The organism is Streptomyces indicus, assembly GCF_900100315.1.
Lineage (GTDB): Bacteria > Actinomycetota > Actinomycetes > Streptomycetales > Streptomycetaceae > Streptomyces > Streptomyces indicus.
The window spans coordinates 400910-515317 of the sequence record NZ_FNFF01000004.1; the positions used below are offsets into that span (position 1 = coordinate 400910).

The 114408-nt window shown below is 71.4% G+C and carries 101 protein-coding genes, 1 tRNA gene and 1 pseudogene (2 of these 103 only partly in view); 55 read left to right on the forward strand and 48 right to left on the reverse strand.

What is annotated here, in order from left to right:
* A protein-coding gene (gene dnaE, locus BLT97_RS13815; protein WP_218137300.1) for a DNA polymerase III subunit alpha crosses the window boundary here: on the forward strand, positions 1-2506 show its 3' portion. It extends 1040 nt beyond the left edge of the window; the window shows 2506 of its 3546 coding nt (coding positions 1041-3546); the start codon falls outside the window, past its left edge; the stop codon is at positions 2504-2506.
* A 143-nt stretch (positions 2507-2649) separates the two neighbouring features.
* Here dnaE and BLT97_RS37850 read toward each other — a convergent pair whose 3' ends face one another.
* The gene (locus tag BLT97_RS37850; protein WP_176953756.1) at positions 2650-2823 is read right to left on the reverse strand and encodes a hypothetical protein; all 174 of its coding nucleotides are present in this window, start codon (positions 2821-2823) and stop codon (positions 2650-2652) included.
* A 343-nt stretch (positions 2824-3166) separates the two neighbouring features.
* Between BLT97_RS37850 and BLT97_RS13820 the strand changes: the two genes are divergently transcribed.
* From BLT97_RS13820 to BLT97_RS13835, 4 genes are all read left to right on the forward strand, one after another.
* On the forward strand, positions 3167-4378 hold the full coding sequence (locus BLT97_RS13820) for an NYN domain-containing protein (protein WP_093610002.1): 1212 nt from the start codon (positions 3167-3169) through the stop codon (positions 4376-4378).
* 625 nt (positions 4379-5003) lie between these two features.
* Positions 5004-5984, forward strand: a complete 981-nt coding sequence (locus tag BLT97_RS13825; protein ID WP_093609681.1) for an ABC transporter ATP-binding protein — start codon at positions 5004-5006, stop codon at positions 5982-5984.
* Complete coding sequence (locus BLT97_RS13830) at positions 5981-6802, forward strand: ABC transporter permease (protein ID WP_093609683.1); 822 nt, start codon at positions 5981-5983, stop codon at positions 6800-6802. The genes BLT97_RS13825 and BLT97_RS13830 overlap by 4 nt, the downstream gene beginning before the upstream one ends.
* Positions 6803-6882: 80 nt before the next feature.
* A complete protein-coding gene (locus BLT97_RS13835) occupies positions 6883-7656 on the forward strand; it encodes a DUF2567 domain-containing protein (RefSeq protein ID WP_245769311.1) in 774 nt (257 codons plus the stop codon).
* A gap of 9 nt (positions 7657-7665) precedes the next feature.
* Here the strand turns inward: BLT97_RS13835 and BLT97_RS39165 are convergent, their stop codons facing one another.
* The 5 genes from BLT97_RS39165 to BLT97_RS13855 form a co-directional block, all read right to left on the reverse strand.
* The gene (locus tag BLT97_RS39165) at positions 7666-7740 is read right to left on the reverse strand and encodes a hypothetical protein (protein WP_465270599.1); all 75 of its coding nucleotides are present in this window, start codon (positions 7738-7740) and stop codon (positions 7666-7668) included.
* A gap of 115 nt (positions 7741-7855) precedes the next feature.
* Entirely contained in the window at positions 7856-8356 is a 501-nt protein-coding gene (gene ybaK, locus BLT97_RS13840; protein WP_093609685.1) for a Cys-tRNA(Pro) deacylase, read from the reverse strand.
* A 16-nt stretch (positions 8357-8372) separates the two neighbouring features.
* Positions 8373-9122 (reverse strand): LON peptidase substrate-binding domain-containing protein, encoded by a 750-nt coding sequence (locus BLT97_RS13845; RefSeq protein WP_093609687.1) that lies wholly within the window; start codon positions 9120-9122, stop codon positions 8373-8375.
* 262 nt (positions 9123-9384) lie between these two features.
* Positions 9385-10386 carry a hypothetical protein gene (locus tag BLT97_RS13850; protein ID WP_093609689.1) on the reverse strand — a complete coding sequence of 334 codons (1002 nt, stop codon included), beginning with the start codon at positions 10384-10386 and terminating at the stop codon, positions 9385-9387.
* Between the two features lie 98 nt (positions 10387-10484).
* Positions 10485-12032, reverse strand: a complete 1548-nt coding sequence (locus tag BLT97_RS13855) for an oxidoreductase (protein WP_093610004.1) — start codon at positions 12030-12032, stop codon at positions 10485-10487.
* 373 nt (positions 12033-12405) lie between these two features.
* On the opposite strand from BLT97_RS13855, the gene BLT97_RS13860 reads away from it, so the two are divergent.
* From BLT97_RS13860 to BLT97_RS13925, 15 genes are all read left to right on the forward strand, one after another.
* Positions 12406-12750, forward strand: coding sequence for a YrdB family protein (locus BLT97_RS13860; protein WP_245769312.1), 345 nt, complete (start codon positions 12406-12408; stop codon positions 12748-12750).
* Positions 12751-12873: 123 nt separating this feature from the next.
* Complete coding sequence (gene hisD, locus BLT97_RS13865) at positions 12874-14196, forward strand: histidinol dehydrogenase (RefSeq protein WP_093609691.1); 1323 nt, start codon at positions 12874-12876, stop codon at positions 14194-14196.
* On the forward strand, positions 14193-15305 hold the full coding sequence (locus tag BLT97_RS13870; protein WP_093609693.1) for a histidinol-phosphate transaminase: 1113 nt from the start codon (positions 14193-14195) through the stop codon (positions 15303-15305). Before hisD ends, BLT97_RS13870 begins: the two co-directional genes overlap by 4 nt.
* Positions 15302-15895 (forward strand): imidazoleglycerol-phosphate dehydratase HisB, encoded by a 594-nt coding sequence (gene hisB, locus BLT97_RS13875; protein ID WP_093609695.1) that lies wholly within the window; start codon positions 15302-15304, stop codon positions 15893-15895. The genes BLT97_RS13870 and hisB overlap by 4 nt, the downstream gene beginning before the upstream one ends.
* Complete coding sequence (locus BLT97_RS37855) at positions 15892-16059, forward strand: hypothetical protein (protein ID WP_176953757.1); 168 nt, start codon at positions 15892-15894, stop codon at positions 16057-16059. The genes hisB and BLT97_RS37855 overlap by 4 nt, the downstream gene beginning before the upstream one ends.
* A complete protein-coding gene (hisH, locus tag BLT97_RS13880; RefSeq protein WP_093609697.1) occupies positions 16056-16697 on the forward strand; it encodes an imidazole glycerol phosphate synthase subunit HisH in 642 nt (213 codons plus the stop codon). The genes BLT97_RS37855 and hisH overlap by 4 nt, the downstream gene beginning before the upstream one ends.
* Entirely contained in the window at positions 16697-17425 is a 729-nt protein-coding gene (priA, locus tag BLT97_RS13885) for a bifunctional 1-(5-phosphoribosyl)-5-((5-phosphoribosylamino)methylideneamino)imidazole-4-carboxamide isomerase/phosphoribosylanthranilate isomerase PriA (protein WP_093609699.1), read from the forward strand. Before hisH ends, priA begins: the two co-directional genes overlap by 1 nt.
* Positions 17422-17826 carry a RidA family protein gene (locus BLT97_RS13890; RefSeq protein WP_093609701.1) on the forward strand — a complete coding sequence of 135 codons (405 nt, stop codon included), beginning with the start codon at positions 17422-17424 and terminating at the stop codon, positions 17824-17826. The genes priA and BLT97_RS13890 overlap by 4 nt, the downstream gene beginning before the upstream one ends.
* On the forward strand, positions 17823-18578 hold the full coding sequence (gene hisF / locus BLT97_RS13895) for an imidazole glycerol phosphate synthase subunit HisF (RefSeq protein ID WP_093609703.1): 756 nt from the start codon (positions 17823-17825) through the stop codon (positions 18576-18578). Before BLT97_RS13890 ends, hisF begins: the two co-directional genes overlap by 4 nt.
* 155 nt (positions 18579-18733) lie before the next feature.
* Entirely contained in the window at positions 18734-19324 is a 591-nt protein-coding gene (locus BLT97_RS13900; protein WP_093609705.1) for an ArsR/SmtB family transcription factor, read from the forward strand.
* Complete coding sequence (locus BLT97_RS13905; RefSeq protein ID WP_245769313.1) at positions 19321-20682, forward strand: MFS transporter; 1362 nt, start codon at positions 19321-19323, stop codon at positions 20680-20682. Before BLT97_RS13900 ends, BLT97_RS13905 begins: the two co-directional genes overlap by 4 nt.
* A 289-nt stretch (positions 20683-20971) precedes the next feature.
* Entirely contained in the window at positions 20972-21916 is a 945-nt protein-coding gene (gene bdeA / locus BLT97_RS13910; protein WP_483883498.1) for an alpha/beta hydrolase family protein, read from the forward strand.
* Positions 21917-21972: 56 nt separating this feature from the next.
* Complete coding sequence (locus BLT97_RS13915) at positions 21973-24336, forward strand: LuxR family transcriptional regulator (protein ID WP_176953758.1); 2364 nt, start codon at positions 21973-21975, stop codon at positions 24334-24336.
* Between the two features lie 208 nt (positions 24337-24544).
* The gene (locus tag BLT97_RS13920) at positions 24545-25117 is read left to right on the forward strand and encodes an RNA polymerase sigma factor (protein ID WP_093609707.1); all 573 of its coding nucleotides are present in this window, start codon (positions 24545-24547) and stop codon (positions 25115-25117) included.
* Positions 25114-25374, forward strand: a complete 261-nt coding sequence (locus tag BLT97_RS13925) for a hypothetical protein (RefSeq protein ID WP_093609709.1) — start codon at positions 25114-25116, stop codon at positions 25372-25374. The genes BLT97_RS13920 and BLT97_RS13925 overlap by 4 nt, the downstream gene beginning before the upstream one ends.
* Before the next feature lie 54 nt (positions 25375-25428).
* Here BLT97_RS13925 and BLT97_RS13930 read toward each other — a convergent pair whose 3' ends face one another.
* Positions 25429-26064, reverse strand: a complete 636-nt coding sequence (locus tag BLT97_RS13930; protein WP_093609711.1) for a TIGR03085 family metal-binding protein — start codon at positions 26062-26064, stop codon at positions 25429-25431.
* Between the two features lie 116 nt (positions 26065-26180).
* On the opposite strand from BLT97_RS13930, the gene hisI reads away from it, so the two are divergent.
* From hisI to lgt, 11 genes are all read left to right on the forward strand, one after another.
* A complete protein-coding gene (gene hisI / locus BLT97_RS13935) occupies positions 26181-26549 on the forward strand; it encodes a phosphoribosyl-AMP cyclohydrolase (RefSeq protein ID WP_093609713.1) in 369 nt (122 codons plus the stop codon).
* Positions 26550-26583: 34 nt separating this feature from the next.
* Positions 26584-28095, forward strand: a complete 1512-nt coding sequence (locus BLT97_RS13940) for an anthranilate synthase component I (RefSeq protein ID WP_093609715.1) — start codon at positions 26584-26586, stop codon at positions 28093-28095.
* 7 nt (positions 28096-28102) lie between these two features.
* The gene (locus BLT97_RS13945; protein ID WP_093609717.1) at positions 28103-28741 is read left to right on the forward strand and encodes a TIGR02234 family membrane protein; all 639 of its coding nucleotides are present in this window, start codon (positions 28103-28105) and stop codon (positions 28739-28741) included.
* Positions 28742-28924: 183 nt separating this feature from the next.
* On the forward strand, positions 28925-29143 hold the full coding sequence (locus BLT97_RS13950) for an HGxxPAAW family protein (RefSeq protein WP_093609719.1): 219 nt from the start codon (positions 28925-28927) through the stop codon (positions 29141-29143).
* Positions 29144-29309: 166 nt separating this feature from the next.
* The gene (locus BLT97_RS38990; protein ID WP_342742731.1) at positions 29310-29969 is read left to right on the forward strand and encodes a DUF2752 domain-containing protein; all 660 of its coding nucleotides are present in this window, start codon (positions 29310-29312) and stop codon (positions 29967-29969) included.
* A gap of 191 nt (positions 29970-30160) precedes the next feature.
* On the forward strand, positions 30161-30970 hold the full coding sequence (gene trpC, locus BLT97_RS13960; protein ID WP_093609721.1) for an indole-3-glycerol phosphate synthase TrpC: 810 nt from the start codon (positions 30161-30163) through the stop codon (positions 30968-30970).
* A 9-nt stretch (positions 30971-30979) separates the two neighbouring features.
* Positions 30980-31135 carry a tryptophan biosynthesis modulator TrpM gene (gene trpM / locus BLT97_RS39100; RefSeq protein ID WP_425442705.1) on the forward strand — a complete coding sequence of 52 codons (156 nt, stop codon included), beginning with the start codon at positions 30980-30982 and terminating at the stop codon, positions 31133-31135.
* Positions 31136-31257: 122 nt separating this feature from the next.
* Entirely contained in the window at positions 31258-32517 is a 1260-nt protein-coding gene (trpB, locus tag BLT97_RS13965) for a tryptophan synthase subunit beta (RefSeq protein WP_093609723.1), read from the forward strand.
* Positions 32514-33332 (forward strand): tryptophan synthase subunit alpha, encoded by an 819-nt coding sequence (gene trpA / locus BLT97_RS13970; protein WP_093609725.1) that lies wholly within the window; start codon positions 32514-32516, stop codon positions 33330-33332. Before trpB ends, trpA begins: the two co-directional genes overlap by 4 nt.
* 79 nt (positions 33333-33411) lie before the next feature.
* Positions 33412-34188, forward strand: coding sequence for a DsbA family protein (locus BLT97_RS13975; protein ID WP_093609727.1), 777 nt, complete (start codon positions 33412-33414; stop codon positions 34186-34188).
* A gap of 157 nt (positions 34189-34345) precedes the next feature.
* The gene (gene lgt, locus BLT97_RS13980) at positions 34346-35338 is read left to right on the forward strand and encodes a prolipoprotein diacylglyceryl transferase (RefSeq protein WP_093609729.1); all 993 of its coding nucleotides are present in this window, start codon (positions 34346-34348) and stop codon (positions 35336-35338) included.
* Positions 35339-35469: 131 nt separating this feature from the next.
* Here the strand turns inward: lgt and BLT97_RS13985 are convergent, their stop codons facing one another.
* From BLT97_RS13985 to BLT97_RS14020, 8 genes and pseudogenes are all read right to left on the reverse strand, one after another.
* A complete protein-coding gene (locus tag BLT97_RS13985) occupies positions 35470-36003 on the reverse strand; it encodes a GNAT family N-acetyltransferase (RefSeq protein WP_093609731.1) in 534 nt (177 codons plus the stop codon).
* Between the two features lie 40 nt (positions 36004-36043).
* Positions 36044-36892, reverse strand: a complete 849-nt coding sequence (locus tag BLT97_RS13990; RefSeq protein ID WP_093609733.1) for an HpcH/HpaI aldolase/citrate lyase family protein — start codon at positions 36890-36892, stop codon at positions 36044-36046.
* On the reverse strand, positions 36889-38130 hold the full coding sequence (locus BLT97_RS13995) for a CaiB/BaiF CoA transferase family protein (RefSeq protein WP_093609735.1): 1242 nt from the start codon (positions 38128-38130) through the stop codon (positions 36889-36891). Before BLT97_RS13995 ends, BLT97_RS13990 begins: the two co-directional genes overlap by 4 nt.
* An 85-nt stretch (positions 38131-38215) precedes the next feature.
* Positions 38216-39118 (reverse strand): ribokinase, encoded by a 903-nt coding sequence (rbsK, locus tag BLT97_RS14000; RefSeq protein WP_093609737.1) that lies wholly within the window; start codon positions 39116-39118, stop codon positions 38216-38218.
* Positions 39115-40443, reverse strand: coding sequence for an ADP-ribosylglycohydrolase family protein (locus BLT97_RS14005; protein ID WP_093609739.1), 1329 nt, complete (start codon positions 40441-40443; stop codon positions 39115-39117). Before BLT97_RS14005 ends, rbsK begins: the two co-directional genes overlap by 4 nt.
* Positions 40443-41627: an ADP-ribosylglycohydrolase family protein gene (locus tag BLT97_RS14010; protein WP_093609741.1), complete on the reverse strand. Its 1185-nt coding sequence runs from the start codon at positions 41625-41627 to the stop codon at positions 40443-40445. The genes BLT97_RS14005 and BLT97_RS14010 overlap by 1 nt, the downstream gene beginning before the upstream one ends.
* A 28-nt stretch (positions 41628-41655) precedes the next feature.
* The gene (locus BLT97_RS14015) at positions 41656-42783 is read right to left on the reverse strand and encodes an ADP-ribosylglycohydrolase family protein (RefSeq protein WP_093609743.1); all 1128 of its coding nucleotides are present in this window, start codon (positions 42781-42783) and stop codon (positions 41656-41658) included.
* Positions 42783-43802: pseudogene (locus BLT97_RS14020) on the reverse strand (ADP-ribosylglycohydrolase family protein); the annotation flags it as partial. The pseudogene BLT97_RS14020 and the gene BLT97_RS14015, both read right to left, overlap by 1 nt.
* A 235-nt stretch (positions 43803-44037) precedes the next feature.
* Here BLT97_RS14020 and BLT97_RS14025 point away from each other — a divergent pair.
* From BLT97_RS14025 to BLT97_RS14035, 3 genes are all read left to right on the forward strand, one after another.
* Positions 44038-44769 (forward strand): VIT1/CCC1 transporter family protein, encoded by a 732-nt coding sequence (locus BLT97_RS14025; RefSeq protein ID WP_093609747.1) that lies wholly within the window; start codon positions 44038-44040, stop codon positions 44767-44769.
* A 444-nt stretch (positions 44770-45213) separates the two neighbouring features.
* Positions 45214-49737 (forward strand): glutamate synthase large subunit, encoded by a 4524-nt coding sequence (gene gltB, locus BLT97_RS14030; RefSeq protein WP_093610016.1) that lies wholly within the window; start codon positions 45214-45216, stop codon positions 49735-49737.
* Positions 49730-51190: a glutamate synthase subunit beta gene (locus BLT97_RS14035; RefSeq protein ID WP_093609749.1), complete on the forward strand. Its 1461-nt coding sequence runs from the start codon at positions 49730-49732 to the stop codon at positions 51188-51190. Before gltB ends, BLT97_RS14035 begins: the two co-directional genes overlap by 8 nt.
* Positions 51191-52062: 872 nt before the next feature.
* Here BLT97_RS14035 and BLT97_RS14040 read toward each other — a convergent pair.
* From BLT97_RS14040 to BLT97_RS14060, 5 genes are all read right to left on the reverse strand, one after another.
* Positions 52063-56847: a putative T7SS-secreted protein gene (locus BLT97_RS14040; RefSeq protein ID WP_093609751.1), complete on the reverse strand. Its 4785-nt coding sequence runs from the start codon at positions 56845-56847 to the stop codon at positions 52063-52065.
* Positions 56847-57488, reverse strand: coding sequence for a hypothetical protein (locus BLT97_RS14045; protein ID WP_093609753.1), 642 nt, complete (start codon positions 57486-57488; stop codon positions 56847-56849). The genes BLT97_RS14040 and BLT97_RS14045 overlap by 1 nt, the downstream gene beginning before the upstream one ends.
* On the reverse strand, positions 57485-58177 hold the full coding sequence (locus BLT97_RS38470; RefSeq protein WP_245769314.1) for a hypothetical protein: 693 nt from the start codon (positions 58175-58177) through the stop codon (positions 57485-57487). The genes BLT97_RS14045 and BLT97_RS38470 overlap by 4 nt, the downstream gene beginning before the upstream one ends.
* A gap of 142 nt (positions 58178-58319) precedes the next feature.
* Positions 58320-59366, reverse strand: coding sequence for a vWA domain-containing protein (locus BLT97_RS14055; protein ID WP_093609755.1), 1047 nt, complete (start codon positions 59364-59366; stop codon positions 58320-58322).
* 152 nt (positions 59367-59518) lie between these two features.
* The gene (locus BLT97_RS14060; protein WP_093609757.1) at positions 59519-60019 is read right to left on the reverse strand and encodes a lamin tail domain-containing protein; all 501 of its coding nucleotides are present in this window, start codon (positions 60017-60019) and stop codon (positions 59519-59521) included.
* Between the two features lie 303 nt (positions 60020-60322).
* Between BLT97_RS14060 and BLT97_RS14065 the strand changes: the two genes are divergently transcribed.
* The 3 genes from BLT97_RS14065 to BLT97_RS14075 are packed head-to-tail and all read left to right on the forward strand — an operon-like array spanning position 60323 to position 63467.
* On the forward strand, positions 60323-61627 hold the full coding sequence (locus BLT97_RS14065) for a sugar ABC transporter substrate-binding protein (RefSeq protein ID WP_093609759.1): 1305 nt from the start codon (positions 60323-60325) through the stop codon (positions 61625-61627).
* 32 nt (positions 61628-61659) lie between these two features.
* Positions 61660-62637, forward strand: coding sequence for a carbohydrate ABC transporter permease (locus tag BLT97_RS14070; RefSeq protein ID WP_093609761.1), 978 nt, complete (start codon positions 61660-61662; stop codon positions 62635-62637).
* A complete protein-coding gene (locus tag BLT97_RS14075; protein WP_093609763.1) occupies positions 62634-63467 on the forward strand; it encodes a carbohydrate ABC transporter permease in 834 nt (277 codons plus the stop codon). Before BLT97_RS14070 ends, BLT97_RS14075 begins: the two co-directional genes overlap by 4 nt.
* 133 nt (positions 63468-63600) lie before the next feature.
* Here BLT97_RS14075 and BLT97_RS14080 read toward each other — a convergent pair whose 3' ends face one another.
* Together BLT97_RS14080 and BLT97_RS14085 are read right to left on the reverse strand one after the other, a co-directional pair.
* Complete coding sequence (locus tag BLT97_RS14080; RefSeq protein WP_093609765.1) at positions 63601-64494, reverse strand: chitosanase; 894 nt, start codon at positions 64492-64494, stop codon at positions 63601-63603.
* A 67-nt stretch (positions 64495-64561) separates the two neighbouring features.
* A complete protein-coding gene (locus BLT97_RS14085; RefSeq protein ID WP_093609767.1) occupies positions 64562-65287 on the reverse strand; it encodes a glucose 1-dehydrogenase in 726 nt (241 codons plus the stop codon).
* Positions 65288-65450: 163 nt separating this feature from the next.
* Here BLT97_RS14085 and qcrB point away from each other — a divergent pair, with 163 nt between their 5' ends.
* Positions 65451-67106 (forward strand): cytochrome bc1 complex cytochrome b subunit, encoded by a 1656-nt coding sequence (gene qcrB, locus BLT97_RS14090; protein ID WP_093609769.1) that lies wholly within the window; start codon positions 65451-65453, stop codon positions 67104-67106.
* Positions 67107-67194: 88 nt separating this feature from the next.
* Here qcrB and proP read toward each other — a convergent pair whose 3' ends face one another.
* The 4 genes from proP to BLT97_RS14110 all read right to left on the reverse strand — a co-directional run bounded on the left by proP (position 67195) and on the right by BLT97_RS14110 (position 71891).
* A complete protein-coding gene (gene proP / locus BLT97_RS14095; protein ID WP_093609771.1) occupies positions 67195-68694 on the reverse strand; it encodes a glycine betaine/L-proline transporter ProP in 1500 nt (499 codons plus the stop codon).
* A 107-nt stretch (positions 68695-68801) separates the two neighbouring features.
* The gene (locus BLT97_RS14100) at positions 68802-69653 is read right to left on the reverse strand and encodes a uracil-DNA glycosylase (protein WP_093609773.1); all 852 of its coding nucleotides are present in this window, start codon (positions 69651-69653) and stop codon (positions 68802-68804) included.
* Between the two features lie 79 nt (positions 69654-69732).
* Positions 69733-70734: an acyl-CoA dehydrogenase family protein gene (locus BLT97_RS14105; protein WP_093609775.1), complete on the reverse strand. Its 1002-nt coding sequence runs from the start codon at positions 70732-70734 to the stop codon at positions 69733-69735.
* Positions 70731-71891 carry an acyl-CoA dehydrogenase family protein gene (locus BLT97_RS14110; RefSeq protein ID WP_093609777.1) on the reverse strand — a complete coding sequence of 387 codons (1161 nt, stop codon included), beginning with the start codon at positions 71889-71891 and terminating at the stop codon, positions 70731-70733. Before BLT97_RS14110 ends, BLT97_RS14105 begins: the two co-directional genes overlap by 4 nt.
* A gap of 75 nt (positions 71892-71966) precedes the next feature.
* On the opposite strand from BLT97_RS14110, the gene BLT97_RS14115 reads away from it, so the two are divergent.
* The 3 genes from BLT97_RS14115 to BLT97_RS14125 are packed head-to-tail and all read left to right on the forward strand — an operon-like array spanning position 71967 to position 74599.
* Positions 71967-72773, forward strand: a complete 807-nt coding sequence (locus BLT97_RS14115) for an SDR family oxidoreductase (RefSeq protein WP_093609779.1) — start codon at positions 71967-71969, stop codon at positions 72771-72773.
* Between the two features lie 54 nt (positions 72774-72827).
* On the forward strand, positions 72828-73415 hold the full coding sequence (locus BLT97_RS14120) for a TetR/AcrR family transcriptional regulator (RefSeq protein WP_093610018.1): 588 nt from the start codon (positions 72828-72830) through the stop codon (positions 73413-73415).
* A 26-nt stretch (positions 73416-73441) separates the two neighbouring features.
* Entirely contained in the window at positions 73442-74599 is a 1158-nt protein-coding gene (locus BLT97_RS14125) for an acetyl-CoA C-acetyltransferase (RefSeq protein ID WP_093609781.1), read from the forward strand.
* A gap of 53 nt (positions 74600-74652) precedes the next feature.
* Here the strand turns inward: BLT97_RS14125 and BLT97_RS14130 are convergent, their stop codons facing one another.
* A complete protein-coding gene (locus BLT97_RS14130) occupies positions 74653-75153 on the reverse strand; it encodes an HIT family protein (RefSeq protein ID WP_093609783.1) in 501 nt (166 codons plus the stop codon).
* Between the two features lie 143 nt (positions 75154-75296).
* Here BLT97_RS14130 and BLT97_RS14135 point away from each other — a divergent pair, with 143 nt between their 5' ends.
* The gene (locus BLT97_RS14135) at positions 75297-76730 is read left to right on the forward strand and encodes an MFS transporter (protein WP_245769315.1); all 1434 of its coding nucleotides are present in this window, start codon (positions 75297-75299) and stop codon (positions 76728-76730) included.
* Here BLT97_RS14135 and BLT97_RS14140 read toward each other — a convergent pair.
* Genes BLT97_RS14140 through BLT97_RS14160 form a run of 5 tightly spaced genes read right to left on the reverse strand, consistent with a single transcriptional unit; the run spans position 76708 to position 81087 of the window.
* Positions 76708-77592 carry a tyrosine-protein phosphatase gene (locus BLT97_RS14140; RefSeq protein ID WP_093609787.1) on the reverse strand — a complete coding sequence of 295 codons (885 nt, stop codon included), beginning with the start codon at positions 77590-77592 and terminating at the stop codon, positions 76708-76710. The genes BLT97_RS14135 and BLT97_RS14140 overlap by 23 nt on opposite strands.
* Before the next feature lie 27 nt (positions 77593-77619).
* Positions 77620-78735, reverse strand: a complete 1116-nt coding sequence (locus BLT97_RS14145) for an NAD(P)H-dependent flavin oxidoreductase (protein WP_093609789.1) — start codon at positions 78733-78735, stop codon at positions 77620-77622.
* Positions 78735-79478 (reverse strand): CoA-transferase subunit beta, encoded by a 744-nt coding sequence (locus BLT97_RS14150; protein ID WP_093609791.1) that lies wholly within the window; start codon positions 79476-79478, stop codon positions 78735-78737. The genes BLT97_RS14145 and BLT97_RS14150 overlap by 1 nt, the downstream gene beginning before the upstream one ends.
* Positions 79475-80323, reverse strand: coding sequence for a CoA transferase subunit A (locus BLT97_RS14155; protein ID WP_093609793.1), 849 nt, complete (start codon positions 80321-80323; stop codon positions 79475-79477). The genes BLT97_RS14150 and BLT97_RS14155 overlap by 4 nt, the downstream gene beginning before the upstream one ends.
* Positions 80324-80325: 2 nt before the next feature.
* Positions 80326-81087 carry an enoyl-CoA hydratase family protein gene (locus tag BLT97_RS14160; protein WP_093609795.1) on the reverse strand — a complete coding sequence of 254 codons (762 nt, stop codon included), beginning with the start codon at positions 81085-81087 and terminating at the stop codon, positions 80326-80328.
* 56 nt (positions 81088-81143) lie between these two features.
* On the opposite strand from BLT97_RS14160, the gene BLT97_RS14165 reads away from it, so the two are divergent.
* Together BLT97_RS14165 and BLT97_RS14170 are read left to right on the forward strand one after the other, a co-directional pair.
* Entirely contained in the window at positions 81144-81908 is a 765-nt protein-coding gene (locus BLT97_RS14165; protein ID WP_093609797.1) for an SDR family oxidoreductase, read from the forward strand.
* 1 nt (position 81909) lies between these two features.
* On the forward strand, positions 81910-82839 hold the full coding sequence (locus BLT97_RS14170) for an SDR family oxidoreductase (protein WP_093609799.1): 930 nt from the start codon (positions 81910-81912) through the stop codon (positions 82837-82839).
* 39 nt (positions 82840-82878) lie between these two features.
* Here BLT97_RS14170 and BLT97_RS14175 read toward each other — a convergent pair whose 3' ends face one another.
* The 3 genes from BLT97_RS14175 to BLT97_RS14185 all read right to left on the reverse strand — a co-directional run bounded on the left by BLT97_RS14175 (position 82879) and on the right by BLT97_RS14185 (position 85601).
* Positions 82879-83214, reverse strand: coding sequence for a YnfA family protein (locus BLT97_RS14175; RefSeq protein ID WP_093609801.1), 336 nt, complete (start codon positions 83212-83214; stop codon positions 82879-82881).
* A gap of 84 nt (positions 83215-83298) precedes the next feature.
* The gene (locus BLT97_RS14180) at positions 83299-84960 is read right to left on the reverse strand and encodes an ankyrin repeat domain-containing protein (RefSeq protein ID WP_093609803.1); all 1662 of its coding nucleotides are present in this window, start codon (positions 84958-84960) and stop codon (positions 83299-83301) included.
* A gap of 104 nt (positions 84961-85064) precedes the next feature.
* Positions 85065-85601 carry a MarR family winged helix-turn-helix transcriptional regulator gene (locus tag BLT97_RS14185; protein ID WP_093609805.1) on the reverse strand — a complete coding sequence of 179 codons (537 nt, stop codon included), beginning with the start codon at positions 85599-85601 and terminating at the stop codon, positions 85065-85067.
* A gap of 115 nt (positions 85602-85716) precedes the next feature.
* On the opposite strand from BLT97_RS14185, the gene BLT97_RS14190 reads away from it, so the two are divergent.
* Positions 85717-87162: an MFS transporter gene (locus tag BLT97_RS14190; protein WP_093609807.1), complete on the forward strand. Its 1446-nt coding sequence runs from the start codon at positions 85717-85719 to the stop codon at positions 87160-87162.
* Between the two features lie 97 nt (positions 87163-87259).
* Here BLT97_RS14190 and BLT97_RS14195 read toward each other — a convergent pair whose 3' ends face one another.
* Complete coding sequence (locus BLT97_RS14195; RefSeq protein ID WP_093609809.1) at positions 87260-88147, reverse strand: hypothetical protein; 888 nt, start codon at positions 88145-88147, stop codon at positions 87260-87262.
* 421 nt (positions 88148-88568) lie between these two features.
* Between BLT97_RS14195 and BLT97_RS14200 the strand changes: the two genes are divergently transcribed.
* Positions 88569-89228 (forward strand): response regulator, encoded by a 660-nt coding sequence (locus tag BLT97_RS14200; protein WP_093609811.1) that lies wholly within the window; start codon positions 88569-88571, stop codon positions 89226-89228.
* Entirely contained in the window at positions 89225-90382 is a 1158-nt protein-coding gene (locus tag BLT97_RS14205; protein ID WP_342742733.1) for a sensor histidine kinase, read from the forward strand. The genes BLT97_RS14200 and BLT97_RS14205 overlap by 4 nt, the downstream gene beginning before the upstream one ends.
* 29 nt (positions 90383-90411) lie before the next feature.
* Here BLT97_RS14205 and BLT97_RS14210 read toward each other — a convergent pair whose 3' ends face one another.
* Positions 90412-92202, reverse strand: a complete 1791-nt coding sequence (locus BLT97_RS14210; protein ID WP_093609815.1) for a glycoside hydrolase family 35 protein — start codon at positions 92200-92202, stop codon at positions 90412-90414.
* Positions 92203-92343: 141 nt separating this feature from the next.
* On the opposite strand from BLT97_RS14210, the gene BLT97_RS14215 reads away from it, so the two are divergent.
* A complete protein-coding gene (locus BLT97_RS14215) occupies positions 92344-93258 on the forward strand; it encodes a helix-turn-helix domain-containing protein (RefSeq protein WP_093609817.1) in 915 nt (304 codons plus the stop codon).
* Between the two features lie 170 nt (positions 93259-93428).
* Here the strand turns inward: BLT97_RS14215 and BLT97_RS14220 are convergent, their stop codons facing one another.
* Entirely contained in the window at positions 93429-93776 is a 348-nt protein-coding gene (locus BLT97_RS14220) for a chorismate mutase (RefSeq protein ID WP_093609819.1), read from the reverse strand.
* A gap of 208 nt (positions 93777-93984) precedes the next feature.
* Here BLT97_RS14220 and pepN point away from each other — a divergent pair, with 208 nt between their 5' ends.
* The 3 genes from pepN to BLT97_RS14235 all read left to right on the forward strand — a co-directional run bounded on the left by pepN (position 93985) and on the right by BLT97_RS14235 (position 99568).
* Positions 93985-96480 (forward strand): aminopeptidase N, encoded by a 2496-nt coding sequence (pepN, locus tag BLT97_RS14225; protein WP_093609821.1) that lies wholly within the window; start codon positions 93985-93987, stop codon positions 96478-96480.
* Between the two features lie 281 nt (positions 96481-96761).
* Positions 96762-98162: a pyridoxal phosphate-dependent decarboxylase family protein gene (locus tag BLT97_RS14230; RefSeq protein ID WP_093609823.1), complete on the forward strand. Its 1401-nt coding sequence runs from the start codon at positions 96762-96764 to the stop codon at positions 98160-98162.
* The gene (locus BLT97_RS14235; protein ID WP_093609825.1) at positions 98159-99568 is read left to right on the forward strand and encodes a lysine N(6)-hydroxylase/L-ornithine N(5)-oxygenase family protein; all 1410 of its coding nucleotides are present in this window, start codon (positions 98159-98161) and stop codon (positions 99566-99568) included. Before BLT97_RS14230 ends, BLT97_RS14235 begins: the two co-directional genes overlap by 4 nt.
* A gap of 101 nt (positions 99569-99669) precedes the next feature.
* On the opposite strand, the gene BLT97_RS14240 is transcribed toward BLT97_RS14235, so the two are convergent.
* Entirely contained in the window at positions 99670-101484 is a 1815-nt protein-coding gene (locus BLT97_RS14240; protein ID WP_093609827.1) for a bifunctional metallophosphatase/5'-nucleotidase, read from the reverse strand.
* A gap of 167 nt (positions 101485-101651) precedes the next feature.
* Between BLT97_RS14240 and BLT97_RS14245 the strand changes: the two genes are divergently transcribed.
* The 3 genes from BLT97_RS14245 to pyk all read left to right on the forward strand — a co-directional run bounded on the left by BLT97_RS14245 (position 101652) and on the right by pyk (position 104702).
* A complete protein-coding gene (locus BLT97_RS14245; protein WP_093609829.1) occupies positions 101652-102416 on the forward strand; it encodes an SIMPL domain-containing protein in 765 nt (254 codons plus the stop codon).
* A 107-nt stretch (positions 102417-102523) separates the two neighbouring features.
* A complete protein-coding gene (locus BLT97_RS14250; RefSeq protein ID WP_093609831.1) occupies positions 102524-103096 on the forward strand; it encodes a cupin domain-containing protein in 573 nt (190 codons plus the stop codon).
* 169 nt (positions 103097-103265) lie between these two features.
* A complete protein-coding gene (pyk, locus tag BLT97_RS14255) occupies positions 103266-104702 on the forward strand; it encodes a pyruvate kinase (protein WP_093609833.1) in 1437 nt (478 codons plus the stop codon).
* A gap of 86 nt (positions 104703-104788) precedes the next feature.
* On the opposite strand, the gene BLT97_RS14260 is transcribed toward pyk, so the two are convergent.
* Positions 104789-104862, reverse strand: a tRNA-Leu gene (locus tag BLT97_RS14260).
* A 102-nt stretch (positions 104863-104964) separates the two neighbouring features.
* On the opposite strand from BLT97_RS14260, the gene BLT97_RS14265 reads away from it, so the two are divergent.
* Complete coding sequence (locus tag BLT97_RS14265; protein WP_093609835.1) at positions 104965-105621, forward strand: ANTAR domain-containing response regulator; 657 nt, start codon at positions 104965-104967, stop codon at positions 105619-105621.
* A gap of 78 nt (positions 105622-105699) precedes the next feature.
* On the opposite strand, the gene BLT97_RS14270 is transcribed toward BLT97_RS14265, so the two are convergent.
* From BLT97_RS14270 to BLT97_RS14305, 8 genes are all read right to left on the reverse strand, one after another.
* Positions 105700-106416: an ABC transporter ATP-binding protein gene (locus tag BLT97_RS14270; RefSeq protein WP_093609837.1), complete on the reverse strand. Its 717-nt coding sequence runs from the start codon at positions 106414-106416 to the stop codon at positions 105700-105702.
* Positions 106413-107288 carry an ABC transporter ATP-binding protein gene (locus BLT97_RS14275; protein WP_093609839.1) on the reverse strand — a complete coding sequence of 292 codons (876 nt, stop codon included), beginning with the start codon at positions 107286-107288 and terminating at the stop codon, positions 106413-106415. Before BLT97_RS14275 ends, BLT97_RS14270 begins: the two co-directional genes overlap by 4 nt.
* Positions 107285-109075 (reverse strand): branched-chain amino acid ABC transporter permease, encoded by a 1791-nt coding sequence (locus BLT97_RS14280; protein WP_093609841.1) that lies wholly within the window; start codon positions 109073-109075, stop codon positions 107285-107287. Before BLT97_RS14280 ends, BLT97_RS14275 begins: the two co-directional genes overlap by 4 nt.
* Positions 109076-109080: 5 nt before the next feature.
* A complete protein-coding gene (locus BLT97_RS14285) occupies positions 109081-110010 on the reverse strand; it encodes a branched-chain amino acid ABC transporter permease (RefSeq protein WP_093609843.1) in 930 nt (309 codons plus the stop codon).
* A gap of 106 nt (positions 110011-110116) precedes the next feature.
* Entirely contained in the window at positions 110117-111325 is a 1209-nt protein-coding gene (locus BLT97_RS14290) for a branched-chain amino acid ABC transporter substrate-binding protein (protein WP_093610020.1), read from the reverse strand.
* Positions 111326-111747: 422 nt separating this feature from the next.
* Positions 111748-112248: a hypothetical protein gene (locus BLT97_RS14295; RefSeq protein ID WP_093609845.1), complete on the reverse strand. Its 501-nt coding sequence runs from the start codon at positions 112246-112248 to the stop codon at positions 111748-111750.
* Between the two features lie 141 nt (positions 112249-112389).
* Positions 112390-112872: a hotdog fold thioesterase gene (locus BLT97_RS14300; RefSeq protein ID WP_093609847.1), complete on the reverse strand. Its 483-nt coding sequence runs from the start codon at positions 112870-112872 to the stop codon at positions 112390-112392.
* A gap of 136 nt (positions 112873-113008) precedes the next feature.
* Positions 113009-114408 carry the 3' portion of an FdhF/YdeP family oxidoreductase gene (locus BLT97_RS14305; RefSeq protein WP_093609849.1) on the reverse strand. The gene runs 880 nt beyond the window's last position, so 1400 of the gene's 2280 nt are visible here — the last part of the coding sequence; the start codon falls outside the window, past its right edge; the stop codon is at positions 113009-113011.

The following is a 114408-nucleotide window of genomic DNA, read 5'->3' on the forward strand; positions in this document are numbered from 1 at the left end:
CGTCATCATCCAGATGGGGTTCCCGGGCTACTTCCTCGTCGTCGCCGACTTCATCATGTGGGCCAAGAACAACGGCATCGCGGTCGGCCCCGGCCGAGGCTCCGCGGCCGGCTCGATCGTGGCGTACGCGATGGGCATCACCGACCTCGACCCGATCGAGCACGGCCTGATCTTCGAGCGCTTCCTCAACCCCGAGCGCGTCTCCATGCCCGATGTCGACATCGACTTCGACGAGCGTCGGCGCGTCGAGGTGATCAGGTATGTGACCGAGAAGTACGGCGCCGACAAGGTCGCCATGATCGGCACGTACGGAAAGATCAAGGCGAAGAACGCCATCAAGGACTCCGCCCGCGTCCTCGGCTACCCGTACGCGATGGGCGACCGGCTCACCAAGGCCATGCCCGCCGACGTCCTCGGCAAGGGCATCGACCTCGACGGCATCACGAACCCGCAGCACCCGCGCTACAGCGAGGCCGGCGAGATCCGTGCGATGTACGAGAACGAGCCGGATGTGAAGAAGGTCATCGACACCGCCAAGGGTGTCGAGGGCCTGGTCCGGCAGATGGGTGTGCACGCGGCCGGCGTGATCATGTCCAGCGAGCCGATCGTGGACCACGCCCCGATCTGGGTGCGGCACACCGACGGCGTCACCATCACGCAGTGGGACTACCCGCAGTGCGAGTCGCTCGGCCTGCTCAAGATGGACTTCCTGGGCCTGCGCAACCTCACCATCATGGACGACGCCCAGAAGATGGTGAAGGCCAACAAGGGCATCGACCTGGAGCTCCTCGACGTCCCGCTCGACGACCCCAAGACGTATGAACTGCTGTGCCGCGGCGACACGTTGGGCGTCTTCCAGTTCGACGGCGGCCCGATGCGTTCGCTGCTCCGCCAGATGCAGCCCGACAACTTCGAGGACATCTCCGCCGTCTCGGCCCTGTACCGGCCGGGCCCGATGGGCATGAACTCGCACATCAACTACGCGGAGCGCAAGAACGGCCGCCAGGAGATCACGCCGATCCACCCGGAGCTCGAGGAGCCCCTGAAGGAGACGCTGGGCCTGACCTACGGCCTCATCGTGTACCAGGAGCAGGTGCAGAAGGCCGCGCAGATCGTCGCCGGCTACTCGCTCGGCGAGGCCGACATCCTGCGCCGCGTGATGGGCAAGAAGAAGCCGGAGGAGCTGGAGAAGAACTTCACCATCTTCCAGGCGGGCGCCAAGAAGAACGGCTATTCCGACGAGGCGATCCAGGCCCTGTGGGACGTCCTGGTGCCGTTCGCCGGCTATGCGTTCAACAAGGCGCACTCCTCCGCGTACGGTCTCGTCACGTACTGGACCGCTTATCTCAAGGCGAATTACCCGGCCGAATACATGGCGGCGCTGCTCACCTCGGTGAAGGACGACAAGGACAAGTCCGCGGTCTATCTGAACGAATGCCGCCGCATGGGCATCAAGGTGCTGCCGCCGAATGTCAACGAATCGGAGCAGAACTTCGCGGCCCAGGGCGACGACGTCATTCTGTTCGGTCTCTCCGCGGTGCGTAACGTCGGTACGAACGTCGTCGAGTCGATCATCCGCAGCCGCAAGGCGAAGGGGAAGTACTCCTCCTTCCCCGACTATCTCGACAAGGTCGAGGCCGTCGCCTGCAACAAGCGCACCACGGAATCCCTGATCAAGGCCGGCGCCTTCGACACGATGGGGCACACCCGCAAGGGCCTCACCGCGCAGTACGAGCCGATGATCGACAACGTCGTGCAGGTCAAGCGCAAGGAGGCCGAGGGGCAGTTCGACCTCTTCGGAGGCATGGGCGACGAGGGCGCATCGGACGAGCCCGGCTTCGGGCTCGACGTCGAGTTCTCCACCGACGAGTGGGAGAAGACCTATCTCCTCGCGCAGGAGCGCGAGATGCTCGGTCTGTACGTCTCCGACCACCCGCTCTTCGGACTGGAGCACGTGCTCCAGGACAAGGCGGACGCGGGCATCGGCCAGCTCACCGGCGGCGACTTCTCCGACGGCGCGGTCGTCACCATCGGCGGCATCATCTCGGGCCTCCAGCGCAAGATGACCAAGCAGGGCAACGCGTGGGCGATCGCCACCGTGGAGGACCTCGCGGGCTCCATCGAGTGCATGTTCTTCCCGGCCACCTACCAGCTGGTCTCGACCCAACTCGTCGAGGACGCCGTGGTGTTCGTGAAGGGCCGCCTCGACAAGCGCGAGGACGTGCCGCGCCTGGTCGCGATGGAGATGCAGGTGCCCGACCTGTCCAACGCGGGCACCAACGCGCCCGTGATCATCACCATCCCGACGGTCAAGGTCACCCCGCCGATGGTCAGCCGGCTCGGCGAGATCCTCAGCCACCACAAGGGCAACTCCGAGGTGCGCATCAAGCTCCAGGGCGCCCGCAAGACCACCGTCCTGCGGCTCGACCGGCACCGGGTGCAGCCGGACCCGGCGCTCTTCGGTGACTTGAAGGTGCTGCTCGGACCGTCCTGCCTGGCCGGCTGACGGCTTCGGAGCGAGGGCGGCCGCGGGGGACTGCCAGTTGCGGCGGGCCAACGGCCTTGCCGTACAGATGAGTTGACAACGCCAAGGGGCGCGCCCGGAAGGACGCGCCCCTTGGGTGTGCCTGGACCGGACCTGGCCGGTGCTCAGTTGTGGCCGAACTTCTTCTGCCGCTTACCACCACCGCTTGCGAACTGCGCGGGGCTGGGGGCCTGCTCGGCTGCGGACTCGACCTGCTCGGCGCCGCGCTGAGACTGCTCCTGCTGCGCTCCTCGCTGCTGCTGGCCGCGCTGCTGCTGACGGTTCTTGTTCTTGGCCATGGTGATCTGCCTCCTGAGGGGGATCTAGGGGCCAGGGCCGCGACCAGATTCACATATGCCGACATGCCGCGCATTTCGAAGAATTACCGTGCGTGATAAGGGCTGTCGGGGCGTGTTCTTCCGGGGCCTTCGAGAGTGGTCTTCCGCGGCCTTCGAGAGTGATGGTCCGTTGATGTGCGGGTACGGGGCACGCAAGTTCCCGATGCGCCACGCCGAAGATCGAGTTCCGGCCGTTAACCTCCGCGCCTTCGGGCAGACTCGAAGACAACCCCGTTGCAAACCCGCCCCGCATTCCCGCCCTCCGCGGGAGCGCCTCGGGCCTCTTGGGAAGAGGGTGGAACGCGTGGACCGCTGCGTCGTCCTGGTGGACGCCGGCTACTTGCTCGGCGCCGCCGCGAGCCTGCTCGCCGGTGAACCCTCCCGGTCGCGGATCACCGTCGACCACGCCGCCCTCATCCAGGCCCTGCGAGAACGTGCGGAGGCGGAGACCCAGCAGCCGCTCCTGCGCATCTACTGGTTCGACGGCGCCCCCGACCGCGTACCGCAGCCCGAGCACCGCAGGCTGCGCGTGATGTCCCGCGTCACCGTCCGGCTCGGCGCCCTGACCCGCAGCGACGGGCGCTGGGCGCAGAAGGGCGTGGACGCGGCCATGCACGCCGAGCTGACCGAGCTCGCGCGCAACCGGGCCTGCTCGGACATCGTGCTCGTGACCGGCGACGGGGACCTGCTGCCCGGTCTCATGTCCGCCAAGGAGCACGGGGTCGCCGTCCACCTCTGGGCCGTGCAGGCCGCCGACGGCGACTACAACCAGTCCGAGGACCTGGTGGCCGAGGCCGACGAGCGCCGGGTGCTCGACCGCGCCTGGATCACCCAGGCCGTACGGGCCAGGGAGCTCGCGGGGATCTGCGCGCCGCAGCCCGCGCCCCGGCCGGAGATCGCCGCGATCCTCTCGGCGCCGCTGCCGGACTCGGCGCTCGCCGAGCACGCCACCGAGGCCCCGTCCCGCAACGGTGCCGCCGCCTCCGCCGAGCACGCCTCCGCGGAGCGGCACACCTCGGCCAAGGGCGTGCCCACGCCGAAGGACCTCGCGGCGCTGCGCGGCCCCGGCACGCAGCCGGCCCAGCACCCCTCGAACGCGACGCTGCGGTGGTCCTCCGACAAGGGCTGGATCGACCGTCCCGGCACCCCGCAGGAGCCCGCGGAGGTGGCCTCGCTGCCGACCCTCGCGCAGCTGACCACGGCCGAGCAGCGGTGGGCGGACCGCGAGGAGGACATCACGACCGTGGGCGGCGACCCGTTCGAGGTCGGGCAGGTCTTCGCGCGGCGGTGGCTGGCGCGGCTGCCGGACCCGGCCGGACGCCAGAAGCTGTCCGTCCTGTACCCGCGCATTCCGCACCGGATCGACGGGGAGCTGCTGCGCTACGCGGCCAGGTTCGGGCTGCTCGCCCACAAGGACGACCAGATCGACGAGCACGACCGGTACGCGATCCGGGCGGGCTTCTGGCGGGAGATCGACGTACGGACGGGGGCGGGGGAGCCGGTGTCCGCGGAGTGAGCCTCCGCGGAGTGAGCCTCCGCGGGGTGGGCCTCGGGGGAGTGGCCCCCGGGGGAGTGGGTCTGGGTGCGTGAGTCTCGGGGAGTGGGCCTGGGCGGGTGAGTCTCAGGGAGCCGGGCCTGGGCGCGGGAGCCTCGGGAACCCGATCTCCGTGAGCGGGCCTCATTCCCGGAGCGCCCCCGGCTCGCCGCGCCTCACGCCGACCCGCGCTTCATGGATCCTCGCCTCACGCCGAGCCTCGGCACATCTCGACCCGCGCTTCACCGAGCCGCGCCTCACGGGGCCGTTGCCTCACGCCGACCCGCTTCACCGGACCGCCCCTCACGCCGAGTCGTCCTTTACGGACCTGCGTCTCACGCCGGCGCGCGCCTCACCGACCCGCGCCTCATCTCGATCCGCGGCCCACCGACACCCGCCTCACGCCGACGCGCGCCTCACGCCGACCCGCGCCACACCCACCCGCACTTCGCCGACCGACGTCACACTCACCCCCGCCTCACCCCGCCCCGCAAGGACGAGATCGGCCGAAAGGTGGCCCGGGGGCAAAGGGTGCGGGTCGGGTCCCGTAGGCTGCTTCGTCGTGAGTGCGCGCCCCCGACCCGACACGGCAGACGGCAAGGATGCCGTGTGCGTGGTGCGGGATCTGGTCAAGACGTATCCCGCTACCCGCGGGCGGCGCGGTGTGCCCGCGACGCCCGAGGTCAGGGCCACGGACGGGATCTCCCTAGAGGTCCGGCGCGGTGAGATCTTCGGGCTGCTCGGCCCCAACGGAGCCGGCAAGTCCACCCTCGTACGGCAGCTGACGGGCCTGATGCGGCCCGACTCCGGCAGCGTCGAGATCCTCGGCCACGACATCGTGCGCCACCCCGAGCGGGCCGCGCGGATCCTCGCGTACCTCGGCCAGGAGTCCACCGCGCTCGACGAGCTGACGGTCGCGCTCGCCGCCGAGACCACGGCGCGGCTGCGCGGGCTCTCCCTGAAGGACGCCCGCGCCGAGCGGGACGCCGTGATCGACGAACTGGGCCTCGGGGCCCTCGCCTCGCGGCCGCTCAAGAAGCTCTCGGGCGGCCAGCGGCGGCTCGCCTGCTTCGCCACCGCGCTGGTCGGCGAGCGCTCGCTGCTCGTCCTCGACGAGCCCACCACCGGGATGGACCCCGTCGCCCGCCGCGCCGTCTGGGCCGCCGTGGACCGGCGCCGCGCCGAGCGGGGCACCACGGTGCTGCTCGTGACCCACAACGTGATCGAGGCCGAGACGGTCCTCGACCGGGTGGCCGTGCTGGAAGAAGGCCGCGTCATCGCCTGCGACACCCCCGGCGGGCTCAAGAGCGCCGTCGCGGGCGAGGTGCGCCTGGAACTCGTATGGCGGGAGAAGGCGCCGCTCGACGTGCCCGAGGTGTCCGCGCTGCGCGGATCCGCGCAGGAGACCGGGCGGCGCTGGACGCTGCGGCTCGGACCCGAGGAGGCGCGGGCCGCCGTGGCCGCCGTCACCGGGGGCGAGGCGTTCGCGGCACTGGACGACTTCACGCTGGCCACGCCGAGCCTCGAGGACGTCTACCTCGCACTCGGCGGCCGGACCGACGGAGCAAAGGGGCTGGTGAAGGCGTGAGCGTGGTGCCTGTCGAGGCGGTCGCCGGGACGAGGGCCGCCGAGGCCGCACCGGGCACGGCAGAGGCCGAGCTGGCCCCCCGTGCGCGGCTGCTGCCCTCGCTGGCCGCGGTCTACCGCGCGCAGCTCTCGCGGGCGCGGGTGGCCCGTATCCCGCTGCTGTTCGTGGCGACCTTCCAGTCCGTCGGGATCATGATCCTGATGCGCGGGGTGGTCGACGGCGGGGCCGAGGCGCGGGCCGTGGTCGCCGGCTCCTCCGTCCTGGTCGTCGCGTTCGTCGCGCTCAACCTGCTCGCGCAGTACTTCGGGCAGCTGCGGGCCAGCGGCGGGCTCGACCACTACGCCACACTGCCCGTGCCGCCCTCGGCCGTGGTGCTCGGGGCGGCGGCCGCGTACGCCTCCTTCACCGCGCCCGGCACGATCGTCACCGCCGTGGTCGGCAGCGTGCTCTTCGGCCTTCCGCTCACGCACCTGTGGGTGCTCATCGCAGTCATCCCGCTCGCGGGCGCCGCGCTCGCCGGACTCGGTGCCGCGCTCGGCCTGCTCGCGCCCCGGCCCGAACTGGCCACGCTGCTCGGCCAGTTGGGCATGTCCGCGGCGCTGCTGCTCGGTGTGCTGCCCGCGGACGGCATGCCCGCGCTGCTCCAGTACGCCCGCGACCTGCTGCCCTCCACGTACGGCGTGGAGGCCTTCGCCCGCACCTTCGAGCCCGGCCCCGACTGGGGCGCCGTCGCACTCGACCTGGGCGTCTGCGCCGCCGTCGGTGTGGTCTCGCTGGCCGCCGCGACCTGGGCGTACCGCAGGGCCGCGGTCCGCTGACCTCCCCGCAAGGGCCCGCCCCGACCCCCGATCGGCGGCCCACTCCTGGGCGGATCGGTGAGGCCTGGCACGATGGCAGGGTGACCGCACCGCTGACACCGCCGCAGAAGCCGCACCCGAACCAGCCGAGCGACCCCTGGCAGGCCCCGCCGCGGGTCCCCGCCGAGTCGTACGCGGCGGGCGGTCCCGGGATGGCGACGGAGCTGCGGGACGCGGCCCTGATCGTGGTGGGGTTCGCGGTGGCCGGTGTGGTGCTCGGGGTCCTGTGGGCCTGGCTCGCGCCGCATGTGCCGCTCGTCTCGGACGGCAAGGCCGTCTTCCTCGGGGACACCGAGGGGGAGCAGGCGATCGGTGCGGACGGAACGTTCATCCTGCTCGCGCTGGCCTGCGGCGCCGTGACCGGGGCCCTGGTCTTCCTGCTGAGGCGGCACGGCGGCATCCCGCTGGTGGTCGCGGTGGGTGTCGGCGGGCTGCTGGCCTCGGTGGTCGCCTGGCGGCTCGGTCTGGTCTTCGGGCCGGGCGACGACGTCGTGGCGCGCGCCAAGGAGGCCGGCGAGGGGGTCGCGTTCGACGCGCCCCTGGAGCTGAACGCCAAGGGGGCGCTGCTCGCCTGGCCGATCGCCGCGCTCGCGGTGCACCTGGCGCTCACGGCGCTGTTCGGGCCGCGCGACCCGGAGCCGCCGCTGCCCGGCGGCTGGGACGCCCCGCACCCGACGGACGGGTACGGGACGCCGCACGATCCCGGACAGGCGCCGTACCACCCCGACCCGGCTTCGCACGGCCCCGGCCAGGCGCCGTACAGCCCGGGCAAGTCGCCGCACGCTCCGGGCCAGCCGCCGCACGGCGCCGGCTGACCGGCCTGCCTAGGCGGGGCGCCTCCCGTGGTTCGCCTTGCCCTTCTTGATCCGCCACTTCCGCTTGCGCGTCTTCTTCGACATGTCCTCGGTACTTAACCGAGAACGGCCGGTACGCCTAGGGGGCTTGCACGCCCCGGCCCCACCCGAGGCGGACGTTCGAGGCTCAGCCCCGGCCGACCAGTGCGAGGTTCGAGGCTCAGCCCCGGCCGACCGGTGCGAGCACCGCGTCCGTGAGCTTCGCCAGGTCCGCCGGTGCCAGCTCGACCTCCAGGCCGCGGCGGCCCGCCGAGATGCAGATGGTGTCGTGCGCCGAGGCCGATTCGTCCAGGACCGTACGCAGCTTCTTGCGCTGGCCGAGCGGGGAGATCCCGCCGCGTACGTACCCCGTGGTGCGCTCGGCGGCGGCCGGGTCGGCCATCGCCGCGCGCTTGCCGCCCACCGCGGAGGCGAGGGCCTTGAGGTCGAGGGTGCCGGCGACGGGGACCACGGCCACGGTCAGCTCGCCGTCCACATCGGCGACGAGGGTCTTGAACACCCGCTCCGGCGAGACGCCCATGGCCTGCGCCGCCTCCTCGCCGTAGGACGGGTGCGAGGGGTCGTGCTCGTAGCTGTGCACCGTGAACGGGACGCCCGCCGCCGTCAGCGCCACCGTCGCCGGAGTGCCCCCGGCCTGCTGCTTCTTCGACTTCTTCGCCACTGCGTTGCTCCGCGCGTCAGTTGAGGCTGGTCGGTGCCCGGGTCAGCTCGACCGCGGGCAGCGAGGGCAGGTTACGGAGCAGGGCCGTCTCGGAGCGAAGGAGTTTCAGCTCCTCATGCAGCCGGCTCGCCGTGTCCGCCGCCTCCAGGAGACGCTGCTTCGCCGGGACGTCGAGCACCGCGGCGGCCGCCACCAGGTACGACACCACCGAAGGGTCGTCCGGCAGTTCGGCGCCGGTGGCGAGGCTGCGCTCGCGGGCCCCGGCAAGGCGCTTCTGGTACGCGCGGAACGCCCGCAGCACGCCCTCGGCGAGCGCGCCCGCCTCCTCGCCCTGCTCCTCGGGCAGCTCTTCGAGTTCCGCCGTCAGATACGCGCCGCTCGCGTCCACCGACAGCAGCCGCACCCGGGTGGTGCCCGTGGCCAGCACCTCGAAGCTGCCGTCGGCGCGCTCGCGCACCGTGGCCGCGTCGGCGATGCAGCCCACCGCGTGGAAGGCCTTCAGGGGGTCCTCGCCGAAGCCGGCGGCCGGGCCCTTCTCGACGGTGGCCGTCTGGTCCGGCAGTCCGGGCGCCGCCGGGGCCACCTCGTGTCCGTCGCGGATCGCCACGACCGCGAAGCGGCGCGCCTCCTCGGCCTCCTCGGGCGCGGCCTTGACCAGATCGCGCATCATGGCCCGATAGCGCGCCTCGAAGACGTTCAGGGGCAGCACGAGACCCGGGAACAGCACGGTGTTCAGCGGGAAGAGCGGAAGCCGGACGGTGGTCACGGCTCTTTACCTTAGGGCCTGTCTTCAGTCTCCCGTCTGTCGGGCGACGCCTGGCACGCACGCTCGCTGCGTTGTCGTCGGTCGCCGACTCCCCCAAGCTCTCGGCTTCGCTCGAGCAGGGGGGACCCCCATCGCGTCGACTCCCTCCTCCGCCTTGCGATCGCACGCTCCCCCAAGCTCTCGACTGCGCTCGAGCAGGGGGGACCCCCATGACGCCGCCCGACCGCCCCTTCGGGCGACGACGGGAGACTGAGGACAGGCCCTAGTGGCCGCCCGGAGTGCGCCGTGCCCGCAGTGGTGTGGCCGAGGCGACCTCCAGGCGGACGCCGTCGCGCAGCTCCAGGAACTGGCCGAGCGGGTCGTCCGAGATCCGGTCCCAGGGGAACGAGGTCGCCTGCGCTCCGATCAGACGCAGCTGCTCCAGGGCGTCCTGCCAGCGTTCGAGGCGGATCAGGACGTACGTGAGGACGTTGCGGACCTCCGCCGGATACGGGTCGCCCGCCTCGTACGCGGCCGAGAGCACGATCGCGCGGTCGGCGGCGGCGTCCAGACGTGCGCGCGGCACGCTGGAGCCGGGACCGGTCAGATACGCGAGGGCGGCGCGGGCCGGCAGGGCGTGGATCAGCGAACCGGGCAGGGCGTCCTCGGCGGCCCGCTCCGCGAAGTCGAAGCACTCGCGGTGCGAGCCGTACCAGGCGGCCGAGAGGTACTGGACCGCGGAGGTGTGGCAGCCGTAGTGGTGCGAGGCACGGCTCGTGGCCTCCTGCCACAGCGCGTCGAAGACGCCGCGCGAGGCATGGGTCCCGCGGGCGTGGTCGAGCGCGAGGCGCCAGGGGACCGGGTCGCGCGGGTGGCCCGCGGCGGAGGCGGCGCCGATCAACGGCGCGGCGTCGCGCAGCAGTTCCGCGTACGCGGGGGACTCCCAGGCGCGGGCCAGGGCCAGCTCGGCCTTCACGAGCAGGGCGTCCGGGTCCTGCGGACGGTCGGCGAGCCAGCGCTCGAACCAGTCGGGCCTGCTCCGGGCGAAGGCGGCGAGCCGCCGGGAGTACAGGTCGCGGCTCTCCCACGCGGCCTCTTCGCGGGTGGCCGCGAGCAGCTGTGCCGCGGACTCGTAGTCGTCCCGGCCGGCCGCGACGAGGGCGGGGGCCAGCCGGTCGTCGGGTGCGTCGAGCAGCATCTCGTCGTCGGCCGGGAGGCCGAGGGCGAGATGCCGGGTGTGCTTGAGCATCCGGGCGGTGCCGATGAGAGCGCGTAGCAGTGCCATGGTGCGGGGGAAGACCGGTGAGCTGGGCGGATGGTTGCCGCCCGGTCGGTAACGGTTCGGGTGCGCGGTGCCGCGGGGTGCGGCGGACCGCGGGGCCGTCAGCCGCGACGCAGCAGCCGCGAGGCCCCCGCCGCCACCGTCGTCGCCAGGACCCAGCCGAGCAGCACGAGGGACGCGGCCAGCCACTGCCACAGGCCCGAGACCCGCCAGTAGCCGTCCTGGCCGAGGTTGATCACCGGCAGGATCAGGTCGAGGGCGTAGAGGACCGAGTTGTACGCGGGGCCCTCGCCCGCCTTCATCGCCGCCGGGTCGTAGTACGAGAAGGCATAGCCGCCCAGCGCCCACAGGACCGCCATCCACAGCGCCGCACGGCCGGGCTTGTAGCCGTACGCGACCGTCCAGTCCTGTGCGTAGCCCCAGAGCTTGGCCGCGACCGGCAGGGTCTGGCGGCGGCGCCGCTGCTTGGCGAGGAGTACCGCGCGGGCCTCGGAGTCCTCGCCGGTGTCGCGGAGCACGGCGGCGAGGCGTTCGTACGGCTCCGGGTTGTACTCGGGCGTGGCCGCCTCCACCCACGCGAGGCGCGCGGGCAGCGCGAACTTGTCGACGGGGATCAGGTTCTCGTACGCGAAGCCGTTCATTTCCAGGTGCCCGGGGCCCGGCCAGCTCACCGCCCGGTCGCGCAGGCTGGTCACCTTCGCACCGGAGAGCACCACCTTGCCGCCCTCGGGCCGCTCGCCGAGGAAGCGCAGCTCGGCGGTCTGCACCCGGCGCAGCGACAGCTGGTGGTCCTCGCCCATGATGAGACGGGCCCGGTCGAAGTCGATGGCGTCGGTGAAGCGGCCGTCGTCGAGCCGGATGCCGCCGCGGCACTCGAAGCGCTGGATCCGCATCCCGCGCGCCGGGGTGGCGCCCGCCGTGAACACGGGGTCGGTGACGGCGGCCGGGGTCAGGTAGAGGGCGCGCTCGACGGTGAGCTGCGGGGCGTTGAGCGCGTACTTGCCCGCCTCGTTGAGCAGTCGGCTGCCGCGCAGGCTCAGGGAGACGCCGATCTTGGCGCCGCGCATCCGGAACTCCCCGTAGGACTCCATCAGTTCGGCCTGGAGGTCCTGGCCGACCGAGAGCCCGTCCGCGTTGACCGAGCGGTCGCGCCGGTCGCTGTGCACCACGGCCTGGCTGAGCAGCAGGTCGGTGCCGATCTGCGCGTCCGAGAGCCGGATGCCGCGGTGCACGTGGCAGCGCGGCAGATGCAGGTCGCCCTCGGTGTGCAGCCGGGCGGCCTCCAGGCGCGGTATCGAGCAGTTGGACAGGCGCAGGGTGGTGAAGCGGCTCTCGGGGAGCGAGATCTCCTTCTCGAAGCGGCAGTCCTTGAACTCCACGTACGGGGTGACGGTGCCGCCCGCGACGTCGAGGTAGTCCGTGATGAGGACGCCGGTGAGCTTGACGGAGGAGACCCTGCCGTCGCGTGCGGGCGGGCCCGCGAGCATCAGCATGCACACCACGCGGGCGCGCACGCTGCGGTCCTCGCCCCAGTGGTGCACGCCGTGCGGGTCGTCCACCGCGGGGTTGCCGGTCGACAGGTCGTAGCGCGAACCGTTCTGGAACGCCTGCCACATCCCGACCTCGGCGGGCGTCAGGTCGTCCGGCATCTCCACCGTCACCTCGGTACGTCCTCCCCGTGCCCGGGCCGGCCCCGCTCGGGCCGGCCGCGCCCGTACTCCTGCTGCTCGCACACGTGTGTCATGCGTACGGGTGTGATGCCCGGACGGTGACCGGCTGAACGCTAGTGGTGCGCGGGATTCTCGCGTTTCCGTGGGGATCGGTATCGGCCAAGGTGCGCGTGTGCGATTCTGCGGCGCACGAGGTCACGACCCTGGGGAGGGACGCATGGCGGGCGGGGACATGACGGGCGGGCGGGACATGGCGGGTGGGGGCATGGCGGGTGAGGGCCTGAGGGGCGAGGGCATGACGGGCGGGGCAGCGCAGGGATGGCCGGCCGGCGTCGAAGGACGGCCGTGGGTGATGGCCAATGAGCTGCTGGCGTTCGTGATCGAGCTCGCCGCCGTCGGGGCGCTGGCGTGGTGGGGGTTCGCGACCGGCGAGGGCCTCGCGCTCAGCGTGCTCCTGGGGCTCGGGACACCCGCGGCCGCGGTCACGCTGTGGGGACTGTACGCCGCGCCGAAGGCGAAGCGGCGGCCCGGGCTGCCCGGCGTACTCGCGGTGAAGGCGCTGGTCCTCGGCGGGGGAGCGGCGGCCCTGTACGGGCTCGGGCACCCGGTCGCGGCCCTGATCGCGGCGGCCGTGGTCGTGGCGAACACCGCGGTGGCCGAGACGACCCGCAGAGCCCCGGCCCGCACCGGCACCTGACGCGGGCAGGGCGCCCCCGGACCGGACCCGGCCGGCGCCCTCCCGTACCGGCCACCGGTGCACGCGTATCAGCCCGTGGATACGCGCGACGGCCGTCCGCGGCCGTCTGAGAGAATTGGCCACGTGATCTCTCGAATCGACCTGCGCGGCAGCGCCCTCCCCGAGGGCGCCGACCTGCGCGACCTGCTGCCCCGTGCCGACTTCGACGTCGCGGCCGCCCTGGACAAGGTGCGTCCGATCTGCGAGGACGTGCATCATCGCGGGGACGCGGCGCTGGTCGAGTACGCGGAGAAGTTCGACGGCGTGCAGCTGACGAGCGTACGGGTGCCGGCCGAGGCCCTGCAGAAGGCGCTCGCCGCGCTCGATCCGCAGGTCAGGGCCGCGCTCGAGGAGTCGATCAAGCGCGCCCGCACGGTGCACCGCGAGCAGCGCCGGTCCACGCACACCACACAGGTGGTGCCCGGCGGCAGCGTGACCGAGAAGTGGGTTCCGGTCGAGCGCGTCGGTCTGTACGCACCGGGCGGCCGCTCGGTGTACCCGTCGTCCGTGATCATGAACGTCGTCCCGGCCCAGGAGGCCGGAGTCGAGTCCATCGCGCTCGCCTCGCCCGCGCAGGCCGAGTTCGACGGCCTGCCGCACCCGACGATCCTGGCGGCCTGCGCGCTGCTCGGCGTCGACGAGGTGTACGCGGCCGGCGGCGCCACCGCCGTGGCGATGTTCGCGTACGGCACCGAGTCCTGCCCGCCCGCGAACATGGTGACCGGCCCGGGCAACATCTGGGTCGCGGCCGCCAAGCGCTACTTCACCGGCAAGATCGGCATCGACGCGGAGGCCGGCCCGACGGAGATCGCCGTCCTCGCCGACGACACCGCCGACCCGGTGCACGTGGCCTCCGACCTGATCAGCCAGGCCGAGCACGACCCGCTGGCCGCGGCCGTCCTCGTCACGGACAGCGAGGCGCTCGCCGACGCGGTGGAGCGCGAGCTGGAGCCGCAGGTCGCCGCGAGCAAGCACATCGAGGACCGGATCGTGCCCGCCCTCAAGGGCGAGCAGTCCGCGATCGTCCTCGTGGACACCCTGGAGGACGGCCTCAAGGTCGTCGATGCGTACGGGGCCGAGCACCTGGAGATCCAGACCGCGGACGCCGTCGCCGTGGCGGACCGCGTCAAGAACGCCGGCGCGATCTTCGTCGGCCCCTGGGCCCCGGTCTCGCTCGGCGACTACGCGGCCGGATCGAACCACGTCCTGCCCACCGGCGGCTGCGCCTGCCACTCCTCGGGCCTGAGCGTGCAGTCCTTCCTGCGCGGCATCCACATCGTGGACTACACGCAGGACGCCCTCGCCGACGTCGCCCACCACGTGGTGACGCTGGCGGAGGCGGAGGATCTGCCGGCGCACGGTGCCGCCATCAAGGCACGGTTCGGGTGGAAGGTTCCCAGCAAGTGACCGGTATCGACGACCTCCCCATCCGCGAGGAGCTGAAGGGCAAGTCCCCTTACGGCGCGCCCCAGTTGGACGTCCCCGTCCGCCTGAACACCAACGAGAACCCGTACCCGCTGCCCGAGCCCCTCGTGCAGCGCATCGCCGAACGCGTCACCGAGGCGGCCCGGAACCTCAACCGCTACCCGGACCGCGACGCCGTGGAGCTCCGCACCGAGCTCGCCCGCTATCTGACGCGGACGGCCGGGCACGAGGTCCGGGTCGAGAACGTGTGGGCGGCCAACGGGTCCAACGAGGTCATCCAGCAGCTGCTCCAGACCTTCGGCGGCCCCGGCCGCACGGCCATCGGCTTCGAGCCCTCGTACTCGATGCACGGGCTCATCTCGCGCGGTACGGGCACCGGTTGGATCTCCGGGCCGCGCAACGACGACTTCACCATCGACGTCGAGGCGGCGACGAAGGCGATCGCGGAGCACGCGCCGGACGTCACCTTCATCACTTCGCCCAACAACCCGACGGGCACGGCCGTCGAGGCCGAGACGGTGCTCGCGCTGTACGAGGCCGCGCAGGCCGCCAAGCCTTCCCTCGTGGTGGTCGACGAGGCGTACATCGAGTTCAGCCACGGCGCCTCGCTGCTGCCGCTCATCGAGGGCCGGCCGAACCTCGTTGTCTCGCGCACCATGTCCAAGGCCTTCGGCGCGGCCGGTCTGCGCCTCGGCTATCTCGCCGCGCACCCCGCCGTGGTGGACGCGGTGCAGCTGGTCCGGCTTCCGTACCACCTGTCGGCCATCACGCAGGCCACCGCGCTCGCGGCCCTGGAGCACACCGACACCCTGCTCGCGTACGTGGAGCAGCTGAAGCAGGAGCGCGACCGGCTCGTCGACGGGCTGCGCGCGCTCGGCTACGACGTCACGCCGTCCGACGCCAACTTCGTTCAGTTCGGACGGTTCGAAGATGCCCACGCCGTCTGGCAGCAGATCCTCGACCGGGGCGTCCTGGTCCGGGACAACGGCGTACCGGGCTGGCTGCGGGTGACCGCGGGCACGCCCGAGGAGAACGACGCGTTCCTCGACGCGGTAAAGGACCTCAAGAAGGAGCAGGAGCACAGCGCATGAGCCGCATCGGACGCGTGGAGCGGACCACCAAGGAGACCGCGGTCGTCGTCGAGATCGACCTCGACGGCAGCGGAAAGGTCGATGTGTCGACCGGGGTCGGCTTCTACGACCACATGCTCGACCAGCTCGGCCGGCACGGCCTGTTCGACCTCACGGTGAAGACCGAGGGCGACCTCCACATCGACTCGCACCACACCATCGAGGACACCGCGCTCGCCCTCGGCGCCGCCTTCAAGCAGGCGCTCGGCGACAAGGTCGGCATCTACCGCTTCGGCAACTGCACCGTCCCCCTTGACGAGTCGCTGGCCCAGGTGACCGTGGACCTGTCGGGCCGCCCGTACCTCGTGCACACCGAGCCCGAGAACATGGCGCCGATGATCGGCTCGTACGACACGACGATGACCCGGCACATCCTGGAGTCCTTCGTCGCGCAGGCCCAGATCGCGCTGCACGTGCACGTCCCGTACGGGCGCAACGCGCACCACATCGTCGAGTGCCAGTTCAAGGCGCTGGCCCGCGCGCTGCGTTACGCCTCCGAGCGCGACCCGCGCGCGGCCGGCATCCTCCCGTCGACCAAGGGCGCACTGTGACCGGCCTCTCCACCATCCTGATCTTCGTCGGCCTGTTCCTCGCCGGCGGTGCCTATTCCTTCAGCAAGCAGCAGATGCCCAAGGGCGTCATCGTGCTGCTCGCCATCGCCTCCGCGATGTGCCTGGTCGCGGGAGTCCTGCGGATTCAGGGGATCTGGGAATGACAGCAACCAAGAAGGTCGTGGTCTTCGACTACGGCTTCGGCAACGTCCGGTCCGCCGAGCGCGCCCTCGCCCGCGTGGGTGCCGACGTCGAGATCACCCGCGACTTCGACAAGGCGATGAACGCCGACGGGCTCCTCGTCCCCGGCGTCGGCGCCTTCGAGGCCTGCATGAACGGGCTCAAGCAGGCCCGCGGCGACTGGATCGTGGGCCGCCGCCTGTCCGGCGGCCGCCCGGTGATGGGCATCTGCGTCGGCATGCAGATCCTCTTCGCGCGCGGCATCGAGCACGGCGTGGAGACCGAGGGCCTCGACGAGTGGCCCGGCACGGTCGGCCCGTTGCAGGCCGACATCGTTCCGCACATGGGCTGGAACACGGTGGAGGCCCCGGCCGGTTCCCAGCTGTTCTCGGGCCTGGACGCGGACGCCCGCTACTACTTCGTGCACTCGTACGCGGTCCACGACTGGACCCTCGAGTCGAACAACCCCACGATCACCGCCCCGCTCGTCACCTGGTCCACGCACGGCAAGCCCTTCGTGGCCGCCGTGGAGAACGGTGCGTTGTGGGCCACCCAGTTCCACCCCGAGAAGTCCGGCGACGCCGGTGCGCAGCTCCTGACCAACTGGATCGGAACCCTGTAATGGCTTCGAAGCTCGAACTCCTCCCCGCCGTCGACGTTCGCGACGGCCAGGCCGTCCGTCTCGTCCACGGCGAGTCCGGTACGGAGACCTCGTACGGCTCCCCGCTCGAAGCCGCCCTCGCGTGGCAGAACGCGGGCGCCGAGTGGCTGCATCTGGTGGACCTGGACGCCGCGTTCGGCACCGGCGACAACCGCGCCCTGATCGCCGAGGTCACCGGCGCGATGGACATCAAGGTCGAGCTCTCCGGCGGCATCCGCGACGACGCCTCCCTGGAGGCCGCGCTCGCCACCGGCTGCACCCGCGTCAACCTGGGCACGGCCGCCCTGGAGACCCCCGAGTGGGTGGCCAAGGTCATCGCCTCGCACGGAGACAAGATCGCGGTCGGCCTCGACGTGCGCGGCACGACGCTGCGCGGCCGCGGCTGGACCCGCGACGGCGGCGACCTGTACGAGACCCTGGAGCGCCTCAACTCCGAGGGCTGCGCCCGCTATGTCGTCACCGACATCGCGAAGGACGGCACGCTCCAGGGCCCGAACCTGGAGCTCCTGAAGAACGTCTGCGCGGCCACGGACCGCCCGGTCGTCGCCTCGGGCGGTGTCTCGTCGCTGGACGACCTGCGCGCGATCGCCTCCCTCGTCCCGCTCGGCGTCGAGGGCTCGATCGTCGGAAAGGCGCTCTACGCCAAGCAGTTCACGCTGGAAGAGGCCCTGGAGGCTGTGTCCGTATGACATCCGACGGTGTGCGGCGCGTGCAGTCCGGGTCCCCCTGGGAGGAGACCTTCGGGTTCGCGCGCGCCGTGGCCGCGGGCGACCGCGTGGTGGTCGGCGGCACGACCTCGTTCCGCGGCGATGTCCTGCACGGCGAGGGCGACCCGTACGAGCAGGCCCGGGTCGCCATCGCCAACGCACTCGAAGCGCTCGGCGAGTTCGGCCTGGACGCCTCGCACGTCATCCGCACCCGCATGCTCCTGATCCACGCACGCGACGCCGAGGACGTGGGCCGCGCCCACAAGGAGTTCTTCGACTCCGTACGCCCCGCCACGACGCTCGCCGTCGTCGCCGGGTTCGTCGACCCGCGCATCCTGGTCGAAATCGAGCTGGAAGCCTTCCGAGGAGAAACAAGCGCATGACTCTCGCCGTCCGTGTGATCCCCTGCCTGGACGTCGACAACGGCCGGGTCGTCAAGGGAGTCAACTTCCAGAACCTGCGCGACGCGGGCGACCCCGTCGAGATGGCCAAGGTGTACGACGCCGAAGGCGCCGACGAGCTGACCTTCCTCGACATCACCGCCTCGTCCGGCAACCGCGAGACCACGTACGACGTCGTCCGCCGCACCGCCGAGCAGGTCTTCATCCCGCTCACGGTGGGCGGCGGCGTGCGCACGGCCGAGGACGTGGACAAGCTCCTGCGCGCGGGCGCGGACAAGGTGGGCGTGAACACGGCCGCTATCGCGCGCCCCGACCTGATCCGCGAGATCGCCGAGCGCTTCGGCCGCCAGGTGCTCGTGCTCTCGGTCGACGCCCGCCGCACGGAGTCGGGCTCCTTCGAGGTCACGACCCACGGCGGACGCAAGTCGGCCGGCATCGACGCGGTCGAATGGGCCCACCGGGCCGCCGAGTTGGGCGCGGGCGAGATCCTGCTCAACTCGATGGACGCGGACGGCACCAAGGACGGCTACGACATCGAGATGATCGAGGCCGTACGCAAGCACGTCACCGTCCCCGTGATCGCCTCGGGCGGCGCGGGCAGGCTGGAACACTTCGCCCCGGCGGTGGCGGCGGGCGCCGACGCCGTACTCGCCGCGTCCGTCTTCCACTTCGGCGATCTGCGGATCGGCGATGTGAAGGGGGCGCTGCGGGGGGCTGGGCATCCGGTGCGCTGAGCACGGGGGTGCGCTGAGCGCCTACGCCGCCTTGGGCACGCCCGCGGTCGGTTCGCCGCCCGCGCGGCCCGACGAGACCCCACGGGGAAGAGTGCGCAGGATCAGTTGCGCAATTTTCGTTGCGCAACTTTTCTTTCGTACCTACGCTCGGTGTCATGACGGAGACCAGGCGCATCACCGACGTCGCCACGCTCAAGGCGATGGGGCACCCGCTGCGGGTGCGGCTCTACGGGGACCTGTACATGCGCGGCACGGCCACCGCCTCCCAGTTGGCCGAGGGGCTGGACGACGGTACGGCGGTCAGTCTCGTCAGCTATCACCTGCGCAAGCTGGCCGAGCACGGGCTGATCGAGGAGGCGCCGCGCGAGGACGGGGGAGACGGGCGCGAGCGCTGGTGGCGGCCCGCGCAGGAGTCGCTGCGCATCGACAGCGCCGACTTCCGTGACAGTCCGGAGGGTGCGGCCGCCCACACCGCGTTGGCGCGCGTGATCTACGAGCAGCGGCGCGAGCACTATCTGCGCTTCCTGGAGCAGCGCTCGGGCTGGAGCGAGGAGTGGCAGGACGCCTCCGACGCCTCGGACTTCCTTGTCCGGGCCACGGCCGCCGAGTTGAAGGAGCTCACGGCCGAACTGCACGCGGTCGTCAAGCGCTACCAGGACAAGGGCCGGGCGGCCGAAGCGGCCGGCGACGGCGAGGGGCGCGAGACGGCCGCGATCCACCTCTACGGCTTCCCCTTCCGCCCGTGAGCGCCATACCCGCGGGTGCCGAGCGCCCCGCCCACCGCGACCCCAACGTCCTGCGCTGGCTCGGGGCCTACGGGTCCTCGATGATCGGCGACTCCGTCTACTTCATCGCCCTCTCCTGGGCCGCCGCCCGCTCCGGCAGCGCGGCCCAGGCCGGGCTCGTCATGGCGGTCAGCGCCGTCCCCCGCGCCCTCCTGATGCTGTACGGAGGCGTGATCGCCGACCGGCTCGGGCCGCGGCGTGTGGTGATCGGCTCGGACGCCGTGCGCTTCGCGGTGATCCTCGTCGCGGCTGGGCTCCTGGTCGCCGTGCAGCCCGGTATCTGGTTCCTGGCGCTGATCGCGCTGGTCTTCGGCGCGGTGGACGCGGTGTTCATGCCCGCGGTGGGTGCGCTGCCCCCGCGGATCACCGGACCCTCCCAACTCGCCCGCGTCCAGGGCCTGCGGGGCCTGGCCGGCCGGATCGCGCTCGTGACGGGCGGGCCGCTCGGCGGGTTCGCGGTGGCGCTCGGCGGGTCGGCGGCCGCGTTCGCCGTGGCGGCCGGGCTGTTCGGCGTATCGCTGGTGCTGCTTCTGGCCGTACGCGTAAGGAAGTTGACCTCGCGGGACGAGACCGGCACCGAAGGGGCGGCGCCTGAGAAGGGCCAGCTGCGGGCCGGGCTGCGGTACATCCGCCGGCACCGCGTGCTGCTGCCGCTGATCGTCGCGATGGGTGTCACGGAGCTCGGGTTCTCCGGGCCCGCCAACATCGGCATCGTGCTGCTCGCGGACGAGCGGGGGTGGGGTGCGTCGGGCATGGGCCTGGCCATCTCGGCGTTCGGTGTCGGCGCGGGCGCCGCCTCGCTGCTGCTCGCCGTGCGCGGCAGGCTGCCGCGGGCCGGGCTGCTGCGCTCGGTGTGCGAGGTCTTCGGCGCCGTGGCGCTCGCCGCGATCGCCTTCGCGCCCTCGCCTGCGGTCGGCGCGGTCGCCTGCCTCTTCGTCGGACTGCTCGGCGGTATGGGCGGCGCGCTCAGCGGCGCCCTGCTGCAGACCCAGTCCGATCCCGCGTACATCGGGCGGGTGACCTCGGTGTACATGCTGATCGCCGTGGGCCTCGCGCCCCTGTGCTACCCGGTGGTCGGGGCCGCGATCGGAGTCTGGGGCACCCGCCCCGTGTTCGTGGCCTGCGCCTCCCTGATCCTGGTCGGCTCGGCGACCGGCCTGGCGTCGAAGCCGCTGAGGAAGGCGGAACTGCCGGGCGGGCAGGGGGCGTTCGTGGAGAGCGCCTCGCGCACCACTGCGGCTGCGGCGAACTCCTCGGGCGGCGTGCCGGCCGTGGCCAACCCGGGCGTGGCCGCGCCCTCGACGAGCGAGGGGTGCTGAGCCTGTGGACCGTGCAGGCCGTTGCGTGCAGGGCCGCCCGGTCACCCCGTAGACCCGAGCGTTCCCTCCGCGTATCGCGGCCTGATGGCACGTCATACAGCGGCGTACAAACAGGAGTTGAGCGAACGGCACTGGTGATTTCGCCGATGCACGCATTCCGGTTCCCTCGCGACAGTGGCGGCTGTCACTGACCCAGGTGGCGTCGTACGGAGCCGGCACGGCCCGCGGACAGGGCCGGTGAGCCGTCGGTTTCGTGCGGCGCGGCCTTCCACGAGAGGAACCCCCCGTCGTGCAGCAGTTCACCGACGAGAGCCGCACCACGCCCCTCGCCTCTGCCCCCGTTCCCGCGCAGCGCAGCCGCCGTTCCCGCGGCCTGCGCGCCGCCCTCGCCGGGTTCCTGGCCGTCGGCGCCCTGATGACCTCGCAGACCGTCACCGCCCACGGCGCCGACAACCCGTACGAGCGCGGGCCGGCCCCCACCCAGTCCAGCATCGAGGCCTCCCGCGGTCCCTACGCCGTCTCCCAGACCTCCGTGTCCTCCCTCAGCGCCTCCGGCTTCGGCGGCGGCACCATCTACTACCCGACCACCACGAGCGACGGCACGTTCGGCGCGGTGGTCATATCGCCCGGCTTCACCGCGTACGAGTCCTCCATCGCCTGGCTCGGACCCCGCCTCGCCTCCCAGGGCTTCGTGGTGTTCACCATCGACACCCTCACCACCCTCGACCAGCCCGACAGCCGCGGCCGCCAACTCCTCGCCGCACTCGACCACTTGACCCAGCGCAGCACCGTGCGCAGCCGTGTGGACGCGAGCCGGCTCGGGGTCATGGGCCACTCGATGGGCGGCGGCGGCACGCTTGAAGCCGCCAAGAGCAGGCCCTCGCTCCAGGCCGCGATCCCCCTGACCGGCTGGAACACCGACAAGACCTGGCCCGAGATCCAGACGCCCACGCTCGTGATCGGCGCCGACGGGGACACCATCGCTCCGGTGTCCTCGCACTCCGAGCCCTTCTATCAGAGCCTGCCGTCCTCGCTGGACAAGGCCTACCTGGAACTCAACGGCGCGAGCCACTTCACGCCCAACACCTCGAACACCACCATCGCGAAGTACAGCATTTCCTGGCTGAAGCGCTTCATCGACAACGACACCCGCTACGAGCAGTTCCTCTGCCCGCTGCCGCGCCCGAGCCTGACGATCGAGGAGTACCGGGGCAACTGCCCGCACTCGGGCTGACCCGCTCCTGGACGGCGGGGTTCCGCAGGGGGTTACGCGGCAGTAGCGTGAGGCGCGTGACCCCTGCGGACCGGTGGGAACCCGTATCCCCGCTGTACGGCAGAGGCCGCGAACTGGCCCGGTGCGCACGCGAGTTGGAGCGCCTCCGGGTCGGTCGCGGCCGGTCGCTCGTGCTCACGTCGGACCCCGGACTCGGGCGCACGGCGCTGCTGCGGCACCTCGCCGCCACCTTCCGCGGCGGGACGGCCCGCCTCGCCCCGGCCGTCCCGCCCCACGGCCCCCGCGACGAACTCCTCGGCCTCCTCTACGGCGGTACGGCGGCCGAGCCGCTGCGCACCGCCCTGCTCCGTGCCGCCCGCGAACAGCCCCTCCTGGTCTGCGTGGACGACCTGCACCTGTGGCCCGCGGACCCGCGCCGCGCCCTGTGCGGCCTGGCGCGCTCGCTCACCGCCGCACCGGCACCGCTCGCCCTGTTCCTGTCCGTGGCCGCCCACCGCGCCGCCGCCGTCCCGGACGAACTGCCCGTGCTGCGGCTGGACCCGCTGGACGACGCGGCAGCCCACGCGTACCTGACCCGCCTCACCGCAGGGCGGCGCCTCCCCTCCGCGACGAGCGCCCGACTCGTCCACGAAGCGGCCGGAAGCCCGCTGGTTCTCCAGGAGTTGGTGGAGGGGCTCCGGGGCCGTGACGGCGAAGACGGTGCTGACCGTGAGGGCGATGGCGGCTCCCCGGATACGGGTGATACGGGGGATGCGACTGACGCGGTTGACGTGGCTGACATAGGGCGAGCCGGCTCCCCACCCGCCACCCGCCCCGCTCGCGCCCTGCGCCTCGTCGTCGCCGCCGAGCGGGCGCGGCTCGCGGGCCGGCCCGAGCAGGCGGCCCGGCTGCTCGGCCCCGTACGGCGGCTGTCGCTGCCCGACGAAGTGACCGGGCAGGCCCAACTCGTCCACGGGCTCCTGGAGTCGGGCGAGGGCCCGGTGGCCGACGCCCGCGCTTCGCTGCTGCTCGCCGCCCGGCTGCTCACCCCGCACGACCCCCGGCAGGCCCTGCGCGCCCGGCTCGCCGCCGCCGAGGCCTCCTGGGCGATGGGGGATGCGGCCGCGTACCGCGAGGCACTCGTCCCGCTGGCCGGACCCACGGGCGTACCGGGGGGCGAGGGTGCGTTCGCCACGCAGCTGCGGACGTATCTGCGCGGTATGGACGCCGTGTTGAGCGGCGACCCGCACGCCTTCGCCGCGGGACGCGGCACCCTGCGCAGCGTCGTCGAAGCCGCCGAGAGCGCGGACGCGGCGGAGGCCGCGACGGACGAGGCCGAGCTCCTCGTGTGCGCAGGCGCCGCCGCGCTCGTCGTCGGCGACCTCACCGCGGCCTGCCGGCTCGGCAGCCGGGCCCTCGCCGTGGCCCGGGCGCGCGGCCGCTTCACCGTGGTGCCGAAGGCCCTGGAGCAGCTCGCGTACGGGGAGTTGCGGGCCGGCCGGCACGCGCGGGCCCGCGCACACGCCGAGGAGGGCGTGCGCGCCTCCCGCCGCACAGGCCGCCGCAACGACCTCGCCCACCACCACGCGATCCTCGCCCTTGTCGCCTCGCTCGACCAGGACGCCCGTACGGTCGCGCAGTACGCCGCGGCCGCCGAGGAGACCGCCGTGCGCCACGGGCTCCTCCAGGCCGAGACCCTCGCGCAGTGGGCGCGGGCCCGCGCCGACCTGGCCCGCGGCCGCCCGCAGGAGGCGGCGGCCCGGCTGCATCCGCTGCTCGCGCAGGGCCGCGCCCGGGGGCACTTCGCGGTACGGATGCTCGCCGTGCCCTGCTTCGTCGAGGCGTCCGTGCTCGCCGGGCGGTCCGACGAAGCCCGGGCCGCGGTGGGGGAGTTCGCGCTGTGGGCGGGGTTCGGGCACGACCCGCAGGCCCCGGCCCAGCTGCTGCGCTGCCGTGCCCTGCTGGCCGCCGACGAGGATCCGGACCGTGCGGCCGCCCTCTACCCCGAGGCCCTGGCCCGGCACGATGCGGCGGACGGCGACTTCGAGCGCGCCCGCACCGCCCTCCTGTACGGCAAGTGGCTGCGCCGGGCCCGTAAACCCGCCAAGGCGCGCGACGCCCTGCGGGACGCGCTGATCGCCTTCGAACGGTGCGGCGCCGGTGCCTGGGCCGCCCAGGCGGCGGCCGAGCTCCGGGCCACCGGCGAGGCCGCCGCGCCCCAACTCCCGGACACCTTGGACGGGTTGACCCCGCAGCAGGTGCGGATCGCCCGCCTGGTGGCCGAGGGCGCCACGAACCGCGAGGTGGCCCGCCACCTGTCCGTCAGCCCGCGCACCGTCGACCACCACCTGCGCAACGTCTTCGCCGCGCTGGGGGTCCGCTCCCGCGTGGAGCTGGCACGTGCGGTGACGCGGGCGGACGGGGCGCGGACGGACGCCTAGCAGAGGCCGCCGTGCGCCCGCAGCCGAAGAATCCTCGCCCGGACGCGAATCCTTTCCGCGCCCGCCCGTCTCTCATCCACGAACCGGCCGTACGGGCCGGACGGAACCAGGAGGAGACGTACAGGATGGTCACTGGCCTCATCGTGATCGGCGCCCTGCTCGTGGGCGCGTGCAGTCTGCATCTCATGCGGCGTTACAGGAGCCGGAGTTGAACCGACGCTTCACCTGGCCGGACGAGCGGCTGATCAAGGCCGCCCAGGACGGCGACCACAGCTCGCTGACCACCGTCGTCATGGAATCGCAGCCGCACGTACGGAAGTTCGCCCGCTCCCTGTGCGCCTCGCCGCAGGACGCGGAGGACGCCGCGCAGGAGGCGCTGATCATCCTCTACCGGAAGATCGGCACGCTGCGGGCCACGGGGGCGCTCGCCTCGTGGATGTTCCGGATCGTGCGCAACGAGTGCCTTCGGCAGCTGCGGACGCTCACGGCGCCCGGCGGTACGGCACCCGAACAGGTCGAGCAGGTCGAGCAGGTCGAGTCGTCCGCGGAGCACGCCGTGCTGCACCGCCTGGAAGCCGAGCGGATCGCGGCCGCGGTGCGCGCGCTGCCCCGCGACCAGCGGCAGGTCCTGATCATGCGGGACATCCAGGGCCTGCCGGGCCGGACCGTGGCCGCGGCGCTCGGCCTGAGCACGGCGGCCATGAAGTCCCGGCTGCACCGCGCCCGCGCGGCCCTCAGGGACGCATTGGACGCCACGGAGAGAGGAGAGGTACAGCCATGAGCACCCCACAGCCCCGTGACTACGCGAGCAGCTCCGTCCCGCGCCACCTCGCACGCGGAGCCGTCGGCTTCGGGCTGATCGCCGGCGCGCTCGCCCTGGTGCCCTTCGCCGGACCCCTCGCCCTGCTCGGGGCCCTGCCCGCGCTGATCGCCTTCCGCGGCTGCCCCACCTGCTGGGCGGTCGGCCTCGTGCAGACCGTCTCGCGGGGAAGGCTGCGGCGGCAGTGCACGGACGGGGTCTGCACCCTCACCCGGTGACGGCCGGGGCCCTCACCCGGTGACCCGTGGAGCCCGCCGGGGGCGGCGGGCGGCTCAGAGGCCGAGCTGCTTGGCCCCCTGGAGCCGCTCGATCGCTTCCTTGTCGCCCTCCACCTCGACCTTCGCCGCCTCCTGGCGCCCGAAGACGTACATCGTCAGCTCACCCGGCTCACCGGTCACCGTCACGACCGGGGTGCCGCGGTGGGCGACGACCGTCTGGCCGTCGGGGCGGCGCAGGACCATGCCGACGGGGGCCTTGCGGCCGAGCAGGCGGGCCGACTTCTCCAGGCGGGACCACAGCGCGTTCGAGAACACCGCGTCCAGGGTGCGCGGCGACCAGTCCTCCTGGGCGCGGCGCACGTCCTCGGCGTGCACGTAGAACTCCACCGCGTTCGCCGCCTCGTCCACCTGCTTGAGGGAGTACGGCGAGAAACGCGGCGGACCCGTACGGATGAGCTGGATCAGCTCCTCGTACGGCTTCTCCGTGTACTCCGCCATCACCTTCTCCAGGCGGCTCTCCAGCGCCTTGATCAGGATGCCGCCCGCGGCGTCCGCGCGGCGCTCGCGCACCACGACGTGCGCGGCGAGATCCCGCGTCTTCCAGCCCTCGCACAGAGTGGGCGCCTCGGGGCCCGCGGCCTCCAACAGATCGGCGAGGAGCAGCCGTTCACGCTTGGCATGGGTCGACATGGTGGCCAGCGTACGTCCGCCCAGGCCCGACGGCCATGGGACGCCCGCTCCGTGCGGCCCGTCCGGGTCCCGGACAGCGGCCCGGAAGCCGGCCCGGATCACGCACAATGGGCCCCATGACCAGCACCCCCCGGCCCAGCGACCTCGACCCGGAGATCGCCGCGCGGCTCAAGCGCAGCCCCGACGGACTCGTCCCGGCGATCGCCCAGCAGTACGACACCGGCGAGGTGCTCATGCTGGGCTGGATGGACGACGAGGCGCTGCACCGCACGCTCACCACCGGACGCTGCACGTACTGGTCGCGCAGCCGCCAGGAGTACTGGGTCAAGGGCGACACCTCGGGTCACTTCCAGTACGTGAAGTCGGTCGCCCTCGACTGCGACGCCGATACCGTCCTCGTCAAGGTCGACCAGGTCGGCGCCGCCTGCCACACCGGCGCCCGCACCTGCTTCGACGCCGACGTGCTCCCGCTCACCCAGCCCTGATCCGCGTACGTACAACTGGTTAAGGTCACCGCCCATGGACCTCGAGACGTTCCGCAAGCTCGCCACCGACCGCCGGGTGATCCCGGTCAGCCGCCGCCTCCTCGCGGACGGCGACACCCCGGTCGGGCTCTACCGCAAGCTCGCGGCGGAACGCCCCGGCACCTTCCTGCTCGAGTCCGCCGAGAACGGCCGCTCCTGGTCGCGGTACTCGTTCGTGGGCGTGCGCAGCGCCGCCACGCTCACCGAGCGCGAAGGCCGGGCGCACTGGCTGGGCACCCCGCCCGTCGGCGTGCCGGTCGACGGCGACCCCCTGGAGGCCCTGCGCGCCACCGTCGAGGCCCTGCACACCCCGAACGACGTGGCCGGGGCGGAGGGGCTGCCGCACCTGTCGGGCGGCATGGTCGGCTACCTCGGCTACGACATCGTGCGCCGCCTGGAGAAGATCGGCCCCGGTGAGCGGGACGACCTGAAGCTGCCCGAGCTGACGATGATGCTCGCCAGCGACCTGGCGGTCCTCGACCACTGGGACGGCAGTGTCGTCCTGATCGCCAACGCCATCAACCACAACGACCTCGACACGGGCGTGGACGAGTCCTACGCGGACGCCGTGGCCCGCCTCGACGCGATGGAGGCCGACCTCTCGCGGCCGCTCGCCCAGCCGCCCGCGGTGCTGCCGCCCTCCGAACTCCCGGAGTTCTCCGCGCCGTTGTGGGGCGGCGAGCAGTACCAGGACGCCGTCGAGGACATCAAGGAGCGCATCCGCGCGGGCGAGGCCTTCCAGGTCGTGCCCTCGCAGCGCTTCGAAACCGCCTGCACGGCAAGCGCGTTGGACGTCTACCGGGTGCTGCGGGCCACCAACCCGTCCCCGTACATGTACCTCTTCCGGTTCGAGGACTTCGACATCGTGGGCTCGTCCCCCGAGGCCCTGGTCAAGGTCGAGGACGGCCGCGCGATGGTGCACCCCATCGCCGGTACGCGGCCGCGCGGCGCCACCCCGCAGGAGGACCAGGCGCTCGCCGACGAGCTGCTCGCCGACGCCAAGGAGCGCGCCGAGCACCTCATGCTGGTCGACCTCGGGCGCAACGACCTGGGACGCGTCTGCGCCCCCGGCTCCGTCGAGGTCGTCGACTTCATGTCCATCGAGCGCTACTCGCACGTGATGCACATCGTCTCCACCGTCACCGGCCGGGTCGCCGAGGGCCGCAGCGCCTTCGACGTGCTCACCGCCTGCTTCCCCGCCGGCACCCTCTCGGGCGCCCCCAAGCCGCGCGCGATGCAGATCATCGACGAGCTGGAGCCCTCCCGCCGGGGTCTGTACGGCGGCTGTGTCGGATATCTCGACTTCGCCGGCGACTCCGACACCGCCATCGCCATCCGTACGGCCCTCATCCGCGACGGCGTCGCCTACGTGCAGGCCGGGGCCGGTGTCGTCGCCGACTCGGACCCCGTCGCCGAGGACACGGAGTGCCGCAACAAGGCCGCCGCGGTGCTGCGCGCGGTGCACACCGCCAACCGCCTGAACCGCACGGCGGCCGGTGAGGGATAGTGGAGGGGTGACTGCCGTACCCAAGGCCCGCACCTCCCCGGACTCCGACGCGGCCAAGACCTCCTCACCGGGCGGCCGCCGCAGCCTGGCCGCCGCCCTGCTGCTCGGCGCGCTCGGCGCGACCGTCGCGCTGCTCGCGTCCCGTCAGCCCTGGGCCGAGGGCGAGGCGCAGACCGTCGGCGGCGCGCTGCACCAGAGCGCCACCGGCAGCGACGTGACCGGGGTGCCGGCGGCCCTCGCCATAGTGGGCCTGGCCGCACTCGTCGCCGTCTTCGCCGTACGCCGCTCCGGCCGCGTCCTCGTCTCGCTCCTGCTCGCCCTGAGCGGCGCGGGCATCGTGGCGGCCGGCCTGCTCGGCGCCTCGGACACCGCGGCACTCGACGAGAAGGCCGCCACCGTGACCGGCGACGCCACCGCGCAGATCTCCGCCGTCTCGCACAGCGTCTGGCCGTACGTGGCCTGCGCGGGCGGCGCGTTGCTCCTGGTCGCCGGCCTGCTCGCGCTGCGCTTCGGCTCCCGCTGGCCCGCGATGGGCGGCCGCTACGAGCGCGGCTCCGGCCCCCGTACCCGCAAGCAGAAGGTCGACCCCGACCGCCCCGAGGACCTGTGGAAGGCCCTCGACCGCGGCGAGGACCCGACCGGCTGAGGGCGAGGACCCGACCGGCGGAACCGGCGGCGACGCACCGCACCACACCAACCGCGGGCCCGCGCGCAGTTCCCGCCCCGCCATGCGCGACAATGGGCGCAAGCTTTCGGAGAACCCGCGGACCCTCACCCCCGAGCTCGTCGAGCAGGGGGCACCCCAGGGGCAAGTAACAAGGAGAACGTCATGGCCCATGACCACGGACACACCCCGGCTGCCTGGGCCGGCTCGATCATCGCGTTCATCGGCTTCTGCGTCGCCGGTGCCTTCATGGTGATGGACAACCCGATCGGCTTCTGGGCCGGTGCGATCGTCATCGCCGCGGGCGGTGTCATCGGTGGTGTCATGCGCGCGGCCGGCATGGGCCAGAAGCCCAAGCGCCAGATCCTCGTGAACGAGAGCTGAGCCGGCCTCTTTCCCCTGCACGGTGGGGCGTGACCCGGTCGCCGGGTCACGCCCCATCTGCATGCCGTGGCGCAGTACGGCACCTGGCTCCCCTGCATGCGGCCGCGCCGTGCGCACCCGGCCCGCACACCGGGCGCCGCCGCACGCGCCGGGGCAGAATGCGGGAGTGACCGCAGAACGCACCGCGCAGCCGCAGGGCCCGCCCCCGCCCGGCCCGCCGCACGCGCCCCCGCCCGGCCTGCCGCACGCGCAGCCGCCCGGCCCGCCGCACGCGCAGCCCTCCGGCCCGCGGCAGTCCTTTGGACCGCAGCAGCTGACCGGGGAGCCGCAGCAGCTGACCGGGGAGCCGCAGCAGCCGTCAGGGGACCCGCAGCAGCCGTCAGGGGACCCGCAGCAGTGGAGCCCGCAGCCCGCGGCGCCCCGCACCGCCGCGCGGGGACGCCGACTGCTCGGCCCGGTGGCCGCACTCGCCGCCACCGCCGCGGCCGTCGCGTACGTCGGCTCGGTCGACCCCAACGAGCCAGGCCACTACCCGGCCTGCCCGCTGCTGCGCACCACCGGCCTGTTCTGCCCCGGCTGCGGCGGCCTGCGCTGCGTCCACGCCCTCGTGCACGGCGATCTGCCCGCCGCCCTGGGCGCCAACGCGATGGCGGTCGTGGGCTTCGTGATCGCCGCGTTCGTCTGGATCCTGTGGCTGCGGCGCGCGTGGCGCGGCGGGCCCACCGGGTTCACGGTCCGCTCGTCGTACGCGTGGGCCTTCGGCGGACTGCTCGCCGTCTTCACTGTCGTACGGAATCTGCCGTTCGGGGATTTCCTGCACCCGTGACCGGCGGGGTCCGGGCGCCGCCGCGTGCCAGGTATGTCCAGGAAGTGGGACCGGCGTCAACCGGATGCGGGCCCTTCGCCCTCCTGCGGATACCATCGCAGTGGCCCTCGGTACTCCGTCCGGACCGAGAGGGCGCCGACACCGACCGACGCCCGTTGCCATGACCGCCGCTACGGAAGGGGACCACTCGCGTGAGTGTGCTCGACGAGATCATCGAAGGCGTCCGCGAGGACCTCGCCGAACGGCAGGCGCGCGTCAGCCTCGAGGAGCTCAAGGAGCGTGCGGCGAAGGCCCCCCAGGCCAAGGACGGGGTCGCGGCCCTGCGCGGCGACAGCGTCAAGGTGATCTGCGAGGTCAAGCGCTCCAGCCCGTCGAAGGGCGCGCTCGCCGCGATCGCCGACCCGGCCGGGCTCGCCGCCGACTACGAGGCGGGCGGCGCCGCCGTCATCTCCGTGCTCACCGAGGAGCGCCGCTTCGGCGGCTCGCTCGCGGACCTGGAGGCCGTGCGCGCCAAGGTGGACATCCCGGTCCTGCGCAAGGACTTCATCGTCACCTCGTACCAGCTCTGGGAGGCCCGTGCCTACGGTGCCGACCTGGTGCTCCTGATCGTCGCGGCCCTCGACCAGGAGGCCCTGGTCTCCCTGATCGAGCGCGCCGAGTCCATCGGTCTGACGCCGCTGGTCGAGGTGCACGACGAGGACGAGGTCGAGCGTGCGGTGGAGGCCGGCGCGAAGATCATCGGCGTCAATGCGCGCGACCTCAAGACCCTCAAGGTCGACCGCGGCACCTTCTCGCGGGTCGCCCCCGAGATCCCCGACCACATCGTCAAGATCGCCGAGTCCGGCGTCCGCGGTCCGCACGACCTGATCGCGTACGCCAACGACGGCGCCGACGCCGTGCTCGTCGGCGAGTCCCTGGTCACCGGCAAGGACCCGCGGTCCGCCGTCGTGGACCTGGTCGCCGCCGGCGCCCACCCCGCCCTGCGCCACGGACGGGGCTGACAGCTCACCATGCCCATCGCCCGCCGCCTCGCACCCGGTTGCCGCCCTCGCGGCTGCCGGGCGCCCGCGCGGCGTGTGCACGGGCGCCGGGTGCGCTACGTGATCGGGGACGAGCCCGGTCAGATCAACGGGATGCGATGGCCCGGGCGGACCGTCCGCCCGTAAGCCGTCGGCTGCCACCCCTTCGTGCGGTGGGCGGCTCCGTCGGGCGATCCCGTCATACCCTGACCCTCGCAAACCCGACATCCGGGGCAGCTGCGCCTGTCCCGACGTAGGAGCATCTCGTCATGCCCAGCGACAACAACGCGTTCTTCGTACCCGAACCCCAGGGTCAAGTGCCCACCCCCGAGGGCTACTTCGGTAAGTTCGGCGGCAAGTTCATCCCCGAGGCGCTGGTCGCCGCCGTGGACGAAGTGGCCGTCGAGTTCGAAAAGGCCAAGCAGGACCCCGAGTTCGCCCGCGAGCTCAGCGAACTCCTGGTCAACTACACCGGCCGTCCCAGCGCCCTGACCGAGGTGCCGCGCTTCGCGCAGCACGCGGGCGGCGGCCGTGTCTTCCTCAAGCGCGAGGACCTCAACCACACCGGCTCGCACAAGATCAACAACGTGCTCGGCCAGGCGCTGCTCACCAAGCGCATGGGCAAGCCGAAGGTGATCGCCGAGACCGGCGCCGGCCAGCACGGCGTCGCCACCGCCACCGCCTGCGCGCTCTTCGGCCTCGAATGCACCATCTACATGGGCGAGATCGACACGCAGCGCCAGGCGCTCAACGTCGCGCGCATGCGGATGCTCGGCGCCGAGGTCATCGCCGTGAAGTCCGGCTCGCGGACCCTGAAGGACGCGGTGAACGAGGCCTTCCGCGCCTGGGTCGCCAACGTCGAGGACACCCACTACCTCTTCGGTACGGCCGCGGGCCCGCACCCCTTCCCGGCCATGGTGCGCGACTTCCAGCGCATCATCGGCGTCGAGGCCCGCCGCCAGATCCAGGAGCGCGCGGGCCGGCTGCCGGACGCGGCCGTCGCCTGCGTCGGCGGCGGCTCCAACGCCATCGGTCTCTTCCACGCCTTCCTCGACGACACCGACGTACGGCTCATCGGCGCGGAGGCCGGCGGCCACGGTGTCGAGAGCGGCGAGCACGCGGCCACCCTCACGGCCGGCGACCCCGGCATCCTGCACGGTTCGCGTTCGTACGTGATCCAGGACGAGGAGGGCCAGATCATCGAGCCCTACTCGATCTCGGCCGGGCTCGACTACCCGGGCATCGGCGCGGAGCACGCGTATCTGAAGGACAGCGGGCGCGCCGAGTACCTCCCGGTCACCGACGACGAGGCGATGCAGGCCCTGCGGCTGCTCTCGCAGACCGAGGGCATCATCCCGGCCATCGAGAGCGCCCACGCCCTCGCGGCCGCCCTGCGGATCGGCCGGGACCTCGGTGAGGACGGCCTGATGGTCGTCAACCTCTCCGGACGCGGCGACAAGGACATGGACACGGCGGCCCGGTACTTCGGGTACTACGACGCTTCTGAGAACGCGGGGGAGTCCAAGTGAGCGGGAACATCGAGCTGTTGAACACCGCCCTCGCCGGGACGAAGGCCGAGGGCCGGGCAGCGCTGATCGCCTACCTGCCCGCCGGCTTCCCCTCCGTCGACGGCGGCATCGACGCCGTCAAGGCCGCCTTCGAGGGCGGCGCGGACATCGTCGAGGTAGGACTGCCCTACAGCGACCCGGTGCTCGACGGACCGGTCATCCAGACCGCCGACGACATCGCGCTGAAGAACGGCCTCAAGATCGCCGACGTGATGCGCACGGTCCGCGAGGCGCACGAGGCCACCGGCAAGCCCGTCCTCGTCATGACGTATTGGAACCCGATCGACCGCTACGGCGTCGAGCGCTTCACCGCCGAGCTCGCCGAGGCGGGCGGCGCGGGCTGCATCCTGCCCGACCTGCCGGTCCAGGAGTCCGCGCTGTGGCGCGAGCACGCCGCCAAGCACGACCTCGCCACCGTCTTCGTGGTCGCGCCCAGCAGCAAGGACGCGCGTCTGAAGGAGATCACCGCGGCGGGCTCCGGCTTCGTCTACGCGGCCTCCCTGATGGGCGTCACCGGCACGCGCGAGTCCGTGGGCGAGGCGGCCGAGGACCTGGTGCAGCGCACCAAGGCCACCACCGACCTGCCCGTCTGCGTGGGTCTCGGCGTCTCGAACCGCGAACAGGCCGCGGAAGTCGCCCAGTTCGCGGACGGGGTGATCGTCGGCTCGGCGTTCGTCAAGGCGATGCTTGACGCCCCGGACGAGGCGGCGGGCGTGGCGGCCGTCCGCCGGCTCGCGGGTGAGCTGGCGGAAGGTGTCCGCGCGAAGCGGAGCTGATCGCGTACGCCGCTCATCCATACGGGTGGACATGGGACCGGGGAGGCACGCTCGTGCCTCCCCGGTTCGTTTGCGGATTGTGAGCGAGAAGAACCGTGAGGGAAAGCGTGCCGCCCGCGACCGGCTGGCACAGGAGCGGGAACAGCAGAAGGCCCGTGACAAGCGTCGTCGTGCCCTGATCGTGGTCAGTGCCGTGGTAGGTGTGCTCGGTCTGGCCGCCATCGCCGGAGTGATCGCGGCCAATGCGGGCGGGGACAAGAAGGACACCTCGGGCCCGGTGGTCCCGCCCGCAGGGGCGAGCGGCGAGGACAAGCTGGTGATCCCGGTCGGCAAGGACAGCGCCAAGTCCACGCTCACCGTCTGGGAGGACTTCCGCTGCCCGGCCTGCGCCTCCTTCGAGGCCCAGTACAGCCCGACGATCAACGAGCTCGCCGAGAAGGGGCAGCTCAAGGTCGAGTACCGGCTGGCGACGATCATCGACGGCAACATGGGCGGGACCGGGTCGGTGAACGCGGGGAATGCCGCGGCCTGCGCCCAGGACGCCGGGAAGTTCACGGCGTACCACGACGTCCTCTACAAGAACCAGCCGGAGGAGACGGACGACGCCTTCGGCAAGGACAGCCGGCTGCTCGAGCTCGCGAAGGAGGTCGAGGGCCTCGACAGTGCGGACTTCAAGAAGTGCGTCGAGGACGGCACGCACGCGAGCTGGGTGAACAAGTCGAACGACGCTTTCCGCGCCGGCAAGTTCACGGGCACGCCGACCGTGCTGCTCGACGGCAAGAACATCTTCGCGGACCAGAAGAACCCGCTGACGCCCGAGCAGCTGAAGAAGCAGGTGGAGGAGGCGGCCGAGTAGCCGCCGCGGCGACCCTGCGAAGGCCCCGTCCGGTCCCGGGCGGGGCCTTTCCGTCCGTACGCGTCTTCACAGGGACGGGGCGGCGGGCTTGTTATCAGGCCGTTAGGCCAGCCGGAGTGCCGCGTACCGGACCCGGCAAGGTAGCGTCGACCCCGCCATGGAAATCCTTGCATCGATCCCCAGCCCGTCGAAGGGTGAAATCGACCTCTTCGGCCTTCCTCTGCGCGGCTACGCCTTCGCCATCATCATCGGTGTCTTCGTCGCCGTATGGATCGGCGGCAAGCGCTGGGTCGCCCGCGGCGGCAAGCCCGGCACGGTGGCCGACATCGCCGTGTGGGCCGTGCCCTTCGGCCTCATCGGCGGCCGCCTCTACCACGTGATCACCGACAACGACCTCTACTTCGGTGAGGGTCGCAACTGGGTGGACGCGTTCAAGATCTGGGAAGGCGGCCTCGGTATCTGGGGCGCCATCGCCCTCGGCGGACTCGGCGCCTGGATCGGCTGCCGCCGCCGCGGCATCCCGCTGCCCGCCTGGGCCGACGCGGTCGCGCCGGGCATCGCCCTCGCGCAGGCCATCGGCCGCTGGGGCAACTGGTTCAACCAGGAGCTGTACGGACGCGCCACCGACCTGCCGTGGGCCCTCGAGATCACGCGCTCCGACGGCGGCCGCGTGCCGGGCACGTACCACCCGACCTTCCTCTACGAGTCGCTGTGGTGCATCGGTGTCGCCCTGCTCGTCATCTGGGCCGACCGGCGCTTCAAGCTCGGGCACGGGCGGGCGTTCGCGCTGTACGTGGCCGGGTACTGCGTGGGCCGCGGCTGGATCGAGTACATGCGCGTGGACGACGTCCAGCTGAACGATGTGCTCGGGCTGCGGTTCAACGTGTGGACGTCGATCGTGATGTTCGTGCTGGCCGTGGCGTACATCGTGGTGTCGGCTCGGGTGCGGCCGGGGCGTGAGGAAGTGGTGGAGCCGGAGCGGGGTGGGTCCGGCTCCGACGGCTCGTCGGACTCGTCCGACTCGGAGGGTGACAAGGTCACGTTGTCCAAGGGCGCTTCGGGGTCCGAGGACGAGGGCTCTTCGGATGCCGATGCCGATGCCGACGCGGACGCCGACGTCAAGGATGAGGCGGGGTCGGCCAAGGGCTGAGCCGGTTGGGTTGTGCTGAGGCCGTCGGACCTGTGCGGGTCCGGCGGTCTTTGCTTTCCCCCACCCCGCCCCTCCCCGAAACCGAGGGCTCCGCCCCCGGACCCCCGCATCCGAACTTCGTTCGGATCGCCTCAAGCGCCGGCGGGGCTGAGATGTTCATCCGGGCTGAGATGCTCACCCCGGCTGAGATGCTCATTCGGGCTGAGAGCCGCCACCACCTCGCCCTCCTCCACCGTCCCCGTCGGCCTGAAGCCCAGGGACTCGTACAGGGCGGCCGCCGCGGTGTTCGCCGGGGCGTAGGACAGGCGCGTGGTGAAGTGGCCGGGCTGGGCGGCCAGCCAGGGGAGGAGGGTGCGCATCGTGGTGCGGGCCAGGCCCTTGCCCTGTTCCGAGGCGTCGATGAGCAGGCCCCCGATCCAGTGCGAGCCGTCCTGGTCGCGGGCCCACATGACGTGGCCCACCACGGTGTCGTCCGCGTGGACCGCCAAGGAGGTCCAGGTGTCCTCGAGGAGGGAGAGCAGGAGGTAGCGGGCCGCGAGGGCCGGGGCGAAGGCGCGCTGGGAGACGTGCGGGGCCATGTCGGCGACGGACCGCCAGGTGTCCGCGGTCACCTCGTGCAGGGTGACGCGGCGGCCCGTGGCGTCCCGGAGGTTCTCGGAGATCATCGCCGCAGCGTAGGCATCCGGGGAGCGGTGGGGAAGCGAATTACGTGGGTGTGCGGCGGGACAATGCCAGGGTGCGTTCTGCTGCGGATACCACTGCCGCGTCCACGAAGCGGCCGTCCGGCAGGGCCAGGGCGCCGGTGTCCGTGGGGGCCGCCGCGATGATTTCCCGGGCCGCGGTGACTTCCGCCGGGGTCGGCAGGTACGCCGCCTCGATCACCGGGAGCTGGCGCGGGTGGATGGCCGCGCGGCCCAGGAAGCCGAGTGAGCGGCCGTGGGCGCAGGAGGCCGCGAGGGCGTCCAGGTCGTGGATGTCCGGGTGGACGGACTGGGGCGGCGCGGGGAGGCGGGCGGCGCGGGCCGCGCAGACGATCCGGCTGCGGGACCAGTCCAGGGCCGAGTCCAGCGTGACGCCGAGATCGGCGCGCAGGTCCGCCTCGCCCAGCGAGATGCCCCGCAGGCAGGCGTGCGCGGTCGCGATGGCGTACGCCTGCTCGACGCCCGCCGCCGATTCCAGGAGCGCGAACAACGGGGGAGCGTCGGCCCGTTCGGCCACCTCGGTGATCTGGGCCGGTGAGGTCACCTTCGGCAGGCGCAGGCCCGAGAGTCCCGGTCGGCCCGCGAGCGCCTCGATGTCGAGGGCCGACAGCGGTCCGTTCAGGGCGTTGATGCGGACGTGGACCGGGACCGGTTGGCGCTCGGTGAGGAGTTCGGCGGTGGCCGCACGGGCGTACGCCTTGCGGTCGGGCGCCACCGCGTCCTCCAGGTCCACGATCACCACGTCCGCGCCCGCGTAGAGCGCCTTGGCGACGCGTTCGGGCCGGTCCCCGGGGACGTAGAGCCAGGTGAGCGGGATCTTCCCGGTGGAGTGGGCAGGCCGGTTCGCGGTCATACGGCGCCCTCCGTGCGCAGCTCCTCGATCTCGCCCGCGGACAGGCCCAGTTCGGCAAGGACCTCGTCCGTGTCGGCGCCGTGTGCGCGGCCCGTCCAGCGGATACCGCCCGGGGTGTCGGAGAGGCGGAAGAGGACGTTCTGCATACGGAGCGGGCCGAGGTCGGGGTCGTCGACGGTGGTGACGGTGTCCAGGGCCGCGTACTGCGGATCGGCCATGACATCGCGTACGTCCTGGACGGGGGCCACGGCCGCCTCGGCCCGTTCGAAGGCCGTGACGACCTCGGCGCGGGAGCGCGCGGCGATCCACGAGCCGACGGCCTCGTCGAGCACATCGGCGTGGGCGGCGCGGCCCGCGCCCGTGGCGAACCACGGCTCCAGGCTCAGCTCGGGCCGGCCGACCAGCTGCATCACGCGCTCCGCGATCGACTGCGCCGATGTGGACACCGCCACCCACTTCCCGTCCGCCGTGCGGTAGGTGTTGCGCGGCGCGTTGTTCGTCGAACGGTTGCCGGTGCGCGGCTGTACGTGGCCCAACTGGTCGTACCAGAGGGGCTGCGGGCCGAGGACCGTGAGGATCGGCTCGATGATCGCCATGTCCACCACCTGGCCGCGGCCGGTGTGCTGCCGTCCGGCCAGCGCCGTCATCACCGCGTACGCCGTGGCGAGACCCGCGATGGAGTCCGCGAGACCGAAGGGCGGCAGCGTCGGCGGGCCGTCCGGTTCCCCGGTGATGGCCGCGAACCCGCTCATGGCCTCGGCGAGTGTGCCGAACCCGGGCCGGTGCGCGTACGGCCCGAACTGCCCGAAGCCCGTGACGCGGGTCAGGACGAGCCGGGGGTTCACCTCGCTCAACTCCTCATAGCCGAGGCCCCACTTCTCCAGCGTCCCCGGCCGGAAGTTCTCGATGACGACGTCGGCGGTCGCGGCCAGCTTCAGGAGCGTCTCGCGGCCGCCCTTCGTCGACAGGTCGAGCGTGATGGTGCGCTTGCCCCGGCCGAGCAGCTTCCACCACAGGCCGATGCCGTCCTTCGAGGGCCCGTGGCCGCGCGAGGGATCGGGCTTGCGGGGATGCTCCACCTTGATCACTTCGGCACCGAAGTCGCCGAGCATCGTGGCGGCGAGCGGCCCGGCGAACAAGGTGGCCAGGTCGAGGACGCGCAGACCGGTGAGCGGGGGAGCGGGGAGGGGGGTGGGGACGGAGGCTGAGCTGGGTGCGGGTGCGGGTGCGGGTGCCATGAGGTCCTTTGACGTGCGTGCTGAGGGTCGTGCCAGGCCCGACGGGCGTACGAGGGCGGCGCTTACGGCCGTACGAAGGCGGCGCTTAAGGGCGTACGAAGGCGTCGATCTCCGCGCGAGCCGGCATCGAGGCCGAGGCGCCCGGACGGCCGACGGACAGCGCCGCCGCGGCCGAGGCCCAGGCCAGTGCCTCCGGCACCGCCCGGCCCTCGCCGAGTGCCACGGCGAGCGCGCCCACGAAGGTGTCGCCCGCCGCCGTGGTGTCCACGGCCTTCACCTGCGGCGCGGGCACGGTGAGCCGGGTGCCGGAGCGGTCGGCGTACAGGCTGCCCGCCGAGCCGAGCGTGATGATCAGCTCCGGTACCTGTTCGAGCAGCGCCTCGGCGGCCTCGTGCGGGTCGGTGCGGCCGGTGAGGGCGGCGGCCTCGTGCTCGTTCGGCACCAACAGGTCGACGGCGGCGAGCAGTTCGGGCGGCAGCGGCTGGGCGGGAGCCGGGGTCAGGACCGTCCGTACGCCCCGCTCGCGGGCGGTCCGCGCGCCGACGAGCACCCCTTCGAGCGGGATCTCCAGCTGGAGCAGCAGGGTCCGGGCCGCCTCGATGGCCTCCGCGTCGCCGGGGGCGAGTCCCGTCACCGTCGCGTTGGCGCCCGGGACGACCACGATCGCGTTGCCGCCCTCGTCGTCCACCACGATGTGCGCGGTGCCGCTCGCCCCTTCGACCGTGCGCAGACGGCCGGTGTCCACGCCGGACTCGCCGAGCGCGCCGCGCAGCCGCACCCCGAAGTCGTCGGCGCCGACCGCCCCGATCATCGTGACGTCCCCGCCCGCGCGGGCCGCGGCGATGGCCTGGTTGGCGCCCTTGCCGCCGGGGATCGTGCGGAACTCCCGTCCGGTGACGGTCTCCCCGCGGTCCGGTGCCTTCGCCACGTAGGCGACGAGGTCCATGTTCGTGGAGCCGAGTACGGCGATACGCGGTGTGGGTCTCATGGGCGTCGGGCCTCCCGGTCGGTGAGCTGGGCGAGGGTGTCGAAGCCGATGCCGTCGAAGCCGGCGACGGTGGTGGACAGATGGTTGCGCAACGGGTCCGTCCAGCGCGCGGGCAGCCGGTCGGCGTGTCCGGCGATCAGCCCCGCGACCGAACCGGCCGTGGCGCCGTTGGAGTCGGTGTCCCAGCCGGCCGACACCGCGCGCGTGACGGAGTGCGTGAAGTCCCCGTCGGCGTGGGTGAGGGCGGCGGTGATCGCGGCGGTGTTGGGGATGACGTGCACCCAGTGGTGGCCGGCGTGGGTGCGGTGCAGCTCGTCGACCACGGTGTCGAAGTCGGCGGTGGCCGCGGCCAGTCGGCGGGCGTGGGTGATCGCGTGGTGCAGCTGTGTGTCCTGCGGTACGACGCCGAGGCCGGCCTCGATGGCCCGGTGGACGTCGGCCCCCGTGGCGGCCTCGGCGATCACGGCCGCGATGAACTCGGCGCCGTGCACGCCGTTTCCGGTGTGGCTGAGCTCGGCGTCACGGCGTGCTTGTGCGGCTGCCGCGTGCGGATTCCCGGGGTTGGTCCAGCCGTGGATGTCGGCGCGGATCAGGGCGCCGATCCACTCGCGGAACGGGTTGCGGTGGCGGGCGGTGTGCGGGGGCTCGATGCCGTCGAGGAGGTTGCGGTAGGCGACGCGTTCGGCGGTGAAGGTGCGGCCCGCGGGCAGTTCGTCCAGCCAGAGCTTGGCGACGTCGGTGGTGGTGAACGCCTTGCCGTGCCGCTGGAGCAGGAGGAGGCCGAGGAGCGGGTAGTTGAGGTCGTCGTCCTCGGGCATGCCGTCGATGTTCTCGGCGAGGGAGGTGGGGGCGCTGCGCCGGTTCCAGGGGTAGCTGCGGAGTACGTCCGCGGGGACGCCGCGTTCCGTGAACCAGGTGTTCAGCGGCCAGTTGCCGGCGGCCTGCGCGAGTCTGCGGATGCCTTCGAGAGGCAGCTTCTCCACCGGCTTGCCGAGAAGGCAGCCGACGGCCCGGCCGAGCCAGGCCGCGTGGAGGCGGTGCAGGTGGGCGGGGTCGGGCAGGGGAGCGGGAGCGGCAGTATCGCGTACTGGTACGCGGGGAGTGCCGTGCTGTGCGGAGGCCAGCTCGTCAAGCAGCCGGAGCGCCAGCCCGCGCAGCGCCGGATCCGTCAACTCCGCCGAGGCGCCCGCCCGTTCCGGCGCCGGATGGCCGCCCGCCGCCAGCCAGCGCGTCCGCGCCGAGGAGACGTCGTATCCCTCCAGCGCCAGCTGGCGCAGCTCGTGCCCGATCAGGTCCTCCGGCTGCACCCACGTCAGGCGGAGCATCACCGCGCGTCCGACAGCACGGAGAACGCGGCCTCGTGGGCGCGCCGGCGCGCGAGGTCGCGGGTGAAGATCTCGCGGGCCACCCCGGTGAGCGCCGTCGCCGGTGCCGACAAGTCGACACGGCTGGCCTCCGCCACCGTCTTCGCCCACTCGGCCGGCACCTCCGCGCCCAGCGCACCCGCCATCGCCCCGCTCATCGTGGCGATGGAGTCGCAGTCGCGGCCGTAGTTGACCGAACCCAGGACCGTGGCGCGGTAGTCGCCGCCGCCGATGAGCAGCATGCCGAGGGCGATGGGGAGTTCCTCGATGGAGTGCAGCCGGGAGGGGCGGCGGGCGCCGAGCGACGGGGCGCGGTAGTCCGGGCCCACCGTGTCGAAGGGCTCGACGGCCGCCCGCAGCGGGGCGAGGGCCGGTTCGAAGGAGTCGTACGAGGCCGCGGCCTCGCAGACCGCCTCGATGGCCGCACGCGTGCCGTCCTTCGCCAGGGACAGGCAGGTCTCGACCACGGAGGCGGGGGTCGCTCCCGGGGTGCAGGCCGCCGCCACACCGGCCGCGAACACACCCGCCGCCTCGCGGCCGTACGAGGACTGGTGGGCGCCCGCGATGTCCAGGGCCTCGGCGTAAGCGCCCGCCGGATTCCCGGCGTTGACCAGGCCGACCGGCGCCATGTACATCGCCGCACCGCAGTTGACGATGTTGCCCGACCCCGCCTCGCGCGGGTCCACATGCCCGTAGTGGAGCCGGGCCACCAGCCACTTCTCGGCGAGGAACACGCGCTGGAGGGGCAGCGCCTCGGCCTCCAGCTCCGGGATCCAGCGCGGGGTGCCGATGAGGTCGGGCACCAGGTGCTCGGCCACGGCGTACGCGTCGAGGTGGTCGCGCACCTTCTCGTACACCCTGATCAGCGCGTGCGTCAGCAGGGTGTCGTCCGTGATGTGGCCGTCGCCCTTGTGGTACGGGGCGATCGGGCGGGCTGTGCGCCAGTCCTCGAACCACGGGCCGACGATGCCGTGGACCCGGCCGCCGTGCCGCTCCAGGATCTGCTCGGGGCTGTACCCCTCGACCGGTCCGCCGAGCGCGTCGCCGACCGCGGCGCCGGTCAGGGCGCGGCCGATGCGGTCGTCGAGACCCGCATCGAGACCCGCGCCGAAGCCCGCCTCGCGTGCACCTTTCGTCTCTGTCATGGGTGAATTGTCCACCCGGGGCGGTCAGTTACCGGTCTGCGGCGAGGAGCTCGGCGAGTTGGCCGGCCAGCGCGACCAGATCGGTTCCGGCGAGCCGGGGGAGCGCGCAGCCCGAGAGGGTGCGGCAGGCCGCGCGCCAGGAGTCCGGCACGCCCGCCGCGCCCCCGTACGCACCGGCCAGCGCACCCGCGAGCGCCGGGGCCGAGTCGGCCACCCGGGACAGGCAGGCCGCGGCCGGTACGGCGCCGGAGAGCGAACCGCGGGCCGCGGTGGTCAGGGCGAGCGCCACGGGGACGGTCTCGGCGGCCGCGATCCCGTAGCTGTAGACGTGGTCCACGATCTGGTGCTCCAGGACCGGGATGAGGGAGAACGCGTCGTCGGCGTCCCGGGCGAGCTTCACCGCATGCTGCGCGTTGCGCCCGATCTCCGTGCCGTCCGGGAGCTGTTCGAGCGCCGCGTCCACGGCGGCCCCGATGTCCCAGCCGCCCAGCAGTGCCGCGCTCGCCGCGGCCATCGCGCGCGCTCCGTGCACCCCGTCGCCGTCCTGGGTGTAGCGGGCGTCGAACTCGGCGAGTTCCGCGGCCTGTTGGGGGTCGCCGGGGTGAACGAGGGCGAGCACACAGCCTCGTACGCAGGCCGCGTCGTCGAAGTAGTGCGGATTGTCGTGGCCGGTGGCGGGCGGACGCAGACCGCCCGCGAGATTGCCGAGACCGGCGCGTACGGAGATGCGGGCCCGCAGCGGCACCACCGCGGACTCGATCTCGGGGGCGCGCTGTTCGGCCTCCGCGATCTGCGCGGCGAGGGTCTGCCAGGTGTGGTCCACGGCGGCGCGGACGCGCAGCGCGGGCTCTCCCGTGGCGGCGGACTTGAGCAGCGACACGGCCGTGAACGCCGCCCACTCCGCGTCGTCGGAGGGCCCGAGCTGAAGGGGCTCGGGCGGCTGGTTGAGAGCGATCGGGACGGGGAGCGTGGTGGTGGCGTTCTGCTCGGCGAAGGTGTCGAGTTCGCGGGTCAGGCGCCTGGTCCACTCCGGCATCCGGGCCGCGCGGTGCCGGGCGGCGGGCCAGCCGGCGGCGTCTCCGGCGGCGAGTCCGAGGAGCAGTCCCTCGATACGGGAAGCGGCGCAGGTACGGGAGGAGGTTCCGGCAGCGGTCATCGCGCGGGGGCCTCCTCGTCGTCCGGCGTGAGCAGGTCCGCGACGTCGAGGATGTGGTGGCCGGCCATGGACGGCAGGCAACTGCCGCGTACCGGCCCGATCGCGTGCGCCCACGACGCGGGGATGGCCTCCTCGCCCTGGAGCGCCCCCGCCAGAGCGCCCGCGAGCGCCGCCGTCGTATCGGCGTCGCGGCCCATGTTCACCGCCGTGAGGACGGACTCGCGGAAGTCGCCGCGGGCGGCCGCGAAGGCACCGAAGGCCAGGCCGACCGCCTCGGGCGCGAGGTCGGTCCACGGGTAGCCGCCGATGACGACCGCGTTGCGGACCGCGCGTTCGCCCGAGGGGGCCGCGATGACCGCGCGGCGCAGCGAGCGGGCCGTCCAGGAGTCCATGGGGATGACCGAGAGCGCGGCGCCGATGACACCCGCAGGGCCCGCGCCGTCCATCGCGGCCGCGACCCCGGCCGCCACGGCCTGGCCGCCGTAGATGCCCTCGCCCTCGTGGCTGACCGAACCGTCGATCGCGACGAGGCGTGCGGCCTCGGCCGGCGCGCCCGCCGCGTACACCCCGAAGGGCGCGGCCCGCATCGCGAGCCCGTCGCTCCAGGCGTGGCGGTGCTGGGCGGTGACCGGGGCGGCGAGGCCGCGGCGGAGGTTCTCCAAGGTGCCGCGTTCGCTGAAGCCCGCGCCCTTGAACGGGCCCTCGTCCAGGTCGGCGATCCACTGGTGCCAGGCCGTCTCGGCGCGGGCCGTGGTGAGGGCCGAGCCGAAGCGGGCGAGGAGCAGGCCCGAGAAGATCGCGTACTCGGTGTCGTCGGTCCCTGCGGGATCGTCGACCACGAAGTCCTCGATCCGGCCCCAGCGGGCGCGGATCTCGGAGGGCTTGAGGTTCTCGGCGGGCGCGCCCAGGGCGTCGCCGACGGCGAGTCCCAGGAGGGCGCCACGGGCGCGGGTGCGCAGGGTGCGGGTGCCGTCGGGCACCGCCTGTTCCTGCGGAACGTATGCAATCGGCTGCTGCATGGCTCATGCGTTCCACGCCGCCTGCCCGCGCTGCGGATATGGGCGCTTATGTCACCCCTTCGCGCCGCCGGAGAACCCGGCTCGAACGGCGGTCAGCCAGGCCTGCCTTACCAATCGTTAGACAAGGTAAGTATGGCCTTCCTTGCTGGCAGGAGCCATTTTTCGCGCGTACTTTCGAGGTCGTACGGCAGTGAGAAGGGGCCGTACGGCACAGTGGAAAAGGGGGACCTGGAACATGGCGATCATCGAGACCGAAGCGACCCTCCACGAGGCGCACCGCGACAACCACACGCACCGCGACGTGAACGGCGGCTGGCTGCGACCGGCGGTGTTCGGCGCGATGGACGGACTGGTGTCCAACCTCGCGCTGATGACCGGTGTCGCGGGCGGCGCGGTCTCGCAGCAGACCATCGTGATCACCGGGCTCGCGGGCCTGGCGGCCGGTGCGTTCTCGATGGCCGCCGGCGAGTACACCTCCGTGGCCTCCCAGCGCGAGCTGGTCGAGGCGGAACTGGACGTGGAGCGCCGCGAGTTGCGCAAGCACCCCGACTGCGAGGAGCGCGAACTCGCCGAGCTGTACGTGTCGCGCGGAGTCGAGCCGCACCTCGCGCGCGAGGTGGCCCGGCAGCTGTCGAAGGACCCGGAGCAGGCCCTTGAGATCCACGCGCGCGAGGAGCTGGGCATCGACCCGGACGACCTGCCCTCGCCGCTGGTCGCGGCGGTCTCGTCCTTCGGCGCCTTCGCGCTCGGGGCCCTGCTGCCCGTGCTGCCGTATCTGCTCGGGGCCACCGCCCTGTGGCCGGCCGTGCTGCTCGCGCTCGTCGGACTCTTCGCCTGCGGCGCCGTGGTCGCCAAGGTGACCGCGCGCAGCTGGTGGTACAGCGGGCTGCGGCAGCTGGCGCTCGGTGCGGCCGCGGCGGGTGTGACGTACGTCCTCGGCACCCTGTTCGGAACCGCCGTAGGATAAGGCCTTGCAGGTCTATGCGGCAGCTGGCATAAGTAGTCGTTACCGAGCGGTTTCGATCCCATGACAGCAGGGCATGAGCCGTAAGCGCCGTGGGCAATGAGGCCCGCGCGCACCCCTGGGCAAAGAAGCCCGCACCCTGGGCGATGAAGCCCGCGTGAGTCTGTTCCAGCACCTGGGCCCTCGGTCACCGATCTGCCCGCGAAGGTCCGCGAACGTCCCCTACCCAGGGGGCAGCCGCCACCCGCGGTGTCCGCATGATGGAATGCGCCTTCCGATTTTCGAGAAGCGCCTCATCATGTAACCTGCACGAAATTTCGCGCAGCCTTTGAAGCGTGAGGGCCAACGTCGTCCCTCGGCACCTGCACTTTTGCCACGACGACGACGGGAGAGCCGATGCGTTCCGACGCCTGGTCGCCCATGGACGGTCGCCCCGCCCAGCAGGGGATGTACGACCCCCGTAACGAGCACGACGCCTGTGGTGTCGGGTTCGTGGCCACTCTGACCGGTGTGGCCAGCCACGAGCTGGTCGAGCAGGCGTTGACCGTACTGCGCAATCTCGAACACCGCGGCGCCACCGGCTCCGAGCCCGACTCGGGCGACGGCGCCGGCATCCTCTCCCAGGTCCCGGACGCGTTTCTGCGCGAGGTCACGGACTTCGAGCTGCCCGAGGCCGGTTCGTACGCCGTGGGCATCGCCTTCCTGCCGGTCGAGGACGCGGACGAGACCGCCGCGAAGATCGAGGGCATCGCCGCCGAGGAGGGCCTGACCGTCCTCGGCTGGCGCGAGGTCCCGGTCGCGCCCGAGCTGCTCGGTGCCTCCGCGCGCTCCACGATGCCGGTCTTCCGTCAGCTGTTCGTCGCGGACGGCACGTCGCAGGGCATCGACCTCGACCGCAAGGCGTTCGTGCTGCGCAAGCGCGCCGAGCGCGAGGCCGCCACGTACTTCCCGTCGTTCTCCGCGCGGACCATCGTCTACAAGGGCATGCTGACCACCGGCCAGCTCGAGCCCTTCTTCCCGGACCTGTCCGACCGCCGCTTCGCCTCCGCGCTCGCGCTCGTCCACTCGCGCTTCTCGACGAACACCTTCCCGAGCTGGCCGCTCGCCCACCCGTACCGCTTCGTCGCGCACAACGGTGAGATCAACACCGTCAAGGGCAACCGGAACTGGATGCGGGCCCGCGAGTCCCAGCTGGCCTCCGAGCTCTTCGGCTCCGCCGGGAACGGCGGCGACAACCTGGAGCGGATCTTCCCGATCTGCACCCCGGACGCCTCCGACTCCGCCTCCTTCGACGAGGTGCTCGAACTCCTGCACCTGGGCGGCCGTTCGCTGCCGCACTCGGTCCTGATGATGATCCCGGAGGCGTGGGAGAACCACGCCTCGATGGACCCGGCCCGGCGCGCGTTCTACCAGTACCACTCCACGCTGATGGAGCCCTGGGACGGTCCGGCCTGTGTCACCTTCACCGACGGCACCCAGGTCGGCGCGGTCCTCGACCGCAACGGTCTGCGCCCCGGCCGCTACTGGGTCACCGACGACGGTCTCGTCGTGCTCGGCTCCGAGGTCGGCGTGCTCGACATCGACCCGTCCAAGGTCGTGCGCAAGGGCCGGCTCCAGCCCGGCCGCATGTTCCTCGTCGACACCGCCGAGCACCGGATCATCGAGGACGACGAGATCAAGGCCCAGCTCGCCGCCGAGCACCCGTACGAGGACTGGCTGGAAGCCGGGATCATCGAGCTCGAGGACCTGCCCGAGCGCGAGCACATCGTGCACACGCACGCCTCGGTCACGCGCCGCCAGCAGACCTTCGGCTACACCGAGGAAGAGCTGCGCGTCCTGCTGACGCCGATGGCCAAGTCCGGTGCCGAGCCGATCGGTTCGATGGGTACGGACACCCCGATCGCCGCGCTCTCCAACCGTCCGCGGCTGATCTTCGACTACTTCACGCAGCTGTTCGCGCAGGTCACCAACCCGCCCCTTGACGCGATCCGCGAGGAGCTCGTCACCTCGCTGCACTCCTCGCTCGGCCCGGGCTCCAACCTGCTCGACCCGCAGGCCGCGTCCTGCCGCTCGGTCACCCTGCCGTTCCCGGTGATCGACAACGACGAGCTGGCCAAGCTCATCCACATCAACGCCGACGGCGACATGCCCGGCATGAAGGCCGTGACCCTGTCCGGTCTCTACCGGGTCTCCGGCGGCGGCGACGCACTCGCGGCGCGCATCGAGGAGATCTGCGCCGAGGCCGACGCGGCGATCGAGGGCGGCGCCCGCCTGATCGTCCTGTCCGACCGGCACTCCGACGCCGAGCACGCGCCGATCCCGTCGCTGCTGCTCACCGCCGCCGTGCACCACCACCTCATCCGCACCAAGCAGCGCACCCAGGTGGGTCTGCTCGTCGAGGCCGGCGATGTGCGCGAGGTACACCACGTCGCGCTGCTCATCGGCTTCGGCGCGGCCGCGGTCAACCCGTACCTCGCGATGGAGTCCGTCGAGGACCTCGTCCGTGCCGGAACCTTCCTGCCGGGCATCGAGGCCGAGCAGGCCATCCGCAACCTGATCTACGCGCTCGGCAAGGGCGTCCTCAAGGTCATGTCCAAGATGGGCATCTCGACCGTCGCCTCGTACCGTGGCGCGCAGGTCTTCGAGGCCGTCGGCCTCGACCAGGCCTTCGTCGAGAAGTACTTCAACGGCACCGCCTCCAAGATCGGCGGCGTCGGCATCGACGTCATCGCCAAGGAGGTCGCCGCCCGGCACGCCAAGGCCTACCCGGCCTCCGGCATCCCCTCGGCGCACCGCGCGCTCGAGATCGGTGGCGAGTACCAGTGGCGCCGCGAGGGCGAGCCGCACCTGTTCGACCCGGACACGGTGTTCCGCCTCCAGCACGCCTCGCGCACCCGGCGCTACGACATCTTCAAGCAGTACACGCAGCGCGTGGACGAGCAGGCCGAGCGCCTGATGACCCTGCGCGGCCTGTTCGACTTCAAGTCGGACCGTCCCTCGATCTCCATCGACGAGGTCGAGCCGGTCTCCGAGATCGTCAAGCGCTTCTCCACCGGCGCCATGTCGTACGGCTCCATCTCGAAGGAGGCGCACGAGACCCTCGCCATCGCCATGAACCAGCTGGGCGGCAAGTCCAACACCGGTGAGGGCGGCGAGGACCCGGAGCGTCTGTACGACCCGGCGCGGCGGTCCAGCATCAAGCAGGTCGCCTCCGGCCGCTTCGGCGTGACGAGCGAATACCTCGTCAACGCGGACGACATCCAGATCAAGATGGCCCAGGGCGCCAAGCCCGGTGAGGGCGGCCAGCTGCCCGGCCCGAAGGTCTACCCGTGGGTGGCCAAGACCCGTCACTCGACCCCGGGTGTCGGCCTCATCTCGCCGCCGCCGCACCACGACATCTACTCCATCGAGGACCTGGCTCAGCTGATCCACGACCTCAAGAACGCCAACCCGGCGGCCCGCATCCACGTGAAGCTGGTCTCCGAGGTCGGTGTCGGCACGGTCGCCGCGGGTGTCTCCAAGGCGCACGCGGACGTGGTGCTCATCTCCGGCCACGACGGCGGTACGGGCGCTTCGCCGCTCACCTCGCTCAAGCACGCGGGCGGTCCCTGGGAGCTCGGTCTCGCCGAGACCCAGCAGACCTTGCTTTTGAATGGTCTGCGCGACCGAATCGTCGTCCAGACGGACGGGCAGCTCAAGACCGGCCGTGACGTGGTCATCGCCGCGCTGCTCGGCGCCGAGGAGTTCGGTTTCGCCACCGCGCCGCTCGTCGTCTCCGGCTGCGTCATGATGCGCGTCTGCCACCTGGACACCTGCCCGGTCGGCATCGCCACGCAGAACCCCGTGCTGCGCGAGCGCTTCACCGGCAAGCCCGAATTCGTCGTGAACTTCTTCGAGTTCATCGCCGAAGAGGTTCGTGAGCTCCTCGCCGAGCTCGGCTTCCGCTCCATCGAGGAGGCCGTCGGCCACGCCGAACTCCTCGACACCACGCGGGCCGTGGACCACTGGAAGGCCCAGGGCCTGGACCTCGAGCCGCTGTTCCACGTGCCGGACCTGCCCGAGGGCGCCGTCCGCCACCAGCTGATCTCGCAGGACCACGGTCTGGAGAAGGCGCTCGACAACCAGCTCATCAAGCTGGCCGCCGACGCCCTCGCGGCCAACGCCGCCGAGGACGCCCAGCCGGTGCGCGCCCAGGTCGCGATCCGCAACATCAACCGCACGGTCGGCACCATGCTCGGCCACGAGGTGACGAAGAAGTTCGGTGGCGCGGGCCTGCCCGACGACACCATCGACATCACCTTCACCGGTTCCGCGGGCCAGTCCTTCGGCGCGTTCGTGCCGCGCGGTGTGACGCTGCGCCTCGAAGGCGACGCCAACGACTATGTGGGCAAGGGCCTTTCGGGCGGCCGCGTCATCGTCCGCCCGGACCGCGGCGCCGACCACCTCGCCGAGTACTCGACGATCGCCGGCAACACCATCGCGTACGGCGCGACCGGCGGCGAGATCTTCCTGCGCGGTCGTACGGGCGAGCGCTTCTGCGTCCGCAACTCGGGTGCCCTGGTCGTCTCGGAGGGCGTGGGCGACCACGGCTGCGAGTACATGACCGGCGGCCAGGCCGTCGTCCTCGGCGAGACGGGACGCAACTTCGCGGCCGGCATGTCCGGCGGTACGGCGTACGTCATCGACCTGGACCGGAACAACGTCAACTCCGGGAACCTGGAAGCGGTCGAGGAGCTGTCGGACTCCGACAAGCAGTGGCTGCACGACGTCGTGCGCCGCCACGCGGAGGAGACCGGCTCCACCGTCGCCGAGAAGCTGCTCGTCGACTGGGAGGCCTCGGCCGCCCGCTTCAGCAAGATCATTCCGCAGACGTACAAGGCAGTGCTCGCCGCCAAGGACGCCGCCGAGCGAGCCGGGCTCTCCGAGTCCGAGATCACCGAGAAGATGATGGAGGCGGCGACCAATGGCTGATCCGAAGGGCTTTCTCAAGCACGGCCGCGAGGTCGCCTGCACCCGTCCCGTCGCCGAGCGCGTCCAGGACTGGAAGGAGGTCTACGTCCCCGGCTCCCTGCTGCCGATCATCTCGACGCAGGCCTCGCGCTGCATGGACTGCGGCATCCCGTTCTGCCACAACGGCTGTCCGCTGGGGAACCTGATCCCCGAGTGGAACGACTACGCGTACCGCGAGGACTGGGCGGCGGCCTCGGAGCGTCTGCACGCGACGAACAACTTTCCGGAGTTCACCGGCCGCCTCTGCCCGGCTCCCTGCGAGTCGGCCTGCGTGCTCGGCATCTCGCAGCCGGCCGTCACGATCAAGAACGTCGAAGTCTCGATCATCGACAAGGCCTGGGACGCCAACGACGTCAAGCCGCAGGCGCCCGAGCGCCTCTCCGGCAAGACCGTCGCGGTCGTCGGCTCGGGCCCGGCGGGCCTGGCCGCCGCCCAGCAGCTGACGCGGGCCGGCCACACGGTCGCGGTCTACGAGCGCGCGGACCGCATCGGCGGCCTGCTCCGCTACGGCATCCCCGAGTTCAAGATGGAGAAGGTGCACATCAACCGCCGCATCGAGCAGATGCGCGCGGAGGGCACCCGCTTCCGTACGGGCATCGAGATCGGCCGCGACCTCAAGGCGACGGACCTGCGCAAGCGGTACGACGCGGTGGTCATCGCCGCCGGCGCCACCACGGCGCGCGATCTCCCCGTCCCCGGCCGGGAGTTGAAGGGCATCCACCAGGCGATGGAGTACCTGCCGCTCGCCAACAAGGTGGTCGAGGGCGACTTCGTGGCCCCGCCCATCACGGCCGAGGGCAAGCACGTCGTCGTCATCGGCGGCGGTGACACGGGCGCGGACTGCGTGGGCACCGCCCACCGCCAGGGCGCCGCGTCCGTCACGCAGCTGGAGATCATGCCGAAGCCGGGCGAGGACCGTGCGCCGCACCAGCCGTGGCCGACCTTCCCGATGCTCTACAAGGTCACCTCGGCCCACGAGGAGGGCGGCGAGCGGGTCTACTCCGTCTCGACCACGCACTTCGAGGGCGACGAGGACGGCAACGTCCAGGCCCTGCACCTCATCGAGGTCGAGTTCGTGAACGGCAAGCTGGAGCAGAAGCCGGGCACGGAGCGCGTGATCCCGGCGCAGCTGGTCACGCTGGCCATGGGCTTCACCGGCACGGACGTCGAGAACGGCCTGGTGGCCCAGTTCGACCTGGAACTGGACGCACGGGGTAATATCGCCCGCGACGCCGACTTCCAGACCAACGTTCCCGGTGTGTTCGTCGCCGGTGACGCGGGCCGCGGCCAGTCGCTGATCGTCTGGGCGATCGCCGAGGGCCGCTCGGCGGCGCGCGGAGTGGACCGCTTCCTGACCGGCGCGTCGGACCTCCCGGCCCCGATCAAGCCGACGGACCGCGCCCTGACGGTCTGACCCGGGCCGCACACCGGCCCACGAGAACGGTCCGTACAACGGCGTACGGAACACTGACGCGACGCCCGCCCCTGTCCCCGACCGGATGGGGTGGGCGTTGCGGCGTTTCGGGGGTGGGCGCGGTCCAGCCACCCGAGGTTCAGCGTGGGGCGCGCGGATTCCGACTATGCGTACGGACTCAGATCGGCATGGTGGGTCATCGCTTGTCGCCCCGGCGGTACCGTGCAGTCGTCGGCTTCTGAACCGTTCTCCATTCAAGCCGTCACCCTCACGGACAAGACGGACCGCAGCAAGGATCCAATTCCTCCCGGTGGAGTCGAACAGCCACTCAACTCGACTGTGGGTACGGCGCAGCAGATCGTGGAAGGTGGATTCCTGAGGCGGGCCGCCAAGCCACGTGGGGGACTTGCATGCGGCCGGACAGCGGGTGGACAGGATGCGGGCATCTCAGCCACTCCACCCTTCCGTGCAGGCCGAGTGCGGCCAGCGCTACGGGCATGAGCCAGGAGGCCGCCCAAGTGGTCAGATCCTGAAGCCCGGTCGCGAGCCCTTGCGCCAATCGATGCATCGCCTAAGGAAGTGCGGTTGCAGTGCTGCCCCGTTCCAGGGTTTCAAGACCATCTCCCGAGAGTTGAACCCGTGCCACGTGCGGGGGGTCGAAGAAGTCCACTCTCCGGTCGTAGCGTTCGATCCAATCCAGGCTTGCCGACGATGCATGCCCTGGGCCGGACACTGGGGCGCCGGATGATGTCGTCGGCGCGAGGCTGAATACCTGACCGCATCGGATGATGCCGCTGATGCAGCGCACAACGAACACTCCTCTGCTGCCTTCCAGAGATTCAACGGACGCGATCTGCATCGCGGCTGGCGCTTCACCCATGTTTGTAGGCCTCCCGGACGAACTGGGCGATCTGGTCTGGAGAGAGTTTCGGGATGTCCCACTCGAGGGCATCTGTTATTCCTGCGTATGAGTTCACCTTCGGGACATTGATCCCCATGTTTCCGAGAATATCTCGTGCTGTGTCCACGGGCAGCTGAATGCTGGCTCGCCCTCCCAATTCTGCTGCGGACAGGCCCACGCCGACTTCCGCTTCGGCGCGAATGTATCCCGGAGCAGTGGGAACGCCGTCGAGAGCGCTGCGCGGAATCAACTGGACGACTGCATCCCCGAATTGCTCGGAATGTCGAGCGAACGCTGTTGCCACGCCGGGATCCGTTGACGTCGGCGTGAATCCGCTGGCCTGGGTGCCGCTGCTCGCATCATAGCCTCGGGTTGTCCCTCGGAAGAGGTGCTCTTCCTCCGGGCATCCGACGGGCGCCAATCCTAGTGGATCGAGGAAGGACGTGGGATTCGGGACGTAGGCAAACTGATTGGGGGACGGTGCGAGCCCGAGCGGGTCTGCCGTGACGTAACGGGCAGTCTCAGGATCGTAGTGCCGGAAGTAGTTGTAATGGAGAAGCGATTCGGCATCGAAGTACTGGCCGGGGAAGCGCAGTGGTGTGTACGTAGTGCTCGCAGAACTCCAGGCTGTCGTGCCCCACAATGTCGTTCGCGTACGCCAGGCAACGCTTCCCCGCTCGTCAAGGAGTTCGGTCGGAGCGCCGACGAGGTCGGTGATGACGGTGAAGAACCGCGTGTCTATTTCCTGCTGAGAGAATTCCTGCGGTAGCCGGCGTTCGGATTGCGTGATGGGACGTGGACCGCGGTGGTCCCAGGTGAGGGCAATGCGGTGCTCCCACGCCGGGGTCACGGTGACCTGTTCGCACAGCGTCGTCCCGTCCCAAGTGAACTCCACCCGCTCCACGACCGTTTCCCCGTCCTCCGCCATGCGGAGCTTGGCCGTGCGGCGGCCCAGGGGGTCGTACGTGTAGCGCCAGAGGGTGCCGTCGGGAGTGGTCGTCGACGTCAGGCGGTCTTCCGTGTCCCACTCGTAGCGCCAGGTGTCCGGCTTGCGGGACAGGCGGGTCTTCTGGCGGAGGACGACTCGGCCGAGGTCGTCGTGTTCGTAACGGACCCCTCCGGCGCGGGTGATGCGGGTGCCCTCGTAGGTGCGCGGGCCGGTTGCCTCGTGGCCGGGGTGGGAGTCCGGCCAGGTGGCCGAGGTCTGGTTGCCGGACTCGTCGTAGGCGTACGTTTCCGTCCAGTTCGCGGCGTGGACGGCCGTGACGCGGCCCGCCGCGTCCAGGTCGAAGCGGCGGTTCCCGGAGAGCTGGTCCTCGATCGAGGTCAGGTTGCCGTCCGCGCGGTAGGTGTACGCGCGGTGCTGGACGACGGTACGGCTGTCGCTCGCCGTGATCGACTGGTCGAGGAGGCGGCCCAGCGGGTCGTAGGTGTTGGTGAAGGAGAGCGCGTCTCCGATGCGCCGGGATACCTCACGGCCGGCCTCGTCGTAGTCGAAGTCGATCGTGCGGCCGGACGTGGTGAGGCGGGTGCGGCGGCCTGCCGCGTCGTAGGACCAGGTGCTGGCCGCGCCGGTGGGTGTGGTGCGGCCGATGCAACGGCCCAACTCGTCGTACTCGTAGCGCAGTTCGCGGCCGTCCATCGTCTCCGAACGCAGGCGCCCGAACCGGTCGCGCAGAAGGGTGAGTTCGCAGTCCGGCCCCGCTGCGTGGGCGAGCTGGTCCGTGAGGTCGTAGGCGAAGGTCGTGATCGCGCCCGCGGCGTCCTTGCGGGTGATCTGGCCCAGCGCGTTCCGCTCGATGGACGTCGTCTGGCCGAGGGCGTTCGTCCGGGAGGTCAGCCGGCCCGCCGCATCGTGGGTGTAGGTGAGCTCGCGGTCGTCGAAGTCCGTTTCGGATATCAGGCGGCCGGCCGCGTCGTAGGTGTAGTTCCAGGTCAGGCCCTGCGGGTTGGTGACCTGGGTGAGGCGGAGCTCGTGGTCGTGGGTGAAGGTGTGGCGGACCCCGTCCGGGCCGGTGCGGGCCGTCAGCAGGTCGAAGTGGGTGTACTCGAAGGTGGAGACCGCACCCAACTGGTCGGTGTGGGACGTGCAGTTGCCTTCGCCGTCGTACGTCCAGGATTCGGAGGTGCCGTCGGGGGCGGTGCGGCGGGTGAGCTTGCCTTCGACCGTCCACGTCAGGCGGGTGACCGCGCCGAGCGGGTCCGTGATGGTGACTGGGCGGCCGAGGGCGTCGCGAGTGAAATGCGTGGTCGCGCCGAGCGGGTCCGTGACGGTCAGGGGCAGGCCTGCGCGATCGCACTGGATGCGCGTGGAGTGGCCGAGGGGGTCGGTGACCTCGGTGAGATGGCCGGCGGAGTTGTACGTGAAGCGGGTGAGGGCACCGTTCGGCGCGGTGGCCGACGTACGGTTGCCTGTCTCGTCGTAGGTGTAGCTGCGGACGCTGCGGTCCGGGGCCACCACCCTCACCGGCAGACCGAGTTCGTTGTACTCGGCAGTGCTGGAGCGGCCGTCGGGCCGGGTGACCGTGGTCGGGTTGCCCGCCTCGTCGTAGACCAGTTCCGTGGTGTGGCCGAGCGGGTCGGTGGTGGAGAGCAGGCGGTTGTAGCGGTCGCGCTCGTAACGGGTGGTGTGGCCGAGCGGGTCGATCTCCGCGACCACCTGCGCCTCGTCGTTGATGACGAAGCGACGGACGTGGCCGTCACCCGTGGTCGTCGTGGTGACCTTGTGCCCGGTCGACGGGTCGGTGCCGTCGTAGTCGAGGCGCAGGGTCATATGGCCGTCGCTGCCGCCCTCGGCCACGCATCGGTCCGCGTCGTCGTAGACGTACGTGTACGAACGGTCGTTGGTGTCCGTCCAGGACGTGACGCGGCGGCGGTCGTCGTACGTGAAACGCAGCGGCCGACCGGAGGAGTTGATGGTCTCGGTGAGGTTGCCCTCCGTGTAGCCGTAGCGCAGCAGCTCCAGGTCGGTGCCGTCCTCGGAGCCGCCCGCGAGGCGCAGCCCTGTGACGCGCCCCTCGGACGTGGAGACCTTGAGGTGGTAGCCCGCACTGTGCACCAGCGCGGTGGGTGCGCCCTCGGCGTCGTACTCGAAGGTGATCCAGTTGCCGTGCCGGTCGTCGATCTGGACCAGGACGGCGAGTTCGTCGCTGTGGTCGGAGAAGTGCCAGACGCGGCCGGATGACGGCTGGGTGATGGTGTAGCCGCCCGGCTCGCGGTCCAGCGGCCACCGGGGACCGTGGCTCGGCAGAACCGGGACGCCGGGGGCCGGGTGCGGGTAGGCCAGGATGCGGCCGTCCTCGGTGACGAAGAGGACGCCTTCGGTATCGATCTCCAGGCGCTGATCGACGGTGCTCGACCAGGAAGGACCGAACCAACGGCCCAACTGGTAGCCCGACTCGACGCGGCGCTGGAACACGAGCGGCAGCACACCGGGCAGGACCACGTCCGTCTGCGGCAGGAACATCTTGCCGGTCGCCATGTCGACCGGGTCGGAACCCTTGGTCTCCACGGCGTCCTTGCCGCGGGCGACCTGGTTCGGTCCCTCGTCGACCGACTCGCGCGCGGCCTTCTGTGCCCCGCTCTCCAACGACTCCTTCGCCGCCGTCTTGATGCCGGTGGTCAGCGCCCCGCGAGCCATACCCGCACCCTTGGTGCCGAGGATCTCCGGGATCAGGCGGCCGACGAACTCGGAGGGGTCCTTCTTGAAGGCGTCGACGGCCGCGGAGACGGCGCGGTCCGGGTGGGCCGCCGTGGAGACCAGGCCCGAGAGGGTCATCGAGGCGTTCTGCAGATACTCGGCCGGGTGCGTCAGGTTGTACGGGTCCAAAGGGTTGAGGCCGCGGACGAAGTTGACCAGGCCCGCCCCGCCCTTGAGGACGCCGCCGACGACATGGGTGAGTTCGGTGTCGAGTGCCTTGAAGCCGTCGGCGATGTTGCCCCCGAGACGGTCGAGCGGGGGAGGCTCGGCCGGAGCGTGGGCCAGAGCCGCCTTGACCTTGGACTGGGCCTCGGCACCGGCTGTGTTCCGCTGTTTGCGGGCCTCGGCGAGCTTCTCCTGGGCCTTGGTGATGTCGGCCTTGCCGGGGTCCTTGAAGGGCTCCGGGCGCGGGCCCGGATCCTCGTTCGCCTTCAGCTTGGCGTTGTAGGCGTCGACGCGCTGGTTGTATGCGGTGACGGCGTCGTCGGAGGTCTTCTTGCCCTTCTTGTAGAGCTCGATGGCCTCCTTGGCCTGTCCCTGCGCCCACTTGACCGTGTCCGCGTAGGCGGACAGCGCGGCGCCCGCCTTCTCGCAGGCGTCGGCCGCGTGCGCCCATTTCGCCGGATGCACGCCGAACTTCTTGCGGAACGCCTCGGCGCCCTCGCCCGCCCAGCCCGAGGAGTCGACCTTGCGCATCCCGTCGGCGACCTTGTCGAAGGCGGCGTGGAAATCCTTGAGGTGCTTGGCCGACGCGCGGATCTTCTCCGGGTTGCCGTGCACGAGCTCGTCGGGGTCCTCGGTCTGACCCAGCTGCTGCTCGCCCGGCGTCGCACCCAGGTCGGAGGCGACCTGGTCGCCCCAGTCCTCGACGGCGTCCGCGCCGGACTCCCAGCCCACGTAGTCCAGGCCCTGGCCCACCTTGTCCGTGGTCCAGTCGACGCCTTCGCCGAGCGCCTTCTTCCCGGCGTCGATGCCGTCCTCGATCGCGCCGAGGCCGTCGTTGACCCCGTCCTTGATCGCTCCGCCGACGTCGCTCAGATCGTCCAGGAGTCCCATCAGCCTGCGCCCCCGCCCTGTTCGGCAGCTTTCGCGCGTTCCTCGGCCGAGGGGCCGAAGGCCTCGTCCAGGTACGCCTCGTACTCCGCGTCGCTCAGGCCCGCGAGATCCTGGGCTCGTGACGTGCCGAGGAAGTCGGAGGTGGCCACGTCCCGGCCCGCGTCCTTCCAGCCCTGCTCCGCGTTGGCGAACGCCGTGTCGAAGGACTCCTTGCTGTAGTCGACCTCACCGCTGAAGATGCCGGAGGTGGCGACGTCGCCCCAGTTCTGACGGGTCACCTCGTCCTCGGTCGCATACGGGTTGCCGATCAGGGAGTTCGTCGCGACCTTCAGCGAGCCCTCCACGTACTGATCGGTCTCGTAGTACGTGCCGGCGGACAGGCCGGTCTTCTGGGCGAAGGAATTGCCCTCGTTGATCAGCGAGCGCACGCCCCATTCCCAGCGCTCGCAGAACGAGGAGAACTCGCCGGTCAGGCCTTCGTGCCCCAACTCGAGGCCGGACAGGGCGATATCGCCGAAGCCGCGCCCGGCTCCGGCGGTGCCCACCATGCCCAGCTCCTTGAGCTCGTCCAGCGCGGCCGTCAGGCCCTGCGCGATGAGTCCGAGCCCCTGGGCCTTGAGATCCTTGCCGCCGCCGCTCACGCCGCACCCCCGTCACGTCCGTCACTGCCCGTTGCGCTCCGGGACGTATCCACGGCTGCCGCATCCGGCACGATTCCCGCCACCGGAGGAAACAGCACGCCGTCCGGACCGTCCGCGCAGTCCAACGCCACCCCGCACGGCACCCCCGCTGCCGGAACCGCCGCGTCCAGCAGGCGGGCGCCCAGAATGCGCTGGTACGACCACTCTCGTGAGCCTTCGCCCCGTACCGTGGCGAAACGCGCCAGCGCCTGCTCGTTCGAGAACGCGAAGATCCAGCGGACTCCGCCCATGTCGGCGGTCAGCAGACCCCTCTCACCGTCCGCCCCGCCCCCGCCCGCGAAGGGCACGAGGACCGCGGTGCGCCGGAACTCGCCCAGCACGGTCGCGAACTCCCGTCGGCGCGCCCGCACCTCGTCGGATTCCTCCGGCTGTGCCGACGACCCGGAGCCTTCGGGCCCCGGCGATGATCCGGAATCTTCCGGCCGCGCCGGTGATCCGGGGCCTTCGGGCCCGGCCGGTGATCCGGCACCTTCCGGCTGCTCCGCCGCCGCGGAACCATCCTGCTGCTCCGCCGCCCCCGAACCATCCGGCCGCTCCGCCTCTCGCGCAGCGCCCCCTTCGGCCGGCCCCACGAGATCCGCCAGCCGCGACCGCGGCGGGACGCCCGCCGTACCCCCGTGCTCAGACATGCGGCCGATCATCGCAACTGCACACGATCGACTGCAAGGCAGGTCCCTGACGTTCCCCGTCACCCGCGGCCCACGAGAAAGGCGCGGGTCCGGGCCTCCCCCTCCCGAGGCCCGGACCCGCGCATCCCCCCGTCGGGAGAGGTCAGGGCTGGGTCATCAGCAGCAGGCGCGTCTGCGGGACCAGCTTGCGGTTCACACTCGTGGACTGGATGAAGATGGTGAACTCCGCATTGTGGTCCGGGCGGACGCGGACCTCCGTGTCCGGGAGGCCCAGGAGGGCGCGGGCCTGCGGGCCCGTGTAGACGCGGTCCGTCTTCTTCTCGAGGACCGCTATCTGCTTGCGGGCCTGGACCTTCTCCGACTTGCTCAGCTGGTAGAAGGCAGCGCCCGTGCGGTACGTGTGGCCGCTGTCGACGATCCACGTGCGGATGGTCTCCGCGCGGTCCACGTCCAGCAGCGTGTAGCTGCCGGAGTCCGCCGGCTTCAGGCCCGCCGCCTTGATCGTGTCCTTGTTGACCGTGTCCGCGCCCGTGGAGAAGACGGCCCGGGAGCCGCGGATGCCCTTGGTGCGGCCGATCATGAACTTCTCGGTGGCCTCCTGGATGACCTGGCCGGCCTCTTCGAGACCCTGGGTGCTGGTCGCGTCCCAGATCGCGATGTTCTCCTTCGGGAAGCCGTACTGCATCGCCTCGCGCTTGCCCATCTGGTCGGGGACCAGGACGGCCAGCGTCCAGTTGTCCTCCTGCGTGCGCGCCAAGTCGGCGACCGCCTGGACCAGTTGCTGCGGGGTCTTGCCCAGCCCGTCCGCGCTGCGGTGGCTCGTGTTCTCCTGGCCGTCGGTCAGGACGAAGGTGAGGAAGCTGTGGTCCCCGTACAGCTGGGCCGTCTGGGCCAGCTCCCGCTGGGACTTGAGGGTGGCGGCAAGCAGCGCCGTCGAACCGTTCGCCCGGTAGTGCTGCTTCAGGGACGGCATGCGCAGCACGTCCTTGTCGTAGATGACGCACTCCACCTGGTTCGAGAACACGTACACCGTGACGCGGGTCTCCTGGTCCAACTCCTGCGAACGGCGGGCCAGATAGGCGATCTGCTGGTCGGCGACCTCGACGACCTTGCGGCTCAGATGCGACATCGATGCGCTCGCGTCGAGCACCAGTGCGACGTGGTTGATGTAGTTCTGCGATCCGGACATGACGAATCCCCCTCGTCCCGGCAGCCCCTGCAGCTCCCGATCGATGTATTCATCATCCCAGCCGGCACTGACAATCGATCTTGGCCGGAGGGGGTGGAGACGGAGTGCGGGGCGCCGCCCTGGGCGCCCCGCACTGCCGTCAACTCCGCTGGTCAGCCATGGAACTTGACGTATCCGTTGCCGTCCCGGTCGCTGCCCGACTTCGTGTACGAGTGGACGTCCGCCCGCGCCCCGGAGGGCTTGGAGAAGTAGATCGTGTCGCCCGGGTTGTTCCAGATGAAGTTGCAGTTGTTGCGGTAGACCACGTTGCCGCTGTCGGAGTCCGTGCCCCTGCCGCCGCGCAGCTTGATGTAGTCGCCGGGCTGGAGGGTGTGGTTCTTGGTGAAGGTGAACGTGTTGCCCGCCGCGTCCTTCACCACGTAGCCCATCAGGTTCACGGTGGTGCCGCGCGAGTAGTTCTTGATCGTCAGGTACTCGTTTTTCGTGTTGCCGCCCGAGCAGCGGTTGTCGTCCCGGCCCGGTGCGTCGTACTGCACCCCGGTCAGCTTCAGGGAGGACGAGTATTCGGCCGCCTGGGCGGGGGCGGCGAGCGCGGTCAGACCGCCCGTGGCGAACACGGCGGTGACGGCGGCTATGGCGGTGCGAGAGCGCAAGGAGGGCTCCTGGGGAGGTCTCGTCTGGAGAGTTGAGTGATGAACGAGCACAAGTTACACACGGGATCTCCACATGTTTCGGGTGTTCGCCGAAAGCGACAGATGTGTACGTCACATGACCGATATGTGCATTTCTTGACCGTCATTGGTTGCACCAACTGCAATAGCTCGCGCACATGTTGCGCTCGATGCAATGGTCATTACGGTTCGGCTGCGTATGGAAAATGGCCTAGACCTCGCCAGAGCCCCTGTGTTGAGAATCACTCACGCAAAGTGGACCGCCATCCATGAAGGAGGCTCGTCATGAAGCGACGTGTCATCGCGGCAGCAATCGCCTTGACGCTCGGAGTGACCGCTACGGCGTGCGGCGATGACTCGGGCGGCAGTGGCGACAAGGACCGCGCGACCGACGGCAAGGGCAAGACCCTGACCGTATGGATCATGGAGGGGACCAACCCCGACGCCCGCCCGTTCTTCAAGGAGGCCGCCGCCGCCTTCGAGAAGAAGACCGGCGCGAAGATCAAGGTCGAGTACCAGCAGTGGGCCACCGCGAACCGGAAGTTCACCACCGCGATCGCGGGCGGCGCCGACCAGGTGCCGGACGTCGCCGAGGTCGGCACCACCTGGGTGCCGCAGTTCGCCGAGACCGAAGCGCTCGTCGACGTGACCGACGAGGTGAAGAAGTCCGGGCTGAGCGACGATCTCGTCGAAGGGCTCAAGGACGCCGGCACGCTCGACGGCAAGCAGTACGGCATGCCCTGGTACGCGGGTGTCCGCTCGGTCCTGTACCGCAAGGACATCTTCGAGAAGCACAAGATCAAGCCCCCGACCACCTGGAAGGAACTCCAGGACGCGGCGAAGACCCTCAAGGAGAAGGAGCCGAAGCTCATCTCCTTCCCGGTCGCCGGCGGCGCCGAGATGTTCGCGGCCCCCTTCATCTGGGGCGCGGGCGGCGAGCTCGCCGAGGAGGAGGGCGGTGGCTGGAAGTCGGCCATCAACTCGCCCGAGGCGATCAAGGGCATCGAGTTCTACACGGGTCTCGCCACCAAGGACAAGGTCTCCCCGGCCAAGGTCAACACCTGGACCGAGAAGGAGGTCGGCGACGCCTGGAAGAAGGGCGAGATCGCGATGTCCATCTCCGGCAACTGGACCCCGAAGGCCTTCGTCGACGAGAACCCCGAGCTGGAGGGCAAGCTCGGCGCCGTGCCGATCCCCGGTCCCGACGGCGGCATGAGCCGCTCCTTCCTCGGCGGCTCGTACCTCTCCACGTTCGACACCGAGAACAAGGAGCTCGCCTGGGAGTTCGTGAAGCTCCTGACCACCGGTGAGTTCGCCGCCAAGTGGGCCGAGCAGACCAACTACTTCCCGGGCCAGAACTCCGAGCTGGAGAAGGTGGCGGCGAAGAAGGACCCGCTGGTCGAGCCCTTCGCCACGCAGATGCTGGAGGCGGGCGCCACGGTGCCGAAGACCGAGTCGTACGGCAAGATCCAGGCCGCGCAGGTCGTCCCCGGCATGATCCAGTCGATCATCACGGGCAAGTCCTCCGTCAAGGAGGCCGCGGACAAGGCGGCCCAGCAGATGGACGACATCTTCGCCAAGGACAAGTAGGGCGGGCGCGGATACGTAAGGCCTGATCGAACGTGAAGAACGCGCTCGCGGACGGCGGGCAGCAGGCAGCTGCCCGCCGTCCGTCCGACACGGCTCCCGCGGCCCGCCGCCGGAGCCTGATACGGCTCACCCGGCCCTGGCTGCTGCTCGCGCCCGCGCTCGTGGTGCTCGCCGGACTCCTGCTCTATCCGATCTTCCAGGTCGGCAAGATCTCCTTGCAGGACTGGGAGGTCAAGTTCGGCGGCGGACAAGGGGAGTTCACCGGGTTCGACCACTACGGCGACCTGCTCTCCAGCGAACTGCTGTGGAAGACGGTCATGCCCAACACCGTCTTCTTCGCCGTCGCCTGCGTGGGCCTCACCGTGGTCCTCGGCACGCTCGTCGCGCTGCTCCTGAACCGGCTCGGCACCACCTGGCGGGCCATCTGCTCGGTGTCGATCCTGGCCGCCTGGGCGATGCCGGCCGTGACCGGCACGTATGTCTGGATCTGGCTGTTCCAGCCGGAGGAGGGCATGTTCAGCCAGCTCGCCGGGGCGCTCGGCCTGATCGACCCGGCCACCACCAACTGGTTCACCGAGCGGCTGCCCTTCTACGCCATCGCGACCCTCAACGTGGTCCACCACGGCTTCCCGTTCGTGGCGATCACCGTCTTCGCCGGACTGCTCACGATTCCACGGGAGTTGTACGAGGCGGGGATGATCGACGGGGCGAGCGCCTGGCAGCGGTTCTGGAAGATCACCGTGCCGACCATCCGTCCCGTCTTCCTGGTGGTGACGATCCTGTCGACCATCTGGGACTTCAAGGTCTTCACGCAGATCTTCCTGATGCCGGGCGGCAGCGGCGCCAACGAGGAGGTCTACAACCTCGGCGTCTACTCCTACGTCCAGGCCTTCGGGCAGGACGACTACGGGGCGGGCTCGGCCGCGGCCGTGCTGCTCACGCTGCTGCTCCTGCTGATCACCGTCGTCTACATCCGCACGCTGTTCCGGCAGGGGGAGGAGGACCTGTGAGTACGCGTCGCACGTCACCGGCCGCGCGCGGCGGCCTCGCCCTCGCCGTCTTCGCGCTGCTCGTGTTCACGCTGTTCCCGGTGTACTGGATGGTGTCCACCGCCTTCGACCCGAAGGCGGTCACCCGGGGCTCGGACGTGCTGCCCAGCGGGTTCGGCTTCGAGCACTTCGAGCTGGTCTTCGAGCGGGGCAACTTCGGTACGTTCCTGCTGAACTCGGCGCTCGTCGGGCTGGGCACGATCCTCGCGGCGGCGGTGCTCTCGCTGTTCGCGGCCATCGCGGTGGCCCGCTTCAAGTTCCGCTTCCGCACCTCGGTCCTGATCATGGTCCTGATCGTGCAGATGGTGCCCCTGGAGGCCCTGGTCATCCCGCTGTTCCTGCAGATGCGGGACTACGAGCTGCTCAACTCGCTGCTCGGTCTGACCATCGTCTACATCGCGCTCTCGCTGCCCTTCGCCATCTGGACCCTGCGCGGCTTCGTGCAGGCGGTGCCGAAGGAGGTGGAGGAGGCGGCGTACATCGACGGGGCGTCCTGGTTCCGGATGTTCCGCTCGGTGCTGCTGCCGCTGGTCGCCCCCGGGCTCGTGGCCACGTCGATCTTCGCGTTCATCACCGCGTGGAACGAGTTCGTGTTCGCGTACACCTTCATGAAGGACAGCGAGAAGTACACGGCGGCCGTGGGGATCTACCAGTTCTTCGGCGAGAACTCCACGGCCTGGGGTCCGGTCATGGCCAGCTCCACGCTGGTCACGCTGCCGGTGATGATCTTCTTCGTGCTCGTGCACAAGCGGCTCGGGTCGGGGCTCGCGGCGGGTGCCGTCAAGGGCTGAGCGTGCGGCCGCGCCGTCCCGTCCGCGGAGTTCGCCGCGCTGTCCCGTCCGCGGAGTTCGGAGTCTGCGGACGGGACGGCGGTCGCTTCACAGCGGCGCTCACTTCCCGCGGGCGCTCACTTCCCGGCGGCGCTCACTTCACGCGGTACGGATCCCCGTACACCTTCCACTCCAGCGGCGTGTCCAGGGCGAAGTTGCCCGCCTCCAGGAACGCCCGCTGCGCGGTGTCGATGCGGGAGGTGTCGCCGTGGCGGCGGCCCGGCTTCTCCGCCTTCATGACCTCGCGGCGTACATCGAGGAAGGCCTTCAGATACGCCTCCTCCTTGCCTCCCTCGGCCTTCGTCCGCGCCTTCTCCATGGCCCGCTCGCGGATCCCGTAGAAGCCGTTCGGCGCGGTGCCGGGGCCGTGCAGCACCATCGCGTCGTAGTAGATGAACTGGCCGAGGGTGCTCAGGCCGTCCATCTTCGCCTGCCGCACGGCCGGCTCGAAGTACTCGTCGTCGCGCATCTCGTCCTGGGCGGCGCGGAACTCGGGCTTCTTCGCCTCCTGCTCCCAGGCCTCGGGGAACCCGTCGAGGCCCTCGTGCGAGTCGGTGCCGTCGACCGCGCGCAGGGCGGGCAGGTACTCCGCGAGCCCGTTGTCCGGGTGCTCCTCGGTGTAGCGCTCGACGAGTTCGAGCATGTCGTGGGTGCCGGAGCAGAACCCGATGATGCCGGCGGTGTACCCGTTGCCGTCGCCGATGTCCTCGATGTAGCCGTAGTTCGCGCGCCAGTCGAGCGTGGAGTTCTCGGCGCTCGACACGAGCTTCTGGGCCAGCTCCTTCTTGTCCTTCGCCGCGAGCCCTGCGGGCATCTTGCGGATGCGCTCCTCCAGCTCGCGCTGCGTCTCGTCGGCCAGCGCGTCCGAGCCCTGGGAGGCGGAGGGCCGGTCGTCCGGGCCGCCGGCGTCCGGGTCGGGGCCCAGGAGATAGACGACGAGCGTCGCCACGGGAGCTATGGCGAGAAAGAGACAACCGGCACGTTTCATGCGCACAGGGTAGGGCGAGGCCCGGCGGGCCGGGCGCCCAGGGTGCGGAGGCGCAGGTTCCGCACCATCAGGCCGTCTGCCCGCCGTCCACCGCGAACTCCGTGCCCGTGATGTACGACGAGGCCTCCGACGCCAGGAACACCACCAGGCTCCCCACGTCCCGCGGCTGGCCCACCCGGCCGAGCGGCACATGGGACCAGTCGCGGCCCGCCGTGGCCTCGGCGATCATCGGGGTGTCGATCGCCCCGGGGTGCACCGAGTTGACCCGGATCCGGTACGGGGCCAGGTCGAGCGCCGAGGAACGGGTCAGGCCGCGCAGGGCGAACTTCGTCGAGCCGTAGGCCGCGTGCCGGGGGAGTCCCTTGAGCCCGGCCGTGGACGAGATGTTCACGACCGACCCGCCGCCCGCCTCCTTCATCGCGGGCACCACCGCCTGGATCCCGAGGAACGGCCCGAGCAGGTTCACCCGCAGCAGCCGCTCGAAGTTGTCGTACGTCTCCTCCTCGACGGACGCGGTGCGCCACAGCGCGGCGTTGTTCACCAGCGCGTCGAGCCGTCCGAAGCGGCCGAGCGCGGCGGCCACGGCGCCGGCCCAGCTCTCGGCGTCGGTCACGTCGAGCCGTACGAACAGGCCCTGCTCCCCGAGGGACTTGGCGATCTGGTGGCCCTCCTCCTCCAGGACGTCCGTCAGCACCACGCGCGCCCCGGCCTCGGCGCACAGCCGCGCCTCCTCCGCTCCCTGGCCGCGGGCCGCCCCCGTGATGAGCACCGTCCTGCCGTCGAGCGAGATCATCGCGCCTCCCGAGTGCACCCCAGCGGATATGACGAATCGTCATACTCGTAGTCTGGGAGGGGAACATCAACAGCTTTGCCGCAACTGCACGTACTGAAGGGCCTGTTGGCACCGGAAGTCTCGATGCCTACCCTGAAGTACCGCCTGAAGGGGAGAGGCCGGGATGAGCAGCCAGGAGCGGATACGCAGCAACGGCAGGCCGGCCCAGCCGGCGAAGGGGGAGCGTCTGGCCGACTGGGCCGACGGCCGGCTCGGGGTCTACGCCCTCGCCAAGTCGCAGATGCGCAAGGTGTTTCCGGACCATCCGAGCTTCATGCTGGGCGAGGTCTGCCTGTACTCCTTCATCATCCTGATCCTCACCGGCACCTGGCTCACGCTGTTCTTCGAGCCGAGCATGATGGAGGTCGAGTACGAGGGCTCGTACGAGCCGCTCAAGGGCGTCCTCATGAGCCGGGCCTTCGAGTCCACCGTCGAGATCAGCATGGACGTGCGCGGCGGGCTGCTCATCCGGCAGATCCACCACTGGGCGGCACTGGTCTTCGTGGCCGGGATGGTCGTCCACATGATGCGGGTGTTCTTCACGGGAGCCTTCCGCAAGCCGCGCGAGATCAACTGGCTGTTCGGCTGGACCCTGTTGATGCTCGCCCTGATCACGGGCCTGACCGGCTACTCGCTCCCGGACGACCTGCTCTCCGGTACGGGCCTGAGGTTCGCGCAGGGCGCGATCCTGTCGATCCCGGTCGTCGGCACGTATCTCGCGATGTTCCTCTTCGGCGGCGAGTTCCCGGGCGGCGACATCATCTCGCGGCTCTACCCGATCCACATCCTGCTGCTGCCGGGCATCATGCTGGGCCTCGTGGTGGCCCATCTGATCCTGGTCTTCTACCACAAGCACACCCAGTTCGCCGGGCCCGGACGGTCCGAGAAGAAGGTCGTCGGCGCACCGTTCTTCCCGATCTACGTGGCGAAGGCCGGCGGCTTCTTCTTCCTCGTGTTCGGCGTCCTCGCGTTCATGGGCGCGGTCGCGACGATCAACCCGGTGTGGCTGTTCGGCCCGTACCGGCCCGATCTCGTCACCACCGGCGCTCAACCCGACTGGTATCTGGGCTTCTCCGAGGGCCTGATCCGGGTGATGCCGGGATGGGAGATCAACGCCTTCGGTCATACGCTCGTGCTCGGCGTCTTCATCCCGTTCATGCTCTTCCCGGTCTACATGACGCTGATCGCGGTCTATCCCTTCATCGAGGCCTGGGTGACCGGCGACAAACGCGAGCACCACGTCGCCGACCGCCCGCGCAACGTGCCCACGCGCACCGGTCTGGGGGTCGCCTGGCTCACGGGATACGCGGTGCTGCTCATCGGCGGCGGCAACGACATCGTGGCGACGAAGCTCCATCTGTCGATCAACGCGATCACCTGGTTCGTACGGATCGGCTTCTTCGTGCTGCCGGTCCTGGCGTTCTGGATCACGCGCCGCATCTGCCTCGGGCTCCAGCACCGCGACCGGGACAAGGTGCTGCACGGGCGGGAGAGCGGCATCATCAAGCGGCTGCCGCACGGTGAGTTCGTGGAGATCCACGAACCGCTTCCGCAGGGGCAGCGCTTCACGCTCACCTCGCACGAGCAGCGCCTGCCCCTCGACCCGGGCCCGGAGACCGACGGCAACGGGGTGCGGCGCCCGGTGCCGCGCGGCGAGCGGATGCGCGTACGGCTGTCGAAGGCGATGTACGGGCCCGGCACCCAGGTGGCCAAGCCGACGGTGGAGGAGTACCGGGAGGTCACCAGCGGGCATGGGGACGGGCACGGGTCCGGTCACTGAACCGGTCCTCGCGCCGCACCCCGGGCACGGGTCCTCGCGCTGAACCGGGACGGCACGGGTCCTCGCGCTGCACCAGGTGTCGGCCGGGCTACTGCCGTCCGGCCGGCACCTGGGCCTCGGCGATCTCCGCCGCCTCCTCGGGCGTCTCCACCGAGGGCGGCGAGCCCTCCAGGGGCCGCTGCGCGGTCTCCTTCATGCAGGCGATGGCCACGAGGCCGACGAGCGCCGCGCCCATCGCGTAGTACGCCGGGAGCATGTCCGTGCCCGTGGCGTGGATGAGCGCCGTGACCACCAGCGGGGTGGTGCCGCCGAACAAGGAGGCCGACAGGTTGTAGCCGACCGCGAGGCCGCCGTAGCGCACCTGCGTGGGGAACAGCGCGGGCAGGGCCGCGGACATGGTCCCGAGCAGGCACACCAGCGAGAAGCCGAGCATCAGCATGCCGGCCGAGACCGCGGCCAGACTGCCCTGCTGCACGAGCGCGAACGCCGGGATCGAGAGGAAGAAGAAGCCGAGCATGCCCGCCGCGAGCAGCGGCTTGCGGCCGAAGCGGTCCGAGAGCCGGCCCACCTGGTTGATCACCAGCATCAGCACGACCATGGTGGCGACCAGGATCAACAGCCCGTGGGTCTCGCTGTAGTGCATCTCGTCGGAGAGATACGTCGGCATGTACGACAGCAGCATGTAGTTGACGATGTTGTACGCGCCCACCAGGCAGATGCACAGCACGAGCGTGCCCCAGTACTGCTGGAAGATCTTCTTGAGGTCGCCCTTCGCCGAGGTCTCCACCGCCGTGGCGGCCTCGGAGGCCTGGTAGCTGCCGGCGCCCTCCAGCTTCTGGAAGGCCGGGGTCTCGTCCAGGCGCAGCCGCAAATACAGGCCGACGAGGCCGAGCGGGCCGGCGACCAGGAACGGTACGCGCCAGCCCCAGGCCTCCATGGCGTCGCTGCCCAGGGCGGCGGTGAGCGCGGTGACCAGGCCCGCGGCCCCGACGTAGCCGGCCAGGGTGCCCAGCTCCAGGAAGCTGCCGAAGAAGCCGCGGCGCTTGTCCGGGGCGTACTCCGCGATGAAGGTGGAGGCGCCGCCGTACTCGCCGCCGGTGGAGAAGCCCTGGATCAGCCGGAAGAGGATGAGCAGCGCGGGGGCCCAGAAGCCGATGGACGCGTAGGACGGGATGAGGCCGATCGCGAAGGTGCCGACGGCCATCATGATCATCGTGAGGGCGAGCACCTTCTTGCGGCCGACCTTGTCGCCCATCGGACCGAACACCATGCCGCCCAGCGGGCGCACCAGGAAGGCCACGGCGAAGGTCGCGAAGGAGGACAGGAGCTGCGCCGTGTCGTTGCCCGACGGGAAGAAGACATGACCGAGGGTGACCGCGAGATAGCTGTAGATGCCGAAGTCGAACCACTCCATGGCGTTGCCGAGCGAGGCGGCCTTCACCGCCCGTTTCACCGCGGCCTGGTCCGTCACCGTGATGTCGGTACGGCGCAGACGGGGGTTGCGGCGGCGCTCGAGCGCGCGGAAGAGCAGGCGGTGCCGTCTGCGGGCCTGCGGGTCGGCCTCGGGTTCGTGGCCGTCGGAACGCATGGGGTGACCTTTCGCTGAGGGGAGCCGCGGGATGCGGGACACCGCCCCGCTTACCCGAAGATCGCGGGGGGATGCGCGGCAAAAGTCCCGGATCCGCCGTTCGGTCCTCAGGCGCGTCCCTCGTCGAGTCCCGCCAGGCGGGCCGCGTGGCTGAGGACCTCGACGAGCATCGGCGCCGTGACGCGCCTGGTGGAGGTGTTGCGCTGGCTGGGGTGGTAGCAGCCGAGCACGGCCAGCTCGCGGCCGTCCTCCGGGTGGTACGCGGTGAAGCGGACGCCGTGGCCGAAGCGCGGGCGCGGCCGGGGCAGCCGCCAGCCCGCCGTCGCGAGCACGGGCAGCAGCGCCTGCCAGCCGAAGCCGCCGAGGACGACCACGGTGCGCAGGGTGGGGCGGAGCAGTTCCAGTTCGCGGGCCAGCCAGGGGCGGCAGGTGTCGCGCTCCAGGGGTGTGGGCTTGTTGTCCGGCGGTGCGCAGTGCACCGGTGCGGACAGCCGGACACCGTGCAGCCGCAGTCCGTCGCCGGCGTGCACGGAGGTGGGCTGCGAGGCGAGGCCCGCCTCGTACAGGGCGGCGATGAGGAAGTCGCCGGAGGGATCGCCGGTGAACATCCGGCCCGTACGGTTGCCGCCGTGCGCGGCCGGGGCGAGCCCGACCACGGCGAGCGCGGCATCGGGCGGACCGAAGCCCGGCACGGGCCGCCCCCAGTACTCCTCGCCCCTGAAGGCGGCCCGGCGCGTCAGGGCGACCCGCTCGCGCCACTCCACCAGCCGGGGGCACGCGCGGCAGTGCGTCACCGCGCCGTCGAGCTCCTCGACGCTGCCGCAGCCGGGAGCCCGGCGGGCCGGATGCCCGGCGTCGTCCGCGTGCCCGGAGCCGTCCGCGTGCCCGGAGCCGTCCTCAGGCGAGGAGTCGTCCTCACGCCCGGTGTCGTCCTCATGCGCTGCGTCGTCCGCCGCCATCGTGCTCGCCTCCCTTCGCGTCGGAGCGGGTCCCCGCCAGGGATGTCTCCGCGGCGATGACCCACTCCGACCGTAGGGCCTACCCCTTCAGGACCCGCCTCCGGCACTCCGCGGGCGACCCCCAGGCCGTCCGCAGCGCCTGGGCCTTGCGGATCCACAGCGACAGGTCGAGCTCCTCGGTGTAGCCGATCGCGCCGTGCAGCTGGAGCGCGGTGCGCGAGGCGTGGTACGCCGCCTCGGACGCGGTGAGCTTCGCGGCGGCCAGGTCGGCGCGGTCCAGGGTGAGGGCGGCGCCGTACAGGAGCGGCGTGGCGAACTCCAACTCCAGGAGTACGTCGGCCAGTTGGTGCTTCACCGCCTGGAAGCTGCCGATCTCCGTGCCGAACTGCTTGCGCTGCTTGACGTAGGCGACCGTACGGTCGAGCAGTGCGCGCCCCACGCCGAGCGCCTGGGCCGCCGCCGCGAGCGTGCCCCAGGCGTCGGTGGCCGCGAAGGCGGTGCGGTCGGAGGTGAGGAGCTCGGCGGGCGCGCCCGGTTCCGTGAGGCGGCGGGCCGGGTCCGCCGAGCGGCGGGTGCGGCCGTGCCCGGTGCAGGTGTGCAGGGCGCCGTCCGCGAAGGTCACACAGAGGTCGGCCGCCTCCGCGTCCAAGGCGTACGGGCCGCCGGGCGCCTTGACCGTCGCCATCACCTCGCCCGACGCGATCGCCGGGAGCAGGCGCTTGGCGTGGCCCGAGCCGTCCGAGGAGTCCGAGGTCTCCGAGCCGTCGGGTCCGGACCGCTCCGATGCGGTGAGCAGCGCCGCGACCGCCGCCGTCTCCACGACCGGCCCCGGGACCGCGTGCCGCCCCAACTCCACATACGCCACGGCCAGTTCGACCGGCAGCGGACCCACGCCCTCGTACGCCTCGGGCACCGCGAGCGCGAACACCCCCGCCTCCGCCAGCCGCGACCACAGCGCGCGCCCGGCGGTGAAGTCCCCGGCGCCCCAGGACCGTACGACGGAGGGAACGTCCGTCGTGGTCAGCATCGCGTCGAGGCTGCGGGCGAACTCGCGCTGCTCGTCGTCGAGCAGGAAACTCATGCGCGCCGTCCCTTCGGCAGGCCGAGCAGCCGCTCGGCGATGATGTCCCGCTGGATCTCGTTGGTGCCGGCGTAGACCGGACCCGCGAGCGAGAAGACATAGCCCTCGGCCCAGTCGTAAGCGCCCTCGTGCGCGGCCAACTCGCCGTCCGCGCCGAGGAGATCGAGCGCGGTCTCGTGCAGCGCGATGTCGTACTGCGACCAGAACACCTTGTTCAGGGAGGACTCCGCACCGATGGTCTCGCCGCAGGCGAAACGGGCGGCGTTGGCGGCCGTGAACAGCTGGTACGCGCGGGCGCCGACCACCGCGTCCGCCACCCGGTCCCTGAGCGCGGTGTCGGCGGGATCGCCCCGCTCACGCCAGAGCTCGCGCAGCCGGTCGGCCGCCGCCAGGAAGCGGCCGGGGGAGCGGAGCGTGAGCCCGCGCTCGTTGCCCGTGGTCGACATGGCGATCCGCCAGCCCTGGCCCACCTCGCCGATGACGTCCTCGTCGGGCACGAACACCTCGTCGAGGAAGAGCTCGGCGAAGGCCGGTTTGCCGTCGAGGCGTCCGATGGGGCGGACCGTCACGCCAGGCGCCCGCAGATCGAACATCAGATACGTGAGACCGCGGTGCGGGCGGTCCGCGTCCGGGTCCGTGCGGAAGATACCGAAGGCCCGGTCCGCGAACGCCGCCCGCGACGACCAGGTCTTCTGCCCGCTGAGCAGCCAGCCCCCGTCGGTGCGTACGGCGCGGGACTTGAGCGAGGCCAGATCACTTCCCGCCTCCGGCTCCGACCAGGCCTGCGCCCAGATCACCTCGCCGCTCGCCATCGGCGGCAGGACCCGGGCCTTCTGCTCGGGGGTGCCGTGATCGAGGAGGGTGGGGGCGAGGAGGTTGATGCCGTTCTGCGAGACGCGTCCCGGGCCGCCCGCCGCGTAGTACTCCTCCTCGAAGATCAGCCACTTGAAGATGTCCACGCCCCGGCCGCCGTACTCCTCCGGCCAGGAGACCACCGACCAGCGGTCGGCGGACAGCCGGGCCTCCCACGCCCGGTGCTGGGCGAAGCCCTCCTCCGTCTCCAGTGAAGTGAGCGGCTGCGAGGGGACGTTGGCGCGCAGCCATCGCCTGGCCTCCTGCCGGAACGCCTGCTCCTCGGGTGATTCGTCCAGGTCCACGGGCGCCCCAACTCCTCGTCCGGCCTTCGGTCTTCGACCTTCCCTAACAAGTGTTTGGTAGGTTAGCCTCCTGCCGTGACCGACAACAAGCCTGGGACGGGCAGCAAGCCGCAGTACGTGAAAGGCCACGGGCTCCTCGACGGGCGCACCGCCGTGATCACCGCGGCCGCCGGGGCGGGCATCGGCGGTGCCACCGCCCGCCGCTTCCTCGAAGAGGGCGCGTCCGTGGTCATCAGCGACGCGCACGAGCGCCGGCTAGCGGAGTCGGAGGCCGAGCTCGCCAAGGAGTTCGGGGCGGACAAGGTGGCCGCGCTGCCCTGCGACGTGACCGACGAGTCCCAGGTGCAGGCGCTTTTCTCCTACGTGGCCGAGCGCCACGGAGGACTCGACCTGGTCGTCAACAACGCGGGCCTCGGCGGCACTTCGGACCTGGTCGACATGACCGACGAGCAGTGGAGCCGCGTCCTCGACGTCACGCTCAACGGCACCTTCCGCTGCGTGCGCGCGGCGCTGCGGCACTTCAAGGAGTCGGGCTCCGGTGGCGTGATCGTCAACAACGCCTCCGTCATCGGCTGGCGCGCGCAGGCCGGGCAGGCGCACTACGCGGCCGCGAAGGCCGGGGTCATGGCACTCACGCGGACCGCGGGAATCGAGGGGGCCGCGTACGGGGTGCGGGTCAACGCCGTCTCGCCGAGCCTCGCCATGCACCCGCACCTCGTGAAGGTCACGACCCCGGAGCTGCTCGAGGAACTGACGGCGCGCGAGGCCTTCGGGCGGTACGCCGAGCCGTGGGAGGTGGCCAACGTGATCGTGTTCCTGGCCGGCCCCTACTCCTCGTACATGACGGGCGAGGTCGTCTCCGTGAGCAGCCAGCATGCGTAGGCGCCGGTCGTGCGGGCGGACAATGGTGGGGTGCCGAAGCAGAACGACAAGACCGTGACCCCGTCGCCCGCCCGCCGCCGCGAACTCCTCGCGACCGCCGCCGAGGTGTTCGCCGCGCAGGGGTACAACGCCACCACCGTCCGCAAGATCGCCGACGAGGCGGGGATGCTCGCGGGCAGCCTCTACTACCACTTCGACTCCAAGGAGGGGATCCTCGACGAGATCCTCTCCTCCTTCCTCGAAGAGCTCTGGCAGGGCTACGACGCCGTGCTCGCCGCCGGCCTAGGGCCGCGCGAGACCATCGAGGCCCTGGTCACGGAGTCCTTCCGGGAGATCGACCGGCACCGGGCGGCCGTCGCGATCTACCAGAAGGAGTCGAAGCACCTCGCCAAGCAGGAGCGCTTCGGCTATCTCGTCGAGTCGCAGCAGAAGTTCGAGAAGGCCTGGCTCGGCACCCTCGAACGCGGCGTCGCGGCCCAGGTCTTCCGCTCCGACCTGGACATCCGCCTCACGTACCGCTTCGTGCGCGACACCGTGTGGGTGGCCGCGTCCTGGTACCGGCCCGGCGGGCAGCACAGCCCGGAGGAGATCGCCCGGCAGTACCTGTCGATGGTCCTGGACGGAATCGCCGTACGCGAGTAACTCAGTTTCCTGATTGGGGAGTTGTCATGGCCGAGGCCTACATAGTCGAAGCGGTCCGTACGCCGGTGGGCCGCCGCAAGGGCGGACTGTCCCAGGTGCACCCCGCGGACCTGGGCGCGCATGTGCTCAAGGCGCTGGTGGAGCGCGCGGGGATCGACGCCGCGGCCGTGGAGGACGTGGTCTTCGGCTGCCTCGACACCGTCGGGCCGCAGGCCGGGGACATCGCGCGCACCGCGTGGCTGGCGGCCGGGCTGCCCGAGGAGGTGCCGGGTGTGACCGTGGACCGGCAGTGCGGCTCCTCGCAGCAGGCCGTGCACTTCGCCGCGCAGGGCGTCCTGTCCGGTACGCAGGATCTGGTCGTGGCGGGCGGCGTCCAGAACATGACGATGATCCCGATCGCCTTCGCGTCGCGCCAGGCCGGCGAACCTCTCGGCCTGACCGAAGGGCCCTTCCACGGCTCGGTGGGCTGGGAGGCGCGCTACGGCAAGCAGCCCGTGAACCAGTTCCACGGCGCGGAGCTGATCGCGCAGAAGTGGGGGATCACGCGCCGCGACCAGGAGGAGTTCGCCCTGCGCTCCCACCAGCGGGCCCTGCGCGCCATCGACGAGGGCCGCTTCGCGCGCGAGACCGTCGCCTACGGCGACGTGACCGTGGACGAGGGCCCGCGCCGCGACACCTCCCTGGAGAAGATGGCGGGCCTGAACCCCGTGGTGGAGGGCGGCACGATCACGGCGGCCTGCTCCTCGCAGGTCTCGGACGGCGCGGCGGCGATGCTGATCGCCTCCGAACAGGCCGTACGGGAGCACGGGTTGACCCCGCGCGCCCGTATCCACCACCTCTCCGTACGCGGCGAGGACCCCATCCGCATGCTGTCGGCCCCGATCCCGGCGACGGCGTACGCGCTGAAGAAGACGGGCATGTCCATCGGCGACATCGACCTCGTCGAGATCAACGAGGCCTTCGCCCCGGTGGTCCTCGCCTGGCTCAAGGAGACGGGCGCGGACCCCGAGAAGGTCAACGTCAACGGCGGCGCCATCGCCCTCGGCCACCCACTGGGCGCCACGGGCGTGAAGCTGATGACCACGCTGCTGCACGAACTGGAGCGCACGGGCGGGCGGTTCGGGTTGCAGACGATGTGTGAGGGTGGCGGCCAGGCGAATGTGACGATCATCGAGCGGCTCTGAGCGCCGGGGCCGGTCCTCCGGCGAGGCGCGCACCGGGCCGGGGTCACGGCGGATCATCCGCCGGGGCCCCGGCCGTCGCGTACCGCCCCGAGCAGGTCCAGCTCCCGCCCCAACTCCGCGCGCAGCAGGGTGTGTTCCGGCCCGAGCACGTGACGAGGGTCCGCCCAGCGGTCGGGCGGGTACAGCCAGACGGGCTTGACGGCGAGCTCCGGTGGCTCCCAGTCGTAGCGCGGCCAGACATGGGCGTGCAGGAACGGGTCCTTGTTGCCGAGGATCTCCAGGTTGACCCGGCGGAACCCCGGGTCGAGCCGCCCGCACACCCGCTCCACCGCCTCGCCGAGGCGCTCCATGTCGTCGAGGAAGGCGAGGCGGCGTGGGCGGGGGAGGTCCGTGAGGCGTTCCACGCCCGGGGTGTCGGTCAGGAGGACCGAGTAGCCCGGCAGGAACTGGGTGTCGCCGATCACCGCGAAGCCCGCGGTCAATCGGCGGAGCACCGTGGGGTTTTCGCCGGACAGGGCCGTGGCGATGCGGTCCGTGCGCCATGTGCCGGGCATGTCGTCTCCCTCGGGTCGGGGCGGGTCGATTCGGGTCCGGCTAGGTGGGGGCGGTCCGGGCGGAACAGGATTTCTCTTGACGTCGAGATTCTTCGGTGTGAGACTGCCGCGGTGTCTTGATGTCGAGATAAATCGGGGGAGCGGTGCGGGGAAAGGGCAACGGCGCGGGGCTGATCGGGCAGTTGAGGCGGCCGCCCGGCGGGCGTGATGCGCGGCTGATGCTGTCCGCGCAGTTCGTCGACCGGACGGGGACCGGGGTGTGGGCCGCCTCGTGCGTCCTGTACTTCACCGTCGTCACCGGGCTCGACGCCGCCCGGATCGGGCTGCTCCTCGGGATCGCGGGCGTGGCGGGCATCGCCGGGTCGCCGGTCGCCGGGCGGCTCGCGATGAGCTTCCCGGTGCGGACCCTGCTCATCGCCTGCCACGTGCTGCGGATCGGCAGCGTCGGGCTGCTGCTCGTCCTCGACAGCTTCGCCGCGCTGCTGCCGGTCGTGGCCCTGACCTCCGCCGGCGACCGGGCCGCCAAGACGCTGGAGATGGTGTTCGCGACCGAGGTGGCGGGGGAGCGGCGGGGCACCTACCAGGCCCTGTTCCGTACGGTCGCGAACGCCGGGTACGCGCTCGGCGCCGGGATCGCCGCGCTCGGCCTGGTCTTCGGCGCGTACCGGACGCTGATCCTCGCCAATGTTCTCTCGTTCCTGGTGGCGGCGCTTCTGGTGCGCTGCACGCGGCTGCGTACCCCCGCAGGAGTCGTCAAGTCCGGGGCAGGGCAGGAGAGTTCGCGGAGGCGTCGGCGCGGGCCGTGGCGGGACCGCGGGTATCTGCGGTTCGTGCTGCTCGACGTCCCGCTGAACCTCGACGACACGATCCTGATGGTCGGCCTGCCCCTGTGGCTGGTGAGCAGCACGGATGCGCCGCATCTGCTCGTGCCGGTGTTCCTTGTGGTCAACACGGTGATGGTGGTGCTGCTCCAACTCCCGTTCTCCGCGCGCTTCGACGGGCCGCAGGGCGCGGTACGGGCCCTGCGGAGTTACGGGGTCGCGGTCGCGGCGGGCTGCGGGCTGCTCGCGCTGTCCGCCGTGACCTCGGCGGCGTGGGCCGCGGTGCTGCTCGTGCTCACGGCGGTCGTGGTGACCGTCGCGGAGCTGCTGCGCTCGGTCAGCTCCTGGGAACTCGCCGTCTCGCTCGCCCCGGAGCGCGAGCGTGCCGCCTACCTGGGCGTCGCGGGAATGGCCCAGTCCGTGCAGAAGTCCGCGGGCCCGCCGCTGGTCACCGGTGCGGTGATGGCGGCGGGCCCGGCCGGTTGGCTCGCGCTCGGCGGTGTGCTCGCCGGGCTGTCCGTCGTGCAACGGGCCGCGAGCGCACGGCGGTTGGCGGTAATGGAGGCGAGGACCGGTACGGCCGAGGGGCGGCCGAGGGCCGAGGAGCTGCCGACCGCCGCGGGCCGGACGGCGGACCCGGCCGCCCGGCCCGCGGGAACGGTCACCGCCGAGCCCGCGGACAAGGCCGCCGTCGGACCGGCGGCCGCGCCCGCCATGGCCGCCGACGACCGGCTCAGTCCACCAGCCGCGCCCTGAGCGCCGCGATCACCCCCCAGTTCAGGCCGAGCCCATCTCGTACGTAGCCGGTCAGCCCGCCGAAGTCCGCCTTCGCCTGGTCCAGCGCGGCCCCCAGATAGTCGGGCCGCACCTCCTGGACCGGGATCAGCAGGTCCGGGTTCTGCATCAGGCCCAGTGCCCGGATGCCCTCCCGCGTGCGGCGGTCGGCCTCTGCGCGGTAGGTGTTGGACGCGAGGAAGTCCTCCTTCGCCGTCGAGTCGGGCACGCCCACCAGGCGGAGCAGCAGATAACTCGTCCAGCCCGTACGGTCCTTGCCCGAGGTGCAGTGGTAGAGCACCGGGCCGCGGGCCCGCGCCAGATCGCGCAGGGTGTCCGCGAACTGCGTGCGGTTGGCGGCGTCCGTGACGAACGCGCGGTAGATCGTCCGCATCAGCTCCGCGCCCCGGTCGCCGCCGAGGGCGGCCTCCTGGCGTACGGGATCGCGTGAGCCGATGATCTGGAGCAGCTGTGCGTACAGGCCGAGATCGCTCACCGGGCGCGCCACCGGGGTCACTCCCGCGGGCAGCCGGTCCGCACCGTTCTGCTGCACCTCGAACGGGACCCGGAAGTCGATGGCACGTGTCAACCGGAGCCCGGCGAGGGTGGTCACGTCCGCGTCGGTGAGCTTGCCGAGTTCGTCGGCGCGGTACACCCGGCCGTAGCGGACCGCGTCGCCGTCGTACGTGCGGTAGCCGCCCAGGTCACGGACGTTGACCGCGCCCTGGAGCGGGATGTGCCGCCGTACAGCCGTGGGCCGGTGCGCGGCGGCGGGCGCCGCGGCGACCGCAAGGGCGGCCGTCGCGGCGGTGGTGCTCAGCAGTGCGCGTCTCGTCAGGGGCATGACGCTCCTCCCGTACGGGGAAGGGGATCACCCTGGTGTCGGCAGGGTGCCGTGCGCTGGTGCCGGTGCGGAAGATTGGGGTGGGGCGGGCTCGTGCGACGGAGTGTTCAGCCGTACGAGGACCGCCTCGGCCTCGGCCATCACGCGGTCCACCAGCTCCTTGCAGGAGGGCAGGTCCTCGATGACGCCCGCGACCTGCCCGGAGGCCATCACGCCGAGGTCGGTGCGGCCCTCGACCATCGAGGCCTTGAGCAGCATGGGGCTGTTCGCAGCGAGCAGGACCTGGCTCCAGGCCAGCTCCTTGCCGTGCTTCATGGCGAGCCCGTCGCGCACCATCTGCCGCCAGCTGAGGCCGGACAGCTTGCGGAAGGCCGCCGCGTGGCGGACCGCGCGGGCGAGCGTGCGGGTGCGGCCCGCGTTCTCGAGCGAGGTGACGAGGTCGGTACGGAGCATGCGGTGCGGCAGTCCGTCCACGGCCGTCGTGACTGTGACGTCCTTGACCGTCGCCGCGAGATAGCGGGCCTTGACGGCGTCGGGGACGGTCGAGTCGGAGGTGAGCAGGAAGCGGGTGCCCATGGCGACACCCGCCGCCCCGTACGCGAGCGCGGCCACGAGCCCGCGTCCGTCATGGAACCCGCCCGCCGCCACCACCGGGATGTCCACGGCGTCGACCACCTGCGGCAGCAGCACGGTCGTCGCCACGTCGCCCGTGTGCCCGCCGCCCTCGCCGCCCTGCACGATCACCGCGTCCGCACCCCAGGCGGCCACCTTCTCGGCGTGCCGGCGCGCCCCGATCGAGGGGACGACGACCACGCCCGCCTCCTTGAGCTCCGCGATCAGCTCGCGCGAGGGGGCGAGGGCGAAGGAGGCCACCTTCACGCCCTCGTCGATGATGATCCGCACCCGGTCGCCCGCGTCCCCGGCGTCCGCCCGCAGGTTCACGCCGAAGGGTTCCGAGGTGCGGGACTTCACCTCCCGTACCGCCGAACGCAGTTGATCGACGGTCATCGTCGCCGAGGCCAGAATGCCGAGCGCGCCCGCGTTCGCCGTGGCCGAGACCAGGCGCGGGCCGGCCACCCAGCCCATGCCGGTCTGGACGATCGGGTGGCGGACGCCGACGAGGCGCGTGAGTGCGGTCTCCATCAGGCCGGCACCTCGCGGTCGCGCAGCGCGCGCGGGTCGATGACCTCGCGGATCAACTCCAGCTCGTGCGCGGTCGGTTCACGCGTCAGCGGTACGTCCGCGGGGATGACGAGCGTGAAACCGGTGGCCTCGACCACCTCGTCCACGGTGACGCCCGGATGCAGGGAGGCGAGCCGCATCGCGTGGTCGGGGGTCTCGAAGTCGAAGACGCCCAGGTTCGTGACCACGCGCGGCAGCCGGTGGTAGCGCGTGGCGCTCGGGCCCGCCTCGGCCGCGCGCCGGTGGCCGACCCCGGACACCATGTCGACCTGCTCCACGAAGACCCGCCTGGAGTGCTTCGGGATCCAGTAACTCGTCGGATTGTTGAGGGTGTTGACGGGCGCGCCGCGCACGCCGAGCAGCTGCCGCTTGGGCTGCTCCCAGGCGCCGATGCAGGAGATGTTCTGGTTCCCGTACCGGTCGATCTGGCTCGCGCCCATCATCACGTGCCGCTTGCCGCCCGTGGCCATGGCGAGGTGCTGGCGGTACGGCAGCCAGCCCTCGACCGTGCCGTCCAGGTCGACGAGCATCGCCTCGCCGTCGGTGAGGAGCAGGTCGGGCGAGAAGGTGCGCTTGGCCAGGCGCGCGCCGAAGCCGGGGATCAACCCCATGGGGCTGGCGAGCACTTCGCCGTTGTCCCGCCAGGCCTCGGCGCAGGCGATCACGCAGTATTCGGCACGGGTGATCTGCACGGTCGTCGTCACTTCTGCTCCTCGTGCCAGGCCTCCACGGCCGACTGGTAGGCGGCCTCGTCCCCGGCGAGGAAGCGCTCGGCGAACTCGGCGTACGGCGTGGTGGCGTACAGCTTCTGGAAGGGCTCGTCGCGCCCGTAGTCGGGCGCACAGGAGGTGAAGTGCGCGCCGTTGGGCGTCTCGATCACACCGGTGACGCTGTGCCGTTTGACCAGGAGCGTCTGGGGCGCGGCCTCCTTCGTCAGCTCGGCCGTCTCCACGATCCGTTCGCAGCTGACGTACGCGGCGTCGGCGGCCTCGCAGAACAGGTCGTCGAAGTACGGGTCCGGGCCCAGATACTGGCCGTTGCCGAGCCGGTCGGCGCGGTTGAGGTGGACGAAGGCCGCGTCCAGGCGCAGGGCCGGCATCGCGACGAAGGTCTCGCCGTCCTCGTACGGTGAAGTCACCGTCTTGAGAGACGGGTTGACGCGCATGACGTCCGAGCCGATGCCGGCCCGCACGGGCAGGAACGGCAGCCGGTTCGCGGCCGCGTGCAGCCCCCACATGAACATCGCCTCGTCGACCTCCGTCAGCTCGAAGGCCCCGCTCTCGCGCGCGGCGCGGAAGTGCGGTTCGAGGGGGATGGAGTCGAGGGTGGTGAAGGGGGTGACCAGCTTGCGGATCCGGCCCGCGGCCGCGAGCAGGCCCACGTCGGGGCCGCCGTACGAGACGACGGTGAGGCCCGTGACGGGCGAGCGCAGGAGCGCGCGGACCAGCGCCATGGGCTTGCGGCGCGAGCCCCAGCCGCCGATGCCGAGGGTCATCCCGCTCTCCAGGCGGCCGATGACGGCCTCCACGGTCATGGTCTTGTCGGCCATCGTCAGGCCTCCTTTCCGGTCTTCTCCGGTGCGCCGAAGGTGTCCCGTACGCGGTCCGCGACCCCGCTGAGGTTGGCCTCGAAGGTGAAGCCCTGCTCGAAGCGGTAGCTGCGGTGCACGTCCACCGGGTCGATCCCGTTGATCGCGGCCTTCGCGAGCCGCAGCAGATACCCGTCCTTCTGCGCGATCTCGCGCGCCAAGTCCAGTGCTTCGTCGAGGAGTTGCTCGCGCGGTACGACCTTCCACACCGAGCCGTGCTGGTACAGCTCGGCGGCGGTGGCGGTGCGCGAGGTGTAGTACAGGGCGCGCATCAGATGCTGCGGGACGAGCCGCGACAGGTGGGTGGCGGCGCCGAGTGCCCCGCGGTCCAGCTCCGGCAGGCCGAAGGTCGCGTCCTCGCTCGCCACGATCGCGTCCGCGTTGCCGACGAGCCCGATCCCGCCGCCCAGGCAGAACCCGTGCACCGCCGCGACCACCGGGACCTCGCACTCGTACACCGCCGAAAAGGCCGCGTAACAGCCACGGTTGGCGCCGATGAGCGCGCCGTGCCCGGTGTCGCGCTGCATCTCCTTGATGTCCACGCCGGCGTTGAAACCGCGGCCGGCCGCGGCGAGTACCACGACCCGCGTCTCGGGGTCGCGCCCCGCCGCGAGCAGGGCGTCGGCCAGGTCGTACCAGCCTTGTACGGGAAGGGCGTTGACGGGCGGGAAGTCGACGGTGACCTGTGCGATGCCCTTGTCCGGGCTCGAGGTGGAGACACCCATGAGAGGATCAGCTACCTTTCCACCAAACATTTGTTAGGTGGGGAAGGTAGCAGCGAATGGAGATGGATGGGAGGGTCGCGGTCGTCACGGGCGGCACCCGTGGCGTCGGCGCCGGAATCGCCAGGGCCTTTCTCGCGGCCGGGGCGCAGGTGGTGGTGTGTGCGCGCAGACCGCCGGACGCGCCGGTCGAAGCGGACGGCCGCAAGGCGGAGTTCATCGCCGTGGACCTGCGCGACGCGGCGGCCGTCGGGGAGCTCTTCGCCGAAGTGGGCCGCCGGTACGGGCGGTTGGACGTGCTGGTCAACAACGCGGGCGGCACCCCGTACCGGTTGCTGGCGGAGGGTGACGCGGCCCGCCACGCGCGCGTGCTCGAACTCAACCTCGTCGTGCCGCTGACCGTCTCGCTCGCCGCTTACCCGCTGCTGCGCGAGGCCCGGGGCTCGATCGTGATGATCGGCAGCGTGAGCGGACAGCGGCCTTCGCCCGGCAGCGCCGCCTACGGTGCGGCGAAGGCGGGCCTGGCGAACCTCGCCTCCTCCATGGCGGTGGAGTGGGCGCCGGAGGTCCGTGTGAACACGCTGGTCCTCGGCATGGTGCGCACCGAACTGTCCGCGCTGCACTACGGCGACGAGGCCAGCGTCGCGGCCGTCGCGGGCACCGTCCCGCTGGGGCGGCTCGCGGAGCCCGCGGACGTCGGCGAGGCGGCGGTCTTCCTCGCCTCGCCCCGCGCCGCCTACGTCAGCGGGGCGAGCCTGCTGCTGCACGGGGGCGGGGAGCGCCCCGCCTTTCTCGACGCTGCGAACGTCAACAAGGAGAGCTGATATGCCCGTTGGGACATCCGGTGGTCTGTGCGCCGGTCGCGTGGTGGTCGTCACCGGTGCGGGCCGCGGCCTCGGCCGTGCGCACGCCCTGGCCTTCGCGGCCGAGGGCGCCGAGGTCGTGGTGAACGACCTCGGGGTCGGCCTCGACGGCACCGCGGCCGGGGCGGACAGCCCCGCGGCCCGGGTCGTCGCCGAGATCGAGGCCGCGGGCGGCTCGGCGGTCGCGCACGGCGGCGACATCGCCACGACGGAGGGCGCGGCCTCGCTCGTACGGACGGCGCTGGACACGTACGGACGCCTCGACACCCTGGTCAACAACGCCGGGTTCCTGCGCGACCGGATGCTGGTCAACCTCGACGAGGACGACTGGGACGCGGTCATGCGGGTCCACCTCAAGGGCCACTTCCTGCCGCTGAAGCACGCGGCCGCGTGGTGGCGCGCGGAGGCGAAGGCGGGCCGTACGGTGGCGGCCCGCGTCATCAACACCAGCTCCGGAGCGGGGCTGTTGGGCTCGGTGGGGCAGGGCAACTACTCGGCGGCGAAGGCGGGCATCCTCGGGCTCACCTCGGTGGCGGCCGCCGAGATGGGCCGGTACGGGGTGCAGGTCAACGCGATCGCCCCGGCGGCGCGCACCCGTATGACGGAGGAGACCTTCGCGGCGACGATGGCGGCGCCCGAGGAGGGCGCGTTCGACGCGATGGCGCCGGAGAACGTGTCGCCGCTGGTGGTGTGGCTGGGCTCGGACGCCTCGGACGGCGTGACCGGGCGGGTCTTCGAGGTGGAGGCCGGCAAGGTCACGGTGATGGAGGGCTGGCGCCGCGGCCCCTCGGCGGACAAGGGGGCACGGTGGTCCCCGGCGGAGGTCGGCGAGACGGCCCTCAAGCTCCTTGCCGAGGCGGAGGTGCCGGGGGCGGTGTACGGGGCGGGGTAGGGGCAGGAAGGGTGTCGGGTGCGGGGTCGTCGCCCGGCGTCACTGTCCCCGGGGCGCGTACATGATCACGGCCATCCCGGCCAGGCAGATCAGCGCCCCGAGGACGTCGAACCGGTCCGGCCGGTAGCCGTCGGCCACCATGCCCCAGGCGATCGAACCGGCCACGAAGATCCCGCCGTACGCGGCGAGGATCCGGCCGAAGTTCTCGTCGCTCTGGAAGGTGGCGACCACCCCGTACAGACCGAGCGCGATCACGCCCGCGCCGATCCAGACCCACCCCTTGTGCTCGCGCACGCCCTGCCACACGAGCCACGCGCCACCGATCTCGAGGAGTGCGGCGAGGACGAAGAGGGCGACGGAACGCGCGACGATCATGCGCCCATGCTAGGACCGCGCGTCGCGCCGCCCGTCGCACGGACGGGTGCGGCGGGCGGATGCGTGCGGCAGGTCCTCGGGTTCTCAGGTCCCGATCCGCGGGAACGTCCCGCGCAGCATGGCCCGGGCCCGTTCGTCCCGTACCTCGTCCACGGCCTGAACTGCCGTGTCGTACGCGGCACTCTCCGGATCGCCCGTGCTGAGCAGCCGGGCCAGGGCCTCGACCGCGCGCGGGTCACGGCGCGCCGCGAGCCCCCGCGCGGCCTCGGCCACCGTCGCCGGATCGCTGTCGGCCAGCCGCGCGGCGAGACTCTCGCGGACCTCCAGGCTGTCGCTCGGGCACCAGGAGAGCGCGAGGGTGGCGCGGTTGCGGACCACGGGGTCCGGGTCGTTCGTCAGCCGGGCGAGGGCGAGCGCGGCGGTCTCGGTCCGGCTGTCCGAACTGCCTTGGTCGGTAGGAGCGTTGGCGCTTCGGTCCGAGCCGTCGGGTCCCGACTTCTCCCCGTCGCCCGCGGCCGCCTTCTCCTCGCCCCCCAGAAGCGCGTGCACACAGGCCGCCACCAAGGCGCGTACCGGCGGGTCCGGGTGGGTGGCGAAGGCCAGCACGGAGGCGAGCGCGGCAGGGTCGCCCGGCTCGCCCAACGCCCGTACGACGGTCCGGGCGAGCACCGCGCCGTGTGCGGCCCCGGCGCCGTCCGGCGCACCCCCGGCTCCGTCCCGCGCCGCACCGGCCCGCTCCAGAACGCCGTCGGCGGCCTTCACCAGCAGCGGCAGCACACGGCCCGCGAACGCCCGGCCCCCGTCCCCGGTGCACAGCCGGCCGAGCACGTCCACCGCGAACGCCCGCCGCAGCGGGTCCGCGTCCCGGGTCAGGGCGGCCGCCGCCTGATACGTCACCTCGTCGGCGCGCCCGGCCAGTTCGCCCGCGGCCTCGCGCCAGTTCTCGTTGTCGGGGTCGGCGAACCGCACGGCGCGGTCGAGGAGTTCACCGAACGGCGCCCGCACCCCCAGCTCGCGCTCCAGGACCGTGGCGATCGCGCCGTGCCCCGTCTGCTGCTCGCGCCCGAAGCCGCCGCCCCCGGGCCGCAGCACCTCGACGCTCACCGTGATCCCCGCGAACTCGGGCAGGCGCCGCACGAACACATCGGCGGGATCGGCCCCTTGGGACACCTCCGCGCGCAGCACGGCCTCGATGTCGGTGGCCAGCCAGCGCCGCGCCTCGGCCAACGCCTCCTGGGTGGGCCGTGCGCCGTGGAAGAGCAGCGCCCGTACGGTCCCGAACGAGCCGCGCCGTACCGCCGAGACCAGCGGCGAGAGGCCGTCGGGGCCGGGGCGCTCCGGGTCCGCGCCGGCGGCCAGCAGCGCCGCGGCGGTGTCCGCGTGGCCGAGCTGCACGGCCCAGGCGAGCGCCGTGAACCCGCCCTCCTCGGGCTCGTCCGGCGCCGCGCCCGCGGCGAGCAGCGCCCGTACGACCTCGTGATGGCCCGCGCAGGCCGCGCCGCACAGCGGCAGATCGGCGCCGGAGCTCAGACGGGACGGGTCCGCGCCCGCCGCGAGCAGCAGGCGCACGATGCCGGGCTGGTTGTTCATCGCCGCCACGTAGAGCAGCGTCTCGCCGTCCTCGTCGGCTGTGTCGGGGTCGACGCCGGAGCGCAGCAGGCGCACGGCGGCGTTCTCGTCCCCGGCGAACACGGCGGAGAAGAGGGCTGATTCGGCGGTTTGGTCCGGGGCGTGATGGTTCTTCATGCTTCGACTACCTTCACCCGGCAGGCGGTCGAACGCAAAGGTTTTCGTGCGGCACCCGGTCCGCGGGCCCGGTCCGCGGGCCCGGTCCGGGAACGGGGCGGCGGTCAGTCCGCGAGGCGGGCGGCCGTCCGGCGCTGGAGCTCGGTGGTGGCCGAGAGGAAGCGGATCACCGTCTCCAGTTCGTCGACGCTGAACGGCTCGCAGAGCGCCACGATCTCCTTGGCCCAGTCGTCGAAGAACGCGGCGAGACCGGAGAGCTTCTCCTGGTCGAGCTCGATCACCACGCGCCGCTTGTCGGTGGCGTGCTTGGCCCGGCGTACGTACCCCTTGGACTCGAGCCGGTCGACCAGGCCGGTCACGGACGCGGGCGCGAGGCCGGTGTGCCCGGCGAGGTCCTTGGCGGTCAGCGGGCCGTGCTGCACGAGCAGGTCGAGGGTCTTCGTCTCAGTGGCGCTCAGTCCCTGCCGGGCGGCGATGGCGCTGTGGAACATCACCGTGGAGGCGCTGTTCTCGCGGCCGGTCTCCATCAGGCGCTCCAGGACGGCGGCGCGCTCGCCTTCTGCCTGCCCGCCTGCCTCCTCGACCGCTTCCTGGACGGCTTCCTCGCCTGCTTCCTCGGCTGCTTCCTCGGCCCTGGTCATGGCGGCAGACTAGCAAAAATTTAGTTCGGGCGAACGAAAGAGTTGCGATCGCGGAGGTGGGCGTGCAACTCTTTCGTTAGTCCGAACGAAATAAATCTGGGATCCGGGAGTCGCCATGCCGGCCACGCTCACCACCTCGCCCGCGGGCACCCCCGCAGGCCCCGCCCTCCACCCACGCCGCTGGGCGGCCGCAATCGTCATGATGATCGCGGCGCTCATGGACCTGATCGACGTGACGATCGTGAACGTCGCCATCCCGTCCATAGGCCGTGACCTCGGCGCCTCCGAGAGCGCCCTGCAATGGATGGTCTCGGCGTATCTGCTCGGCTTCGCCGCCACGCTGATCGTCTCCGGCCACCTCGGCGACCGCTACGGCCGCAAGCGGCTCTTCCTCGCGGGCACCGCGGGCTTCGGCCTCGCGTCCCTGGCCTGCGGGATCGCCCAGAGCCCCGGCCAGTTGGTGGCCGCGCGCGCGGTCCAGGGCGTCTTCGCCGCGCTGCTCATCCCGCAGGTGCTCGGCTCCTTCCGCACGCTGTTCCAGGGCAAGGAGCGCGGGGCCGCCTTCGGGATGTACGGGGCCGTGGCCGGCTTCGCCTCCGCGGTCGGGCTGCTGCTCGGCGGCGTCCTCACCGACGCGGACCTGTTCGGCCTCGGCTGGCGCTCGGTGTTCCTGGTCAACGTGCCCGTGGCCGTCGCGACCTTCGTGGCGGGCGCCCTGCTCGTGCCGGGCACGAAGGAGCGTGCGGCGGGACGGCCGGACCTGCTCGGCAGCCTGGTCCTCGCCGGCGCCCTCGTCGCGATCGTGCTGCCGCTGGTGCAGGGGGAGTCCAACGGCTGGCCGCTGTGGGGCTGGCTGTGCCTGGCCGCCGGTGTGCTCGCCCTCGTCGCGCTCGCCGTCGTCGAAGGGCGCCGCGACCGCACCGGAGTCGTACCGCTGCTGCCTGCGCGTGCGTTCAAGCTGCCCGCGTTCTCGCTCGGCGTGGTCGTCCAACTCCTTTTCTCCGTCGGCATGCAGGGCTTCTTCCTGGTGTTCGCGATCTGGTTGCAGGGCAGCGAGGGCTACAGCCCGATGCAGGCCGGCGTGCTGACCGTCGCGTTCTCCGTGGGCGGCTTCCTCACCGCGCCCGCCGCGGACGCGCTCGCGGCGAAGTTCGGCCGCTTCGTCCTGGTCGCCGGAGCGCTGATGATGGCGGGCGGCTTCGCCTGGGTGTGGCAGGCCGTCAGTGAGTCCAGTGCCGCGCACACCGGAGCCTGGCCGCTCGTGCCCGGCCTGCTGATCGCGGGCGCCGGCCTCGGCTTCCTCGTCGTGCCGCTGGTGAACGTGGTCCTGTCCGCCGTACCCGCCGACCTCGCGGGCGGCGCGTCCGGCATCTTCTCCACCGCCCAGCAGTTCGGCGGCGCGCTCGGTGCGGCGCTCATCGGCTCGGTGTTCTTCGGGCACGCGGCCGACGGTCTGACCGAGGCGCTGAGCGCGGCGATGCCGTGGGTGGTGGCCGGGTTCGTGCTCAGCGCACTGCTCTGCCTGGGGCTGCCGCGCAAGGCGGTGGCGGCCCACGAGTGAGGGGGCGCCGGGCGCGGGGTGGCTGTCTTCGGCGGCTGTCCCGCGCCCGTGCATTCTCACGTATCGCGGTCGCGGTCGCGTATCGCAGTCGAGCCGGTCACGTATCGCAGTCGAGGACCGACCGGCACAGCGTGCAGCGCGCCCGCACCCGCCCGCGCACCGGCACCCTGATCCGCTGCCGGCAGGTGGGGCAGGGGAACGACACCTTGAGCGTGCTCCCCGCGTCGAAGGTGTACGGGCCGCCGCAGGCGCCGCCCGCGCCGTGGTCCTGGGCGTGGCGCCGGTCCTTGGCGTAGCGCCGCCGGCCCGCCCAGCCGGCCGCCGTCAGCGGGGGCTGCCGCTCGTCCTGGCGGGCCAGTTGCAGCCCCTTCGTATACGCCGTGTACGCCTGCGGGCTGGTGAACCAGACGGCCGGGTCCTCGCCGAACGCGAGGGCCCGCTTGGCGAGTACGTAGCCGAACTCCTCGGGCGTGAGATAGCCGAGCTTCTGCGAACTCGTGCCGTCCTCGCGGAAGGCGTCGAGCAGCAGCCAGCCCGCGCCGAGGTAGGCGGTGGCGGTGTCCGTCAGGATCTCGTTGTCGCGCGTGCCGGGGAAGGACAGGCCGAGGCGGTGCAGGTAGACATGCATCACCTCGTGCGCGAGCGCGGCGCCGATGTCGCGGCGGTGGGTGCGGAAGCGGTTGTTGAGCTCGATGAAGTACTCGGGCCCGGCGGCCAGTTCGACGCCCGCGGCGTGCTCCATGTCGCGGAAGGACACGATCATCCGGGCGTCCGGCAGTCGGAAGTGCTGCACCATCACGCGGGCCACCCGCTGCGCGCCCAGATGCAGGTCGTCGATGTCGCAGAACGCCACGTCGGCGGGGGCGACGCTGGTGCCGAAGGTGTGCACGGTGTCGTAGGAGAGCCGCTTGTAGAGCGCGGTGATCGCCGCACGCACCGTGTCCAGATGCGGGTAGCCGTGCTCCACGGGTCCGCCGTTCGCCACGCCCGCACCCCCTCGCGTCGTCGGTTTTCCACTGTAAGGCGCGGATCGGCCCGGGCAGGGGGGCGCGTTCCGCCGGGATCGTGGGCGGCAGATGAGGGTGCTTCTCGTCCTGCGCTCGGGCCGATCCACCCCGGCCGTCCGGCCGATCCAAGGGGGAGCTGCCGGACCAACCCCCGGCCGTCCGGCCGACCCGCCCCCGGCCGTCCGGCCGATCCGCAGCCCTCGCGAGGGGGGCCGGATGCCCGAGGACGAGGGGACCCCGTGCGGCGTAGCGTCATCACCGGCATCGCAGGGCCGGACCAGCGCCGCTCCGGCCCTGCGGCCTCCTCTCCACGGGCCCGCCCCCGGTTGCGCACCGCGCGGGGCGCCGGTCCCATGGAAGGCACAGGTCAGGGACCCGGCGGGCAGGGCGGCGGCGCATATGGCGATCACGGTGGTCATCGCGGACGACCAGGAGATGGTCCGCACCGGCTTCCGGATGATCCTGGAGAGCCAGTCCGACATCGAGGTCGTCGAGGACGTCGTCGACGGCGAGGCCGCGCTCGACGCCGTCCGCCGGCACGATCCCGACGTGCTCCTGCTCGACATCCGGATGCCCAAGCTCGACGGCCTCGAAGTGACCCGGCGCCTGTCGGCCACCGGCACCGAGCGCCCCCGTATCGTCATCGTCACCACCTTCGACCTCGACGAATACGTGCACTCCGCACTGCACGGCGGAGCCAGCGGCTTCCTGCTCAAGGACGCGAGCCCCGCGATGCTCGTCGAGGCGGTACGCGCCGCGGCGGTCGGCGACTCCCTCGTCTCACCCGCCATCACCGTGCGGCTGCTGCGCGAGATGGCGCCGATCGCCGCACGCCGCCAGGTCCGCGAGCCCGCCGAACCCCTCACGGACCGCGAGACCGAGGTGGTCCGCTGCCTGGCGCGCGGCATGACCAACGCCGAGATCGCCTCCGCCCTGTTCGTGTCGCTCTCCACGGTCAAGACCCACCTGGCCAACGTGCAGACCAAGCTCGACGCCCGCAACCGCGTCGAGATCGCCGCATGGGCCTGGGAGAGCGGACTGGCCACCGGTACCCCGTGAGCCGGCTGTTCGCCTGGTTCCGGCGCGGCCGCGCGCGGACCGCCGCCGCGAAGGTCCTGTTCGCCGCCGTCCTGATCGCCCTCGTCGCCTTCGAGGGCGTGGCGCTCGCCCGCCAGCCCACCGTCCCGCACGCCCTGGTCGTCTTCTCCGGCGTCTTCGTCTGCCTGTGCGCCGTGCCCTGGTCGGGGGTGCCGCTCCAGGCCCGCGCGTGGCCCGCGGCCGCCGTGTCCTGGGCCGTGTCCCTGCTCCTCTTCACCGGCGACCACCCGCTGAAGGTCTGGGGCCTGGCCGAGGCCATCGCGCTCCTGCTCCTGCTCAGCGCCGTCCTCCAGCGCGCCCCGACCCGCGCCGCCGCCGTCCTCGGCCCGCTGCTCGGCCTCGCGACGATGGCCGCTCCGGTACGCGACGAGCAACCCGGCCGCTTCACCACCCTGTTCGCGGTCCTGACCGTCGTGGTCGCCGCGTACTCGCTGCTGCTGCGCGCCCAGTCCGTGCAGCGCACCCGCGACCTGCAGGCGGTCCGCGCCGCCGAGCGCATCGAACTCGCCCGCGAACTGCACGACTTGGTCGCCCACCACGTCACCGGCATCGTCGTGCAGGCCGGCGCGGCCCGCTTCACGGCCGCCTCCGCCGAACAGGCCGCGGACACCTTCGCGCGGATCGAGAAGGCGGGCGAGGAAGCACTGGGTGCCATGCGCCGCCTGGTCAGGGTCCTGCGCGAAGGCGCCGCGGAGACCGCCCCGGCCGCGGGCCTCACCGACCTGCGCGAGATGACGGAACGCTTCTCGGCGAGCGGCCCGCCCGCGATCCTCTACGTCGAACCCGGCCTGGACGAGGACCTCCCCGCCGACCTCGCGGCCGCCGCCCACCGCATCGTCCGCGAAGGCCTCACCAACATCCGCAAGCACGCGGCGGACGCCACGGCGGTCCGCGTCGGTCTGCGCACCGTCCGCGGCCCGTCGGGCGCCCGCTCCCTGGAGATCCGCGTCGCCGACGACGGCACCGAGCCCGCCCCGCTCGACGAGCAGGCCCGCGGCGGCGGCTTCGGCCTCGCGGGCCTCACCGAACGCGTCACGGCCCTCGGCGGCGAACTGACCGCGGGACCGAGCGCGGAGGGCGGGTGGGAGGTGCGGGCCGTGCTGCCGTACGAGTGAGGCGGACGTGGCGCTTACGGGTGCTGCGGTTACGGGTGCCGCGGGTCGGCGCTCAAACGTACGGTCCGCTCCGTCGCCGCCCCCTCCAGCTCGAGCACCCACACCTCATTGGCCCCTTCCCGCAGCACCGGCCCGGGCACGGACAGCGCGTGCTGCGGGCCCGCCGACCAGTAGCGGCCCAGGTTGAAGCCGTTGACCCACACGAACCCCCGTGTCCAGCCGGGCAGTTCGAGCCAGGCGTCGCCCGCGCCGCTCACCTCCACCGTGCCGACGTAGAGGCCGGTGGGTGCTTCCGGCGCGGTCAGGGGCAGGGCGCCGAGGCCCGCGTCGAAGGCGTCGAGGCGCAGGCCGCGGGCCGCGATGCCGTGCAGGTACTGCCGCTCGTGCCGGATGCCGGCGGTCAGGCCCTTCGGTTCGCCCACGCGCGGGCCGTAGTTGACCCGGCCGAGCGACTCCACCCACAGCTCCACCACCGCCGGGCCCGGCACCGGCTCGTCCAGGGTGGGTGACGACTCGGTCAGGATGCCGGCGCGCTTTCCGTCGACGTGGGCCACGGCCCGGTCGCGCAGGCCGGGGACGTGCAGCGGGTAGGGCTCGCGCGGGCCCGGGACCTCGACGCGGTAGCGGACCAGGCCGCGGTCCACGTCCAGGTCCTCGAAGGTGGGCGGTGCGCCGGTGACGGTCTCCGGGCCGCCGAGGTGGTCGAGGACCGCGTCGAGGGAGGCCCAGGTGTCGAGCGCCGCCTGCGCCGGGGCCGCCAACCGGTCCGGCTGCGGCGGGAGTTCGGGCAGCGGGCCGTCCGCGTATGCCGCGAGTACCTCGCGGAACGCCCAGAACTTCGCGGTCGGGCGGCCCTGTTCGTCGATCGGGGCGTCGTAGTCGTACGAGGTCACATCCGGCTGGAGCGCGCCCTCGTGCAGCTCGCCGCCGCGGTTGGCGCCCGCCCAGCCGGCGAAGCTGGTGCCGCCGTGCGCCATGTACAGGTTCACCGAGGCGCCGCACTCCAGGATCTCGCGCAGCGTGGCCGCCGCGTCCTCGGGGGAGCGCGCGGCCTCCTTGCCGCCCCAGTGCGAGAACCAGCCGCACCAGAACTCCATGCACATCAGCGGCCCGGCCGGCTGGTGGCGGCGCAGGGTGGCGAAGGCCGCCGTCGCGTCCGAGCCGAAGTTGACCGTGGCGAGCACGCCCGGCACCGAACCGCCGGTGAGCATGTGGTCCTCGGGGCCGTCCGAGGTGAACAGCGGTACCTCGACGCCCAGGTCGCGCAGCACGTCCGTGAGATGGCGCAGATACGCGCGGTCGCTGCCGTACGAGCCGTACTCGTTCTCCACCTGCACCATGACCACCGGGCCGCCGCGGTGCACCTGCCGCTCCACGACCTGCGGAAGCAGCTCGCTGAACCAGCTGTCCACGCGGCGCAGATACTCCGGGTCGCGGGTGCGGGCGCGCGGCCCGAGCGGTCCGGTCACCCAGTGCGGCAGCCCGCCGTTCTCCCACTCCGCGCAGATGTACGGGCCCGGCCGCACGACCGCCCACAGGCCGGCCCGCGCCGCCGCGTCCAGGAAGCGGCCCAGCGCGCCGAGGTCGTGGTAGGTGCCGGGGGCGGGCTCGTGCAGGTTCCACGGGACGTACGTCTCCACGCAGTTGAGGCCCATCGCGCGCAGCATCGCGAGCCGGTGGTCCCACTGCTCCTCATGGACCCGGAAGTAGTGCAGCGCGCCGGAGAGCAGCCGCACGGGCCGCCCGTCCAGCTCGAAATCCCGCTCCCCGATCCGGAACTCGCCCGTCTCCGGCCCCGTCCCCGTGCCCGATGTGCTCATGCCCGCCCCTCGATCTCTCCTGGTACGCGGCCAGATTCACCCCCTGGCGGGGTGCCGGTCCATGGACAAAGATCAGGTGTGCTTGCACGGAAAGCGAGCGCTGACGGGACACCGAAGCGGTGCGGAAGGGGGCAAAAGCCCATGTATCACACGTGGATGCGGTACTTCACGCCCAGCCCCGTCCACCACCGCCTCGGTCTGGTCTGCCTCGGCGTGGGCCTCCAGTACGGTGCGCTGCCGCCGGTCGGTCCGCGCACCCTCGACCACCACGTCGCCATGGTCATCTGCTCCGGCGGCGGCTGGTACCGGCTGCCCGACGGACGCCGGCTCACCATCACGGCGCCCGCCCTCGTCTGGCTGCTGCCCGGCGTGTCCCACGAGTACGGGCCCGACCCGGACACCGGCTGGGACGAGGCCTTCGTGGACTTCACGGGCCCCGCGACCACCACGTACACCGAACTCGGCTACATCGAACCCGACCGGCCCGTCGTCCCCCTCGGCGACAGCGCACCGGCCCGCGCCGTCGTCACCCGGATCGCGCGCGCCGCCCGGGTCGGCAACCCGCTCCTTGAGGTCGAGACCGGCGCCGCCGTGCACGAACTCCTCGTCGCCCTGCGCCGCTCGCGCGCCGACCTCGCGCCCGACGGCGACCCGGTGCTCGAAGCCCTCGCCCGCGACGCCTACCTGCCCCTGTCCGTGGCCGAACACGCGGCGCGCCTGGGCATGACCCCCACCGAACTGCGCACCGCCGTGCGCCGCGGCTCGGGGTGCAGCCCCAAGGACTACCTGCTGTCGATCCGCCTCGGCCGCGCCAAGGAGCTGCTCGCCGCGACCGAACTCCCGGTCGCCGCCGTCGCCCGCCGCGTCGGCTACGACGACCCGGCCTACTTCTCCCGCCTGTTCACCCGCCGGGTCGGCCTCGCCCCGGTCCGCTTCCGTGAGCAGCAGGCCCGTGCGGTGCCGGGCGGCTGGTCCCAGGAGATCCCGGACCCGGACGATCCGCCGATGCTCCGGCCCGCCGAAGGCCACGAGGTGCGCGAGGCCGGCGTCAGGTGAACTCGCGCGGCTGCGCGGGCAGTTTCAGGTTCTCCCGCGCCGGTTCGCAGTCGTACTGCCCGGCGTCGAAGTGCAGCTCGGGCCGGTCCGGGTCGTACGCCGTGGAGGGCGGCGGAGGCGTACGGGCCGCGCGGCGGCACGGCGGTCCGGAGGCGGCCGGGCGCAGGGAGCTACGCGGCGGGGGAGGCGCCGTCGCCGTTCAGGCGGCCGTCGGCGATCTGCTCGTGGTGGCGGATGACCTCGCTGATGATGAAGTTCAGGAGCTTCTCCGCGAATGCCGGGTCCAGCTTCGCGCTCTCCGCGAGCCCGCGCAGGCGCGCGATCTGCTGCGCCTCGCGCGCCGGGTCCGCCGGCGGCAGCTGGTGGGCGGCCTTGAGGTGGCCGACCTGCTGGGTGCACTTGAAGCGCTCGGCGAGCATGTGGACGACGGCCGCGTCGATGTTGTCGATGCTGTCCCGCAGCCGCCCCAGCTCGGCGAGGACCTGCGGGTCGGTGGTGGAGTTGTCACGCGTGGTCATGGCAGCTGAGCCTACGTCCCGCCCGGCCCCGCCCGCGCGGACGACCGCTTCCTGGACGGGACCGGCGACGGCCTGCCCGCCCCGGACCGCACCCCGGGCCACCCCGACCTGCCCCACCCGGCCCCGCCCACCAGCAGGACCACCCCCTTCCGGGCACCCGCAGCCACCCCCTCTGTGCCCGGATCAAGACATCGGGCAGCATGTCCCCATGTCCGTACTGACGCGCGACGAAGCGCAGACCCGAGCCCGACTCCTCGACGTGCAGCGATACGAGGTCGACCTGGACCTCACCCGCGGCGAGGAGACCTTCGACGCCCGTACCGTGATCCGCTTCACCGCCCGCGAGGCCGGTGACACCTTCGTCGACCTCAAGGCCGCCACGCTGCGCGCGGCAGCCCTGGACGGACAGCCCCTCGACCCCGAGACGTACGCCGACGGCCGCCTGCCCCTCAAGCACCTCACCGCCGGCGAGCACGAGCTCACCGTCGACGCCGAGATGCGCTACTCGCACACCGGCGAGGGCATGCACCGCTTCACCGACCCCGCCGACGGCGAGACCTACCTCTACACCCAGCTCGGCATGGACTACGCCCCGCTGGTGTTCGCCGCCTTCGACCAGCCCGACCTCAAGGCCGTCTTCGCGTTCACCGTCACCGCCCCCGAGGGCTGGACCGTGCTCGGCAACGGCATCGCCGAGCACCAGGGCGCGGGCCGCTGGACCGTCGCCGACACCCCGCCCATCTCCACCTACCTCGCCGCGCTCGCCGCGGGCCCGTACCACTCGGTGACCACCGAGCACCGCGGCCTGCCCTTCGGCATCCACTGCCGCCGCTCCCTCGCGCCCCACCTCGACGTGGACGCCGACGAGATCCTCGACGCCACGAAGGCGCTCTTCGACCGCTACCACGAGAAGTTCGAGGAGCCCTACCCCTTCGACTCCTACGACCAGGCCTTCGTCCCGGAGTTCAACTGGGGCGCGATGGAGAACCCCGGACTCGTCACCTTCCGCGACGAGTTCATCTACCGCTCCGCCGTCACCGACACCGAGCGCCAGACCCGCATCATGGTCATCGCCCACGAGATGGCCCACATGTGGTTCGGCGACCTCGTCACGCTGCGCTGGTGGGACGACATCTGGCTGAACGAGTCCTTCGCCGAGTACATGGGCTACCAGACCACCGCCGAGGTCACCCGCTTCCCCGACACCTGGACCGACTTCGGGATCGCCCGCAAGACCTGGGGCTACGACAGCGACCAGCGGCCCAGCACCCACCCGGTCGCGCCGAAGCCGGAGCTCGTCCCCGACACCGGCGCCGCCCAGGCCAACTTCGACGGCATCTCGTACGCGAAGGGCGCATCGGCCCTGCGCCAGCTCGTCGCCTGGCTCGGCGACAAGGACTTCTCCGCGGGCATCAACGCCCACTTCGCCCGCCACAAGTTCGGCAACGCCACCCTCGCCGACTTCATCGACAACCTCGCCTCCGCCACCGACCGCGACGTCCACGAGTGGGCCCGCGTCTGGCTCGGCACCACCGGAGTCGACAAGCTCACCCCGGCCGTCACGGAGGCCGGCACCTCCTGGCAGCTCACCGTCACCCGCGACGGCAGCCGCCCGCACCGCGTGAGCGTCGCCGCGTACGACCGCGATCTGCACGACGGCAGCGCGTTCGTGCTGCGTGAGCGCTTCGACGTCGACATCGCCGCCGACGAGACGGAGACCACGCGCCCCGGCCGCCGCCCCGCGCTCGTCGTCCTCAACGACCAGGACCTCACGTACGCCAAGGTCCGCCTCGACGAGCAGTCGCTGCGGAGCGCCCTCCAGTCGGTCTCCGCCATCCCCGACCCGCTCAACCGCACCGTCGTGTGGAACACCCTGCGCGACATGGTCCGCGACGGCGAACTCGCCCCGGCCGCCTACCTGGAGACCGCCCGCGCCCACCTCCCCCAGGAGAGCGACCTCGCCATCGTCCAGGGCGTCCTCGCGTTCGCCGGCGCCCACATCGCCGACCACTACGTCGACCCGGCCGACCGCCCCGCCGCCCTGAGCCTGCTGTCCGACCTGTGCGAGGACATCATCCGGCTCACCGAGGACGGCTCGGCGCCGGGCGCCCGCCTGACCGCCGTACGCCACTTCATCGACCACGCCCAGCGCGCGGACGTCATCCGCGCCTGGTTCGACGAGGGCACCGTCCCCGGCGGCCCCGAACTCGACCCCGAGCTGCGCTGGCGCCTGCTCACCCGCCTCGCCGTGCTCGGCGCCGTGGACGACGCCGTCATCGAGGCCGAGCTCCTGCACGACCCGAGCGCCACCGGCCAGGAAGGCGCGGCCCGCTGCCGTGCCGCGCTGCCCGACCCGGCCGCGAAGGAAGCCGCCTGGCAGGCCATGTTCGGCGGCGCCGACGAGCTCTCCAACTACCTGTTCACCGCCACCGCCCAGGGCTTCTGGCAGCCCGAACAGCTCGACCTCGTCCGCCCGTACGTCACCCGCTTCTTCACCGACGCGCCCGCCACCGCCCACCGCCGCGGCCCCGCCATGGCCGACGGCATCGGCCGCCACGCGGTGCCGGCCCTCGTGGTCGAGCGCGCCACCCTCGAACTGGGGGAGCGGTGCCTGGCCGAGGCGGAGGTCCCGCCGCCGCTGCGCCGCCGCCTGGCCGACCACATGGACGACCTGGCGCGGGCGCTGCGGGTGCGAGGAGTCTGAGCTCTTCAGGAGTGAGCGACAGGGTTACGTGAAGGGGGCGCCGGTCATCGACCGGCGCCCCCTTCCGGCCGTCCGGGCCCGCCTCGGGTCCTGCCGGTCCGGCGAAACGGATGGTCCGGACATGCCCCGGAATCCGCCGCCATACCACTCCAACTGCTTTTCTCCGTACGGCAGTACCACTTTCGAGTTGTGCTCGTTTATCTCCGCGGGCACCGTGACGCACCACCCTGCACGCTGGATGCCCCGCGCACCGATCTCCCGCCCGCCCGGAGGACATCCGCATGAGCAGCCAGCCGCCCCTCGCCGGAGGCGCCACCGGCCCCGACGCGCTGCGGCCGCTGCTGCTCACCGTCCTCGACGCCCTCGCCGAAGGCGCCGCCGCGCGCGGGGGACCGCTGCCGGACGGCGGGCCCGAAGCTGTCGGGCAGCATGTCGCCAAGACCGTCGACCACGTGCTGCCGGCCCAAGGGCTGGGCGCCGAAGAGGCGTTGCGCACCCTCGTCACGCTCGTCGCCTCGGGCGCGGCCGACCCCGCCGACCCGCTGTGCGCGGCCCATCTGCACACCCCGCCGCTCGCGGTCGCGGCCGCCGCGGACCTCGCCGCGTCCGCCCTGAACCCCTCGATGGACTCCTGGGACCAGGCCCCGGCCGCCTCGGAGCTCGAACAGCTGGTGACCCGCGCTCTCGCCGCCGAGGTGTACGGGGGCACGGGCAGCGACACCGAGAGCCACGGCGTCCCGCACGACGCCCTCGTCACCACCGGCGGCACCGAGTCCAACCAGCTCGCCCTGCTCCTCGCCCGCGAACTGCACCGCCCCGTACAGCTGTTGGCCGGTGCCAACGCGCACCACTCCCTGCACCGCGCCGCCTGGCTGCTCGGCCTGCCCGACCCCGTCACCGTCCCCGCGCCCGCGGGCCTCCTCGACCCCGCCGCCCTCGACGAAGCCCTCACCGAACTGCCCGGACCCAAACTCGTCGCCGCCACCGCGGGCACCACCGACGCCGGACTCATCGACCCCCTCGACGAGATCGCCGGCCTGTGCGCCGCCCACGGCGCCCGGCTGCACATCGACGCGGCCTACGGCGGCGGCCTGCTGTTCAGCCGTACGCGGCGGGAGAAGCTCCGCGGTCTGGAGCGCGCCCACACCGTCACCCTCGACCTGCACAAGCTCGGCTGGCAGCCCGTGGCCGCCGGCTTCCTCGCCGTACGCGACACCGCCGACCTGGCACCGCTCGGACACCGGGCCGACTACCTCAACGCCGAGGACGACACCGAGGCGGGCCTGCCCGACCTGCTCGGCCGCTCCCTGCGCACCAGCCGGCGCCCCGACATCCTCAAGACCGCCGTCACCTGGCGCGCGCTCGGCCGCGAAGGCATGGGCGCGCTCGTGGACCAAGTCTGCGATCTGGCCGAGGAGTTCGCCGCCGCGATCGACGCACACCCCGGCTTCGAGCTCTACGACAGGCCCGCCCTCAGCACCGTCCTGTTCCGGCCCCGCGACGCCGACGACACCGGCCTCGCGCACGTACGCCGCAAGCTCCTCGCCGAAGGCCGCGCCGTCCTCGGCCGCGCCCGCCTCGACGGACGGCTCTGGCTCAAGGCCACCCTGCTCAACCCGTACACGACCCGCGGCGAACTCGCCGCCCTGCTGCGCCTTGTGGAAGGACACACCCCCCGATGAACACCGCCGCCCCAACCCCCGAAGAGCCCCAGGACCTGGTGGGCATCGGCATCGGGCCGTCCAACCTGTCCCTCGCCGCCCTCGCGCACCCGCTCACCGAACTGCGCACCGCGTTCTACGAGCAGCGCCCCGGCTTCCAGTGGCACCCCGGGCTCCTCATCGAGGGCGCCACCCTCCAAGTGCCCTTCCTCGCCGACCTGGTGACCCTCGCCGACCCCACCAGCCCCTGGTCCTTCCTCAACTACCAGCGCGAGCAGCAGCGGCTCTTCCCGTTCTACTTCGCCGAGAAGTTCCACATCCAGCGCGCCGAATACGACGCCTACTGCCGCTGGGTCGCCGGACAGCTGCCCGGGCTGCACTTCGGCCACCAGGTCGACGCCGTCCGCTGGAACCCCGAACGCGCCCTGTTCGAGGTCGACTTCACCCAGCTCGACGCCGAAGGCGAAGCCGAAGCGCTCGGCCGTACGTACACGCGCAACGTCGTCCTCGGCGTCGGCACCGCGCCCCACGTGCCCGAACCGCTCAAGCCGCTGGTCGAGGCGCCCGGCGTGCCCGTGATCCACGCCGCCGACTACCTCGAGCACCGCGACACCCTCCTGGCCGCCGGACACATCACCGTCATCGGCTCGGGCCAGTCGGGCGCCGAGATCTTCCTCGACCTGCTCAAGTCCCGCCCCGTGGGCGCCGAGAAGCTCCACTGGCTGGCCCGCACCGAGGCCTTCGCGCCCATGGAGTACTCCAAGCTGGGCCTCGAACACTTCACGCCGGACTACACCGGCTACTTCCACGCCCTGCCCGAAGCCGTACGCGACCGGCTCGTGCCCGCCCAGTGGCAGCTCCACAAGGGCATCGACACCGACACCCTCGCCGCCATCCACGACGAGCTCTACCGGCGCACCCTGCACGGCGGCTGGCCCGACACCGTCCTCACCCCGGGCGTCTCCGTCCGCACCGCGGGCCGGGTCGCCACCACCAAGGTCGAGCTGCACCTCGAACACGTCCAGCAGGGCACCCGCTCCCGCCTCACCACCGACGCCGTGGTCCTCGCCACCGGCTACCGCGAGCGGCCCCTGGACCAGGTGCTCGCCGGCCTCGACTCCTATCTGCGCCGCGACGCCAGCGAGCGGCCGCGGATCAGCCAGGACTACCGGCTGCTCCTGGACCCCTCCGTCACCGGCACCGTCTACGTGCAGAACGCCGAGCGGCACACCCACGGCGTCGGCGCCCCGGACCTCGGCCTCATGGCCTGGCGCTCCGCCTCCATCCTCAACACCCTGACGGGCAAGGAGCCTTACACCCTGCCGCGGCGCACCGCCTTCACCACCTTCGGGCTCGCCCCCGACGGGCAGGGCGCTGCGGGCCGTTCCCCGGAGCGGCAAGGCACCCTCGTACCCCTGAAGGGCTGACCCCCCGCGACGGAAGGGCCGGCCCCTGCGAAGAAAGGGGCGGCCCCTGCAACGGGAAGGGGCCGGCCGCATCCGCGACCGGCCCCCGCCCCGCCATCGGCTCAGAAGACGGGAACCCCGTCCCGCGTCAGCTTCCAGTCCACCCGCGCGAACACCGCCGGATCCACCGTCCCGCGCGCCTGCACCCACTGGATGATCGTGTTGCGGATCTCGTCCGAGTTCGCCCACACCTGCTGCGCCTTCGGCACATGCGGGAAGTTGCCGCCGCCGCTCGCCCGGTAGTTGTTCACCGCGAGCACGAACTGCGCCGCCGGATCCAGCGGCTTCCCCTCGAAGCTCAGGTTCTTGATCCGCGAGCCGGACGGCTGCGCGATGTCGATCTCGTACGTCACGCCGTACACCGCGTCGTAGTTGTAGTCCGGGATGTTCTCGGCGTTCGTCAGCTTCGCCGGATCCACCGGCGCACCCGCCGGCGTCTGCACGTAATAGCGCGCCGAGTACTCGAGGTAGTCCTTCAGCTGCGCGCCCGTGATCAGACGGGCCTCCAGGGTGTTCTCGAACGGGTACAGACCCGCCGCGTCCCTGATCGTCACCTCGCCCGCCGGGATGCCCGCAGTGCGCGAGAAGCACGAGGCCTGCGACAGGACCGGCAGCGCCGCGTGCGCACCGCCCGCGAGGGCCGCCTTCACCGTCTCCGCCTGCACATGGCTGATCAGGTCGATCAACGCCACGTCCTTGAACGGGCCCTCGGCCGCCGACATCGCCTGCGTGGACGTGCCGATGACCTGGTTGACGTAGGCCACGACCTTCTCGTGCTCGTCACCGAGCAGCTTCGTGATCTTCGGGTCCTCGGCCACCTCGTTGGAGTTGAGGACCTTCGCCGCCACCTTCTCGACCGTCCAGCGGCCCTTCGACCACACCAGCTCGAAGTCGAACAGCGTCAGGCGCTGGCCCCACTTCAGCGGCTCGGAGAGCACGACCTCCTGGCCGGTCTCCTTGTTCGCGACCTTGTACTCGGGGATCTCCGTGTGCGCGTGGCCGACGAGGATCGCGTCGATGCCCGGCACCTGCTCGGCCACGAGCGCCGCCGCGTTCTCGATGTACGGCAGCTGGTCCCCGTACGAAGAAGTGCCCGAGGAACCGCTGTGCGCGGAGACGATCACCACGTCCGCACCCATCGAGCGCAGCTTCGGCACCCACTTCGCGGCCTGCTCCTCCAAGCCGGGGAACACCATCTTCCCCTGCACGTTGGCCTTGTCCCACAGCGCGATCCCGGGGTTCGTCAGGCCGAGCACCGCCACCTTCACATCACGGCCGTGCGGGGTGCGCAGCCGGTGCATGCTGTACGGCGCGAAGGCCGGGCGCAGGCTCTTGGCATCCAGCGCGTTCGCCCCCAGCAGCGGGAACGCGCACTGCTCCTCGAACTTCCGCAGCACCTCGATGCCGTAGTTGAACTCGTGGTTGCCGAGCGCCGCCGCGTCGTACCCGATCGCGTTCATCGCCTGCGCCATCGGATGCACCGGGCCGGCCTGCGCGGTGATCGGGTCGACCTTCGCGTAGTAGTACGACAGCTGCGTGCCCTGGATCGTGTCGCCCGCGTCGATCAGCAGGGTGTTGCGGCGGCCCTTCTCCTCGCGGACCTTGTTCACCAGCGTGGAGATCTTCGCCAGGCCCACATCGTTGTGCGCCTTGTCGTCGAACTCCTTGTCCGTGAAGTAGTCCCAGTTGAAGACGTTGCCGTGCAGGTCGGTCGTCCCCATCACCGTGAACGCGTACCGCTTCGGACCGCGGCCCTTGCCCCGGTCCGCCTGCGCAGCCTGGCCCGCCTGCGCCGCCGCGGGCGCCGCCGCACCCACCGCGAGCGCCGCGCCCGTCACTGCCGACGCACCCACGAACGACCTTCTCCTGAGCGGCATTCCGCCCCCTCCCTCACCGTGATCACGAAGAAACAACGCGCGTAGATTCTGCAACGCGAACCCCTCTCCGCAACACCCCGAACCGGTTGCGATCCGATGACTGCCCCGTGCCGCCGCCGGGTGCGAGAGTGGCCGGGATCAGGACGTATCCCCAGAAGGAGCACGCAATGGACGACAGCACCGACACCGCCGGCACCCCCTCCGTGCCCTACGGCACCCCCTCCGTGCCCTACGGCACCCCCTCCGTGCCCTACGGCACCCCCGACGCACCCCGCGTCGCCGTCACCGGCGAAGCACGCCTCGAAGTCGACCCCGAGGTCGCCCGGATCCACGTCACCGTCACCTCGCGCGACCGCGAGCGCCGGCAGGCCCTCGACGACCTGACCCGCCGCAACGCCGCCGTCCTCGACCTCATCAAGGGGTACGGGGACGCCGTCGAGACACTCGAGACCGGCGCCCTGTCCATCCGCCCCGAGTTCACCTCCAAGGGCCGCGGCGAGAACATCCGCGCCTACCACGGCCACGTCCATCTCACCGCCGTACTCGGCGACTTCACCGCACTCGGCGAACTCGTCACCCGCCTCGCCGACCTCGACCTCACCTCGGTCGACGGCCCCTGGTGGGAGCTGCGGCCCGACTCGCCCGTGCACGGCGAAGCCCGCAGCCAGGCCGTCCGCGAAGCCGTCCAGCGCGCCCGCGAATACGCCGCCGCCCTCGACACCCGCCTCGCCGCCCTCGTCGAACTCGCCGACCTCGGCGCCGAGAACGCCGCCCCGTATGCGAGGGAACCGAAGATGATGCACGCCCGGGCCGTGGCCTTCGACGGGGGCATGGAAGCGGAGGGCGCCGCGCCCCTCGACCTCGAACCCCGGCGCCAGACCGTCTACGCCATGGTCAATGCCCGCTTCACCATGCATCCGCCGCAGCTCTAACCATCCCGGCCCGCTCTGGTCAATCCCGCCGGTCCTGTCCAGCATGAGATGACGCCCCAATGCCCCTTGCAGCAGGGGCAGTTGGCTCCCATCCATGAGGAGATGCCATGACCGACGGACTGGTCCTCGAGCCCGGAGCGGGCGAACTCATCGGCGCCTCCGGCATGACCCTCAAGGTCGGCGCCGAACAGACACCCCGCTGGTCCGTCTTCGAAGCCGTCATCCAGCCCGGCTTCGACGTCGGCGCCCACCTCCACTACGCGGCCGAAGAGCTCTTCTACGTCCTCGAAGGCGAGCTCGACCTGCTCGCCTTCGAGCCCCGCCACCGCACCGAAGGCGACTGGCAGCTGTGGGAGTCCGCCGACGGCACCAAGGTCGCCCGCGGCGGCCCCGGCAGCCTCATGTACGTGCCCACCGGCTGCCCGCACGCCTTCGCCAACCCCGGCACCACACCCGCGAAACTGCTCCTGCACGTCGCACCCTCGGGCCACGAGGACTACCTCAACGAGGTCGCCGACCTCATGACGGCCGGCGGCATCCCAGCCCCCGACGCCCTGCGCGAACTCCGCGCCCGGCACGACATCCACCAACTCACGCCGATGCGCCGGGGGCCGGCGGGTCCGGGCGGTCCGGGCAGTCCGGGCAATCCCGGCGGCGGACCCGGCCCGGTCAACAATTGAATGAATCCCTGCACAATCGAGCAGTGAAAGCCCTTTACTGGCAACGGAAATGCTCATCGGAGCAGGGCGGCGCACAATTCAACACTTGTCAATAACCTTTCACGTAAAGGTTGTTGAGTAGTCATGCCCAGCCAATTCTCTACCCGCCGGTAAGGCATAGGCTCGAACCATGCGCCGAGCAAAGATCGTTTGTACCCTGGGACCTGCCACCGACTCGTACGACCAGATCAAGGCCCTGGTCGAAGCCGGAATGGACGTGGCCCGCTTCAACCTCAGCCACGGCACCTACGCCGAACACGAGGAGCGCTACCAGCGCGTGCGGAAGGCCTCCGAGGAGACCGGCCGCAGCGTCGGCGTCCTCGCCGACCTTCAAGGCCCGAAGATCCGCCTCGGCCGCTTCAGCGAAGGTCCCGTACTCCTTGAACGAGACGACGAATTCACCATCACCGTGGAAGAAGGCGTCGAAGGCGACCGCCAGACCTGCGGCACCACCTACGGCGGACTCGCCTCCGACGTCACCGCGGGTGAGCGCATCCTCGTCGACGACGGCAAGGTGACCCTCGAAGTCGTCGAGGTCGACGGGCCCCGCGTCCGCACCCGCGTCATCGAGGGCGGCATGGTCTCCGACCACAAGGGACTCAACCTCCCCGGCGTCGCCGTCTCCGTGCCCGCGCTCTCCGAGAAGGACCAGGACGACCTCCGCTGGGCCCTGCGCACCGGCGCCGACGTCATCGCCCTGTCCTTCGTCCGCAGCGGCCGCGACATCATCGACGTGCACCGCATCATGCGCGAGGAGGGCCGCCGCCTCCCCGTCATCGCCAAGGTCGAGAAGCCCCAGGCCGTCGAGAACATCGACGACATCGTCGCCGCCTTCGACGGCATCATGGTCGCCCGCGGCGACCTCGGCGTCGAAATGCCCCTGGAGCAGGTGCCGATCGTCCAGAAGCGCGCCATCAAGCTCGCCAAGCGCAACGCCAAGCCGGTCATCGTCGCCACCCAGATGCTCGACTCGATGATCGACAACTCCCGCCCCACCAGGGCCGAGGCGTCCGATGTGGCGAACGCGGTCATCGACGGCACCGACGCCGTGATGCTCTCCGGCGAGACCAGCGTCGGCAAGTACCCGATCGAGACGGTCCGCACCATGGGCCGCATCGTCGAAGCGGCTGAGGAGGACATCCTCGCCAAGGGCCTGCCGCCGCTGACCGAGCGCAACAAGCCCCGCACCCAGGGCGGCGCCGTCGCCCGGGCGGCCGCCGAGATGGGCGACTTCCTCGGCGCCAAGTACCTCGTCGCCTTCACCCAGTCCGGCGACACGGTCCGCCGCCTCTCGCGCTACCGCTCCCCGATCCCGCTCCTGGCCTTCACCCCTGACAAGGCCACCCGCTCCCAGCTCAACCTCACCTGGGGCGTGGAGACCTTCCTCGGCCCGGAGGTCGACTCCACGGACGCGATGGTCGCCCAGGTCGACGAGCTCCTGCTGAAGTACGGCCACTGCGACAAGGGCGACACCGTCGTCATCACGGCCGGCTCGCCCCCCGGCGTCCCTGGCTCCACCAACCTGGTCCGCGTCCACCGGATCGGCGAGGACGACAGCTCGAACTGAGCGGGGGAGGTTCCCCCCTCCGGAGCACGAGAACGGGCGCCCATCGAGAAGATGGGCGCCCGCTGAGCTTGGAATCGAAGGAAAAGTGCTCCGGGTGGGATTTGAACCCACACTGAATGGTGTTTGAGACCATCGCCTCTGCCGATTGGGCTACCGGAGCTCCTGCGAATCAAAGGAATTCCTCGACCCGCTGCTCACCCACCTTACCGCAGCTAGGTAGGCTCTTGGGAAGCAGTTCCTGCCCCGCCACAAGGAGCCAGAAGTGACCGCCCCCGAGCCCCAGCCCGTAGCCGACGACGACCAGTCGCACGTGCCTCCGCTGACGACGCGTGTCGTCATCGCCGAGGACGAAGCGCTCATCCGGCTCGACCTCAAAGAGATGCTCGAGGAAGAGGGCTACACCGTCGTCGGCGAGGCGGGCGACGGCGAGCAGGCGATCGAGCTCGCGCGGGAGCACAAGCCCGACCTCGTCATCCTCGATGTGAAGATGCCGAAGCTGGACGGCATCTCCGCCGCCGAGAAGATCACCGAGGAGAGCATCGCGCCGGTCCTGATGCTGACCGCGTTCTCGCAGCGGGATCTGGTCGAGCGGGCGCGGGACGCCGGTGCGATGGCGTATCTCGTGAAGCCCTTCAGCAAGGGCGACGTGGTGCCGGCGATCGAGATGGCCGTGTCGCGGTACACCGAGCTGAAGACGCTGGAGAAGGAGGTCGCGGACCTCACGCAGCGCCTGGAGACGCGGAAGCTGGTCGACCGCGCGAAGAGCATTCTCCAGACCGAGTACGGGCTGACGGAGCCGGCGGCGTTCCGCTGGATCCAGAAGACCTCGATGGACCGGCGGCTCAGCATGCAGCAGGTGGCGGAGGCCGTGATCGAGGACTCCGAGGAGAAGAAGGCCGCCAAGGGCAACGGTCAGTAGGCCGCGCCAGGACACACAGAAGGGGCCCTGTATCTCGTACGTACGAGATACAGGGCCCCTTCTCTGTGCAGCGGAGGATCAGTCCTCGCCGAGGTACGCCTTGCGGACGGACTCGTCGTGCAGGAGGTCCTGTCCGGTGCCCGACAGGACGATCTTTCCGATCTCCATGACGTGGCCCTGGGCGGCGAGCGAGAGCGCCGCCTGGGCGTTCTGCTCGACGAGGAGGATCGTCGTGCCGCGGGACTTGAGCTCGACGATGGTCTCCATGATCTTCTGCATCATGATCGGCGAGAGGCCCATGGAGGGCTCGTCGAGCATGAGCAGCTTGGGCTGGGACATCATGGCGCGGCCCATGGCGAGCATCTGCTGCTCGCCGCCGGAGAGGGTTCCGGCGGCCTGCTTACGGCGTTCCCCGAGGATGGGGAAGAGGTCGTAGGCGTGCTGGATGTCCTTGGCGATGCCCTCCTTGTCGTCGCGCAGGTAGGCGCCGAGCTGGAGGTTCTCCTCGATGGTGAGGCGCGGAAAGATGTGCCGGCCCTCGGGGGAGTGCGCGAGCCCGAGCGCGACGATCTTGTGCGCGGGGACGTTGGCCAGCGGCTTCCCGTCGAAGGTGATCTTTCCGGAGAGCGGCTTGAGCAGTCCGGAAAGGGTGCGCAGCGTGGTGGTCTTGCCCGCACCGTTGGTGCCGATGAGGGTGACGACCTGGCCGGCCTCGACGCTGAAGGAGATGCCCTTGACGGCTTCGATCTTGCCGTAGGCGACCTTGAGGTCCTCGACCTCGAGCAGAGCGGTCACTTGGGGTCCTCCGTGCGGGAGTCGGTGCCGGGTGCTGCTGCCTCCGCTGCTTCCACTTCGGCGACCTCCTCGGCGCCGGGGGCGCCTTCGAAGGGGGTGCCGAGGTAGGCGGCGATGACGCGCTCGTCGCTCTGGACCGTCTCGGGGGTGCCCTCGACGAGCTTCTCCCCTTGGACGAGGCAGGCGACGCGGTCGCAGAGGTTGAAGATGAACCGCATGTCGTGCTCGATGACGAGCACGGCGATGCCCTGGTCGCGGATGGCGAAGATGAGCTCTTCGGCCGCCCGGGTCTCCTGCGGGTTCATACCGGCCGTGGGCTCGTCGAGGAGCAGGAGGCCGGGCTCGCTGGCGAGGGCGCGGGCGATCTCCAGCTTGCGCTGCTCGCCGTACGGGAGGTTGCGCGCGAGGTGGTCGGCCTTGTGGGCCAGACCGATGAACTCCAGGAGTTCCATGGCGCGTTCGTGGGAGGCGGCTTCGGCCTTCTTGAAGCCGGGGCCGCGCAGGAGGGCGGACCAGAGGCCCTCCTTGGTCCGGGTGTGGCGTCCCACGAGGACGTTCTCCAGAACGGTCATGTTGGCGAAGAGCCGGATGTTCTGGAAGGTGCGGGCGATGCCGGCCTGGGTGACCAGGTGGGGCTTGGGCGGCAGGACGGTGCCCTTGTAGCTGACCTTGCCCTCGGTGGGGACGTAGAGCCCCGTCAGGCAGTTGAAGAAGGTGGTCTTGCCGGCGCCGTTGGGGCCGATGAGGCCGACGATCTCGCCGCTGTTGACGGTGAGCGACACCGAGCGGACGGCGGTGAGGCCGCCGAAGCGCATGGTGACGTCGCTGGCGTCGAGGACGGTGGTGGTTGCTGTCGTGGTCATGGTGTTCACGCCCCCGCCTTGGTGACGCTGACGGTGTCTTGGGGCAGTCGCTGGTCGGGTACGTCGAGTTGGTCGGTCTCGTGGAACTGCAGCTGCGCGCGCTTGTTGGCGACGAGGCCTTCGGGGCGGAAGCGCATGAGCAGGACGAGGGCGAGGCCGAAGAGAAGGAGCTGGAGCTCCTCGAGGAACTCGAGCTTCTTCGGGATGAGGTAGAGCAGTGCGGCGCCGATGAGGGGTCCGCTGATGGTGCCCATGCCGCCGAGGATGACCGCGGCGAGCAGGAAGGCGGAGTTCGGCGGGACCGTGTTGGCGAACTGGTACTGCTCGGGGGTGACCGTGGACTGCAGGTGGGCCTGGACGGTGCCGGCGAGGCCGGCGAGGGTGGCGCCGAGGGCGAACGCGATGAGCTTGACCCGGAAGCCGTTGATGCCCATGGCGGTGGCGGCGGTCTCGTCCTCGCGGATGGCGACCCAGGCGCGGCCGATACGGGAGTCCCCGGAGCGGCGGAAGACCAGGACGACGAAGACCAGGACGATCAGCATCAGGAAGAAGTAGTTGCTGGGCCGTCCGAGCGGGGTGCCGAGGAACTCGTGGGACTCGCCGAAGTTGAACCCGAAGAACTCGAGATCGGGGATGTTCGGGATGCCGTTGGAGCCGTTGGTGATGTCGGGCCCGGTGTTGCCGTTCAGGTTCTGCATGGCGATGCGGAAGATCTCACCGAAGCCGAGCGTCACGATGGCCAGGTAGTCGCCGCGCAGCCGCAGGGTCGGGGCGCCGATGACGACGCCGAAGACCAGCGATGCGCCGGCGCCGGTGAGGACGGCGGCCCAGAACGGGAACTGGACGCCGATGCTGGAGGTCGGCGCGCCGGAGACCAGGGCGGCGGCGTAGGCGCCGACGCCGAGGAAGGCGACGTAACCGAGGTCGAGCAGGCCGGCGAGGCCGACGACGATGTTCAGACCGAGGGCGACGGTCGTGAAGATCAGGATGTTGGCGCCGATGAGGGCGTACGTGTCGTCGGTCTGCGTGAACGGGAAGCAGGCGGCGGCGACGATGGCCGCGGCCATCGTGACGTTGCGGTGCTTGGTGGTGAGGGTGGTGAGGCGGGCGAGGAGCCCGGCCCGGGACACCGCGGCGGCACCGAAGCAGGTGGTGATCAGGGCACCGATGAAGAGCTCGGCCTCGGCAGCGATGCAGTACGCGAAGACGTACAGGCCGAGGGCGAACGAGACGCCGATGACGACGATCTCGAGCCAGGCGGGGAGCTCCTTGGTGCTCCGCCCGGGCTCGGGTGCCTTGGTGGCGGCGCGCAGGCGGTGCCACAGGTTGGGCTCGTACTCGTCGGGGGCGACCTCGGCGGGCAGTCCGAGGGCGGCGACGGCGGCGATGAGCGCGCCGACGCCGGAGATCCACGCGCCGGGTTCGAGGTTGACGACGCCGCCGAGCTGGTACGAGATGGAGCCCATGGCGTAGCCGACGGTGCCGAGGGTGCCGAGGGCGAACAGCAGGACCGGGCTGGACTTGCCGCCGGGGGTCAGCCACGTGAGGCCGCGGATGCCGAGGCCGGAGAGGGCGAACAGGGCGGTGAGCAGAGCGCCGGTGAGGGTGACGACCTGGAGTTCGGCGGGGTAGCCGTAGACGGTCAGGTCGCCGGGGTAGGCGCTGGTCCAGGTCCAGGGCATCATCGTGCCGGCGAAGGCGACGACGGCTCCGGCGACGGCGCCGATGCGGGCCGTGGTGGGGGGCAGCGGGATGATCGCCTTGCTGCCGGTGTCCTTGGTGAGAGTGGTCGTCATGGGTATCACGCCCTGTCCGCGACGCGTTCGCCGAGCATGCCCTGGGGCCTGAACAGCAGGAACAGGATGAGCAGGGCGAAGGCCCAGACGTTGGCCCAGCTCTGGGCGCCGAACTGCTCGAGGCCCGGGATCTGGTCGATGTAGCCGGTGGAGAGGGCTTCGACGAGGCCGAGGACGATGCCGCCGAGCATGGCGCCGTAGATGTTGCCGATGCCGCCGAGGACGGCCGCCGTGAAGGCCTTGAGGCCCATCAGGAAGCCCATCTTGAAGCCGACCTGGCCGAAGTGCAGGGCGTAGCCGATGGCCGCGACGGCGGCGAACGCGGCACCGATGGCGAAGGCCATGACGATGATGCGGTCGGTGTTGATGCCCATGAGCTTGGCGGTGTCGGGGTCCTGCGCGGTGGCCTGCATGCCGCGGCCGGCGCGGGTCTTGTTGACGAACCAGCCCAGGGCGATCATGCACAGCGGCGCGGCGATCAGGATGAACAGGTCGTTCCGGTTGATGTTGGCGCCGAGGATGCCGATGGCGTCACCGGAGAACTGCGGGAAGGTGATGTCCTTCTTCGCGTCCGGGTACCAGAACCAGACGGCCTGCTGAAGGAAGAGGGAGAGGCCGATCGCGGTGATCAGCGGTGCGAGGCGTGGCGCCCCGCGTAGGGGGCGATAGGCGAATCGTTCCGCTGCGACGCCCACGAGGACGGAGCAGATGATGCCGAAGATCAGCATCATGGGGATCAGGGCCAGCAGGGGGGTGCTGGAGGGCATCCACAGGGTGATGGTGAACGCCCCGAAGCCCCCGATCATGAATATCTCGCCGTGGGCGAAGTTGATGAGCTGGACGATGCCGTAGACCATCGTGTAGCCGATCGCGATGAGACCGTACATCGCGCCGAGGATGAGTCCATTGGCCAGCTGCTGCGGCAGTTCGTTCACCGCAAGGCCTCCGTGGAGTGGTTCGGATATGGCGCCGCGCGGGAGCGCTGGTAGCGCTCCCGCGCGGTCTGGGTCAATGCTTCAAGTGCCGGGAGGGCGTTGCGGGTTACTCCGGCTTGACGGCCTCGGAGTGCTTGTCCTTCCAGGCGCCGCCCTCGACCTGGTAGGCGGTCATCATGGTGTTGGTGGTGTCGCCGAACTCGTCGAAGGACACCTCACCGGTGACACCGGAGAACTTGACCTCGGCCATGGCCTCGAGCACCTGCTCGCGGCTGGGCAGCTTGTTGTCGTTCTTCTCGTAGGCGATCTTGACGGCCTGGATGATGGACCAGGTGGCGTCGTAGGTGCCGCCGCCGTAGGCCTCGTAGGCCTCCTTGTAGCCGGCCGCCTTGTAGTCCGCGATGAACTTCTTGGCGGAGTCGAGCTTCTCGGTCGGCGCACCGACGGAGGTGGCGAGGTCGCCCTCGGCCTTCTTGTTCAGCTTGATGAAGTCGGCGCTGAAGATGCCGTCGCCGCCCATGAGCGGGATGTTGGCGCCGGCGTCCTTGATCTGCTGGCTCAGCGGGCCGGCGGCGGGGTACTCACCGCCGTAGTAGACGGCCTTGGCGCCGGACTTCTTGACCTTGGTGGCGACCGCGTTGAAGTCGCGCTCCTCGGGGTTGACGTGGTCGGTGTCCACGATCTTGCCGCCGAGGCCCTCGAAGGTCTCCTTGAAGGAGGCGGCGAGGCCCGCACCGTACGTCTTCTGGTCGTCGATCAGGTAGACGTCCTTGATCTTCGCCGTGTTGTACAGGTAGTTCGCGGCGAAGGCGCCCTGGATGGCGTCGGTGGTGGCGGTGCGGAAGTACGTCTTGAACGGACGCTTCTTGTCGCCGGTCTTCCAGTTGTCGCCCTGGGTGAGCTCGGTACCGGTGTTGGCCGGGGAGATCTGCACCAGGTTCGCGTCGTTGAAGGGCTTCTGCATCGACTGGGAGACGCTGGAGTTCAGCGGTCCGACGACGCCGAGGACTTCCTTGTCGTTGATGAACGACTGGGCGTTGGCCTGGCCGACGGAGGGCTGGGCCTGGTCGTCCTTCGCCACCAGTTTGAAGGTGACGCCGTCGACGACCTTCTCCTTGTTGGCGTTCTTGACCGCGAGGTCGGCGGAGTTCTTGATGCCGAGGCCGAGGGCCGAGAGGTCGCCGGTGAGCGGGGCGTCGACACCGATGACGACGGTGACGTTCTCACCGTCGCCACCGCCCTTGCCGTCGTCGCGCGAACCACAGGCAGTGAGGGTGAGAGCTCCGGTGGTCAACACCGAGGTGAGTATGAGCAAGGAGCGGTTACGCACGATGGGTCCTTTCCCTGGCGCCGGCCGGCCTCGACGTGAGGGGGCCGTACTGATCGCCGGGCCGTACTGGTGGTGGTACAGGGCCGTGCTTTTCAGTTCGCGCCCGGCGGCGCGGTGACTGGCCGTGACTCTAAGCGCAGGTGGCGGGCGTGGGGACCAGGGAAGAGCAGGATGTGACTCTCTTGTTATGAGCGTCGAATTCCCGGCGGAACAGTGCGGGCCAAACGGACTTCTCGGCCCGGTTTCTTTTGCCCACATAGTGAGAAGTGGCAGTTCCGCTAAGGGGCTTGAGGGGATCTTGCTCCTGACAGGCCGGGAATCATCAGGACCGAATAACGGATTCCGCAATGGCCGATGATCGATTACCGGTGAGAACGGAATGTGTCCGTGCCTCGCCCTCTGATTACTCAGGGTGAGGGTGATGTCGGTTCGGGGGTGGTCGGGACGGCGGTCCCCGGCGTCGCGGCGCCGGCGCCGTCCGCGGGAGAGGCGTCGTCCGTGGCGGAAGCGCTGGGGTCGCGCCAGATGCCCTCCGTCGGCTTTCCGTCCCGATAACGCTTCTCGCAGCCCTCTTCCACGCGCCGGTCGAGGATCTTCAATGCGGCGTCCGAATCGGACCGTTCCCGCTCTTTCTGTGCCGCTTCGACCGCGGCGAGGAGGATTTCGTTCTGTCCGTTGGAGAGGCCTTTCTGCATGAAGTCCCGGCCTGAGGTGGGACGTTCGAGGAAGACCTCTTTCGCCCAGTAGCCGACGAGTGCGATGCAGATTTCCGTGTCCGAGCTGGTACGCGGGGAAGGGCTGGGGCCGGAGCGGTTCTCGTCCGCGCCCGAACACCCGGCCAGGGGTGCGGCGAAGGCGCACACGGCTGCCAGGGCGAGGACGGCGCGGCGTGGGGCGGCGGGCCTCATGTCCCGCGACGCTAGTGCGGGTTGTGTGCAGGCAGCAAGGGTCGTGCGGTATGCGAAAGGGGCGCCCCCGGTTCAACTGGGGCGCCCCTTCGGTGAGTTGGCGCGGCGGTGGCCGAGGCGCGGCGGGTGGCGGCCCGTCCGTCAGCCGCGCACCCGCGCCTCGTCGCTCGGGTTCACGTCGCGCAGCAGGCAGGTGAGGCGTGCCGTGCACACACGGCGGTCCTGCTCGTCGGTGATCACGATCTCGTACGTGGCGGTGGACCGCCCTCGGTGCACCGGCGTCGCCACACCCGTGACCAGGCCGGAGCGCACCCCGCGGTGGTGGGTGCAGTTCAGGTCCACGCCGACCGCGATCTTGCTGGTGCCGCCGTGCAGCATCGAGCCGACCGAGCCGAGGGTCTCGGCGAGCACCGCGGAGGCGCCGCCGTGCAGCAGCCCGTACGGCTGGGTGTTGCCCTCGACCGGCATGGTGCCCACGACGCGGTCGGCCGCCGCCTCCTTGATCTCGACGCCCATGCGGGTGCCCAGGTCACCGGCGGAGAACAGGGCGGGCAGGTCCACACCGAGCGCCGCGTACTCGTCGATGACTTCCTGCGGGAACTTCACGGTGTTCTTCTCGCCCATGGGCCTCGCTCCAGTTCTGATTCGTCCCTGCGCGCACGGCGGTGCGTGCCGTGTGCACCGTCTTATCAGGATGGCTGAGCGAACGCTTAGGGCGCACCTGTGATGCCGGTCACCACGGCTTGTCGGTGGCGAGCGGCTACTTGGGCTCGAGCCGTACGACGACCGCCTTGCTCACCGGCGTATTGCTGGTGTCGGCCGTGGCGTCCAGCGGGACCAGGACATTCGTCTCCGGGTAGTACGCGGCCGCGCAGCCCCGCGCCGTCGGGTAGTGCACCACCCGGAACCCGGACGCGCGCCGCTCCACACCGTCCTGCCACTCGCTCACCAGGTCGACGTACGAGCCGTCCGCGAGCCCGCCGAGCTCGGCCGCGTCCTCGGGGTTGACCAGGACGACCCGCCGGCCGTTCTTGATCCCCCGATAGCGGTCGTCGAGTCCGTAGATCGTGGTGTTGTACTGGTCGTGCGAGCGCAGGGTCTGCAACAGCAGCCGCCCGGCGGGCAGTTCGGGGTACTCGACGGGTGCGGCGGTGAAGTTGGCCTTGCCGGTCGCCGTCGGGAAGCGGCGCTCGTCGCGCGGGGCGTGCGGCAGCGTGAAGCCGCCGGGCTTCGCGGCCCGCGCGTTGAAGTCCTCGAAGCCGGGGATCACGGCGGCGATACGGTCCCGGATCGTCCCGTAGTCCTTCTCGAACTCCTCCCACGGCGTACGGGACGCCTCGCCCAGGACACGCCGGGCGAGGCGGGCCACGATGGCCGGCTCGGACAGCAGGTGCGGGCTCGCGGGTTCGAGGCGCCCGCGCGAGGCGTGCACCATGCCCATGGAGTCCTCGACGGTCACGAACTGCTCGCCGCTGCCTTGCACATCCCGCTCCGTCCGGCCGAGCGTGGGCAGGATCAGCGCCCGCGCACCGGTCACCGCGTGCGAACGGTTCAGCTTGGTCGACACGTGCACGGTCAGCCGGGCCCGCCGCATCGCGGCCTCCGTCACCTCCGTGTCGGGGCTCGCGGCCACGAAGTTGCCGCCCATCGCGAAGAACACCTTCGCCTCGCCGTCGCGCAGCGCGCGGATGGCCCGTACGACATCGAAACCGTGATGGCGCGGCGGCGCGAAGCCGAACTCCTTCTCCAACGCGTCCAGGAACGCCGGCGCGGGCCGCTCGAAGATGCCCATCGTGCGGTCGCCCTGCACGTTGGAGTGGCCGCGCACCGGGCAGACGCCCGCGCCCGGACGGCCGATGTTGCCGCGCAGGAGAAGGAAGTTGACCACCTCGCGGATCGTCGGCACCGCGTGCTTGTGCTGGGTCAGGCCCATCGCCCAGCACACGATGGTGCGCTGCGAGGCGAGCACCATGCGCAGCGCCTCGTCGATCTTCTCGCGGCTCAGCCCTGTGGCTTCGAGCGTCTCGTCCCAGTCGGCCTCGCGCGCGGCGGCCGCGAACTCCTCGTACCCGTGGGTGTGTTCGCGGACGAACTCATGGTCGACCGCGCCCTCGCTCTCGCTCTCGAGAATGAGCTTGTTGAGGAGCCGGAACAGGGCCT

Bases quoted from the DNA above. Each gene is read 5' to 3' on its own strand.
- gltB (WP_093610016.1), top strand. From the start codon at position 45,214: ATGTACGACCCCCGTAACGAGCACGACGCCTGTGGTGTCGGGTTCGTG.
- BLT97_RS14025 (WP_093609747.1), top strand. From the start codon at position 44,038: ATGGCGATCATCGAGACCGAAGCGACCCTCCACGAGGCGCACCGCGAC.
- BLT97_RS14220 (WP_093609819.1), bottom strand. From the start codon at position 93,776: ATGACCACGCGTGACAACTCCACCACCGACCCGCAGGTCCTCGCCGAG.
- trpM (WP_425442705.1), top strand. From the start codon at position 30,980: ATGCCCATCGCCCGCCGCCTCGCACCCGGTTGCCGCCCTCGCGGCTGC.
- lgt (WP_093609729.1), top strand. From the start codon at position 34,346: ATGGAAATCCTTGCATCGATCCCCAGCCCGTCGAAGGGTGAAATCGAC.
- BLT97_RS14065 (WP_093609759.1), top strand. From the start codon at position 60,323: ATGAAGCGACGTGTCATCGCGGCAGCAATCGCCTTGACGCTCGGAGTG.
- BLT97_RS14085 (WP_093609767.1), bottom strand. From the start codon at position 65,287: ATGATCTCGCTCGACGGCAGGACGGTGCTCATCACGGGGGCGGCCCGC.
- trpB (WP_093609723.1), top strand. From the start codon at position 31,258: ATGCCCAGCGACAACAACGCGTTCTTCGTACCCGAACCCCAGGGTCAA.
- BLT97_RS13990 (WP_093609733.1), bottom strand. From the start codon at position 36,892: ATGACCGCGAACCGGCCTGCCCACTCCACCGGGAAGATCCCGCTCACC.
- BLT97_RS13995 (WP_093609735.1), bottom strand. From the start codon at position 38,130: ATGGCACCCGCACCCGCACCCGCACCCAGCTCAGCCTCCGTCCCCACC.
- BLT97_RS14165 (WP_093609797.1), top strand. From the start codon at position 81,144: ATGGAGATGGATGGGAGGGTCGCGGTCGTCACGGGCGGCACCCGTGGC.
- BLT97_RS14300 (WP_093609847.1), bottom strand. From the start codon at position 112,872: ATGGGCGAGAAGAACACCGTGAAGTTCCCGCAGGAAGTCATCGACGAG.
- pyk (WP_093609833.1), top strand. From the start codon at position 103,266: ATGCGCCGAGCAAAGATCGTTTGTACCCTGGGACCTGCCACCGACTCG.
- priA (WP_093609699.1), top strand. From the start codon at position 16,697: ATGGCTTCGAAGCTCGAACTCCTCCCCGCCGTCGACGTTCGCGACGGC.
- BLT97_RS13950 (WP_093609719.1), top strand. From the start codon at position 28,925: ATGGCCCATGACCACGGACACACCCCGGCTGCCTGGGCCGGCTCGATC.
- BLT97_RS14010 (WP_093609741.1), bottom strand. From the start codon at position 41,627: ATGACAGAGACGAAAGGTGCACGCGAGGCGGGCTTCGGCGCGGGTCTC.
- BLT97_RS14175 (WP_093609801.1), bottom strand. From the start codon at position 83,214: ATGATCGTCGCGCGTTCCGTCGCCCTCTTCGTCCTCGCCGCACTCCTC.
- BLT97_RS14190 (WP_093609807.1), top strand. From the start codon at position 85,717: ATGCCGGCCACGCTCACCACCTCGCCCGCGGGCACCCCCGCAGGCCCC.
- BLT97_RS13940 (WP_093609715.1), top strand. From the start codon at position 26,584: ATGGACCTCGAGACGTTCCGCAAGCTCGCCACCGACCGCCGGGTGATC.
- BLT97_RS14080 (WP_093609765.1), bottom strand. From the start codon at position 64,494: ATGAAACGTGCCGGTTGTCTCTTTCTCGCCATAGCTCCCGTGGCGACG.
- hisB (WP_093609695.1), top strand. From the start codon at position 15,302: ATGAGCCGCATCGGACGCGTGGAGCGGACCACCAAGGAGACCGCGGTC.
- proP (WP_093609771.1), bottom strand. From the start codon at position 68,694: ATGCGTTCCGACGGCCACGAACCCGAGGCCGACCCGCAGGCCCGCAGA.
- BLT97_RS13985 (WP_093609731.1), bottom strand. From the start codon at position 36,003: ATGATCTCCGAGAACCTCCGGGACGCCACGGGCCGCCGCGTCACCCTG.
- BLT97_RS14130 (WP_093609783.1), bottom strand. From the start codon at position 75,153: ATGCCCGGCACATGGCGCACGGACCGCATCGCCACGGCCCTGTCCGGC.
- BLT97_RS14240 (WP_093609827.1), bottom strand. From the start codon at position 101,484: ATGCCGCTCAGGAGAAGGTCGTTCGTGGGTGCGTCGGCAGTGACGGGC.
- BLT97_RS13900 (WP_093609705.1), top strand. From the start codon at position 18,734: ATGACGGAGACCAGGCGCATCACCGACGTCGCCACGCTCAAGGCGATG.
- BLT97_RS14160 (WP_093609795.1), bottom strand. From the start codon at position 81,087: ATGGGTGTCTCCACCTCGAGCCCGGACAAGGGCATCGCACAGGTCACC.
- BLT97_RS14005 (WP_093609739.1), bottom strand. From the start codon at position 40,443: ATGCTCCGCCTGACGTGGGTGCAGCCGGAGGACCTGATCGGGCACGAG.
- BLT97_RS14215 (WP_093609817.1), top strand. From the start codon at position 92,344: ATGTATCACACGTGGATGCGGTACTTCACGCCCAGCCCCGTCCACCAC.
- BLT97_RS14250 (WP_093609831.1), top strand. From the start codon at position 102,524: ATGACCGACGGACTGGTCCTCGAGCCCGGAGCGGGCGAACTCATCGGC.
- BLT97_RS14125 (WP_093609781.1), top strand. From the start codon at position 73,442: ATGGCCGAGGCCTACATAGTCGAAGCGGTCCGTACGCCGGTGGGCCGC.
- BLT97_RS13860 (WP_245769312.1), top strand. From the start codon at position 12,406: ATGGCCAATGAGCTGCTGGCGTTCGTGATCGAGCTCGCCGCCGTCGGG.
- BLT97_RS14055 (WP_093609755.1), bottom strand. From the start codon at position 59,366: ATGTCCGGATCGCAGAACTACATCAACCACGTCGCACTGGTGCTCGAC.
- BLT97_RS13930 (WP_093609711.1), bottom strand. From the start codon at position 26,064: ATGTCGACCCATGCCAAGCGTGAACGGCTGCTCCTCGCCGATCTGTTG.
- BLT97_RS38470 (WP_245769314.1), bottom strand. From the start codon at position 58,177: ATGTCTGAGCACGGGGGTACGGCGGGCGTCCCGCCGCGGTCGCGGCTG.
- BLT97_RS14105 (WP_093609775.1), bottom strand. From the start codon at position 70,734: ATGAGTTTCCTGCTCGACGACGAGCAGCGCGAGTTCGCCCGCAGCCTC.
- BLT97_RS14140 (WP_093609787.1), bottom strand. From the start codon at position 77,592: ATGCCCCTGACGAGACGCGCACTGCTGAGCACCACCGCCGCGACGGCC.
- BLT97_RS14235 (WP_093609825.1), top strand. From the start codon at position 98,159: ATGAACACCGCCGCCCCAACCCCCGAAGAGCCCCAGGACCTGGTGGGC.
- BLT97_RS14145 (WP_093609789.1), bottom strand. From the start codon at position 78,735: ATGGAGACCGCACTCACGCGCCTCGTCGGCGTCCGCCACCCGATCGTC.
- BLT97_RS37850 (WP_176953756.1), bottom strand. From the start codon at position 2,823: ATGGCCAAGAACAAGAACCGTCAGCAGCAGCGCGGCCAGCAGCAGCGA.
- BLT97_RS14185 (WP_093609805.1), bottom strand. From the start codon at position 85,601: ATGACCAGGGCCGAGGAAGCAGCCGAGGAAGCAGGCGAGGAAGCCGTC.
- BLT97_RS14015 (WP_093609743.1), bottom strand. From the start codon at position 42,783: ATGACCGCTGCCGGAACCTCCTCCCGTACCTGCGCCGCTTCCCGTATC.
- BLT97_RS14100 (WP_093609773.1), bottom strand. From the start codon at position 69,653: ATGGCGGCGGACGACGCAGCGCATGAGGACGACACCGGGCGTGAGGAC.
- rbsK (WP_093609737.1), bottom strand. From the start codon at position 39,118: ATGAGACCCACACCGCGTATCGCCGTACTCGGCTCCACGAACATGGAC.
- BLT97_RS14230 (WP_093609823.1), top strand. From the start codon at position 96,762: ATGAGCAGCCAGCCGCCCCTCGCCGGAGGCGCCACCGGCCCCGACGCG.
- qcrB (WP_093609769.1), top strand. From the start codon at position 65,451: ATGAGCAGCCAGGAGCGGATACGCAGCAACGGCAGGCCGGCCCAGCCG.
- BLT97_RS13850 (WP_093609689.1), bottom strand. From the start codon at position 10,386: ATGGCACTGCTACGCGCTCTCATCGGCACCGCCCGGATGCTCAAGCAC.
- pepN (WP_093609821.1), top strand. From the start codon at position 93,985: ATGTCCGTACTGACGCGCGACGAAGCGCAGACCCGAGCCCGACTCCTC.
- BLT97_RS14210 (WP_093609815.1), bottom strand. From the start codon at position 92,202: ATGAGCACATCGGGCACGGGGACGGGGCCGGAGACGGGCGAGTTCCGG.
- BLT97_RS14040 (WP_093609751.1), bottom strand. From the start codon at position 56,847: ATGGGACTCCTGGACGATCTGAGCGACGTCGGCGGAGCGATCAAGGAC.
- BLT97_RS13855 (WP_093610004.1), bottom strand. From the start codon at position 12,032: ATGCCGGACGACCTGACGCCCGCCGAGGTCGGGATGTGGCAGGCGTTC.
- BLT97_RS14245 (WP_093609829.1), top strand. From the start codon at position 101,652: ATGGACGACAGCACCGACACCGCCGGCACCCCCTCCGTGCCCTACGGC.
- hisI (WP_093609713.1), top strand. From the start codon at position 26,181: ATGACCAGCACCCCCCGGCCCAGCGACCTCGACCCGGAGATCGCCGCG.
- BLT97_RS14170 (WP_093609799.1), top strand. From the start codon at position 81,910: ATGCCCGTTGGGACATCCGGTGGTCTGTGCGCCGGTCGCGTGGTGGTC.
- BLT97_RS13925 (WP_093609709.1), top strand. From the start codon at position 25,114: ATGAGCACCCCACAGCCCCGTGACTACGCGAGCAGCTCCGTCCCGCGC.
- BLT97_RS14155 (WP_093609793.1), bottom strand. From the start codon at position 80,323: ATGGCCGACAAGACCATGACCGTGGAGGCCGTCATCGGCCGCCTGGAG.
- BLT97_RS14035 (WP_093609749.1), top strand. From the start codon at position 49,730: ATGGCTGATCCGAAGGGCTTTCTCAAGCACGGCCGCGAGGTCGCCTGC.
- BLT97_RS14280 (WP_093609841.1), bottom strand. From the start codon at position 109,075: ATGACGACCACTCTCACCAAGGACACCGGCAGCAAGGCGATCATCCCG.
- BLT97_RS14200 (WP_093609811.1), top strand. From the start codon at position 88,569: ATGGCGATCACGGTGGTCATCGCGGACGACCAGGAGATGGTCCGCACC.
- hisH (WP_093609697.1), top strand. From the start codon at position 16,056: ATGACAGCAACCAAGAAGGTCGTGGTCTTCGACTACGGCTTCGGCAAC.
- hisF (WP_093609703.1), top strand. From the start codon at position 17,823: ATGACTCTCGCCGTCCGTGTGATCCCCTGCCTGGACGTCGACAACGGC.
- BLT97_RS14295 (WP_093609845.1), bottom strand. From the start codon at position 112,248: ATGAGGCCCGCCGCCCCACGCCGCGCCGTCCTCGCCCTGGCAGCCGTG.
- BLT97_RS13890 (WP_093609701.1), top strand. From the start codon at position 17,422: ATGACATCCGACGGTGTGCGGCGCGTGCAGTCCGGGTCCCCCTGGGAG.
- BLT97_RS14180 (WP_093609803.1), bottom strand. From the start codon at position 84,960: ATGAAGAACCATCACGCCCCGGACCAAACCGCCGAATCAGCCCTCTTC.